Annotated in this window: 95 protein-coding genes and 2 pseudogenes (2 of these 97 only partly in view); 47 read left to right on the forward strand and 50 right to left on the reverse strand. The window is 74.0% G+C overall.

All coding sequences use genetic code 11. The features are described from left to right. The 4 genes from LRS74_RS27100 to LRS74_RS27115 all read left to right on the forward strand — a co-directional run. A protein-coding gene (locus LRS74_RS27100) for an IucA/IucC family protein (protein ID WP_277743439.1) crosses the window boundary here: on the forward strand, window positions 1-517 show its final stretch. Its footprint begins 1,223 nt before the window's first position; 517 of the gene's 1,740 nt are visible here — the last part of the coding sequence; its start codon lies beyond the left edge, outside the window; its stop codon occupies window positions 515-517. Next, window positions 514-1,701 (forward strand): type III PLP-dependent enzyme, encoded by a 1,188-nt coding sequence (locus LRS74_RS27105; RefSeq protein WP_277743440.1) that lies wholly within the window; start codon window positions 514-516, stop codon window positions 1,699-1,701. The genes LRS74_RS27100 and LRS74_RS27105 overlap by 4 nt, the downstream gene beginning before the upstream one ends. Window positions 1,702-2,033: 332 nt before the next feature. Continuing rightward, window positions 2,034-5,513, forward strand: a complete 3,480-nt coding sequence (locus LRS74_RS27110; RefSeq protein WP_277743441.1) for a BTAD domain-containing putative transcriptional regulator — start codon at window positions 2,034-2,036, stop codon at window positions 5,511-5,513. Window positions 5,514-5,622: 109 nt separating this feature from the next. Then, window positions 5,623-6,144 (forward strand): hypothetical protein, encoded by a 522-nt coding sequence (locus LRS74_RS27115; RefSeq protein WP_277743442.1) that lies wholly within the window; start codon window positions 5,623-5,625, stop codon window positions 6,142-6,144. A 127-nt stretch (window positions 6,145-6,271) separates the two neighbouring features. On the opposite strand, the gene LRS74_RS27120 is transcribed toward LRS74_RS27115, so the two are convergent. Further along, entirely contained in the window at window positions 6,272-7,201 is a 930-nt protein-coding gene (locus LRS74_RS27120) for a GNAT family N-acetyltransferase (protein WP_277743443.1), read from the reverse strand. Window positions 7,202-7,398: 197 nt separating this feature from the next. On the opposite strand from LRS74_RS27120, the gene asnB reads away from it, so the two are divergent. From asnB to ddaH, 3 genes are read left to right on the forward strand one after another with little or no spacing between them, the layout of a single operon-like run. Then, entirely contained in the window at window positions 7,399-9,249 is a 1,851-nt protein-coding gene (asnB, locus tag LRS74_RS27125) for an asparagine synthase (glutamine-hydrolyzing) (protein WP_277743444.1), read from the forward strand. A gap of 45 nt (window positions 9,250-9,294) precedes the next feature. Next, entirely contained in the window at window positions 9,295-9,672 is a 378-nt protein-coding gene (locus tag LRS74_RS27130; protein ID WP_277743446.1) for a GntR family transcriptional regulator, read from the forward strand. A gap of 39 nt (window positions 9,673-9,711) precedes the next feature. After that, the gene (gene ddaH, locus LRS74_RS27135) at window positions 9,712-10,500 is read left to right on the forward strand and encodes a dimethylargininase (protein ID WP_277744964.1); all 789 of its coding nucleotides are present in this window, start codon (window positions 9,712-9,714) and stop codon (window positions 10,498-10,500) included. 180 nt (window positions 10,501-10,680) lie between these two features. Here the strand turns inward: ddaH and LRS74_RS27140 are convergent, their stop codons facing one another. Further along, window positions 10,681-11,787: a DUF5925 domain-containing protein gene (locus LRS74_RS27140; RefSeq protein WP_277743447.1), complete on the reverse strand. Its 1,107-nt coding sequence runs from the start codon at window positions 11,785-11,787 to the stop codon at window positions 10,681-10,683. Between the two features lie 131 nt (window positions 11,788-11,918). Here LRS74_RS27140 and LRS74_RS27145 point away from each other — a divergent pair, with 131 nt between their 5' ends. Further along, a complete protein-coding gene (locus tag LRS74_RS27145; protein WP_277743448.1) occupies window positions 11,919-13,355 on the forward strand; it encodes a xylan 1,4-beta-xylosidase in 1,437 nt (478 codons plus the stop codon). Window positions 13,356-13,604: 249 nt separating this feature from the next. On the opposite strand, the gene LRS74_RS27150 is transcribed toward LRS74_RS27145, so the two are convergent. The 7 genes from LRS74_RS27150 to LRS74_RS27180 form a co-directional block, all read right to left on the reverse strand. After that, window positions 13,605-17,429 (reverse strand): polysaccharide biosynthesis C-terminal domain-containing protein, encoded by a 3,825-nt coding sequence (locus LRS74_RS27150; RefSeq protein WP_277744965.1) that lies wholly within the window; start codon window positions 17,427-17,429, stop codon window positions 13,605-13,607. A 103-nt stretch (window positions 17,430-17,532) separates the two neighbouring features. Then, window positions 17,533-18,294 (reverse strand): polysaccharide deacetylase family protein, encoded by a 762-nt coding sequence (locus tag LRS74_RS27155; RefSeq protein WP_277744966.1) that lies wholly within the window; start codon window positions 18,292-18,294, stop codon window positions 17,533-17,535. A gap of 259 nt (window positions 18,295-18,553) precedes the next feature. Then, on the reverse strand, window positions 18,554-19,627 hold the full coding sequence (locus tag LRS74_RS27160; RefSeq protein WP_277743449.1) for a glycosyltransferase family 2 protein: 1,074 nt from the start codon (window positions 19,625-19,627) through the stop codon (window positions 18,554-18,556). Further along, on the reverse strand, window positions 19,624-20,466 hold the full coding sequence (locus LRS74_RS27165) for a glycosyltransferase family 2 protein (protein ID WP_277743450.1): 843 nt from the start codon (window positions 20,464-20,466) through the stop codon (window positions 19,624-19,626). The genes LRS74_RS27160 and LRS74_RS27165 overlap by 4 nt, the downstream gene beginning before the upstream one ends. 353 nt (window positions 20,467-20,819) lie before the next feature. Then, window positions 20,820-21,887, reverse strand: coding sequence for a GNAT family N-acetyltransferase (locus LRS74_RS27170; protein WP_277744967.1), 1,068 nt, complete (start codon window positions 21,885-21,887; stop codon window positions 20,820-20,822). Window positions 21,888-21,962: 75 nt separating this feature from the next. Next, on the reverse strand, window positions 21,963-22,427 hold the full coding sequence (locus LRS74_RS27175) for a hypothetical protein (protein WP_277743451.1): 465 nt from the start codon (window positions 22,425-22,427) through the stop codon (window positions 21,963-21,965). A gap of 101 nt (window positions 22,428-22,528) precedes the next feature. Further along, complete coding sequence (locus LRS74_RS27180; RefSeq protein WP_277743452.1) at window positions 22,529-23,764, reverse strand: S8 family peptidase; 1,236 nt, start codon at window positions 23,762-23,764, stop codon at window positions 22,529-22,531. 306 nt (window positions 23,765-24,070) lie between these two features. Here LRS74_RS27180 and LRS74_RS27185 point away from each other — a divergent pair, with 306 nt between their 5' ends. Continuing rightward, window positions 24,071-24,922, forward strand: coding sequence for an SGNH/GDSL hydrolase family protein (locus LRS74_RS27185; protein ID WP_277743453.1), 852 nt, complete (start codon window positions 24,071-24,073; stop codon window positions 24,920-24,922). 69 nt (window positions 24,923-24,991) lie between these two features. Here LRS74_RS27185 and LRS74_RS27190 read toward each other — a convergent pair whose 3' ends face one another. Continuing rightward, window positions 24,992-26,659, reverse strand: a complete 1,668-nt coding sequence (locus tag LRS74_RS27190) for a serine/threonine-protein kinase (protein ID WP_277743454.1) — start codon at window positions 26,657-26,659, stop codon at window positions 24,992-24,994. 529 nt (window positions 26,660-27,188) lie between these two features. Between LRS74_RS27190 and LRS74_RS27195 the strand changes: the two genes are divergently transcribed. After that, window positions 27,189-27,452: a hypothetical protein gene (locus LRS74_RS27195; RefSeq protein WP_144385000.1), complete on the forward strand. Its 264-nt coding sequence runs from the start codon at window positions 27,189-27,191 to the stop codon at window positions 27,450-27,452. A gap of 321 nt (window positions 27,453-27,773) precedes the next feature. Here the strand turns inward: LRS74_RS27195 and LRS74_RS27200 are convergent, their stop codons facing one another. After that, window positions 27,774-28,526, reverse strand: coding sequence for a GntR family transcriptional regulator (locus tag LRS74_RS27200; RefSeq protein ID WP_277743455.1), 753 nt, complete (start codon window positions 28,524-28,526; stop codon window positions 27,774-27,776). 51 nt (window positions 28,527-28,577) lie between these two features. Beyond that, on the reverse strand, window positions 28,578-29,918 hold the full coding sequence (hmgA, locus tag LRS74_RS27205; RefSeq protein WP_277743456.1) for a homogentisate 1,2-dioxygenase: 1,341 nt from the start codon (window positions 29,916-29,918) through the stop codon (window positions 28,578-28,580). Window positions 29,919-30,031: 113 nt separating this feature from the next. On the opposite strand from hmgA, the gene LRS74_RS27210 reads away from it, so the two are divergent. From LRS74_RS27210 to LRS74_RS27240, 7 genes are all read left to right on the forward strand, one after another. Then, a complete protein-coding gene (locus LRS74_RS27210; protein ID WP_277743457.1) occupies window positions 30,032-30,673 on the forward strand; it encodes a TetR/AcrR family transcriptional regulator in 642 nt (213 codons plus the stop codon). A gap of 243 nt (window positions 30,674-30,916) precedes the next feature. Then, entirely contained in the window at window positions 30,917-32,536 is a 1,620-nt protein-coding gene (locus LRS74_RS27215) for a citrate:proton symporter (protein WP_277743458.1), read from the forward strand. Window positions 32,537-32,538: 2 nt separating this feature from the next. Continuing rightward, entirely contained in the window at window positions 32,539-33,879 is a 1,341-nt protein-coding gene (locus tag LRS74_RS27220) for an MFS transporter (protein WP_277743459.1), read from the forward strand. 117 nt (window positions 33,880-33,996) lie between these two features. Then, window positions 33,997-34,971 carry a hypothetical protein gene (locus LRS74_RS27225; protein ID WP_277743460.1) on the forward strand — a complete coding sequence of 325 codons (975 nt, stop codon included), beginning with the start codon at window positions 33,997-33,999 and terminating at the stop codon, window positions 34,969-34,971. Then, window positions 34,958-35,605, forward strand: a complete 648-nt coding sequence (locus LRS74_RS27230; protein WP_277743461.1) for a class F sortase — start codon at window positions 34,958-34,960, stop codon at window positions 35,603-35,605. Before LRS74_RS27225 ends, LRS74_RS27230 begins: the two co-directional genes overlap by 14 nt. Window positions 35,606-35,760: 155 nt before the next feature. Next, window positions 35,761-37,179, forward strand: coding sequence for an aldehyde dehydrogenase family protein (locus tag LRS74_RS27235; RefSeq protein WP_277744968.1), 1,419 nt, complete (start codon window positions 35,761-35,763; stop codon window positions 37,177-37,179). 191 nt (window positions 37,180-37,370) lie between these two features. Then, window positions 37,371-38,453: a Zn-dependent alcohol dehydrogenase gene (locus LRS74_RS27240; RefSeq protein ID WP_277743462.1), complete on the forward strand. Its 1,083-nt coding sequence runs from the start codon at window positions 37,371-37,373 to the stop codon at window positions 38,451-38,453. Window positions 38,454-38,504: 51 nt separating this feature from the next. Here LRS74_RS27240 and LRS74_RS27245 read toward each other — a convergent pair whose 3' ends face one another. Beyond that, window positions 38,505-39,182, reverse strand: a complete 678-nt coding sequence (locus tag LRS74_RS27245) for a TetR/AcrR family transcriptional regulator (protein ID WP_277743463.1) — start codon at window positions 39,180-39,182, stop codon at window positions 38,505-38,507. A gap of 98 nt (window positions 39,183-39,280) precedes the next feature. Between LRS74_RS27245 and LRS74_RS27250 the strand changes: the two genes are divergently transcribed. Beyond that, window positions 39,281-40,432: an acyl-CoA dehydrogenase family protein gene (locus LRS74_RS27250; RefSeq protein WP_277743464.1), complete on the forward strand. Its 1,152-nt coding sequence runs from the start codon at window positions 39,281-39,283 to the stop codon at window positions 40,430-40,432. 154 nt (window positions 40,433-40,586) lie between these two features. After that, window positions 40,587-41,213 (forward strand): TetR/AcrR family transcriptional regulator, encoded by a 627-nt coding sequence (locus tag LRS74_RS27255; RefSeq protein WP_277743465.1) that lies wholly within the window; start codon window positions 40,587-40,589, stop codon window positions 41,211-41,213. A 4-nt stretch (window positions 41,214-41,217) separates the two neighbouring features. Here the strand turns inward: LRS74_RS27255 and LRS74_RS27260 are convergent, their stop codons facing one another. The 4 genes from LRS74_RS27260 to LRS74_RS27275 all read right to left on the reverse strand — a co-directional run bounded on the left by LRS74_RS27260 (window position 41,218) and on the right by LRS74_RS27275 (window position 45,693). Continuing rightward, a complete protein-coding gene (locus LRS74_RS27260; protein ID WP_277743466.1) occupies window positions 41,218-41,679 on the reverse strand; it encodes a MaoC family dehydratase in 462 nt (153 codons plus the stop codon). Window positions 41,680-41,905: 226 nt separating this feature from the next. After that, entirely contained in the window at window positions 41,906-42,517 is a 612-nt protein-coding gene (locus LRS74_RS27265) for a hypothetical protein (protein WP_277743467.1), read from the reverse strand. A gap of 139 nt (window positions 42,518-42,656) precedes the next feature. Continuing rightward, window positions 42,657-44,138, reverse strand: a complete 1,482-nt coding sequence (locus LRS74_RS27270; protein ID WP_277743468.1) for a serine-threonine protein kinase — start codon at window positions 44,136-44,138, stop codon at window positions 42,657-42,659. A gap of 139 nt (window positions 44,139-44,277) precedes the next feature. Next, complete coding sequence (locus LRS74_RS27275) at window positions 44,278-45,693, reverse strand: erythromycin esterase family protein (RefSeq protein WP_277743469.1); 1,416 nt, start codon at window positions 45,691-45,693, stop codon at window positions 44,278-44,280. A gap of 166 nt (window positions 45,694-45,859) precedes the next feature. Here LRS74_RS27275 and LRS74_RS27280 point away from each other — a divergent pair, with 166 nt between their 5' ends. From LRS74_RS27280 to LRS74_RS27290, 3 genes are all read left to right on the forward strand, one after another. Next, entirely contained in the window at window positions 45,860-46,630 is a 771-nt protein-coding gene (locus LRS74_RS27280) for an SDR family oxidoreductase (RefSeq protein WP_277743470.1), read from the forward strand. A 78-nt stretch (window positions 46,631-46,708) separates the two neighbouring features. After that, entirely contained in the window at window positions 46,709-48,448 is a 1,740-nt protein-coding gene (locus LRS74_RS27285) for an AMP-binding protein (protein ID WP_277743471.1), read from the forward strand. Window positions 48,449-48,483: 35 nt separating this feature from the next. Continuing rightward, window positions 48,484-49,089 (forward strand): TetR/AcrR family transcriptional regulator, encoded by a 606-nt coding sequence (locus tag LRS74_RS27290; protein ID WP_277743472.1) that lies wholly within the window; start codon window positions 48,484-48,486, stop codon window positions 49,087-49,089. Window positions 49,090-49,189: 100 nt separating this feature from the next. On the opposite strand, the gene LRS74_RS27295 is transcribed toward LRS74_RS27290, so the two are convergent. The 3 genes from LRS74_RS27295 to LRS74_RS27305 all read right to left on the reverse strand — a co-directional run bounded on the left by LRS74_RS27295 (window position 49,190) and on the right by LRS74_RS27305 (window position 52,091). Continuing rightward, complete coding sequence (locus tag LRS74_RS27295) at window positions 49,190-50,407, reverse strand: acyl-CoA dehydrogenase family protein (RefSeq protein ID WP_277743473.1); 1,218 nt, start codon at window positions 50,405-50,407, stop codon at window positions 49,190-49,192. 4 nt (window positions 50,408-50,411) lie between these two features. Beyond that, window positions 50,412-51,458, reverse strand: a complete 1,047-nt coding sequence (locus LRS74_RS27300; RefSeq protein WP_277743474.1) for a phosphotransferase family protein — start codon at window positions 51,456-51,458, stop codon at window positions 50,412-50,414. A 180-nt stretch (window positions 51,459-51,638) separates the two neighbouring features. Then, window positions 51,639-52,091: a MarR family transcriptional regulator gene (locus LRS74_RS27305; protein WP_277743475.1), complete on the reverse strand. Its 453-nt coding sequence runs from the start codon at window positions 52,089-52,091 to the stop codon at window positions 51,639-51,641. A 144-nt stretch (window positions 52,092-52,235) separates the two neighbouring features. Here LRS74_RS27305 and LRS74_RS27310 point away from each other — a divergent pair, with 144 nt between their 5' ends. Then, entirely contained in the window at window positions 52,236-53,756 is a 1,521-nt protein-coding gene (locus LRS74_RS27310) for an MFS transporter (protein ID WP_277743476.1), read from the forward strand. 102 nt (window positions 53,757-53,858) lie between these two features. On the opposite strand, the gene LRS74_RS27315 is transcribed toward LRS74_RS27310, so the two are convergent. Beyond that, complete coding sequence (locus tag LRS74_RS27315) at window positions 53,859-55,061, reverse strand: IS110 family transposase (RefSeq protein ID WP_277743477.1); 1,203 nt, start codon at window positions 55,059-55,061, stop codon at window positions 53,859-53,861. A gap of 214 nt (window positions 55,062-55,275) precedes the next feature. On the opposite strand from LRS74_RS27315, the gene LRS74_RS27320 reads away from it, so the two are divergent. After that, window positions 55,276-56,202 carry an NADP-dependent oxidoreductase gene (locus tag LRS74_RS27320; RefSeq protein ID WP_277743478.1) on the forward strand — a complete coding sequence of 309 codons (927 nt, stop codon included), beginning with the start codon at window positions 55,276-55,278 and terminating at the stop codon, window positions 56,200-56,202. 12 nt (window positions 56,203-56,214) lie between these two features. Here the strand turns inward: LRS74_RS27320 and LRS74_RS27325 are convergent, their stop codons facing one another. Genes LRS74_RS27325 through LRS74_RS27340 form a run of 4 tightly spaced genes read right to left on the reverse strand, consistent with a single transcriptional unit; the run spans window position 56,215 to window position 58,473 of the window. Beyond that, window positions 56,215-56,541: a DUF202 domain-containing protein gene (locus LRS74_RS27325; protein WP_277743479.1), complete on the reverse strand. Its 327-nt coding sequence runs from the start codon at window positions 56,539-56,541 to the stop codon at window positions 56,215-56,217. Continuing rightward, window positions 56,541-56,972 (reverse strand): DUF202 domain-containing protein, encoded by a 432-nt coding sequence (locus LRS74_RS27330; RefSeq protein WP_277743480.1) that lies wholly within the window; start codon window positions 56,970-56,972, stop codon window positions 56,541-56,543. Before LRS74_RS27330 ends, LRS74_RS27325 begins: the two co-directional genes overlap by 1 nt. 30 nt (window positions 56,973-57,002) lie before the next feature. Continuing rightward, a complete protein-coding gene (locus LRS74_RS27335) occupies window positions 57,003-57,539 on the reverse strand; it encodes an NUDIX domain-containing protein (protein ID WP_277743481.1) in 537 nt (178 codons plus the stop codon). 37 nt (window positions 57,540-57,576) lie between these two features. Continuing rightward, window positions 57,577-58,473, reverse strand: coding sequence for a hypothetical protein (locus tag LRS74_RS27340; protein WP_277743482.1), 897 nt, complete (start codon window positions 58,471-58,473; stop codon window positions 57,577-57,579). A 296-nt stretch (window positions 58,474-58,769) separates the two neighbouring features. Here LRS74_RS27340 and LRS74_RS27345 point away from each other — a divergent pair, with 296 nt between their 5' ends. Beyond that, window positions 58,770-60,425, forward strand: a complete 1,656-nt coding sequence (locus LRS74_RS27345; protein WP_277743483.1) for an FAD-binding dehydrogenase — start codon at window positions 58,770-58,772, stop codon at window positions 60,423-60,425. A gap of 106 nt (window positions 60,426-60,531) precedes the next feature. On the opposite strand, the gene LRS74_RS27350 is transcribed toward LRS74_RS27345, so the two are convergent. Both LRS74_RS27350 and LRS74_RS27355 read right to left on the reverse strand, forming a co-directional pair. Then, the gene (locus tag LRS74_RS27350; protein ID WP_277743484.1) at window positions 60,532-60,915 is read right to left on the reverse strand and encodes a (2Fe-2S) ferredoxin domain-containing protein; all 384 of its coding nucleotides are present in this window, start codon (window positions 60,913-60,915) and stop codon (window positions 60,532-60,534) included. A gap of 180 nt (window positions 60,916-61,095) precedes the next feature. Next, window positions 61,096-61,509 (reverse strand): chaplin, encoded by a 414-nt coding sequence (locus LRS74_RS27355; protein WP_277743485.1) that lies wholly within the window; start codon window positions 61,507-61,509, stop codon window positions 61,096-61,098. A 132-nt stretch (window positions 61,510-61,641) separates the two neighbouring features. On the opposite strand from LRS74_RS27355, the gene LRS74_RS27360 reads away from it, so the two are divergent. Next, a complete protein-coding gene (locus LRS74_RS27360; RefSeq protein WP_277743486.1) occupies window positions 61,642-62,673 on the forward strand; it encodes a glycoside hydrolase family 6 protein in 1,032 nt (343 codons plus the stop codon). 41 nt (window positions 62,674-62,714) lie between these two features. Here the strand turns inward: LRS74_RS27360 and LRS74_RS27365 are convergent, their stop codons facing one another. Then, window positions 62,715-64,709, reverse strand: a complete 1,995-nt coding sequence (locus LRS74_RS27365) for a glycosyltransferase family 2 protein (RefSeq protein WP_347178202.1) — start codon at window positions 64,707-64,709, stop codon at window positions 62,715-62,717. 418 nt (window positions 64,710-65,127) lie between these two features. Between LRS74_RS27365 and LRS74_RS27370 the strand changes: the two genes are divergently transcribed. The 8 genes and pseudogenes from LRS74_RS27370 to LRS74_RS27405 form a co-directional block, all read left to right on the forward strand. Continuing rightward, window positions 65,128-66,315 carry a glycosyltransferase gene (locus LRS74_RS27370; RefSeq protein ID WP_277743488.1) on the forward strand — a complete coding sequence of 396 codons (1,188 nt, stop codon included), beginning with the start codon at window positions 65,128-65,130 and terminating at the stop codon, window positions 66,313-66,315. Further along, window positions 66,312-68,585, forward strand: a complete 2,274-nt coding sequence (locus tag LRS74_RS27375; RefSeq protein WP_277743489.1) for a sugar transferase — start codon at window positions 66,312-66,314, stop codon at window positions 68,583-68,585. The genes LRS74_RS27370 and LRS74_RS27375 overlap by 4 nt, the downstream gene beginning before the upstream one ends. A gap of 207 nt (window positions 68,586-68,792) precedes the next feature. Beyond that, window positions 68,793-70,211: an O-antigen ligase family protein gene (locus LRS74_RS27380; RefSeq protein WP_277744969.1), complete on the forward strand. Its 1,419-nt coding sequence runs from the start codon at window positions 68,793-68,795 to the stop codon at window positions 70,209-70,211. Window positions 70,212-70,540: 329 nt separating this feature from the next. Continuing rightward, on the forward strand, window positions 70,541-72,145 hold the full coding sequence (locus LRS74_RS27385) for a lipid II flippase MurJ (protein ID WP_277743490.1): 1,605 nt from the start codon (window positions 70,541-70,543) through the stop codon (window positions 72,143-72,145). Beyond that, window positions 72,135-72,836: pseudogene (locus LRS74_RS27390) on the forward strand (polysaccharide deacetylase family protein); the annotation flags it as partial. The gene LRS74_RS27385 and the pseudogene LRS74_RS27390, both read left to right, overlap by 11 nt. Before the next feature lie 1,016 nt (window positions 72,837-73,852). Then, window positions 73,853-75,049 carry a glycosyltransferase gene (locus tag LRS74_RS27395; protein ID WP_277743491.1) on the forward strand — a complete coding sequence of 399 codons (1,197 nt, stop codon included), beginning with the start codon at window positions 73,853-73,855 and terminating at the stop codon, window positions 75,047-75,049. Window positions 75,050-75,057: 8 nt separating this feature from the next. Then, window positions 75,058-76,221, forward strand: coding sequence for a hypothetical protein (locus tag LRS74_RS27400; RefSeq protein ID WP_277743492.1), 1,164 nt, complete (start codon window positions 75,058-75,060; stop codon window positions 76,219-76,221). After that, window positions 76,218-77,303, forward strand: a pseudogene (locus tag LRS74_RS27405) (GNAT family N-acetyltransferase); the annotation flags it as partial. The gene LRS74_RS27400 and the pseudogene LRS74_RS27405, both read left to right, overlap by 4 nt. Here LRS74_RS27405 and LRS74_RS27410 read toward each other — a convergent pair. Beyond that, window positions 77,188-78,672: a glycosyl hydrolase gene (locus tag LRS74_RS27410; RefSeq protein ID WP_277743493.1), complete on the reverse strand. Its 1,485-nt coding sequence runs from the start codon at window positions 78,670-78,672 to the stop codon at window positions 77,188-77,190. The pseudogene LRS74_RS27405 and the gene LRS74_RS27410 overlap by 116 nt on opposite strands. Window positions 78,673-78,859: 187 nt before the next feature. Beyond that, window positions 78,860-79,909, reverse strand: coding sequence for a multicopper oxidase domain-containing protein (locus LRS74_RS27415; RefSeq protein ID WP_277743494.1), 1,050 nt, complete (start codon window positions 79,907-79,909; stop codon window positions 78,860-78,862). A gap of 309 nt (window positions 79,910-80,218) precedes the next feature. On the opposite strand from LRS74_RS27415, the gene LRS74_RS27420 reads away from it, so the two are divergent. Continuing rightward, window positions 80,219-81,355, forward strand: coding sequence for a S1 family peptidase (locus LRS74_RS27420; protein WP_277743495.1), 1,137 nt, complete (start codon window positions 80,219-80,221; stop codon window positions 81,353-81,355). A gap of 246 nt (window positions 81,356-81,601) precedes the next feature. Then, window positions 81,602-82,702 carry a magnesium and cobalt transport protein CorA gene (locus LRS74_RS27425; RefSeq protein WP_277743496.1) on the forward strand — a complete coding sequence of 367 codons (1,101 nt, stop codon included), beginning with the start codon at window positions 81,602-81,604 and terminating at the stop codon, window positions 82,700-82,702. A 48-nt stretch (window positions 82,703-82,750) separates the two neighbouring features. On the opposite strand, the gene LRS74_RS27430 is transcribed toward LRS74_RS27425, so the two are convergent. Further along, window positions 82,751-83,170: a nuclear transport factor 2 family protein gene (locus LRS74_RS27430; protein ID WP_277743497.1), complete on the reverse strand. Its 420-nt coding sequence runs from the start codon at window positions 83,168-83,170 to the stop codon at window positions 82,751-82,753. 159 nt (window positions 83,171-83,329) lie between these two features. Here LRS74_RS27430 and LRS74_RS27435 point away from each other — a divergent pair, with 159 nt between their 5' ends. After that, entirely contained in the window at window positions 83,330-83,887 is a 558-nt protein-coding gene (locus tag LRS74_RS27435) for a TetR/AcrR family transcriptional regulator (protein ID WP_277743498.1), read from the forward strand. Window positions 83,888-83,945: 58 nt separating this feature from the next. Here LRS74_RS27435 and LRS74_RS27440 read toward each other — a convergent pair whose 3' ends face one another. Beyond that, on the reverse strand, window positions 83,946-84,824 hold the full coding sequence (locus tag LRS74_RS27440; protein ID WP_277743499.1) for a maleylpyruvate isomerase family mycothiol-dependent enzyme: 879 nt from the start codon (window positions 84,822-84,824) through the stop codon (window positions 83,946-83,948). 146 nt (window positions 84,825-84,970) lie between these two features. Here LRS74_RS27440 and LRS74_RS27445 point away from each other — a divergent pair, with 146 nt between their 5' ends. Next, window positions 84,971-86,266 carry a cation diffusion facilitator family transporter gene (locus tag LRS74_RS27445; RefSeq protein WP_277743500.1) on the forward strand — a complete coding sequence of 432 codons (1,296 nt, stop codon included), beginning with the start codon at window positions 84,971-84,973 and terminating at the stop codon, window positions 86,264-86,266. Window positions 86,267-86,268: 2 nt separating this feature from the next. On the opposite strand, the gene LRS74_RS27450 is transcribed toward LRS74_RS27445, so the two are convergent. The 4 genes from LRS74_RS27450 to LRS74_RS27465 all read right to left on the reverse strand — a co-directional run bounded on the left by LRS74_RS27450 (window position 86,269) and on the right by LRS74_RS27465 (window position 91,374). Continuing rightward, the gene (locus tag LRS74_RS27450; protein WP_277743501.1) at window positions 86,269-88,380 is read right to left on the reverse strand and encodes a transglycosylase domain-containing protein; all 2,112 of its coding nucleotides are present in this window, start codon (window positions 88,378-88,380) and stop codon (window positions 86,269-86,271) included. Between the two features lie 92 nt (window positions 88,381-88,472). After that, window positions 88,473-89,798 carry a HAMP domain-containing sensor histidine kinase gene (locus LRS74_RS27455; RefSeq protein WP_277743502.1) on the reverse strand — a complete coding sequence of 442 codons (1,326 nt, stop codon included), beginning with the start codon at window positions 89,796-89,798 and terminating at the stop codon, window positions 88,473-88,475. Window positions 89,799-89,800: 2 nt separating this feature from the next. Then, window positions 89,801-90,571, reverse strand: coding sequence for a two-component system response regulator CseB (gene cseB / locus LRS74_RS27460; protein WP_277743503.1), 771 nt, complete (start codon window positions 90,569-90,571; stop codon window positions 89,801-89,803). Next, a complete protein-coding gene (locus LRS74_RS27465) occupies window positions 90,568-91,374 on the reverse strand; it encodes a hypothetical protein (RefSeq protein ID WP_277743504.1) in 807 nt (268 codons plus the stop codon). The genes cseB and LRS74_RS27465 overlap by 4 nt, the downstream gene beginning before the upstream one ends. Before the next feature lie 69 nt (window positions 91,375-91,443). On the opposite strand from LRS74_RS27465, the gene LRS74_RS27470 reads away from it, so the two are divergent. From LRS74_RS27470 to LRS74_RS27485, 4 genes are all read left to right on the forward strand, one after another. Next, window positions 91,444-91,680 (forward strand): hypothetical protein, encoded by a 237-nt coding sequence (locus LRS74_RS27470; RefSeq protein ID WP_277743505.1) that lies wholly within the window; start codon window positions 91,444-91,446, stop codon window positions 91,678-91,680. A 217-nt stretch (window positions 91,681-91,897) separates the two neighbouring features. Beyond that, on the forward strand, window positions 91,898-92,158 hold the full coding sequence (locus LRS74_RS27475) for a hypothetical protein (RefSeq protein WP_277743506.1): 261 nt from the start codon (window positions 91,898-91,900) through the stop codon (window positions 92,156-92,158). Next, window positions 92,155-92,760 carry a sigma-70 family RNA polymerase sigma factor gene (locus tag LRS74_RS27480; RefSeq protein WP_277743507.1) on the forward strand — a complete coding sequence of 202 codons (606 nt, stop codon included), beginning with the start codon at window positions 92,155-92,157 and terminating at the stop codon, window positions 92,758-92,760. The genes LRS74_RS27475 and LRS74_RS27480 overlap by 4 nt, the downstream gene beginning before the upstream one ends. A 7-nt stretch (window positions 92,761-92,767) precedes the next feature. Further along, window positions 92,768-93,568, forward strand: a complete 801-nt coding sequence (locus LRS74_RS27485) for a hypothetical protein (RefSeq protein WP_277743508.1) — start codon at window positions 92,768-92,770, stop codon at window positions 93,566-93,568. On the opposite strand, the gene LRS74_RS27490 is transcribed toward LRS74_RS27485, so the two are convergent. Then, window positions 93,556-93,981, reverse strand: coding sequence for a VOC family protein (locus tag LRS74_RS27490; RefSeq protein ID WP_277743509.1), 426 nt, complete (start codon window positions 93,979-93,981; stop codon window positions 93,556-93,558). The two genes, LRS74_RS27485 and LRS74_RS27490, sit on opposite strands and share 13 nt — an antisense overlap. Before the next feature lie 186 nt (window positions 93,982-94,167). Between LRS74_RS27490 and LRS74_RS27495 the strand changes: the two genes are divergently transcribed. Both LRS74_RS27495 and LRS74_RS27500 read left to right on the forward strand, forming a co-directional pair. Then, entirely contained in the window at window positions 94,168-94,908 is a 741-nt protein-coding gene (locus LRS74_RS27495; RefSeq protein ID WP_277744970.1) for an SDR family oxidoreductase, read from the forward strand. Window positions 94,909-95,518: 610 nt separating this feature from the next. Continuing rightward, window positions 95,519-96,508 carry a zinc-binding alcohol dehydrogenase family protein gene (locus LRS74_RS27500; RefSeq protein WP_277744971.1) on the forward strand — a complete coding sequence of 330 codons (990 nt, stop codon included), beginning with the start codon at window positions 95,519-95,521 and terminating at the stop codon, window positions 96,506-96,508. Between the two features lie 54 nt (window positions 96,509-96,562). On the opposite strand, the gene LRS74_RS27505 is transcribed toward LRS74_RS27500, so the two are convergent. Continuing rightward, entirely contained in the window at window positions 96,563-96,829 is a 267-nt protein-coding gene (locus LRS74_RS27505; RefSeq protein WP_277743510.1) for a hypothetical protein, read from the reverse strand. After that, the gene (locus LRS74_RS27510) at window positions 96,826-97,197 is read right to left on the reverse strand and encodes a hypothetical protein (protein WP_277743511.1); all 372 of its coding nucleotides are present in this window, start codon (window positions 97,195-97,197) and stop codon (window positions 96,826-96,828) included. Before LRS74_RS27510 ends, LRS74_RS27505 begins: the two co-directional genes overlap by 4 nt. Window positions 97,198-97,670: 473 nt before the next feature. Between LRS74_RS27510 and LRS74_RS27515 the strand changes: the two genes are divergently transcribed. After that, a complete protein-coding gene (locus tag LRS74_RS27515) occupies window positions 97,671-98,543 on the forward strand; it encodes a helix-turn-helix transcriptional regulator (protein ID WP_277743512.1) in 873 nt (290 codons plus the stop codon). Next, window positions 98,540-98,779: a DUF397 domain-containing protein gene (locus tag LRS74_RS27520; RefSeq protein WP_277743513.1), complete on the forward strand. Its 240-nt coding sequence runs from the start codon at window positions 98,540-98,542 to the stop codon at window positions 98,777-98,779. Before LRS74_RS27515 ends, LRS74_RS27520 begins: the two co-directional genes overlap by 4 nt. A 70-nt stretch (window positions 98,780-98,849) precedes the next feature. Here LRS74_RS27520 and LRS74_RS27525 read toward each other — a convergent pair whose 3' ends face one another. The 5 genes from LRS74_RS27525 to LRS74_RS27545 all read right to left on the reverse strand — a co-directional run bounded on the left by LRS74_RS27525 (window position 98,850) and on the right by LRS74_RS27545 (window position 102,623). Further along, window positions 98,850-99,317 (reverse strand): S26 family signal peptidase, encoded by a 468-nt coding sequence (locus LRS74_RS27525; protein ID WP_277743514.1) that lies wholly within the window; start codon window positions 99,315-99,317, stop codon window positions 98,850-98,852. Then, window positions 99,317-101,212 (reverse strand): ABC transporter ATP-binding protein, encoded by a 1,896-nt coding sequence (locus tag LRS74_RS27530; protein ID WP_277743515.1) that lies wholly within the window; start codon window positions 101,210-101,212, stop codon window positions 99,317-99,319. Before LRS74_RS27530 ends, LRS74_RS27525 begins: the two co-directional genes overlap by 1 nt. Beyond that, on the reverse strand, window positions 101,209-101,751 hold the full coding sequence (locus LRS74_RS27535; RefSeq protein ID WP_277743516.1) for a TlpA disulfide reductase family protein: 543 nt from the start codon (window positions 101,749-101,751) through the stop codon (window positions 101,209-101,211). Before LRS74_RS27535 ends, LRS74_RS27530 begins: the two co-directional genes overlap by 4 nt. 17 nt (window positions 101,752-101,768) lie before the next feature. Then, entirely contained in the window at window positions 101,769-102,317 is a 549-nt protein-coding gene (locus tag LRS74_RS27540; protein ID WP_277743517.1) for a MauE/DoxX family redox-associated membrane protein, read from the reverse strand. A 138-nt stretch (window positions 102,318-102,455) separates the two neighbouring features. Continuing rightward, window positions 102,456-102,623, reverse strand: a complete 168-nt coding sequence (locus LRS74_RS27545; RefSeq protein WP_186319162.1) for a hypothetical protein — start codon at window positions 102,621-102,623, stop codon at window positions 102,456-102,458. A 215-nt stretch (window positions 102,624-102,838) separates the two neighbouring features. On the opposite strand from LRS74_RS27545, the gene LRS74_RS27550 reads away from it, so the two are divergent. Next, entirely contained in the window at window positions 102,839-105,091 is a 2,253-nt protein-coding gene (locus tag LRS74_RS27550) for an AfsR/SARP family transcriptional regulator (RefSeq protein WP_277743518.1), read from the forward strand. A gap of 9 nt (window positions 105,092-105,100) precedes the next feature. Here LRS74_RS27550 and LRS74_RS27555 read toward each other — a convergent pair whose 3' ends face one another. From LRS74_RS27555 to LRS74_RS27580, 6 genes are all read right to left on the reverse strand, one after another. After that, window positions 105,101-106,225 (reverse strand): XdhC/CoxI family protein, encoded by a 1,125-nt coding sequence (locus tag LRS74_RS27555; protein WP_277743519.1) that lies wholly within the window; start codon window positions 106,223-106,225, stop codon window positions 105,101-105,103. 60 nt (window positions 106,226-106,285) lie between these two features. Then, window positions 106,286-109,003, reverse strand: a complete 2,718-nt coding sequence (locus LRS74_RS27560) for a molybdopterin-dependent oxidoreductase (protein WP_277743520.1) — start codon at window positions 109,001-109,003, stop codon at window positions 106,286-106,288. Then, on the reverse strand, window positions 109,000-109,827 hold the full coding sequence (locus tag LRS74_RS27565; RefSeq protein WP_277743521.1) for an FAD binding domain-containing protein: 828 nt from the start codon (window positions 109,825-109,827) through the stop codon (window positions 109,000-109,002). Before LRS74_RS27565 ends, LRS74_RS27560 begins: the two co-directional genes overlap by 4 nt. A gap of 42 nt (window positions 109,828-109,869) precedes the next feature. Further along, window positions 109,870-110,706 (reverse strand): cation:proton antiporter, encoded by an 837-nt coding sequence (locus LRS74_RS33675; protein WP_347178163.1) that lies wholly within the window; start codon window positions 110,704-110,706, stop codon window positions 109,870-109,872. Between the two features lie 89 nt (window positions 110,707-110,795). Further along, entirely contained in the window at window positions 110,796-111,836 is a 1,041-nt protein-coding gene (locus tag LRS74_RS27575; RefSeq protein ID WP_277743522.1) for a cytochrome d ubiquinol oxidase subunit II, read from the reverse strand. Beyond that, a protein-coding gene (locus LRS74_RS27580; RefSeq protein WP_277743523.1) for a cytochrome ubiquinol oxidase subunit I crosses the window boundary here: on the reverse strand, window positions 111,833-113,134 show its 3' portion. Its footprint extends 186 nt past the window's final position; 1,302 of the gene's 1,488 nt are visible here — the last part of the coding sequence; its start codon lies beyond the right edge, outside the window — the gene reads right to left on this strand; it ends in the stop codon at window positions 111,833-111,835. The genes LRS74_RS27575 and LRS74_RS27580 overlap by 4 nt, the downstream gene beginning before the upstream one ends.

Below are 113,134 nucleotides of genomic sequence, written 5' to 3' on the forward strand. Positions count from 1 at the left end.
GAACGTGGTGGTCGGCGTCGACGGTGCCGGGCTGCCGCGCCAGGTGCTCTTCCGCGACCTGGAGGGCACCAAGCTGCTGCCCGACCGGCACGCGGACGTGCTCGCCGCGCTCCCCACCGCCGTGGCCCGCCCGCTCACCTACGACCGCGAGCGCGGCTGGGACCGGGTCGTCTACTGCCTGATCGTCAACCACCTCGCCGAGCTGCTGGCCGCGCTCGCCGACCGGCAGCCGCGGCTGGAGCCCGCGCTGTGGTCCGCGCTGCGCCGGGTGCTGGCCGCCCGCGCCGCCGCCCACGGCCGCCCACCCGCCCTGGCCGCGCTGCTGGCCGGGGCGCCGCTGCCGGCCAAGGCCAATCTCCTCACCCGCTGGGGCCGCAAGGCCGACCGCGACGCCGGATACGTCCGCATCGCCAACCCCCTGGCGGCCGACCTGCTCTCCGAAGCCGCCCGTTCCGCGGCCCCGCGGCCCGCGCCGGCGCTGCTCACCGCCCGATCCGACCCCTGGAGCGCCCAGTGATCACCGAACCGGTCGCCGCCCTCGCCGACACCCTCGCCGACGACTCCCTGCCGGCCTACGTCTACGACCTGACCCGGCTGGCCGAGCACGCCCGGGCCGTACGGGAGGCGCTGCCGCCCTCCGTCGAGCTGTACTACGCGGCCAAGGCCAACGCCGCCCCGCAGATCCTGCGCGCCCTCGCCCCGTACGTCTCCGGCTACGAGGTCTCCTCCGGCGGCGAGCTGTCCCATGTCCACGGTGCCGTGCCGGAGCTCCCGCTGGCCTTCGGCGGCCCCGGCAAGACCGAGGCCGAGCTGCGCCGGGCGCTCGACGTCGGGGTGCACCGCTTCCACGTGGAGAGCGCCTCCGAACTGCGGCTGCTGGCGGAGCTGGCGGCCGATCGCGGACGCGTCGTGGAGGTGCTGCTGCGCGTCAACCTGCCCGCGGGGGAGGGCGAGCTGGGCGGCGCCGCCCTCGCCATGGGAGGCCGGCCCAGCCCGTTCGGACTGGACCCCGACGGGATCGTCGACTGCCTGCCGCTGCTCGCCGAGGCCGCCCCGGCGCTGCGGCTGCGCGGCGTCCACGCCCATCTGGCGAGCGGACTGGACGCCGCCGCCCAACTCGCCGTGGCCGCCCGGATCACCGGCTGGGCGCGGGAGCTGTCCGAGCGGCACGGCCTGGCGCTGACGGAGGTCAACGTCGGCGGCGGCATGGCCGTCGACTACGGCCGGCCCGGGGACCGCTTCGACTGGGCGGCCTACGGCGCCGGTCTGGCCGAACTGTGTGCCGCGCACCCCGAGCTGACCCTGCGGATCGAGCCGGGCCGCGCGCTGACCGCCTACTGCGGCTGGTACGTCACCGACGTGCTGGACCTCAAGCACAGCGGCGGCGAGGCGTTCGCGGTGCTGCGCGGCGGCACCCACCACATGCGGACCCCCGCCGCCAAGCAGCACGACCACCCCTTCACCGTGCTCCCGCGGGAGGCGTGGTCCCGGCCCTGGCCGCGCCCCGAGGCGCACGACGAGCCGGTGACCCTCGCCGGCCAGCTGTGCACCCCCAAGGACGTGCTGGCCGGCCGCATCCCGCTGCCCCGGCTGCGCGCCGGCGACCGGGTGGCCTTCGCCCTGGCCGGCGCGTACGCCTGGAACATCTCGCACCACGACTTCCTGATGCACCCGGCGCCGGGCTTCTACTTCCTCGGCTAGCCCCTCGGGCGGTCCGCCGCACTCGCCCCCTCGGGCCGGTCGCCGGACCCGCCCCCTCGGGCCGGCCCTTCCCGCGTCGGTCCTCACCGCCTGGCCGCCCCGCTCCGGCGGCCGCCCCGAACCCGCCGGGGCGGCCGCCCGCGTCAGGCCGCCGACCTGCATTCCCCCGTGCCGCAGGTCGGCGGCCGCCCTCGGAGCAGACGCTCCACGACGGGCAAGAACGACTTTGCCTCATGGTCCGGGGCTAAACCTTGAAGAAACCTTGTGAGTGTGCAGGCGCGTCCTCCACAGGGTGCGAGAGGATCGCGTTGAGCGAAGCGGGAGGGCGCGCGATGGAGTTCCGGATCCTCGGCCCGGTGGAGGCGTTCGCCGACGGCGGGCAGGTCGGACTCGGCCATGCCAAACAGCGGAGCGTCCTGGCCGTGCTGCTCCTGGAGGCCAACCGCGTGGTCTCCGTCGACCAGCTCATCGACCGGGTGTGGAGCGAGGACCCGCCCGGCGCGGTGCGCAACGTGCTGTACGGCTATGTGGCCCGGCTGCGCGCGGTGTTGCGCACCGGTGGCGCGGAGCGGGCCGGGGTGCGGTTGGCCCGGCGCTCGGGCGGCTACGTCCTGGAGACCGACCCGCAGACCGTCGACGTGCACCGCTTCCGCGCCCTGGTCGCCGAGGCGAGGAGAGCCGGCGGGGACGACACCCGTGCCGCCGCGCTGCTCCGCGAGGCGCTCGGACTGTGGCGCGGAGAGGCCCTGGTGGGCCTCTCCGGCGACTGGCTGGACGCCACCCGCGAACAGCTGGGGGCCGAGCACCTCGCCGCGCTGCTGGCCCGCAACGACGTGGAGCTGCGGCTGGGACACCACGGCGAGCTCCTCGCCGAGCTGCGGGCCCTGGTCACCGCGCACCCCCTGGACGAGCGGGTGGTCCGGCAGTTGATGGTGGCGCTGTACCGCTGCGAGCGGCAGGCCGAGGCGCTGGAGGCGTACGAGCGCACCCGTGAGCGGCTCGCCGAGGGCCTCGGCGTCGACCCCGGGCCCGAGCTGCGCTCGCTGCACCAGCGGATCCTCCGCAACGACCTGGCCCCGGCCGGTGCCGCGGTCGCCCCGGCCCCGGCCGCCGTTCGGCCGCGCGAGCCCGGCGGCACCGCCCGGCTCATCCCCGCCGAACTGCCGCGCATGGTCCCCGGGTTCAGCGGCCGCGCCGCCGATCTGGCCACGCTGGACTCCCTGGCGCGGTGCTACGGGGGCGACGGCCCCGGCACGCTCGACCCGGGAGCGGTGGTGATCTCCGCCATCGCCGGCACCGCGGGCGTCGGCAAGACGGCGCTGGCCGTCCACTGGGGGCACCGGGTGCGCGACCGCTTCCCCGACGGCCAGCTCTACGTCGACCTGCGCGGCTTCGACCGCGACCGGGAGCCGCTCAGCCCCCGTGCCGCGCTGGCGCAGCTGCTCTGCGGCCTCGGGCTGACCTCGCAGGAGATCCCCGCGGACGAGGAGGAGCAGATCCGCCGCTACCGCTCGCTGCTGGTCGACCGTCAGATGCTGATCGTGCTCGACGACGCGGCCAACGCCGAGCAGGTGCGGCCGCTGCTGCCCGGCGGCCGGTCCTGCTTCGTCGTGGTGACCAGCCGCAACCGGTTGCGCGGACTGGTCGCCCGGGACGGCGCCCACCCGCTCAGGCTGGACGTCCTCGCCGTCGGCGAGGCGCACGACCTGCTGACGGCGGTGCTCGGCCGGGCCCGGGTGGCCGCCGAGCCCGACGCGGCGGCCGAGCTGGCGCGGCTGTGCGGCTACCTCCCGCTCGCCCTCCGGGTGGCCGCGGCGCAACTGGTGTGCGAGCCGGACCGGGACATCGCCGATCTGGCCGCCGAGCTCGCCGAGGGCAGCCGGCTCGCGGTGCTCGAGCTGGAGGACGACGAGCCCTCGGCGGTCCGCGCCGCCTTCGAGCTGTCCTACCGCGCGCTCAGCCCCGAGGCCCGGCTGCTGTTCCGCCGGCTCGGGCTGGTGCCCGGGCTGGAGTTCGCCGCGGGCGCCGCGGCCGCCCTGCTGGACGGCACCGAGCGCGAGGCAGCCCGGCTGCTCCGCCACCTGGCCACCGCCCATCTCATCGAGTCCCACGGCGAGGACCGCTACGGCTTCCACGACCTGCTGCGCGAATACGCCTGCGAGCTGTGCGCCGCGGTCGAGCGCGAGGAGGACCTGACCGCGGCCCGGGACCGGCTCTACGCCTGGTACCTCCTCGGCGCCGACGCCGCGGGGGACCTGCTGTACCCGCAGGTCCCCCGGCTGCCGCGACAGGTGCCGGGAGCGGCGGGCTCGGCGGCCCCGGAGGGGACGGCCTCGGCCGGCTCGGCGGCCCCGGAGAGAACGGCCCCGGGCGGTCCGGCGGGTGCGAGGGGGGCGGCCGCCGCGGGATCGCCCCCGGACGCGGCGGAGGACGCCGGCCGGTCCGGCCCGTACTTCGCCCCCGACACCCCCGTGCTCGCCATCCCCCCGGTCCGCGACCCCGTCGTCTTCGCCGACGAACGGGAGGCGATCGAATGGCTGGCGGGGGAGCGTTCCCATCTGCTCGCCGTCGCGGAACGGGCGGCCAAGGAGGGCCCGCACGCGGTCTCCTGGCACCTGGCGGACTCCCTCTTCGCCTACTTCTGGCTGAGCCTGCCCCGCGACTCCTGGCAGGCCATCTCCCAGGCCGCGATGGACGCGGCGGCGTCCGTCGGGGACCGCAGGGGGGAGGCCGCCATGTGCAGCAACGTCGGGGTCGCGCTGCGGGAGGTGGGCCAGGTCGGCGCCGCCGCCTCCTACCTGCGTCGCGCGCTGGAGCTGCACCGCGCGATCGGCTGGCCCATCGGCGAGGCGCGGGCGCTGGCCGGCCTGGGGCACGTGGCCTGGGAACAGGCCCGGCTCGACGACGCCCTGGCCCACCACTCGCAGGCCGTGGGGATGCTGCGCGAGCACGGCCAGTGGGGCGGCGAGGCGCTGGCGCTGGTCGGTGTCGGCCTGATCCACCGCGACATGGGCCGGCTCGACCTGGCCATCGAGCACCTGGAGACGGCGCTCCAGATCAGCCGGGACTGCGGGGTGCGCTACGAGACCAACCACCTGGACACCCTCGGCATCGCCTACTGGGAGGCGGGTCGGCTCCGGGAGGCGCTCAAGGTGCTGGACGAGGCGCTGGCCGTCAACGACGCGGTCGGCTACCACAACGGGCGCGCGGTGGCGCTGGTGTTCCGGGGACGGGTGCACGTCGAGCTCGGGCGGCACGACGAGGGACGGGCGCAGGGCGAGCGCGCGCTGCGGCTGGCCCTGGACACCGGGCACCGCAGGATCCAGGCCGACGCCCTCAACACCATCGGCGAGGCCCATCGCGGCCTGGGGCGCGCCGACCTCGCCGCGGCGGCCCACGCCCGTGCCCTCGCCGCCGCGCGCGCGGCGCAGAACCTGCGCGCGGTCGCGGACAGCGTGCTCGCGCTCGCCGTCACCGGACGGCTGCTGCGCCGCTACGACGAGGCCGAGACCCGGGTACGCGAAGCCCTGGCCATGGCCCGCCGCAGCGGCTTCCGGGTCGTCGAGGGCCAGGCGCTCACCGAGAGCGCCGAGCTGCACGCCGCCCTCGGTGAGCACGAACGCGCCCGCGCCGCCGCCGAGGAGGCGCTCACCGTCCACCGCGAGACCGGTCACCTCCTCGGCGAGGCCCGTACCCTGGCGGCCCTCAGCCGCGCGCTCCGCGCCCTCGGCGACTCCCCGGAGGCGGATTCCGCCTGGCGGCGGGCCCGCCGGATCGTGGCCGAGACGGGCGCCCGGCAGCTCGACGCCTGAGAGCCCCGAAGGGGGAACTTCCCGGCTCCGTCGCGCGTTGCGGCGGACGACCTGTTCGTTTGATATGTGACACGACGGTGGCGCCGTCGTCGGGAGAAGTGAGCAACCCATGGCCATGGTGGGCCTGTTCTGGATCGTCGAGGGCGACGTGTACGTGGGCGCGAAGCCGTCCGGTCTGGCTCCCGGGGTGCGCCTGACCCCCGAGGGCGTGGTGGCCCTCGGCGACGGACAGGACGGCCTCTACCTGTGGGAGGACGTGAACGCCCTGACGGTGGACGGCGTCCCCGTGAAGTCCCTGAAGCGGCAGGCCGGCGCGGTCAAGGACCTGGTCCTGGGCACGGTGATGAGCCTGACGCTGTCCGTGGACATGGGGGGCGAGGCCCCGCCGTTGATGACGGTGTCCGTGGGAACACCCGACGGCGACCACGAGTTGGCCGCCTACGTGGCCGCGGCCAACGGCTACTCCCCGACGGAGGTCGACCTGTCCCGCGCCCTCCTGGCCCGCCTCACGGAGGGCGCCGCGACGATGGCGACGACGCTGGCGGCGATGTCGGAGTGGGGCCGCGCCTGGGAGGGAGGCACGCCCCGGGCGGCGGAGCGGGAGGCGCTGTTGCGGGAGTGGGTGGGCTAGCGTCCCCGATCGCGCCCTGCTGGACCAACGGTCCTCGGACCGGGGCCCCGGGCGCGCGGGGCGGCGCACACCGCGGCCCGGGGCGGGAGACGCGGGTTCCAGGGGAGCGGGGCCGGCGGGCCCCTCGTCAGCCCGCCAGCTCCCGTACGTACCGCCACTCGGTGGCCGCGAGCTGGTAGCCGAACCACCGGTTGATGGCGAGCATGGGCGCGTTCTCACCGTCGTTGCCGGTGAAGGCGAGCGCACAGCCGGCGGCGCGGGCGCGGCGGAGGGAGTCGTGCTTGGCCAGCTTGGCGAGCCCGCGGCCCCGGAAGGCGCGCAGGGTGCCGGTCATGCCGGACCAGTAGCGGCCGTGGCCGTCGGTGTGGGCGACGCTGTAGGCGGCGACGGCGCCGTCGACCAGGGCGACGGAGGTCAGTTCGCGGTCGAGGGCGGGGTGTTCCCAGGTGTGGGCGAGCCACTGCGCGTAGGGGACCGGTCGTTCGGACACGTCGCCCGGCTCGTCGGCGGTGCAGGCGATGTCCGCCTCGTACAGCGGCCGCGGGTCGGCGGCGAAGTCGGCCGCGGTGCGCAGCTCGACGCCCGGGGCCCCGGCCGCCTCCGGAAGCGGGGGCAGCGGCGTTCGGGCCAGGTCGAGGCGTTGGACGCGGGAGGAGCGGCCGCGCGCGTAGCCGCGGCGCTCGGCGAAGGTGACCGCGTGGCGCTCGTCCAGCGTCCAGACGAAGACCTTCGCGGCGCCGAGCCCGGCCAGGTACTCCTCGGCGGCGGTCACCAGCGCCGAGCCCGCGCCGCGGCCGCGCTCCTCGGCGTGCACGGTGGTGTCGGCGTAGGCCAGCCCCGGCTCCTCGCTGTCGGAGTAGAGCCCGGTCTCGGTCGATCCGACCACGCGCCCGTCCCGCTCGACCACCAGCAGCCGGTGGTGCCGCGCCGCGGGCGCACGGGCCACCTCCCAGGCGATCGTCCGCGCGGTGGTCACCAGATAGGGGAAGGCGGAGCGTCGCGCCGCGGCGACGGACTCGGCGTCCGAGGGGCGGAATTCACGCACGTTCAGCGTCATGGAGCCGCAGGCTACGCGCAGTTCGGGGCGGCGGCGCGGGATTTTCGAGGGGCCCGGTGATGGCCGGAAGATTTCGATTGCCCCAGGCTATAGATGCTGTATGCACGTAAATGCGCGTACGGTGATCGCCGCGGCTCGTCGCCGGGCGCGACGAGCCCACGGGACCCCTGTCCACCGGAGCTGAGGAGGGCCGCGACATGTGCGGAATCACCGGATGGATCGCCTACGAACAGGACCTGAGCCGCGAACGCGGCACCCTCGACGCGATGACCGCCACCATGACCTGCCGCGGCCCGGACGCGGGCGGCGTCTGGCTGGACACCCATGCCGCCCTCGGCCACCGTCGGCTGGCGGTGATAGACATCGAGGGCGGCGCCCAGCCGATGACCGTCGCCCGCGGCGGCGAGACGGCGCTCGTCATCACCTACAGCGGCGAGGTCTACAACCACCGCGAACTGCGAGCCGAACTCGAGTCGCGCGGCCACGTCTTCCGCACCCGCAGCGACACCGAGGTGGTGCTCCACGCCTACCTGGAGTGGGGCGCGGACTTCACCAGCCGGCTCAACGGCATGTACGCCTTCGCGCTGTGGGACCCACGCGAGGAGGAACTCCTCCTGGTCCGCGACCGCATGGGCATCAAGCCGCTCTACTACCACCCGACGGCGGACGGCGTGCTCTTCGGCTCCGAGCCCAAGGCGCTCCTCGCCCACCCGGCCGTGCGCCCCGCCGTCGACACCGAGGGCCTCGCCGAGCTCCTCGCCTTCACCAAGACCCCCGGCCACGCCGTCTACAAGGGCATGTACGAGGTGCGGCCCGGGCACACCGTGCGGGTCCGCCGCCAGGGCCTGACCGTCCACCGCTACTGGGCCCTGGAGGCCGCGGACCACACCGACGACCTCGACACCACCGTGCGCCGGGTGCGCGAACTGCTCGACGACATCGTCGCCCGCCAACTGATCGCGGACGTCCCGCTGTGCACCCTGCTCTCGGGCGGCCTGGACTCCTCGGCCATCACCGCGCTCGCCGCCGGCCGGCTGGCCGCCGAGGGGCGCGGACCGGTGCGCTCCTTCTCCGTGGACTTCCTCGGCCACGCCGAGCACTTCCGCCCGGACGACCTCCGCGCCACCCCCGACGGGCCCTACGCCCACGCCCTCGCCGAGCATGTGCGCTCCGACCACCGCGACATCGTGCTGGACACCACCACCCTGCTGGACCCCGACCACCGCGCCGCCGTCCTCTCCTCCCGCGACCTCCCGGTCGGCTTCGGCGACGGCGACACCTCCCTCTACCTGCTCTTCAAGGCCATTCGCGAACAGTCGACCGTCGCCCTGTCCGGCGAGTCCGCCGACGAGGTCTTCGGCGGCTACCGCTCCTTCCACGACCCCAAGACCGTGTGGGCCGACACCTTCCCCTGGATCGCCGACGGCGTGGACGCCGCCTTCGCCGGCGGCGGCGGAACCCGACAGGCGCTCCTGGACCGCGGGCTGCTGGCCAAGCTCGACCTCACCGGCTACCGGGACGACCGCTACCGCGAGGCGCTCGCCGAGGTGCCCCACCGCGCGGGCGAGACCCGCCTGGAACGGCGCATGCGGGAGATCTGCTACCTCCACCTGACCCGCTTCGTCCAGGTGCTGCTGGACCGCAAGGACCGCGCCAGCATGGCCGTCGGGCTGGAGGTGCGGGTGCCGTTCTGCGACCACCGGCTGGTCGGTTACGTCTTCAACACGCCCTGGGCGATGAAGACCTTCGACGGCCGCGAGAAGTCGCTGCTGCGGGCCGCCACCCGCGATGTGCTGCCGGCGGCCGTCGCCGACCGGGTCAAGAGCCCCTACCCGTCCACCCAGGACCCGCGCTACGCGCTCGCCCTGCGCGACGAGCTGCGACGACTGCTCGCCGACCCGGACGCGCCGGTGCGCCCGCTGCTCGACGCCGGGGCGCTCGCCGAGGCCCAGGCGGATCCCACCGGCGGCGGCTTCCGGGCCGGCACCGAACTCGTCCTCGCCCTCGACGCCTGGCTGCGTCAGTACCGGACCGCGCTCGAGCTATAGCAGACAATGGGTGCGACAAAGTCGTCTCACCCTGGGAGTCCCACCGTGGCCCTACGGATCTCCGTCGACCCCGAGTCCGCGACCGCCCCGTTCGAGCAGCTCCGCGCGCAGATCGCCGAGCAGGCACGGGCCGGCGTCCTCCCCGTGGGCTACAAGCTCCCGACCGTACGCGGCTTCGCCGAGGAACTCGGCCTCGCCGCGAACACCGTCGCCAAGGCGTACCGCGCCCTGGAGGCGGACGGCGTCATCGAGACCCGCGGCCGCAACGGCACCTTCGTGGCGGCCGCGGGCGACGCCGCCCGGCGCGAGGCCGCCGCCGCGGCCGCCGGCTACGCCCAGCGGGCCCGGCGGCTCGGCCTGGACCGAGCCGCCGCGCAAGCCGCCGTCGAGGACGCCCTGCGAGCCGCCTACGGAGAGGAGTGAATACGCCCATCGGGCTACCATCCTGAACCCATGACTGCCATGAACCCCCTGACCAGCAGCAGGAAAGCGCTCGTACGACGGCCCAGCCCGCGGCTGGCCGAAGGGCTCGTCACCCACATCGACCGCAAGCCGGTCGACGCCGCCCTGGCGCTGCGCCAGTGGGAGGAGTACGTCGCCACCCTCGGCGCCCACGGCTGGGAGACGGTCGAGGTGCCCGCGGCCGACGACTGCCCGGACGGCGTCTTCATCGAGGACACCATGGTCGTCTACCGGAACGTGGCGCTCATCGCCCGGCCCGGCGCCGACTCCCGACGCCCGGAGACCGAGGCCGCCGAGGCGACCGTGGCCGCGCTGGGCTGCTCCCTCAACCGCGTCCGCGAGCCGGGCACCCTCGACGGCGGTGACGTCCTCAAGATCGGGGACACCCTCTACGTCGGCCGCGGCGGCCGCACCGACGGCGAGGGCGTGCGGCAGCTCCGCGCCGTCTTCGAACCGCTGGGCGCCCGCGTGGTCGCCGTCCCGGTCAGCAGGGTGCTGCATCTGAAGTCCGCGGTCACCGCGCTGCCGGACGGCACCGTCATCGGCTACCCGCCGCTGGTCGACGACCCGCGGGCCTTCCCCCGCTTCCTCTCCGTGCCCGAGGAGTCCGGCTCCCATGTGGTGCTGCTGGGCGGCGGCCGGCTGCTGATGGCCGCCAGCGCCCCGCGCAGCGCCGAGCTCTTCGCGGACCTCGGTTACACGCCGGTGCCCGTGGACATCAGCGAGTTCGAGAAGATGGAAGGCTGCGTGACCTGCCTGTCCGTGCGGCTCCGCGGCCTGTACGCCTGAGCGCTCCGCGGGAGGCGCCGCGAGGGGCCTGCGAGGGGCCGTCGTTCGCCCGCGGGCCCGTCGCGGCTGCTCGCGCGGTCCCGCACGCCCGGGGTCCAGACCCGTAGGCCGCGGCTCAGACCCGTACGCCCGCGGTCTCCAGGCTCGTACGCCCGGCGCCCACCGGCAGTCGGGCGCGCGTCACAGATACAGCCCCGCGTCCGCCCCGGGCGCGGGGCCCGGCACCGAGGCCGGCCCGGTGCCCCGGCGCAGCGCGAACAGCTCGGCCAGCGTCGCCCCGTCCCGCCCGACGCCCTCCTCGGTGCCCAGCCAGCCCACCGCCTCCGCGCGGGTCAGCCGGCCCACCTCGATTCGCGCCAGGCAGCGGCCCGGCCGCACCACCGCCGGGTGCAGCCGCTCCAGGTCCTCGTTGGTGGTCACCCCCACCAGCACCTTCCGGCCCTGCCCGAGCAGCCCGTCCGTCAGGTTCAGCAGCCGGGACAGCGCCTGGCCCGCCAGATGCCGGGCGTCGCCGCGCATCAGCTCGTCGCAGTCCTCCAGCAGCAACAGCCGCCAGCGCCCGCCGCCGCCCGGCCCGTCCTCCTCGCCGATGGCGATGTCCATCAGATAGCCCAGGTCGCTGAAGAGCCGCTCCGGGTCCAGCACGCAGTCCACCTGGCACCAGTCCTGCCAGGAGCGGGCCAGCGTGCGCAGCGCCGAGGTCTTGCCGGTCCCCGGCGGGCCGTGCAGCAGCAACAGCCGCCCGGCGATGTCGCCGGGGGACACCTTCATCACCCCGTCCAGCGCCTCCGCCACGGGCGCCGTGTAGTTGCCGCGGATCTCCTGCCAGGTGCCGGCCGAGATGCGGCGGGTGGTGCGGTGCGGCAGCCCGCGTCGCGGCGAGAAGTACCAGAAGCCCATCGTCACATCGTCCGGCTGCGGCTCCGGCTCGTCCTCCGCGCCCTCCACCGCCTCGCCCAGCACCCGCTCGGCGAGCTCCGCCGCCACCGCCGTCACCGTGACATCGGCGCCCTGGTTCCAGCGCGACACCAGCAGCGTCCAGCCCTCGCCCTCCGCCAGCGTCGCGCTGCGGTCCTCGTCGCGGACCGAGCGCAGCACGGTGGCACCCCGGGGCAGCAGCGTGGCGCCCGATCTGACCCGGTCGATGGAGCGGCTGTGGGCGTACGGCTGCTCGCCGGTGGCGAACCGCCCGAGGAACAGGGCGTCGACGACGTCCGAAGGCGAGTCGTTGTCGTCGATGTTCAGCCGGATCGGCAGGGCCTTCTCGGCCTCGGAAGGGGCGCGCATGCAGCCATGATCTGCCAACTGCCGCTCTCGCGTACATGTTTTTACGGGGGTACGTGGTGCGAAGCCCCCGGAAATACGGGCGATCACGGATACTCTTACGCGTTGTGGGACGACACGGTGGGGGACATTCGATGTTGTTCAGAGCAGGACGGTGGCGGCTCACCACACTGCTCGGCGCGGTCGTGGTCGCTCTGGCCCTGCTGCTCACCACGTGCGCGGGCTGGCCGGGCGGCGACGCCAAGGGGACCACGGCCGAAGCCCCGGCGCCCACGGGCCCGACCACGGACCCGCCGGTGCCCCCCGGGCCCTCGCCGCGATCACCCGGCGGCCCGGCCAGCCCGGAGCTGGGCTGGGGGTTCACCCACACCCAGTACAGCGCCGACCAGGGCGCGTCGGACGCCAGACGTCGGGCCGACACCCTGCTCTCCGCCCAGCCCATGCCGCAGAACCAGCACATCATGGGCTGGGGCGCCGACAACCCCGAGCCCTCCCCGGACCGTTACGACTTCCGGGAGCTGGACCGGCGCGTCGCCCTGATGCGAGCCACCGACGCCACCCCGGTGCTCACCCTGTGCTGCGCCCCCGACTGGATGAAGGGCGGGCAGGCGGGCCGCACCGACTGGTCGCAGCGGGCGCTGGAGACCGCCCCCGACCCGGAGCACTACGCCGACTTCGCGCAGCTCGCCGGCGAGATCGCCCACCGCTACCCGGACGTTCGGCACTTCATCGTGTGGAACGAGTTCAAGGGCTTCTACGACGACGAGAAGCGGCGCTGGAACTACGAGGGGTACACCGAGCTGTACAACCTCGTCTACGCGGAGCTGAAGAAGGCGAACCGGGACAACCTCGTCGGCGGCCCCTACGTGGTCGCCGACAGCGACCCACCCGACGAGGAGGGCGGCTCCGACGAGGTCCGCGGCCTGTGGGGCGCGCTCGACCAGCGCTCCGCCGACGCCATCCGCTACTGGAACGAACACAAGACGGGCGCGGACTTCGTCGTCGTCGACGGCTCCAGCTACACCCGCGAGGACGACGAGCTGATCCCCGACGAGTTCGCCGCCACCGAGAAGTTCGCCTCCGTCACCCGCTGGCTGAGCCGCACCACCGGGCTGCCGGTGTGGTGGGCCGAGTGGTACGTCGAGCCGCCCGCCGACGACGGCAGCGGACGCGTGGGCGGCCGGGACGGCTGGAGCGAGCGGCACCGCACCGCGGTACAGGCCACCGCCATGATGCGGCTGGCCGGCGGCGGCGCGGCCACCGCCTTCTACTGGAACCCGCAGGAGACCGGCTCCGACTGCCCCGGATGCCTGTGGAACAGCACCGAACTGCGCGACGGCGGCGAGCAGTTGCCGATGATGGGGCTGCTGCGGCGGTTCGCCCGCGCGTTCCCGCCCGGTACCGACTTCCGCCCCGTCACGGTCACCACCGGGGACGCCGCCCGCATCGAGGTCCTCGCCGACGACGCCGTCGTCCTGGTCGTCAACACCGAGGACCGCCGGGTCGGCGCGACGGTCGACGGGCAGGAGCTGGACCTCTCCCCGTACGAGGTGCGCTGGCTGAGCCGGTGAGGGGAGGGGAGGGCCGTGGGTGGGTGCGGGTCGGTGGGTGGGGCGGGTCCGGTCCGGGGCGCCTTCGGGGCAGCATGATTTACGGGCCTTACCCGTACCGCGAGGGGTCTCCCTCTTTGCCCACACATCACGCGTCAGCGCCCCGAAGACACCCCTCCCCGTCCCCTTCCGCCGTCAGCAGCCCGGCCCCCGCGCGGTCGACCGTCGGCAGTCGCTTACAGCGCCCGGAGGCGAACCGAGCCCTGAGACTCACGACAGCGTGATGAACCTTTGTGCCAGCGACGCCAGTAGCAGCGCCAGCAGGGGCAGCGCGAACCAGTACAGGCCCTGCAGCCAGCGGAGCTGGCGCACGCTGGGGGGGAGGGCCACGCGCAGCACCTCACGGGCCGTCAGCAGGACGCACAGGGCCAGTGCGGCGAGCGCGGCCGCCACCGACCAGGGGGTCCAGGTGATCAGCGGGCCGGCGGGACCCGGGTCGGCGCGCTCCACGGGGCCGCGGGGCGGGTTCCGCAGCTCGTACACCGCGGCGTCGTCGTTGGCCAGCACTCGGCGCAGCTCGGACCGCCCGTCCAGGGTTCGTCGCAGCCGCTCCATCCAGTCGGTGGCGTAGCCCGAGTCGAACTCCAGGTAGACCGACTGGCCGCGGTTCACCATCAGATACGACCGCGGGCCCGCCTCGCGCAGCGCCTCCACCAGCGGATCGACCCGTCCGGGGTCGCGCGGGGCGAGGGTGGGCACATAGCCGACCTTCTCCATGTCGCGCGCGCCCCAGGGCATCGCCGGGGTGACGTTGACGGCCGGGTCGTCGCTCATCCACAGCACCCGCGCGGTCGGCTCGTCGTGCGCGTAGACGTACTCCATCGCCGCGACCTCGCCGGGCCGCACCCGCTCGAAAGGCTCGTTGCCCCACCGCGCCACCAGGAAGCCGCCGAACAGCACCAGGCCCGCCAGCAGCGCGCACAGCGGGCCGGTGCCCCGGCGCGTCGCGGCCGTGCGGGGGAACAGCGCCAGGGCCCCCAGGGCGCAGGCGCCCGGGAGGGCGAACATGAAGACCCGCAGCGCCATCTCGCCGCCGTAGGACTGCATGCCGAAACCCAGGAACGGCACGAAGGTCAGCACGAGGAGCGACCGCTCCGTGAAGCCCGCGGCGCGCCGCCGCAGCAGGCCGAGGCAGGCGAAGGCGAGCACCCCGCCGGCCAGCGCGACCCGCGTGTACAGCACCAGCTTGTGGGTCTCGCTGCCACCTTCGATCCGGCCGGAGACGGAGGAGGACACATTGCCGCCGACCCCGCCGACCCCGCCGAACAGTTCGTCGAAGTGGCCCGACCAGTACGGCTCGGCGAACAGCCCCACCCAGGCCACCACCAGCACCCCGCACAGCAAGGGCAGCCCGCGCAGCGTGGAGCGGCGCAGCAGGACCAGGGCGGTCGCCACGCCCAGCATCACGAACGGGGTCAGCTGGTGCGCCGCCACCGACGCCGTGAACAGCGCCAGCAGCAGCGCCAGCAGCGCCACCCGCTGGCCGCGCGTGGACTCGCCGACCTCCGCCTCGCCAGGCCGCCGCTTGCCGGGCAGCTCCCGCGGCTCCCGGAACCAGACCAGCAGCACGGCGACGAAGACCAGGTAGAAGAGGTAGGTGAAGCCCTGCGGGGAGAAGTAGTCCTGGCCCACCCAGGCGCACAGCGCGAACAGCCACACCGCCGTCCACTTGGCCCGCCAGCTCGCCCGCACGGCTCGCATCAGCAGCATCAGCGGCGCCAGGTAGAGCAGTTGGATGAGCGTCGGCCACCAGCGCAGCACCTCGCCGACGTCCTCGATCCCGCACGCCTGGGCCACGAACTGCGCCGCCGCGAAGAATCCCGGCCAGCTCCAACGCGCGTCCAGGTCCGGCACCGCGTCGCCGGTGCGCGCGATGTAGTCCATGAAACCGACGTGTTGCCAGGCGGTCGCGAACCGCGGCTCGGCCTCCAGCACGGCGGGTACGGCGTGCAGCGAGAGGACGGTGGCCAGCAGCGTCACCGTCAGCAGGGCCGGGCGCGGCCGGTCCAGCCACAGCGCGGACACGAAGGCCAGCACCAGCAGCCCGGCCCCGAGCAGCGTCGCCGCGGGCAGGACGGAGACCAGCCCCAGTCCGCCCATGGCGTCCAGCGCGCTCTCCCGCAGCCGCAGCAGCGGCAGCCAGTACAGCGTCAGCGCCGCGACCAGCAGCAGCCAGATCCCGGTCTCGGGCCAGCGGGCGGGGCGGGCGCCGGGCGGCCGGACGTCGGGCTCGTCGGGCCGCCGCTCGGGCGCCTCCCCCTCGGCCGGCTCGGGCCGGCGCCGCCCGGCCTCGGCGGCCGTGGACGGCCCCGGCTCGCGCTCGCGGCGGTCGGCCGCGGTGCGCCGCCCCTCGGTGAGGGGCGGGCCGTCCGGGGCGCTCCGGAAGTGGCCGTTGGCCGGCGGCACGCCGTCCGTGCGGGGCAGTCCGGGCGGCACCGAGGACTCGCCGCTCGGCGCGGACCGGCCGTCGGCCGGCGCGGAGAGCTCCCGCGGGGGCCCCGTCCGCTCGATCGGCGGCGGGCCGCCGTACGGGTCGGGCCGCCGCTCGGGGTGGTCGAAGTCGGCCCGCACGCCCAGCGGCAGGGTGTCGGAGTCCAGCGCCGCGCGGAGCGCCCAGCGGGTGCCGAAGCGCTGTTCGGCGCGGCCGCGCAGCGGCGAGCGGAGCGCGGCCCCGCGGTCGCCGTACACCGCCAGGTCCGCCAGGTCCCCGTCCGGCGCGGTGGCCGCCCCCCGCACCTTCGCGGCCCGGGACGACGGGCGCGCCGAGCCCTGGGCCGCGGTACCCGAGGGCGCCCCGACCGGCGTACGGGACGGCGTGGCGGACGCGGCGCCACCGCCCTCGGCGAGCATGCGACGCAGCCGGACCGCCGCGATCGCGGCGATCACCGTCAGGCTGCTCACCTCCGCGACACCGGCGCCGGTGAGCCCCATCCGCGGCAGCAGCAGCAGCGTCAGCCCCAGCACCAGCACGCACAGCAGGCCCTGGAGATAGGCCAGCCCGGAGGTGCGGCTGTGCGCCCGGAGCACCGCGAAGTACACCTCGATGACCACCCGCAGCAGGGCGCCCACCGCCAGCCAGCGCAGCAGCCAGGTGGCCTCCTCGGCGTAGCCCGCCCCGAACACCCCCAGGATCTGCGGGGCGAAGACGAACAGGACCACGCAGGCCGGGACCATGATCCGGGCCATCCGACGGAGCGCCGCCTTACAGTTCTCCGCCAGCCGGGCCGGGTCGTGCGAACCCTCCACGGTCAGTGAGGCGCCCATGTTGATGGCGAGCAGATTGGTGGTGCCGCCGATGGTGGTGGTGATGTAGAAGTACGCGTTGTCGGTGGAGCTGACCTGCGAGGCGACGATGACCGGCACCAGGTAGACCGCGGCCAGCGAGAAGAGCGACCCCGTGTAGTCACCGGCCAGGAAGCGGCCCATCTCGCGCGCGGTGGCGGGCCTGGCCTTGCCCTCGGTCGCCGCGACGTGGCGCGGCACCAGCCGCCGGAAGACCAGCCAGCCCAGCGGCAGCACGGAGACCCCGATGGCCGCCACCCAGGAGACGAAGACCCCCACGGTCGGGATCGCCGCGGCCAGCCCGACCAGCAGCACCAGTTTCACCGCCGAGAAGACGGTGTTCCCCACCGGCACCCAGAAGGCGCTGCGCAGTCCGGTCAGCACCCCGTCCTGGAGGGTGAGCAGCGACCAGGCGACCACGGCCACGAGGAAGAACGCGCCGTGCAGCGGCCCGTGCAGAAAGCGGTAGGAGGGCCCCCACATGTCGAGGGTCAACAGGAAGACCGCCGCCGCGCAGGTGACGACCAGCGAACTGGCGGCGTAGGTGCGGAACACCAGCCGGCCCGTCGCGCGTCCGGCCACCGGGATGAAGCGGGCCAGCGCCCCGGTCAGGGTGACCGCCGTCAGCCCGGCCAGGAACTTCATCGCGGCGATGGCCGCCGAGCCCTGGCCGACCGCGGACTCCTCGTAGTACCGGGCCGCGGCCAGCCAGTAGCCCAGTCCCAGGACCGCGGAGATGCCCGTGTTGAGCATCAGCGCGTAGGCGTTGCGGAACAGGGGGTCCCGCCCGCCCCGCGCCGTGGCCGGCTTGTCGGCCGTCCGCTCCTCGGTCCGGGTGGTCGTGTCGGACACAGGCTCAGTGCACCTTCCGTAGGACTTGGCGTGATCGGCGGATCAGGGCGTAGCTCTTGGTCAGCGCCCGGTCCTTGGCGAAGGTGCGGCCGATCGCGCGGCCCTCGACGAGCCGCTCGAACTCCTCGATCCGGGTGCTGCGCCGCACGGTGACCCGGCGCAGTGCGTAGGGTCCCTGGTGCGGTGCGGCGAGCGCGTTGCCCACCGCGAGGGATATCTGGAAGCCGGCGGAGCGCACCGCCTGCCGCACCCGGCGGCTCGAGTAGCCGTAGGGATAGGCGAACGACCCCGGTGGGCCGCCGAGCTCCTTGGTGAGGATCTCCCGGCAGCGCACCAGCTCGAACCAGAGCCGCTCGGCCGGCAACTGGTCCAGTTGCGGATGGGTGTGGCTGTGCCCGCCGATCTCCACCCCGGCGCCGGCGAGCTCGCGCACCTGCTCCCAGCAGAGCATGAGGTCGAGCGCGCCCCCCGTCTCGTACGGCCCGCGCAGCCAGCCGGTGGCGATGAACAGGGTGGCCGGGAAGGAGTACCGGTCCAGGACGGGGAGGGCGTGCCGGTGCACGCCCTCGTAGCCGTCGTCGAAGGTGATCAGGACCGGGCGGGGTGGCAGCGGCGGGCCGCCGCGCCAGGCCACCCCGAGCCGCTCACAGGTGACCGGGGTGTACCCGCGCTCGTCGAGCAGGGCCATCTGCTCGGCGAACGCGCCCGGCGCGACGGACAGGCCGTGTGTGGCTCGGGCGGGGGAGTGGGCCACGGCGTGGTACATCAGTATCGGCACCGCGGCTGTGATCACGCCGCGCCTCCGTCGCCGCCGCGTCGCCACTCCGGCCGATCCGTGGGAGTCGGCCGTGGGCCCTGCCGTGGCGCCCCCTCCGGGCCGTCCGGTGGCCGCGGACGGCCGCGCGGGTGCCGGACGCGCGCCTCGGCCCCCCGCGGCCCGGCGTACCGCCGGCCACCGCTCACCAGCGTGAGCCCGGCCCGGCCCCCGCTTGGTCTGGTTTCGCTCGTGTGCGCGTGCGCAGGTCTCATGCCGCCCCCTCACGCGCCGCCGTGCCGGCCGGCGGCCCGGTCGTGATCCCGGCCGGGGCGCCGCCCGGGACGGCGGCGATGGTGAAACGGGCTCCGCCTCCCCTGCGGGCCCGTACGCTGCCGACCACATACCCGCCCGTGGCGGCCGCGATTCCTGTCACGATCGCCCCGGCGCGGCCCGCCCCGCCGGGTCGGCCCAGCAGCGCGTCGCGCAGCCCGCGCACCACCCCGGCGGGCAGCACCCGGGTGGTGTAGCGGCGTTCGCTGGCCAGCCCCTGCCGAGCTCCGACGCTGTGCGCCACCAGGGCCTTGGACAGCCCCTCGGCGTAGGAGCGGCTGCGGAGGTAGCCGAATCGCTCCCGCGCGGAGGGCACCTTGTGGTGGATGACCGCGCGGTCGTCGATCAGCAGGACGGCCTCCGGTCGGGCGCGGGAGAGTCGGATGCACAGCTCCGTCTCCTCGCAGCCCAGCGGGCGTTTGTCGCCGTCGCGTCCGATGCCGGTCGCGAAGCCGCCGGCCGCCTCGAACGCCTCGCGGCGGAACGAGGCGTTGCCGCCGAAGACGTTGCGCACCCGCACCCGGCCCGGGGGCAGCCCGCGGTAGGTGCAGCCCACCACCCAGTCGAACTCCTCGGGGAACCAGGCAGGCCGGCGGCCGGACGCCCACACCGGGAGCGTCCTGCCGCCGACCGCCATCACCCGTGGGTCGGCGTACGCCTCGGCGAAGTGTCGCAGCCAGTCCCGCTCGGCGACCGCGTCGTCGTCGAGGAACGCGATCACCTCGCCGGTGGCCGCCGCGATGCCGGTGTTCCGGCCCGCGGACAGCCCGCGCGGGCCGGCGTTCTCCAGCACCCGCACCCCGGCCGCACCGGACCCGCCCTCGGGGGCGAACCGCGTGGCGAGGCGGCGCAGCAGCGCGGGGTTGTGGTCGACGACCAGGAGCGTCTCGTGGGCGGTCAGCGACTGGTCGCCCACCGAGGCCACCGCGGCGAGGATGTCCTCCCAGCGGTCCTCGGTATAGACGCAGATCACCACGGAGATCCGCGGCGTCCGCTCGGGGACGGTGCTCAAGACACCTCCCCGCGGCGAGGCGCGAGGGCCGCGACGGGCGGCCGGCGGCGCGGCCGGCGCACCCCGCGCTCGTTCAGGATCACCTTGAGCACCCGCAGCCCGTCGCGCACCGCGCGCAGATTGCTGACGCCGTGGATGCGCTCGTACTCGTGGCTGGGGATCTCCTGCACCCGCAGACCCGCCTTGACGACCCGGATGTTCATCAGGGTCTCCACCTCGAACCCGGCGCAGTCCAGGGCGATCTCGTCCAGGCAGCGGCGCCAGAAGGCGTTGTATCCGTAGCACAGGTCGGTGTAGCGGGCGCCGAACTTGCGGTTGACGAAGGCGGTCAGCGCCCGGTTGCCGAGCTTGCGGATCGCCGTCATGTCATCGGTGCCGCCGCCGTTGGCGAAGCGCGACCCCTTGGCGAAGTCGGCGCCGGAGACCAGCGCCGAGACATAGCTGACGATCTCGCCACCGTCTGCCGAGCCGTCCGCGTCGATCATCACCACGATGTCCCCGGTGCAGGCCGCGAAGCCGGTGATGAGGGCGTCGCCCTTGCCCCTGCCGCGTTGCCGCACCACGGTGATGTCCGGCCACAGCTCCCGGGCCACCTTGACCGTGTCGTCGGTGGAATTCCCGTCCACGAGCACGACCTCGTGAATCCAGTCGGGCAGGGTCTTGAACACATACGGAAGATTCTGCGCCTCGTTCATCGCCGGAATGACGATACTGACCGGCGGCGCGATGGCGAGATGAGAGGAGACCGGGCGATAGGCGGCGCTCTGCTGATCGTTTTCCGGTGTTTTCGGCGCCGAGTGCCTATTCGACTGGCGCGGCGGATGCACGAAGGAGCTCATGAGTCTGTTTCCCTCTCGTCCGGTGGAACCGCCCGCCTAGGCGGATCCGTTGGTGTGTCCGGTTCGAAAGGGGGGTTCTCACCCGCCCATGACGACATGGCGCGCCGTCGTCCGGAGTTGGGTGAGCTGGCTGGTGTAACTGGCCTCGCGGCACGCGACCCGGCGCGCGTGAGCGACCGGGCACGGCACCCCCCTACCGCGCCCGCGGCCGGCACCATCGCGGCGCTTGAGCCCTCCCCTAGAGCCGCAATTGCTGACGGTGAACCGACGCGGGTGGTTGAATTACCGAATTGACGGTATTGATGGTGGAGACTCTACGGCAAGAACTTCAGGAATCTTCCTCCTTTTAAGTGTTATTGCTCGTCGCTGTTCGAGAATCGATGGGGGGCGATCTTGATTTGCCTGACCTTGCCCATGTGCTTGAGGAATCGATCGGCCGGGTCGAACAGCTCCGGCCGGGAGAGCACGGTGTTGCGCAGCGCCCGCACCGGGGCGCGCCGGGCGCGATGGCCGAGCGCCACCGGGTGACGCCGGGTCACCCATCCCTCCGATACGGAGAGGTCCCGGGTCTTCAGCGAGTCCTTGTACTCCTTCTCCCCCCGCCCCAGGTCCAGATAGGCCAGGCCCTCCGCGGCGGCCCCCTCCGCCATCCGCAGATGCAGCGCCAGACCGGGCGAGAACTTCGCGTACGCCGTGTCGTACGCGGGGAACCAGCAGGCCAGTACATGCTCCGAACGGAGCCCGAAGTGCGCGGCGACCGGCCGCCCGCCCGCGTACAGCACCGACAGCAGCCCCGCGAACGACGGGGTGCGGGTGTGGAAGAGCTGGTGTACCAGCCGGGCGATCCACGGGTGGGCGAAGCGGTCGCTGCGCCCGGTTCTTCGGTACTGCGCGGACTTCCAGGCCATCAGCGTGCGCAGCGCCTCCGGGTTCCGCTCGTCGTGGACGTACCGCACCTCGCCGACGTCCCGCCCGAGCTTCCGTTCCTTGGCCAGGGTGGTGCGGGCGAACTTCGGCGAGCGGGACCGGAGCTGGCCCAGGTAGGCCGCGTACCCCTGGTCCACATCGATCACCGGCGAGGGGAAGGTGCGGACCGTGCCCATCTGGAACGGCTTCTGTCCCTCCACCAGGTGGTCGAACTCCCACACCGCCAGCCGACACGCCTGGAGCAGCTCCCGCGCGTCCCACTGGAAGCCGGGCCGGTGCACCAGGCCCTGGGAGTCGGAGACGCCCAGCCCGATCGCCCGGCCCACCCCGAACCGGGTCCGCTGGAAGGGGAAGAAGGCCACCGGTTCGCCCTCCTCGCGGACCACCGCGATCCGCACCTCGCGCCGACAGCGGCCCAGGGCCAGGGTGAACTCGGGGGAGAGGAAGGGGTTCGCCAGCTCCGGCGAGCCCAGCAGATGCGCCTGCGCCTGCATGGCGGTCCAGGCCGCGCGGTCCGCGGCGGTGAGCTCACCGGGGCGGTACACGCCGATGTCGCGGTTCCTCACGGCTCACACCTGGCTCTTCCGGGCCACTCGGCGGCGCCGCGCCCGGCCCAGCAGGAAGATCAGCAGGCTCAGCACCCCGACCGCGACCACGCCCCCGCGTGCGCTCCACAGGCGCAGCGACAACATGGCCTGGGCGATCAGCACGTCGATCGCGACCGCGCCGGCCACCGCGAGCACCGCGCGGCCGAGCGGGTCGATGCCGCGGAGCGCGGCCGCAACCGCGGACGCCGGCGCCACGACCAGGAACAAGAGAGTGAAGGGCGCGCGCAGCGGCGAGTCGAGGTCGACGATCGCCAGCACCGCGCCGATTCCCCCGACGCCGCACACCACGCCCGCGAACACGGGGAAGAGCTCCCCGAGCGATGCTCGCCTGCCTCTGTTGTCGGTGAACGTCTGCATTGGCGACTTTGCCCCCCGAAGCGCCGGATGCCGGGCTTCAATGTCGCGCAGCGGGCGGATGCCCGTCAAGACGCCGAAGCTGCCGATGAATGTGCGAACGAGCCACGATGGGGCGGGAGTTGCCCATGTGCCGTGGCTCGCCGCACTGTTTCGGGTAATGCGTCGGAGCGCTACGGAACGATCTTCAGCAGCCGGTTGGGCGAACCGGAGCCGGGGTTCGTGACCTTCCCCTGGGTCGCCCCGTTGGTCAGCGCGGTGGCGACCTGACCGGGGGTGTGCGAGGGATGGCCCGCGAGGTAGACGGCGGCCGCGCCGGCCACGTGCGGAGTGGCCATGGAGGTGCCGGAGATGGTGTTGGTGGCGCTGTCCGAGGTGTTCCAGCCCGCGGTGATGCCGGAGCCGGGCGCGAACAGGTCGAGCCGGGAGCCGTGGTTGGAGAAGCTGGAGCGCGCGTCGGTGTTGGTGGTGGAGCCCACGGTGATCGCCTCGGGCACCCGGGCCGGCGAGTAGTTGTTGGCGTTCGCGTTGGAGTTGCCGGCCGCCACCGCGAAGACCACGCCGCTGGCGATGGCGTTCTTGACGGCGTTGTCCAGCGCGGTGCTGGCGCCGCCGCCCAGCGACATGTTGGCGACCGCGGGACCGCTGCGGTTCCGGGCCACCCAGTCGATGCCCGCGACCACGCCCGCCGTGGTTCCGGAGCCGCTGTTGTTGAGCACCCGGACCGCCACCACCTTGGCCTTCTTGGCGACGCCGTAGTGGGTCCCGGCGGCCGTCGAGGCCACGTGCGTGCCGTGGCCGTTGCCGTCCTGGGCCACGTTGTCGTTGTCCACCGCGTCGTAGCCGTTGACGGCCCGTCCGCCGAAGTCGCCGTGGCTCACCCGGACGCCGGTGTCGATGACGAAGACCGTCGTCCCGGCGCCCGCGCTGTCCGGGTAGGTGTACTTGCTGTCCAGCGGCAGGCCGGCCTGGTCGATCCGGTCCAGGCCCCAGGACGGGGGGTTGGTCTGGGTCGCGTCCAGCGAGACCCGGACGTCCTGGACGACCTGGTCGACGGCCGGGTCGGCGGCCAACCTGCGGGCCTGGGACTCGGTGAGCCTGACCGCGTAGCCGTTGAGGACGGTCCGGTAGGTGTGCCGCACGGTGCCGCGGTGCTCCGCTATGAGCCGCTTGCCGGCGGCGGAGCCGGCCTTCAGGCCGGAGCCCTTGGTGAACGTGACGATGTAACTGCCCTTGACGGCGTCGGGGGAGTGGGCGCCGATGACCGTTCCCTCGGCCGGTGCCGCGTCCGCGGGGAGCGCGGTGACGCAGAGCACGGTGGCGGCCGCGGTGGCGACGGCCGCCGCGGTCAGCCTCGTACGAGGGTGTCGAGTGGGCTGGTGGTTCTCGGACTTACGCATCACTGCCATCGCGAGGGGCCTCCTCGGTCGGTGGCGCGTCGTGGTGCACGCGCGAGTGGGGGGCCGCGCACGGAATCCGTGCGCGCCACCGGGGGCGTGCGCTCCGCGTTGCCGGACGCTTCGCGCGCACCGCCCGGTGTGAAAAAGATTTCGCATCATCGCGCATAGAGCAATGGGTTGAGCGGCATGACATAGACATGTCATCCATCCGCAATGATCGCGGCGGCGTGGCCGACAGCCCATGGCGGGGCGCCCCTCACCCGGGGGTGGCCTCCCAGTAGCGCATCCGGCAGAGACCCTGCCCGGGGAGGTTCGATGAGACTGTTCCGCTCCTTGACCGGCATCCGTTCCCTCGCCTTCGCCGCCGTCCTCGCCCTCGTCGGGGCGTCGGCGGCGCACGCCGCTGACGGCGCGACACCGTCCGCGCCCGGCGGCGGTGTCGCGCATACCGGCGCCGCCGGGACCGCCTACGTGGCGCTCGGCGACTCCTACTCGTCCGGCGTCGGCGCCGGCGGCTACGAGAGCTCCAGCGGCGACTGCAAGCGCAGCACCAAGGCGTATCCGCGGCTGTGGGCCAACGCCAACGCCCCCAGCAGCTTCTCCTTCACCGCCTGCTCCGGCGCCCGCACCGACGATGTGCTGGCCAAGCAGCTCGGGCCGCTCAACTCCGGCACCGGCCTGGTCAGCGTCACCATCGGCGGCAACGACGCCGGCTTCGCCGACACCATGACCACCTGCGTCCTCAACTCCGAGAGCACCTGCCTCAACCGGATCGCCGAGGCGCGCACCTATGTCACCAACACCCTGCCCGGCAAGCTGGACAAGGTGTACTCCGCCATCACGGCCAGGTCGCCGGCCGCCCGGGTCGTCGTCCTCGGCTACCCCCGCTTCTACAAGCTCAACGGGTCCTGCACCAGCGGCCTCAGCGAGCGGGTGCGGACGGCGATCAACGACGCCGCGGACCTGCTCAACTCCGTCACGGCCAAGCGCGCCGCCGACCACGGCTTCACCTTCGGCGACGTCACCCCGGCCTTCACCGGCCATGAGATCTGCTCCGGCGACTCCTGGCTGCACAGCGTGAACTGGCTCAACATCGGCGAGTCCTACCACCCCACAGCCGCCGGCCAGTCCGGCGGTTACCACTCCGTCTTCCGCTCAGCCGCCTGAGCCCTCCACCCCACACGAGGAGCCCGATCTGACGAGGCCCCGCCCGACGGCGGGGCCTCCGTGCGTCCGTCAGGGCAGGGAGCGGGCCGCGACCGCGCCGCCGGCGACCCAGCGGTGGATCCCCGCGGCCGGGGCCGGGCCGACCGCGAACCTCACCGTGACGTACGGCGCCCCCGTGGTGGCGGAGGCGGAGGCGGTGGCGGAGTAGGTGGACGGCGAGGGGGTGCGCGAAGGCGTGGCGGACGTCGACGCGGAAGGAGAGGGAGAGGAACTCCAGGAGGCCGAGGACGTCGCGGAGGACGAGGAGGTCGAGGGGGAGGGGGCGGGCGTCGCGGAGGTCGTGCTGGGAGCGGGGCTGGGAGCGGGGCTGGGAGAGGCGGTGGTCGGGGTCGGCGAGTTGGAGCCGCCGCCGGTGCCGCCGTTCTCACCGCCCGTCTCGTCGGGGCTCTGGCCGCCGCCCGGCGAGCCGTCGCTCCGGGTGGCGCCGCCTGGACCGCCCCCGGTGTCGGTGCGTCCGCCGATGTCGGAGCCCTGGCCGTCGTCCGAGGTGGCGGCCCCACCGTTCACCGCGGGGCTGGTGACCCCGGACCCTCCGCTGTTCCCGTTCCCCTCCGAGCCGCCGCCGTGCAGGGCGGCCCAGGCGAGCCCGCCCACCGCGAGCGCGGCCAGCAGCGCCCCCACCGTCAGGACGACGGCGGCCCGCCGCCTCCGCCCGGCGTCCGGATCACCCACCGTGGCGGGCCCGGGCCCGGGGTACGGCACGGGGGTCGGCGGCGGTGTCGCGTACGCGGGCCGGCCGTGCGGCCCCTCGGACGGCCGGGGTTCGGGCGGCGGGACGACGACCGTGGGGGCGGTGTGCCCGGCGGCGTCCGTCGCGGCCCCGCGCGGGGCGCCCCCGGCGGCCACCAGCCGCAGCATCCGTTCCGTCTCCGCCGCGTCCGTCCGCCGCTCCGGGTCCTTGCGCAACAGCCCGTCCAGCACCGGCCCGAGCGGCCCCGCGCGGCGCGGTGGCGGTAACTCCTCGTCGACCACGGCGCGCAGCGTGCTCAGCGGGGTGTCCTGACGGAACGGGGAGTGGCCCTCGACCGCCGCGTACAGCAGCACGCCCAGCGACCACAGGTCCGAGGCCGGGCCCGGCGGCCGGCCCAGGGCGCGCTCCGGCGCGAGGAACTCCGGGGAGCCGACCAGCTCGCCGGGGAGCGTCAGCGTCGAGGCGCCCGTGACCAGCGCGATCCCGAAGTCGGTCAGGACCACCCGACCGTCGTTGCCCACCAGGACGTTGCCGGGCTTCACATCGCGGTGCAGCACCCCCGACTCGTGCGCGGCGCGCAGCGCGGCCAGCACCTCGGCCCCGATGTGCGCGGCCCGCGCGGGCGGCAGCGGGCCCTCCGCGTCCAGCAGGTCCGCCAGCGACAGCCCGCGCACCAGTTCCATGACGATCCACGGGCACCCGGCCTCGACCACGACGTCGTACACCGTCACGACATTGCGGTGGGAGATCCGGGCCGCCGCCCGCCCCTCGCGCTCCAGCCGGGCGTAGAGCAGCCGCACCTCGGAGTCGTTGAGCCCGACCGGGGCGCGCACCTCTTTGATCGCGACCTCACGGCCGAGCGCCTCGTCGCGCGCCTGCCAGACCACTCCCATGCCGCCGTGGCCCAGTTCGCGGATGAGCCGGTAGCGGTGGGCCACCAGCCGGCCGTCGCCGGGACCGGTGTTCCTGGCGGGACCTTCACTCATGGCCGAGCCCCCTCCCGCGACGACCCGATTCGGGGTGAATGTACCTCAACCCAGCGTTCTTGCCGCCCCCTTGAACGCCAATCCACCAGCCGGTACCGGCGCCGGGGTCGCGCCGGTGACGGGGGAGGCCCGGTGTGTCGTACGGAGCGGTCGACGGCGGCGCGCGCGGTCGGTCCGCGCGCCCGGCGCGACGCTCGCGCGCGGACCGAGGGAGAGGCCGGGCCGCCCCCGGCGAAGCCGCGCGGGAGCGACCGCCGTGCTGGGGTCCCTGGACGCCCCTGGTGCCCCCTGCGAGCTGCCGCCCCGATGGTAAATACGTCCCCCTGTCGACCCTTTGCCCGAATGTCGGGGAGTCCGGCGCGGGCCGTTCGGGCCAGGTCGGTGAGCCGATCGCGCGAAGTGTTCGGTGGCGGTCTGTCAACGCCCTTGACGGATAGGTGAATCCACGGTGGGGGATGCGCGGGTGACGTTCGGGGGAGGTAGGGTTACTCTGCCCGGGGCGGGTGCCCTCGTACGGGTGGGGAGTGTCATGGAGCAGATAACGGTTCGGAGCAGGCCACGGGTGCCTGCCATCAACTGCGGGAGCAGCGCGACCAGCGCGCGGCTCGACCGCCATCTCGCGGTGCTGGGCGGCCCTGCCGTCTCCCAGCGGGACGCCGAGGGCGCGACGGTGCTCATGCGAGAGCTGACCGCTCGCGACCACGCACGCATCGGTGAGAGCCGGGGGGCCAGGGTGTCGCTGTTCGCACCGCTGCGCCGGCTGCGCCGCTCGCTGTTCGGTAATCGGGGCTGATTTCCGCCCGACGCCCGTCGCTCCGCTGATCCCGCCCTTCGCGTCGATCCGCTGAGCGTGGTGGAGCCGGTCCCGCTCCCACCGGTCATCCGCGCTCGCCGCGTATCACGTGATCATCATCACGTTTCAATCTTCGAACGCGGCCGTGGCAACGCGCGAACCGTCCGTCCGGACCGGCCACCTGATGGCCCAGCACGGAGGTCGGCCACCCGGCCGGCCCCGGGGCCGGCTTTCTTCGTATCAGCCGTCGTCGGTGGGCCACCGGGCCGGCGGCCCTCCTGCCGGCCGCCTCGGCCGGCGTCCGGCGTCCGTCGTCCGTTGTCAGTTGTGGGCGTCCACCGTCACCGTGAACGAGAACCGGTCCCCCCGGTAGCGGATCCGCGCCACGTCCACCACCCGGCCACTCTCGTCGTAGGTCACGCCGGTGTAGTGGAGGATCGGGCTGAGGAGCGGGACGTCGAGGAGGCGGGCGGTCTCGGGATCCGCGAGACGCGCCTCGACGGTGTCGGTGATGCGGCTGATCCGCACCCCGACCGCGTCGCGCAGCACCTTGGTCATGGGCCAGCGGGCCAGGTCCGCGAGGTCGATGCGCTCGGCGAGTTCCGGGCGCACCAGGTTCTCCGCCCAGTTGGTGGGCTCGCCGCCGCGCTCGTCGGAGCGCAGCCGCCGATAGGCGACGGCCTCCTCCAGGTCCGGGAAGTACTCGGCGAGCTCGCCGGGGACCGGCTCCGGGCCGTGGCCCAGGATCTCGGTGCGCTCGCCCGACTGCTGGGCCACGATCGCGTCCACCGAGCCGAGCAGCCGCACGGGCGCGCCGCGCTGGGCGCTCGGCTCGATGAACGTTCCGCGCCGTCGGTGCCGGCTGATGAGCCCCTCGGCCTCCAGCTCCTTCAACGCCTGCCGCATGGTGAGCACGCTCACGCCGTAGTGCTCGGCCAGCCGGTCCTCGGTGGGCAGTCGCAACGGCTCGTGCGGCCGGCGGCCGAGTATCGAGGCGCGCAGCGACTGCGAGACCTGGTACCACAGCGGGAGCTTGCGGTTGAGGGCGAGTGAGTCGGGGGCGAAGGTGGTCATCGAACGGCCTCCGGTCACGGACGGGTTCGGTCACGCGCGTCCGCGCGGACCTCAGGGACGGAAGTGGCGCTCCAGACCCTGCCATACGTCGTCGTAACCCGTCTGGAGGTGGGGTGCCTCCGCCGCCTGTCGGGTGAGCGTCACCGGCCAGCGGGTCTCGAACATGAACGCCAGCCCGTCGTCGATCTTCTGCGGCGCGAGCTCGGCCGCGCTCGCCTTGTCGAAGGTGTCCCGGTCCGGTCCGTGCGCCGACATCATGTTGTGCAGCGAGCCGCCGCCGGGGACGAAGCCCCCCTCGCCGGCGGTCTTCGCGTCGTAGGCGCCCTCGATCAGGCCCATGTACTCGCTCATCACGTTCCGGTGGAAGTAGGGCGGCCGGAAGGTGTCCTCGCCGACCAGCCAGCGCGGTGCGAAGACCACGAAGTCGACGCCGGCGAGGCCGGGGGTGTCGGACGGCGAGGTGAGGACCGTGAAGATCGACGGGTCCGGGTGGTCGTAGCTGATGCTGCCGATGACGTTGAAGCGGCGCAGGTCGTAGACGTACGGGAGGTAGTTGCCGTGCCAGGCGACGACGTCCAGCGGGGAGTGGTCGTAGGTCGCGGACCACAGGTTGCCGCAGAACTTGTTGACGACCTCGAACGGGCCCTCCACGTCCTCGTACGCGGCGACCGGCGCGAGGAAGTCCCGCGCGTTGGCCAGGCCGTTGGCGCCGATCGGGCCGAGGTCGGGGAGGACGAAGGGCCGGCCGTAGTTCTCGCAGACGTAGCCGCGGGCGGAGGCGTCCAGCAGCTCCACCCGGAACCGCACCCCGCGCGGAATCAGGGCGATCTGCCCCGGCTCGACGCTCAGCAGCCCGAACTCGGTGCGCAGCAGCAGCCCGCCCCGCTCGGGGACGATCAGCAGCTCGCCGTCGGCGTCGCTGAAGACCCGGTCGGTCATGGAGGCGTTGGCGGAGTAGAGGTGGATGGCCATGCCGGCGCGCTGGGTGGCGTCGCCGTTGCCGCCGAGGGTCCACAGTCCGGCCAGGAAGTCGGTGCCCGGCGCGGGGTCGGGCAGCGGGTTCCAGCGCAGCCGGTTGGGGTCGGGGGCGTGCTCGGCGAAGGGCGCGCCCCCGAGGGCGCCGTTGTCGACGCGGGTGAAGGGCGGGTGCGCGGCGGAGGGGCGGATGCGGTAGAGCCAGGAGCGGCGGTTGTGGTGGCGCGGCTCGGTGAACGCGCTGCCGCTGAGCTGCTCCGCGTAGAGCCCCAGGGGGGCCCGCTGGGGTGAGTTCCGGCCGATGGGGAGCGCGCCGGGAACGGCCTCGCTGCTGTGCTCGTTGCCGAATCCGGAAAGGTGGGTCAGCCCCTCGGCCACCTTCCGCGCCTGCTCGTTCTCCGTGCCCGTACCGCTCATCGCGTACTCCCGCCGTCGTCCAGCGTTGCCTGTCGGACCATTCCTATGTCAGACCATAGGAATCGAAACGGTGCCCGTCAACGAGTACCTCTGCGACCAGGCAGGATGGGGGGATGTCAACACCGCAGCCCCAGCCGCCCCTGCGTCACGCGCCGATACAGCGACGCAGCGCCGAACGCCTCGGTCGGATCCTCGACGCCTGCGCCGAGCTCCTGGACGAGACCGGTTACGACGACCTGAGCACCCGCGCGGTCGCCGAGCGGGCCGGCGTGCCGATCGGCTCGGTCTATCGCTTCTTCGACAACAAGCGAGCCATGGCCGAGGCGCTGGCGCACCGCAACCTGGACGAGTACGCCGCTCGCATCACCGAGCGGCTGACCCAACCCGGGGCGCCGGGGGCCGACGGCGACTGGCGTCCGATGATGGACGTGGTGGTCGACGAGTACCTGGCGATGAAGCGGTGCGCACCCGGCTTCGGCTTCGTGGAGTTCGGCAGCCCGGTGCCGGTGGGCGGCGTGCCCGAGGGGCCCAACCACCTGGTCGCCGATCGGCTGCGCACGCTGCTGGCGGAACGGCTCGATCTCGACGACAGCGGCGAGCGGGGCGAGCGGCTGCGGGTCGCCGCGCTGCTGGCGGTCGAGGCCGCGGACGCGCTGCTGCGGCTGGCGTTCCGGTCCTGCCCGGACGGGGACCCGGTGATCATCGCGGAGACCAAGGAGCTGCTGCGCGCGTACCTCGCGCGGGTGCTGGAGTAGCGCGGGCGGCGCCGCGCGCGCCCGTGGCCGGAGCCGGAGCCGCCGCGCGCGGAGGGGGTCGTTCACCGAGGCGGCGGCGCCGGCGGCCGGGGCCGCGGCGGCGCGCCGGCCCCCACCCGATGACCTGCACTTTTGCGCTTATTGCTCACGCGTCAAGACCTTGTTGGCCCCGATGCGCCGCACCTAACGTCACCTCGACCGCCAAGCCCCGGTGGAGTTCACAGGTGAACGTGAGGTAACCCCATGCTGACTACGCTCGGCTTCGTCATGATCGGCACCTTCCTGGTGCTGATCATGATGAAGAAGATGTCGCCGATGGCGGCGCTGGTGCTGATACCGGCGCTGTTCTGCGTCCTGGTGGGGAAGGGGGCGCACCTCGGCGACTACGTCATCGAGGGCATCGGCGGCCTCGCGCCCACCGCCGCGATGCTGATGTTCGCCATCATCTACTTCGGGGTGATGATCGACGTCGGCCTCTTCGATCCGATCGTCCGCGCCATCCTGCGGTTCTGCAAGGCCGACCCCATGCGGATCGTGGTGGGCACCGCGGTGCTCGCCGCCGTGGTCTCGCTGGACGGCGACGGCTCCACCACGTTCATGATCACGGTCTCCGCGATGTACCCGCTCTACCGGCGGCTGAAGATGAGCCTCGTGGTCATGACCGGCGTGGCCGCGATGGCCAACGGCGTGATGAACACCCTGCCGTGGGGCGGCCCCACCGCGCGTGCCGCCACCGCCCTCAAGCTCGACGCCAGCGACATCTTCGTCCCGATGATCCCCGCGCTCGCCGTGGGCCTGCTCTTCGTCTTCGTCCTCTCGTACGTCCTCGGCCTGCGCGAGCGCAGGCGGCTCGGCCTGCTCACCCTCGACGGCGCGCCGAAGGCCGCGGAGGTCGACGAGGTCGACGAGGCCGAGGAGGCAGCGACGGTCGGCGCCGGGAACGTCACCGCGGCGACCGGGGCGGCCGACTCCGGGAAGGTGCTGGTGCGGGCCGGATCCGGCGGCTACGGCGCCCGGGCCCGGACGACCGGGCCGACCGGCGGCGCGGGCGACGGCGTCGACGCCGCGCCGCACGAGGCGAGCGAGTGGGACGGCGAGGGCGACGGTCCGTGTGGAGCGGGCGGCGACACCTCCGACGGCGACGCCTCCGACGGCGACGCCTCCGACGGCGACGCCTCCGACGGCGACACCTCCGACGGCGACACCTCCGACGGCGACGGCTTCCAGGGCCTCGACCCCCGCCGGCCGACCCTGCGCCCCAAGCTGTACTGGTTCAACGCCGGGCTGACCGTCACGCTGCTGACCCTGATGATCATGGAGACGCTGCCGATCCCGGTGCTCTTCCTGCTCGGCGCCGCCGTCGCGCTCACCGTGAACTTCCCGCACATGCCCGATCAGAAGGCCCGCATCGCCGCCCACGCCGAGAACGTCGTCAACGTCTCCGGCATGGTCTTCGCCGCCGCTGTCTTCACCGGCGTCCTCACCGGCACCGGCATGGTCGAGCACATGGCCCGCTGGCTCGTCGACGGCATCCCCGACGGCCTCGGCCCGCACATGGGCATCGTGACCGGCGTGCTGAGCATCCCGCTCACGTACTTCATGTCCAACGACGGCTTCTACTTCGGCATCGTGCCGATCCTCGCCGAGGCCGGCGCCGCGCACGGCGTCGACTCCATGGAGATCGCCCGCGCCTCGCTGGTCGGCCAGGCGCTCCACATGTCGAGCCCGCTGGTGCCCGCCGTCTATGTGCTGGTCGGCATGGCGAAGGTGGAGTTCGGCGACCACACCCGCTTCGTGGTGAAGTGGGCCGCCCTCACCTCGCTGGTCGTGCTCGCCGCGGGGGTGCTCTTCGGCATCATCTGACCGTGCCCGTCCCCGCACCCGACGACGACCCGGCCCCCGGCCCCCGCTCCGGCGGGGGCCGGGGCTGGCTGCTGCGGCTGGTCCTCGCCTTCACCTTCGCCCAGGGCGCGGTGAGCATGGCCCGGCCCGCGGTCTCCTACCGGGCGCTCGCGTTGGGCGCCGACGCCCGCGCGGTGGGGGTGATCGCCGGGGTCTACGCGCTGCTGCCGCTCTTCGCCGCGGTGCCGCTGGGGCGGCGTACGGACCACGGCCGGTGCGCCCCGCTGCTGCCGGCCGGCGTCGCGCTGATCGCGCTCGGCTGCGCGCTCAGCGGGGCGGCCCGCTCGCTGCCCGCCATGGCCGCCTGGAGCGGGGTGATGGGGCTGGGCCACCTCGCCTTCGTGATCGGGGCGCAGTCGATCGTGGCCCGGCAGAGCGCCCCGGCCGAACGGGACCGCGACTTCGGACACTTCACCATGGGCGCCGCGCTCGGCCAGCTCATCGGCCCCGTCGCCGCCGGGCTGCTGGTCTCCGAACACGACGGCGCCCTCGCCCGCACCAGCGCGACCGCCCTGTTCGCCGCCGCCGCGGTGGCCGCCTGCTCGGTCGTCTCGCTGCACCGCGTCGAGCACCGCCCGGCCGCGCCCGGCGCCCCCGGGCGGGCGGCGGCGGAGGCTCCCGTCGAGGGCGGAGCCGCGCGCGTGCCCGTCGCGCGCATCCTGCGCACACGTGGCGTGGGCTCGGGGATTCTCATCAGCCTCGCCGTGCTGTCCGCCACCGACGTCCTCACCGCGTATCTGCCGGTCGTGGGCGAGCAGCGGGCCATCTCGCCCACGGTCATCGGCGTGTTGCTCGGCCTGCGCGCGGCGGCCACGGTCGCCTGCCGGCTGGTGCTGGCCCCCATGGTCGCGCTGCTGGGGCGCCCCGGGCTGCTGATCGGGAGCTGTCTCGGGGCGGGGCTGCTGTGCGCGAGCGTGGCGCTCCCGCTGCCCGTGTGGGCGCTCGGCGTGGTGCTGGCGGCGCTGGGCTTCTGCCTGGGGGTGGGCCAGCCGCTGTCGATGAGCACGGTGGTGCGGGCCGCGCCCGGCGGTGCCCGGAGCACCGCGCTGGCGCTGCGCCTCACCGGCAACCGGCTGGGGCAGGTCGCCGCCCCCGCCGGGGCCGGGGCGCTGGCCGGAGTGGCGGGCACGGCCGCGCCGTTCGTCCTGCTGGGCGGGGTGCTCCTGGTCTCCTCGGCGGTCGCCGCCCGGCTGCCGGGGGAGGCCCGGCGCGGACCGGGCGGGGAGGGCGCGCGGGCCGCGACCGATGAGGGGCGCCCGGCGGAAGCGTCCCCGCGGGCGCGTCGCCGTCGCACCATGGGCTGATTGAGGGATTATCAGCCTACTCATGGCGTTTGGTCGCTTTTCGACGGCCGTGCCGTGCCAGGTTGTCGGATGACTGATCCATATGACAATCCTCACGGGCTGTTAAGGAGCATGCGTGTGACTACCTCACTACCCCTGCCCACCGTCGGTGCCCGTGGCGCGGCCGTGCTGGCCGCCCTGGCCTGCGGAGGCGGCGCCGCCGTCCTCGCCGCTCCGGTCGCCGTCGCCGCGCCGGGCGACAACGGCGTCATCGCGGTGCACAGCGCCAGCACGCCCATCGCCGAGCAGCGGAACGAATCCAAGGTCTGCGGCTTCTACCTGGCCGGATACGGATTCGAGAAGGTCCCCGAGGTCACCTGGGCGATCACCCCCATCGCCCGCAGCGCCGGCGCGCGCGGACTGTCCGGGCAGATCAGCCTGGCGGGCGGCACCGGCCGCACCACCAACCTCACGCTGCCGGACGGGCAGTACCGGCTCAACTGGAACTTCGAAGGCCAGACCGCGCCGTCCAAGCGCCAGTCGTTCGCCGTCGAATGCTCCCAACAGCGCGAGCAGCAGGAGCTGCCGCAGACCGGCCAGCAGGGCGCGGGGCAGAGCGGCAGCCAGAACGCCGCGCCGGACCGTCCGCAGAACGCCCCGACCACCACCTCCGACGCCGCGACCGGCACCACCCCGCGCACCGCCCCCGGCTCCGTCGCCCAGCGGGACGCCTCCGCGGCACCGCGGGACGCCCGGCGCGACGACCCGGACGAGAGCTCCCGCGAGGAGGAGCGGGACGAGGAGCGGGACGAGGACCGCGACTACCCGCGTGACGACTTCTACGACGACACGGACGGCGGTGCGTACGACGACCGGGACACCACGGACGACGAGGGCGGCTACGACTCGCTGGAGGGCGAGTACGACGAGAGCGGCGACGCCCTCCCGCCGCACGGCCCCGTCGGCGCCGGCGGTGGCGGCGCGGCGGAGTCCGAGGGGAGCACCGCTCCCTCGGCGACCCTCGTCGGCGGGACGCTGGCGGTCGGGGCGCTGGGCACCGTCGGGCTGATCCTGGCCCGCCGCTCCCGCCGCCGCTCGCATGGCGCGGCCTGACGCCCGGCCGACGCCGCTCGGCCAGGGTCGCGTCAGCCGGGTACTGCTGACGGTCGGCGCGATCCTGGCCCTGGTGGCGGGCGGTTGGACGCTGTACCACTCGTCGGCGCCGGTGGTGGCCGTCGACGCCGCGCCGGTCAGGCCGGCGCATCCGCCCCTGCCGCGCTCGCCCGCCACCACGATCTCCATCCCCGCCATCTCCCTGGAAGCACCGGTGGTCCGGCTCGGCCTCGACCGGCAGGGCCGGCTGGCCACCCCGCCGATGAACGCCCCGCGCCAGGCGGGGTGGTACGAGCGCGGCGCGTCCCCCGGCGAGCCGGGCACCGCGCTGATGGTGGGGCACCGCGACACCCGTACCGGCCCCGCGGTCTTCCTCAACCTGGCCCAACTGCGCCCTGGCGACGAGATCGACGTCGACCGCGCGGACCGCAGGACCGCCGTGTTCACCGTCGACGCCGTGCGGACCTACCGCAAGGCGGAGTTCCCGGACGCGCAGGTCTACGGCCACACCGACCGCCCCGAACTGCGGCTCCTCACCTGCGGCGGCCGCTTCGACCCGAAGACCGGCTACGCCGCAAACATCGTCGTCTTCTCCCACCTCACGGGGGTGCGGCCCACGGCGGACCGCACCTGAGCCCCGCCCCCCTCGGGGCCGCTCCGGCCGCAACGTGACCGAGGGCACGTCACGTTGTGCCGTGGCCCGCTGGCACCCGAAAACTACCGGCGTTAGTTTGGCTGAGACAGCGGCTCGCTGACGAACCCACAGCGCCGAAGGGTGACGAGGTGACGATGAAGGCCCACGACGGGATGTACATCGACGGTCGGTGGCGGCCGTCCGCCGGCCGCGATGTGATCGAGGTGGTCAACCCGGCCGACGAGCAGATCATCGGGGTCGTGCCGGCCGGCACGGCGGAGGACGTCGACGCCGCCGTGCGGGCGGCCCGCGCCGCCCTCCCCGGCTGGGCCGCCACCCCGCCGGCCGAGCGCGCCGCCCGGCTCGCGGCCCTGCGGGACCAGCTGGCCGGCCGTGCCGACGAGATCACCGACACCATCACCGCCGAGCTCGGCGCACCGCTGGCGTTCAGCCGGCGGGTCCAGGCCGGGGTGCCGGCCGCGGTCTGCGGCTCGTACGCCGAACTGGCGGCCACCTTCTCGTTCGAGGAGAAGGTCGGCAACTCCACCGTCTACCTCGAACCGGTCGGCGTGGTGGGCGCCATCACGCCCTGGAACTACCCGCTGCACCAGGTCGTCGCCAAGGTCGCCCCGGCGCTGGCGGCGGGCTGCACCGTGGTGCTGAAGCCCGCCGAGGACACCCCGCTGGTGGCCCAGCTGTTCGCCGAGTGCGTGGCGGCGGCCGAGCTGCCCGCCGGGGTGTTCAACCTCGTCACCGGCCTCGGCCCGGTGGCGGGCCGGGCGCTGGCCGAGCACGAGGGCGTCGACTTCGTCTCCTTCACCGGCTCCACCGCGGTCGGCCGGCAGGTCGGCGCCATCGCCGGCGGCGGCGTCAAGCGGGTGGCGCTGGAACTGGGCGGCAAGTCCGCCTGCGTGGTACTGCCCGGCGGCGACCTGCGCAAGGCGGTCGAGCGCGTCCTCGCCGACGTCTGCCGCAACTCCGGTCAGTCCTGCGACGCGCTGACCCGGTTGCTCGTCCACGCCGACCACTATGACGAGGCCGTCGCCCTGGCCGCCGAGGCCGTGGCGGGGTTCGTCGTCGGCGACCCCCGCGAGGAGTCCAGCCGGCTCGGCCCGGTCGTCAACGCCGCCCAGCGCGAGCGCGTCCGGGGCTTCATCCGCACCGGTGTCGAGGAGGGCGCGCGCCTGGTCGCCGGCGGCCCGGAGGCGCCCGAGGGCCTCGACCGGGGCTTCTACGTCCGGCCCACCGTCTTCGCCGAGGTGACGCCCGAGATGACGATCGCCCGCGAGGAGATCTTCGGCCCGGTGGTCTCGATCCTGCGGTACGCGGACGAGGACGAGGCGGCGCGCATCGCCAACGACACCGACTACGGCCTGTCGGGCGCCGTATGGGCCGCCGACGAGGCCACGGCCGCCGCCTTCGCCCGCCGGCTGGACACCGGCCGGGTCGACATCAACGGCGGGCGCTTCAACATCCTCGCGCCCTTCGGCGGATACAAGCAGTCGGGCGTGGGGCGGGAGCTGGGGGTGCACGGGCTCATGGAGTACCTGCACACCAAGTCGTTGCAGTTCTGAGCCGGCCGCGGCGCCCACCCGACCGGAGCCGGGCTCCCCGCCCCCGCCCGACCGGGGCCGGGCTCCCCGCCCCACCTGACCGGAGCCGGGCTCCCCGCCCCACCCGACCGGAGCCGGGCCGCCGCGCCCGGGCCCGTACGAGGCGGGCCCGGGGCGGGGCCGTCCACCGTCCAGGCAACCGAGGAGAGACCGTGGTCCGCGCCGCCGTCCTGCCCGCAGTCAACGCCCCGCTGGAGATCACCGAGATCGAGCTGCCGGACCCGGCTCCGGGCCAGGTCCGGGTCCGGCTGGCCGCCGCCGGGGTGTGCCACTCGGACCTGTCGCTGTCCAACGGCACCCTGCGCCAGCCGGTGCCCGCCGTCCTCGGCCACGAGGGCGCGGGCACCGTCAGCGCGGTCGGCGCGGGCGTCACCGACTGGGCGCCGGGCGACCGGGTGGTGCTCAACTGGGCGCCCGCCTGCGGCGGCTGCCACTTCTGCGGGCTCGGCGAACCCTGGCTGTGCGCCGCCGCCGGCGCCGCAGCCACCGCTCCGTACGCCACCCGCGCCGCGGACGGCGGCGAGCTCTATCCGGGCCTGGGCACCGCGGTCTTCGCCGAGGAGACGCTGGTGCCGCGAAACGCGCTGCTGCCGCTGCCCGACGGGGTGCCGCTCACCGACGCGGCCCTGCTCGGCTGCGCCGTGCTCACCGGCTACGGCGCGATACACCACGCGGCGCGGGTGCGCCCCGGTGAGTCGGTCGCGGTCTTCGGCGTCGGCGGGGTGGGGCTCGCGGTGCTCCAGTCGGCGCGCCTGGCGGGCGCCGGGCCGATCGTGGCCGTCGACGTCTCCCCGGCCAAGGAGGAGCTGGCGCGGGCCGCCGGGGCCACCGCGTTCGTGCCGGCCGGGGACGAGACCGCGAAGCGGATCCGCGCGCTGACCGGAGGCCACGGGGCGGACGTCGCCGTCGAGTGCGTCGGGCGCGCCGAGACCATCCGTACCGCCTGGTCCGCCACCCGGCGCGGCGGCCGCACCACCGTGGTCGGCATCGGCGGCAAGGACCAGCAGGTGTCGTTCTCGGCGCTGGAGCTCTTCTACTTCGGCCGCACCCTGAGCGGCTGCGTGTACGGCAACTGCGACCCGGCCCGGGACCTGCCGGTGATCGCCGAACATGTGCGGGCGGGACGGCTCGACCTGGGTTCCATGGTCACCGAGCGGATCGGCCTGGACGGCATCCCGGCGGCCTTCGAGGCGATGCTCGCCGGGCGCGGCGGCCGCGCGCTGGTGGTCTTCTAGGGCGGGTCGGGCGACCGCGGTCCTCCGAAGCGGCTGGGCGCCGCCGGCCCGCTAGGACCGGTCGGCCGCCCGCCGGTCGTCCTCGGACAGCGCCCGGAAGCGCAGTTCGAGCCCGTCCAACAGCGCCTCCAGACCCAGCTCGAAGGCGCCCTCGTCCACCTGCCGCTGATGGCCCGGCAGCAGGTGGGCGCGGCCCAGGTGGGGGTAGTCGGCGGGGTCGTAGGCGCCGGCGTCGTCCACGAAGCCGCGGGCGAAGGAGCCCAGCGCGGACCCGGCGACGAAGTAGCGGAGCAGCGCGCCGACGTGGGTGGCCTGCGCGGGCGGCCAGCCCGCCGCGACCAGGGTGCCGAAGACGGCGTCCGCCATCCGCAGCCCGGCCGGGCGGCGGCCGGGCCCCTGGGCGAGGAAGGGCACGATGTGCGGATGGTCGCTGAGCGCCGCCCGGTAGGAGCGCGCCCACGCGAGCAGCGCCCCGCGCCAGTCGCCGCCGTCGGTGTCGGTGTCGTCCGCGAACATCGACAGGTCGACCTGGGCCACCACGGTGTCCGCGACGGCGTCCAGGATCTCGTCCTTGGTCGTGAAGTGGTTGTACAGCGAGGGCCCGCTGACGCCGAGTTCGGCCGCCAGCCGGCGCGTCGACACCGCCTGCAGCCCCTCGGCGTCCACGAGCGCGAGGGCGGTCGCCACGATGCGCTCGCGGCTGAGGAGGGGCTTGCGGGGGCGTGCCATGGCGCACATAGTAGAGGCCGCCCGCACTAAACTAGCGCCGCTAATTTACGCCGTTTCGGGCCCCGCCGGACGGGGCTTCGGGGAAGGGGCCGGTCGCCATGGATCTCGCGCTGAGCGCGGAGCAGACCGCGGTCCGCTCGCTCGCCAGGGACTTCGTCGACCGCGAGGTCGCCCCGCACGCCGCCGCCTGGGACCGCGCGGAGGCCGTGGACCGCGCCATCGTGGGCAGGCTCGGCGCACTGGGCTTCCTGGGGCTCACCGTCCCCGAGGAGTACGGCGGTTCCGGCGGCGACCACCTGTCCTACGTCCTGGTCACCGAGGAGCTCGGACGGGGCGACTCCGCCGTGCGCGGCATCCTGTCGGTCTCCCTCGGCCTGGTCGCCAAGTCCCTCGTCGCCTGGGGGAGCGAGGAGCAGAAGCGGGAGTGGCTGCCCCGGCTGTGCGCGGGCGAGGCGGTGGGCTGCTTCGGGCTCACCGAGCCCGGCACCGGCTCCGACGCCGCGCACCTCACCACCCGCGCCGAGCGTGCCGGCTCGGACTACCTGATCACCGGTGCCAAGACCTTCATCACCAACGGCACCTGGGCGGACGTCGTCCTGCTCTTCGCGCGCACCGGACCCGAGCCCGGCCACCGCGGCATCAGCGCCTTCCTGGTGCCCGCCGACGCGCCCGGCCTGACCCGCCGGGAGATCCACGGCAAGCTCGGGCTGCGCGGCCAGGCCACCGCGGAGCTGGTCCTGGACACGGTCCGGGTCCCCGGCGGCGCCCTGGTCGGCCCCGCGGGCAAGGGATTCGCGGTCGCCATGTCCGCCCTGGCCAAGGGCCGGATGTCGGTGGCGGCCGGCTGCGTCGGCATCGCGCAGGCGTGCCTGGACGCGGCGGTGGCGTACGCGGGCGAGCGCGAGCAGTTCGGCCGGACCATCGCCCACCACCAGCTGGTCCAGGAGCTGATATCCGACATCGCGGTCGACGTCGACGCGGCGCGGCTGCTGACCTGGCGGGTGGCCGATCTCATCGAGCGCGGCCGGCCCTTCGCCACCGAGTCCTCCGTCGCCAAGCTCTACGCCAGCGAGGCGGCGGTGCGCAGCGCCAACAACGCCCTCCAGGTCTACGGCGGCTACGGCTACATCGACGAGTACCCGGTGGGCAAGCTGCTGCGGGACGCCCGGGTGATGACGCTGTACGAGGGCACCAGCCAGATCCACAAGCTGCTGATCGGCCGGGCGCTCACCGGGGTCTCGGCGTTCTGAACGAGGGCCGCGGGCCGGCCGTGCGGTGACCGTGGGGCGGCCGAACGGGGGAGCGCGGGCCGGCCGTGCGGAGATCACGGGCCGGCCGAACGGTGACCGCGGACCGACCGGTTGGGATCTAAGCGCTTGCTCACCCTCCGTGTAGGGTGTCGCCATGGACACGGAGGCGCAGCAGAGCGAGCAGTGGGCCGACGTCACGCCCGACGCGGCCCGGCGGCTGGTGATCGCGGCCGTCGACGCCTTCGCCGAGCGCGGCTACCACGCCACCACCACCCGCGACATCGCCGGTCGTGCGGGGATGAGCCCGGCCGCCCTCTACATCCACTACAAGACCAAGGAAGAGCTGCTCTACCGGATCAGCGGCGTCGGCCACCGGCTCGCCCTGGACATCGTGCGCCGGGCCGCGAGCACCGGTGCCACCCCGGCCGAGCGGCTCGCCTCGGCCGTGCGCTCCTTCGTGCGCTGGCACGCGGAGCACCACACCACCGCCCGCGTGGTCCAGTACGAGCTGGGCGCGCTCAGTGCGGAGCACTACGCCGAGATCGCCGCCCGGCGGCGGGAGATCGACGGCACGGTGCGTTCGATCATCGAGGACGGGGTGCGGGCGGGCGACTTCGCCGTGCCGGACGTCCCCGGCACCACGCTCGCCGTGCTGTCGCTCTGCATCGACGTGGCGCGCTGGTTCAACGCCGAGGGGCGCCGCACCCCCGAGGAGATCGGCGCACTCTACGCCGACCTGGTGCTGCGGATGGTCGGGGCGCCCGGGCCGGCCGCGGCCTGAGCCCTCACAGCGCGAACCGGGTGACGGACTCCGCCACGCACACCGGCTTCTCGCCGCCGTCGCGCTCCACGGTGACCCGCGTCGTCAGCTGGACGCCGTCCGTGACATCGGTGACCTCCGCGATCCGCGCGGTCGCGCGCAGCCGGGAGCCGACCGGGACCGGGGCGGGGAAGCGGACCTTGTTCACGCCGTAGTTGATGCCCATCCGCACCCCGTCGACCCGCAGCAGCCGCGGCATGAACCAGGGCAGCAGGGAGAGCGTCAGATAGCCGTGGGCGATCGTGGAGCCGAAGGGGCCGGCGGCGGCCCGCTCCGGGTCCACATGGATCCACTGGTGGTCGTCGGTGGCCTCCGCGAACCGGTCGATCCGCCGCTGGTCGATCTCCAGCCACTCGGTGGGGCCGAACTCGGTCCCGACCGCGGAGCGCAGCTCCTCGACCGAGGTGAAGATCCTGGGCTCTGACATCCGGGTGCCTTCCATGCGGTCGTCCACGGGGCTCGCGCGGCGCGGTCGGGCAGCCGGCGTGCGCCGGCGCCTGCTAAGCGCTTGCTCAGGATGCTGTTCGCGGCCCCCGGCTGTCAACGCGCCCCGGCGACACGGGGCGTCGCGGGTGTGAACGCCGCCGGCCCCGCCCCGCGCCCGGTGGTGCGGCGCGCCGCGGGGCCGGCCCCCCGAGGCCGTGGACGGACGGTCACACGCCGGCGTACCGCCGCTCGAACCGGTGGCGCCGGGCGGACGCCAGCGCCTCCAGGGTCAGCACCGGCGCCGGCACCACGATGCCGCAGCCCGTGCAGACCGGGCCGGCCGGCGGATAGCGGTCCAGCCCCTCACGCCAGACGATCCGCTCCTCCGCGCAGATCGGACAGGTGTCGCCGGGCGTGGACTCCATCGCTTCGATCATGCGGCGCAGCACGGCGGCCAGCCGGCCGTGCGGATGCGCCGTGGGACTCTCGCACGGGACGATGTCACACCCGCCCCAGGTGCGCAGATGCCAGTCGTCGACAGCGCTCGGCTGCCGTATCCCCAGGTGTTTCTCCTGCCTGCGTCGCTCGGCGAACTCGGCCTCGTAGCCGAGCCACACCGCGCGGGCCTCCTCCAACTCCTCCAGCGCCCGTATCAGGCGTGCGGGCTCCGGAGACCGGTCATCCGGGGCGAACCCGGCCCGGAGGCACAGGTGGTGCCAGGTCGCCCGGTGCCCGTAGGGCGCGAACCGCTCCAGGCACTTACGCAGAGCGGTGCGCCGCTGTGCGATGTGTCTGTGAGGGTCGCGGACCTCTCGTGCGAGTGCTCTGAAACCGGCCACTCCATCTCACCTCCGCAAGTGCGGACCCGACTCGTCGTCGAATGGGACGTGGCGCGCCGCGATCCGGATCCATCGAAAACGATTGCGAATGCGGAGGCGGGAACCGCGGAGCGCCCCGTGCCGGGTGGTCACGCGGGGCTCAACGGTGCCCGATCCGGCCGGCGGCGCAGACGATCCGCGCCAACTCCTCATGGCAGATGTCGTTGTGCGCGCCGACCACCGGATCGTCGTCGTCGACCACCGAACCCGCGTCGACGCTGACGCAGCCGTCCGCCGGGAACGGCCCGCGCAGCGCCTCGGCCAGCGTCAGCCGACGACAGTCGTCCACCGCCTGGATGCCGTCGAAACCGATGGCCCCCCAGCGCGGGTCGCGCGACAGGAGCGCGGTGGCTGAGTCCTCGGCGTCCCGGGCGGATGCGGCGTTCCGGGCGGACTCGGTGTTCCGGTCGGATGCGGCGTTCCGGTCGGACTCGGTCTGTCGGGAGGAGGAGTCGCGGGCCACCCGGGAGGCCAGGGGATACAGCACGCCGAGCGCGCTGTCGTGAGCGGAGAAGCAGGAGACCAGCGGCCCGTCCACCCGGCGCTGCGCGCCGTGCAGCGCCCCGCCGCGGTCGGACGCGTGCGGCAGCCGCCCGGCGAAGGCGTAGTGCGAGAAGGCGCCCTGAAGCAGCGTCACCGACTTCACGTTCCGGGCGTCGCGCGGCAGCCCGCGCAGCGCGTACGCCACCAGTCGGGCGCCGAAGCTGTGCCCGACCAGATGCACCCGGGTGTCGGGGCGGGCGTCGCCCAGCGCGCCCAGCAGCGGGCCGAGGCCCCGCTCGCCGACCGTCCCGGCCCGCCGCTTCATCGTGTAGTAGCTGGCCTGGCGGAGCAGTTCGTGCGCGCCGTGCCACAGCCGCTTCAGTCCGCGCCCGAGGAACGCCGCGCGCTCCGCCTCGGGCCCGACGGTCGTGGTGTCGGGTCCGGCGGCCAGGGTGGGGGGCGCGGGGCTCACGGTGGTGCCGGGCAGCTCGGCCAGGGCCGCGGTGAACGTCCGGCACACCGTGAGCGCGTCCTCGCTGAGCATCGCCGGCGGGCCATCCTCCTCGGCCTCCCCGTCCGTGCGGAAGCCGGCCCGCGCGGTGACCGACCCCGCGGGCGGCTCGACCAGCTCCCGTACCAGCCCGGCGAACTCCTCGAACGCGGCCGACTCCTCCGGCCGCTCCGCCAACAGGTCCGCGATCCGGTCCAACGTCTGCTCGCGGTCGGGGAAGACGTCGGCGAGCGCGCGCCGCGTCGCCGGGTCGAGGCGGCCGTCGGGCGGGGTCGCGGGGGCGGCCGTCGACCGGGGGAGGTCGGGGATGGGCTCGTCGGTGAACCGCATCGACGGCCAGATCACGCCCACGTACCCCAGCCGGACGGCGGGGGCGCGGCCGAGGATCCCGGCGAAGGGCGTGAAGAACCCGTCGTAGAGCCGCACCGCGGTCGACCGGTCGTTGTTCCAGCCGTGCGAGAACACCACCAGATCGGTGATCTTCTCGCGCTCGATCCCCCGCACCAGCCGCTCCCGCTGTGCGGCGTCGACGTCGCCGTCGGCGTCGAAGGTGAGCTCCCAGTGCGGCTCGACAGTCATGCCCGCCATGGCCGTCCCCCTCAGGTGGTCCGATGTGCGCGCATCGTCCCAACCTGTCGGGGTGACGGCCATACGCCACGCAGGCGTTTCCCGCCGGTAACCGGGAGATTCACCCCGCGGCGGCCCCGGACCGCGCCGAGGAGGGGTGTCACTCCGGGAGCAGCTCCGCCGCGCGGATCTCCCGCAGATGGATCAGGACGTCATGGGAGGGGGTCAGCGCGAGGGAACGGTCCGGCTCCGGGTAGGACGTGCCGATGGCGCGCGTCGGTCGCGGCGTCGCCAGCCAGGCGCGCGCCGCGGGCGGCGCGGAGCGCAGGTCCACGACGTAGTCGCGGTGGCGCACCCGGTCCAGGGTGTGCTCGTTGCTCCCCGGAGCGGCGGGGCCGACCGTGTGCGTGGAGATCGCCTTCCCCTCGGGGTCGGTGGCCTTGAACGAGCCCCGGTCGAAGGTGAACCCCACACTCACATAGTCGCTCCCGAGCCGGTCCCGCAGGAAGGCGCCCTGCATCCGCGGGTAGCTCGCCGCGTCATAGCTCTCGTAGGAGACATGCGCGTTGTGCGCGGAGAGCAGCACCCTGTCCCCGGTCTGCCGCTGCCACCAGGCCGTGTTGTCGGCCATGGCCCGGTCGCGGAAGAGCATGGCGTCCCGCACGCCGGTGGGGTCGGCGAAGTCGAACGCGTACTGCTGGGCGGTCTGGTCGAGGGCGGTCGCATGGCGCACCGCCCAGGCGAACCGCGCCCGCTCCGCCGGTCCGGCCCCCGGCCGCCGCGCGCTCAGCAGATCGAGCGCGCGCCGCGTCCGCGCGGCCATCTCCCGCCGTTCGCCCAGCGGCTTCGCCATATACGCGGTCATGTACGCGCGCACGTCCGTGGTGGGGCGCAGGCCGCGGTAGAGCTCGGTGAACTCGGGCAGGAGCGCCGGGTGGGCCTCCCGCACGTAGTCGGTCACCCGGTCGTACAGCTCCGGGCCCGCGTAGCCGAAGTCGTCGCCCATGAACTGGACCGGGTCCTTCGGATGCGCCGCGTTGTAGGCACGCATCCAGCGGAGCAGCGACAGATACTCGTCGTTGTTCCAGAAGCGGTAGGCGTCCTGGAACTCCTCGCGCATGATCCGCCGGGGGTCGCCTTCGCCGCGCAGCACATACGCGTTGAGCCGCAGCCCGGTGCTCCAGGGGGCCTCCAGCGCGAAGGTGCGGAACCCCCGGTGCTCCACCAGGTAGCGGAAGACCCGGTGCTTCATGGCGAAGAACTCGTGCGAGCCGTGGGTGGCCTCGCCCAGCCCCACCACCTTCGCGTCCCCCACCACGCGCCCCAACGGCCGCAGGTCGCTCGACGGGCCGGAGGGCTCGGTGGAGCGCAGCGGGTGCGCGGCGCGCTCCAGGGCGGCGACCGGGTCGGTGTGCGGGCTCGGGGTCGAGATGGCGGAGCCGTGGGCGGCCGGGGCGGCCCGCGGCGCCTGAGAGGTGTGCGGAGCCTCGGCGAAGGCGGGGGCCGCACCGGCGGAGCCGAGCGCCCCCAGACAGAGGAGGGTGGCGGTCAGGACGGTGGCTCGATGTCGTCGCATGGATCAAGGGTCCCGGCGGGGGGAGGGCCCGAACCATCCGGCCAGTGCCCCGATTCCGGGTGGGGCCAGCCCTACCTCCGCCCTCGCCCCGCCCCCTTCCGCCGCGCATACCGACTGGTTAGTCTGCCGGCACGCATCGAGGGACCGAGCCGAGGGAGCGTCAGACGTGGAGACCGTGCGTGGAGCCGGAGTGGTCGTCACCGGAGCGGGCGGCGGCATCGGGGCCGCCCTCGCCCGCAGGTTCGCCGCCGAGGGCGCCCGGGTGGTGGTCAACGACATCGACGCGGCCAAGGCCGAGGCCGTGGCCGCCGAGATCGGCGGCCACGCCGTCCCCGGTGACGCCTCCGGCATCGTCCCCGCGGCCCGCGCCGCGCTCGGCGGGACCGTCGACGTCTACTGCGCCAACGCGGGCGTGGCCCCGACCGGCGGCCCGGAGGCCGCGGAGGAGATCTGGGCCGCGGCCTGGGACGTCAATGTGATGGCGCATGTCCGCGCGGCCCGCGAACTGCTCCCCGACTGGCTGGACCGGGGCAGCGGCCGCTTCATCGCCACCGTCTCCGCCGCCGGGCTGCTCACCATGGTCGGCTCCGCGCCCTACAGCGTCTCCAAGCACGCCGCCCTCGCCTTCGCCGAATGGCTCTCCGCGACCTACCGGCACCGGGGTGTGCGGGTGCACGCGGTCTGCCCGCAGGGAGTGCGGACGGATATGCTGCGCGGCACCGGCAGCGCCGGTGACCTGGTGCTGGCCCCGACCGCGATCGAGCCCGAGCAGGTCGCCGACGCGGTGTTCGACGGCATGGCGAAGGGGCGGTTCCTGATCCTTCCCCACCCCGAGGTGGGCGACTTCTACACGGCGCGCGCCGGCGACACCGACCGCTGGCTCGACCGCATGAACCGCATCCAGCAGAAGCTCGAACGCGCCGAGGCCGCCGGCTGACCCGCCCGTACCCCGGCCCGTCCCGCCTCACCCCGTCCGTCCACCCGCCCGCACCCTCGGCAGACAGGGGCCGCACCCATGACCACGTACCAGGACCAGCCCTGGCTGGCGCAGCTCAACGACGCCCAGCGCTCCCGGGTGCGGCCGCGCCCGAGCGTGCTGCACGCCTTCCGGGACGCGGTGGCCGCGACCCCCGAGCGCACCGCGGTCGCCTACTTCGACGGGCGGCTGAGCTACCGGGAGGCCGACGAGCTCTCCGACGCGATCGCCGGCCATCTGGCCGGGCACGGCTTCCGGCGTGGCGACCGCATCGCCGTCATGCTGCAGAACACCCCGCACTTCGTGCTCGCGCTGCTCGGCGCGTGGAAGGCGGGCGGCGTGGCGATCCCGGTCAACCCGATGTACAAGGCCGGGGAGCTGGCGCACGTCCTGGCCGACTCCGGGGCGGTCGCCCTGGTCTGCTCCGACCACGCCTGGGGGGAGTACGTACGGGAGGCGGCCGCGGACTCGGCGGTGCGGCTGGCCTACACCGCGCGCGACCGCGACTTCCAGACCCGCGACGACCCGCGGGTGCTGCGCGCCCCGGTCTCCGCCCCGGCCCCGGCGCCCGGCGCGGTTCCGGCGCCCGCCCCGGTCCCGGTGGGCGAGCGGGTGCGGGCGGCCATGGCGGAACCGCCCACCGCGGTGGACCTCTTCGCCGTGGCCTCCGCCGGCGCCCGGCCGCCCGCGGCCACGGCCGCGGGCCCCGAACCCGACGACATCGCGCTGATCAGCTACACCTCCGGGACCAGCGGCGCCCCCAAGGGCGCCACCAACACCCACGGCAACCTCGTCTTCAACGCCGAGCGGCAGCGGGTCAACCACGCCCTGCCCGTGGGATCGACCTACTTCGCCCTGGCCCCGCTGTTCCACATCACCGGCATGGTCTGCGAGCTGTCCGCCTGCTTCGCGGCGGGCGGGACCCTGGCGCTCGCCCACCGCTTCGAGGCGAGCGTGGTGCTGGACGCCTTCGCCGAGCACCGCCCCGCCTACACCGTCGGCCCGGCCACCGCCTTCATGGCGCTGATGGCCCACCCGCGGGTCGGCCGTGGCCACTTCGCCTCCTTCCGCGTGATCTCCTCCGGCGGGGCGCCGCTGCCGCCCGCCCTGGTCGAGCGGTTCCGGACCGAGTTCGGCCGCTACATCCACAACGGCTACGGGCTGACCGAGTGCTCCGCCCCCTGTGCCAGCGTTCCGCCCGGCACCGAGGCGCCCGTCGACGCGGCCTCCGGCACCCTCGCGGTCGGCGTGCCCGCGCCGGAGACGCTCATACGGATCGTCGACGACGGCGGCGCGGAGGTGCCGTTGGGCGAGCGGGGCGAGATCGTCGTCCGCGGCCCCATGGTGGTCCCCGGCTACTGGCGGCGCCCGGAGGCGACCGCGGCGGCCTTCCCCGAGGGGGAGCTGCGTACCGGCGACATCGGCTTCATGGACCGGGGCGGCTGGCTCTACGTCGTCGACCGCAAGAAGGACATGATCAACGCGTCCGGCTTCAAGGTCTGGCCGCGCGAGGTCGAGGACGTGCTCTACACCCATCCGGCGGTGCGCGAGGCGGCCGTGGTCGGGGTGCCCGACGCCTACCGCGGCGAGACGGTCAAGGCGTATGTGAGCCTGCGCCCGGGGGCGAGCGCCGAGCCCGGCGAGCTGACCGCCTACTGTCGGGAGCGGCTGGCCGCGTACAAGTACCCGCGCGCGGTGGACATCCTTCCGGAGCTGCCGAAGACGACCAGTGGGAAGATCCTCCGGCGGGAGCTGCGCTCCCGCGCGGAACCGGCCTAGCGGCCCGGGCAAGCAGAGAGAGGCAGGTGGCGACCATGGCCAGAACGACGGAGAACGATGCGAAACCGGCGAACCAGCCGGTGCCGCAGCGGCTGCTGGCCGCGGCCACCCGCCTCTTCGCCGAGCGCGGCTACGACCGCACGTCGGTCCAGGAGATCGTGGAGGCGGCGGGCGTCACCAAGGGCGCGCTGTACCACTACTTCGGCTCCAAGGACGATCTGCTGCACGAGGTGTACGGACGGGTGCTGCGGCTCCAGCAGGAGCGCCTGGACTCCTTCGCGGACGCGGACGCGCCGGTGGCGGAGCGGCTGCGGGCGGCGGCCGCCGACGTCGTGGTCACCACCATCGAGAACCTCGACGACGCCACGATCTTCTTCCGTTCGATGCACCATCTGAGCCCCGAGAAGCACCGGCAGGTGCGGGCCGAGCGGCGCCGCTACCACGAGCGGTTCCGCCAGCTCGTCGAGGAGGGCCAGCGCAGCGGCGTGTTCAGCGACGCCACCCCGGCCGACCTGGTGGTGGACTACCACTTCGGGTCCGTCCACCACCTGGGCACCTGGTACCGCCCGGACGGGCCGCTGACGCCGCAGCAGGTCGCCGACCACCTGGCGGACCTGCTGATGCGCGCGCTGCGGCCCTGAGAGGCCGGGGCGGAGCCCGCCGGCCGCGCGACGCGGCCGGTCTCGGGCGGGCCGGGAGCGACCGCGGCTTCGCCGCCGCGGCCCCCGGCCCCACCGGCCGCTACGGCAGGTACTTCTTCAGCTCGCGCCGGGCCAGCGACCGCTGGTGCACCTCGTCCGGCCCGTCCGCGAGCCGCAGGGTGCGCGCCGCGGCCCACAGTTCGGCCAGCGGGGTGTCCTGGCTGACGCCGGCCGCGCCGTGCAGCTGGACCGCGCGGTCGAGGATGTCGACGACCGTGCGCGGGGTCGCGATCTTGATGGCCTGGATCTCGGTGTGCGCCGCGCGGTTGCCGACGGTGTCCATCAGCCACGCCGTCTTGAGCACCAGCAGCCGCAGCTGCTCCACCGCGACCCGGGAGTCGGCGATCCACTCCTGGACCTGGCCCTGCCGCGCCAACGGGACGCCGAAGGCGGTGCGGGACACCGCGCGGCGGCACATCAGCTCGATCGCCCGCTCGGCCATGCCGATCAGCCGCATGCAGTGGTGGATCCGGCCGGGGCCGAGGCGGGCCTGGGCGATGGCGAAGCCGCCGCCCTCCTCGCCGACCAGGTTGCCCACCGGCACCCGGGCGCCGTGGAAGACGACCTCGGCGTGACCGCCGTGGTAGTGGTCCTCGTAGCCGTAGACCCGCATCGCCCGGCGCACCTCGACGCCCTCGGTGTCGCGCGGCACCAGCACCATCGACTGCTGGCGGCGCACGTCCGCGCCGGCCGGGTCGGTCTTGCCCATGACGATGAAGATCCGACAGTCCGGGTGCATGGCGCCGGAGATGTACCACTTGCGACCGGTGATGACATAGGCGTCGCCGTCCCGCTCGACGCGGGTGTCGATGTTGGTGGCGTCGGAGGAGGCCACCTCGGGCTCGGTCATCGCGAAGGCCGACCGGATCTCACCCGCCAGCAGCGGCTCCAGCCAGCGCTCCCGCTGCTCCCGCGAGCCGAACTGCGCCAGCAGCTCCATGTTGCCGGTGTCCGGGGCGGCGCAGTTGAGCGCGACGGGGGCCAGCTGCGGGCTGCGGCCGGTGATCTCGGCCAGCGGCGCGTACTGGAGGTTGGTCAGTCCGGCGCCCAGCTCCGGGTCGGGCAGGAAGAGGTTCCACAGGCCGCGGCGGCGGGCCTCCGCCTTCAGTTCCTCCACCACGGGCGGCGTCCGCCAGGGCGAGTCCAGCCGCGCCCGCTGCTCCTCCGCCACCGCCTCGGCGGGGTGGACGTGCTCCTCCATGAACGCCAGCAGCCGGCCGCGGAGCTCCTCGGTACGGGCGTCGAATGCGAAGTCCACGGTCTCAGCGCTCCTGGTCCTGGTGGGGGCCCCGGTCGGCGAGCGTGGCGAGGCCGCGCTCGATGAACACCGGCACGAGCTCGCCGATGCGGTCGAACCCGGCCCCGACGGTCTGGCCGAGCGTGTAGCGGTAGTGGATTCCCTCCAGGATCACCGCGAGCTTGAAGTAGGCGAAGGCGGTGTACCAGGAGACGCCGGAGACGTCCCGGCCCGAGCGCTCGGCGTAGCGGCGCACCAGTTCGGCCGGGGCGGGGTGGCCGGGGGCGCCGTGGGTGGTGGCGATCGGCGAGCCGGGCAGGTCCGGGTACTCGCTGTACATCACCAGCAGCCCGAGGTCGGTCAGCGGATCGCCGAGCGTGGACATCTCCCAGTCCAGGATCGCCCGGATCCGGTCGTCGGCGCCGACGAGGACGTTGTCGAGGCGGTAGTCGCCGTGGACGACGGTGGCCGCGGGGGAGTCGGGCAGCGCGTCGGTCAGGGCGTCGTGCAGCCGGTCGATCCCGGGCAGCTCCCGGTTGCGGGACGCGGCGAGCTGCTTGCCCCAGCGGCGCGACTGCCGCTCCAGGAAGCCCTCCGGGCGCCCGAAGTCGGCCAGTCCCACCCCGGCCGGGTCCACCGCGTGCAGCTCGACCAGCGCGTCCACCAGGCCGAGGACCACGCCGCGGGTGCGCTCGGGGCCGAGCGCGCTGAGCTGCTCGGCGTCGCGGTAGGGCGTCCCCTCCACGAACTCCATGACGTAGAAGGGCGATCCGAGCACGGACTCGTCCGCGCACAGCAGCAGCGGCTCCGGGACCGGCACCGCCGTCGGGTGCAGCGCGCTGATCACCCGGTGCTCGCGCGCCATGTCGTGCGCGGTGGCGAGCACATGGCCGAGCGGCGGCCGACGCACCACCCAGCGGTCGGTGCCGTCGTCGACCGCGTAGGTGAGGTTGGAGCGGCCGCCCTCGATCAGCTCGGCGTTCAGCGCTCCGCGCACCATCCCGGGGCGCTCCCGGTCCAGATGCGCGCGCAGACGCCCGAGGTCCAACCCCGGCGGGGTGCCTTGGTTCATCGAGTTCTTCCTCCGTGCGGAGTGAGGCGAATGAACGCACCGGCGTACGGACGCCGGTGAAGGATCACCTCATGATGCCGACCGGTCGGTATGGCGTCTAGGGCCTACGGCGGTCGGCGCCGGCGCGCGCCGCGACGCGGGCGTCCGGCGCTCGGGTTCCGGGAGGGGAGGGGCCAGGGGTCAGGCGGTGCGCTCCATGGACGGGCGCAGCCGGTTGAGCAGGGCGAACAGGGTCTCGGTCTCCGCCGGGTCGAGGGTGTCCAGCGCGCTGTGCGTGGCCTGCATCTCGGTGCGGACCCGCAGCAGCGTCTCGCGCCCCTTGTCGGTGGCGACGACGTTCTTGACCCGCCGGTCGGTGGGGGACGGCTCGCGGCGGACCAGGCCCTGGTCCTCCAGTCGGTCCACGATGCCGGTGATGTTGGAGGCGTCGCACACCAGTCGCTCGGCGAGGGCGCGCATCGGCAGTGGGCCGCGACCCAGCTGGGAGAGCACCTTGGCCTGGGTCCCGGTGAGCCCGTGGTGCACGGCGGCGGCGGAGAAGTCGCGCCATTGGGCCATGCCGAGCGCGGCGAGCAGTTCCAGGAGCTCGATCTTGGTCGGCGTCTGCGCGGGGGGAGGGGTGCTGGCGCTCATGGTTCGACTGTACTCAAGGTAATTAAAGCCTTCAACCATTAGCTTGACTAGGTCAACCATTGAGGTCTACCGTCGGTCGAGTTGCTTGATGACTTCAAGCATCCATGTCATGAAGTAACTGCGAAGCACGTGAAGGACCTCCCCATGAGTCACCCAGCCGCCGCCGCGCCGGTCGACGGCCGCCGCGAGACGGTGATCATCGCCGCGCTGAGCCTCGCGGCCATGGTCGTGTCGATGATGCAGACCCTGGTCGTGCCGATCCTCGGACTGATCCAGAACGACCTGGAGACCAGCTCCGCCAGCGTCAGCTGGGTCACCACCGCCACCCTGCTCTCGGCCGCCGTCTTCACCCCGCTGCTCGGCCGCTTCGGCGACCAGCACGGAAAGAAGCGCACGCTGGTCGCGGTGCTGGTGGTCATGGTCGCCGGCTCCGTGCTCGCCGCCGTCACCCACTCCCTGGCCTGGCTGATCGTCGGTCGGGTGCTCCAGGGCGCCGCCACCGCGATCTTCCCGCTCGCGCTCTCCGTGCTCCGCGAGGAGATCCGCCCCGCCCGGCTCCCCGGCGCCATGGCCATGGTCAGCGGCACCCTCGCCTTCGGCAGCGGCCTCGCGCTGGTCGCCACCGGCCTGCTCACCTCCGGTGACGACCCCGACTACCGCAGCGCCTTCTGGCTGGCCACCGGGCTCGCCCTGCTCGCGCTGCTGGCCGTCGTCCTCCTCGTCCCCGCGACCACCCAGACCACCGGCGGCCGCACCGACGTCCTCGGCGCGCTCTCCCTCGCCGCCACCCTCGTCCTGCTGCTGCTCCCCGTCTCCCAGGGCCACGAGTGGGGCTGGACCGACGCCCGTACCCTCGGCTCCTTCGCCGGCGCCGTGGTCATGGCGGTCGTCTGGGTGCTCGTCGAGCGCAGGGTGAGCGAGCCGCTGGTGGACATGCGGATGTTCGCCCACCGCCCGGTCCTCTTCGTCAACCTCGCCGGTCTGCTCGTGGGCTTCGGCATGTTCGCCCTCTTCATCGGCGTCTCCTACCTCGTCCAGATGCCCTCCGCGCTGGTCGGCTACGGCTTCGACGCCTCCGTGCTGCGCGCCTCGGTGGAGTTCCTGCTGCCGAGCACCGTCGTCTCGCTGCTGTCCGCCCCCTTCGGCGGCCAGCTGGTGCGCCGCCACGGCCCCCGCCTGGTGCTGGTGCTCGCCTCGCTGATCGGCACCGTCGGCTTCGCCTGGGTCGCCCTCGACCACGACCGCACCGCCTCCGTCATCGGCGCCGGCATGTTCGTCGGCGCGGGCATCAGCCTCGCCTACGCGGCCATGCCCGCCGTGATCGTCGGCAGCGTGCCGCCCCAGCAGACCGGCATCGCCAACGGCATCAACTCGATCGCCCGCTCCACCGGCAGCGCGATCGGCAGTGCCATGATCACGACGGTGCTCGCCTCCAAGAGCGTCGAACACCTCCCGCCGGGCGCCCCGGCGCTGCCCGCCGAGTCGCAGTTCACGCTGAGCTTCGTCCTCGCGGGCGCGGCGTTCGTCCTGGTCGCGCTCGTCGCCGCGGTCGGCCTGCGGAGGATCCACCCGCTGTCCACGGCCGAGCCGACGGCGGACACGACGGCCGACACGACGGCCGTGGCCGCCGAGCCCGCCGCGCGACCGGTCTCCGCCGACGCCTGACCCGACCGGTTCCCGCCGGCACCCGAGCCGCCGGCCGGCCCCTACCCCCGGGGGCCGGTCGGCCCCTTCTCCCCCCACCCCCAAGGAGTCTCAATGACGAAGTCAAGCCGCCTGCGTGACCGGCGGGGCGGAGGTGAAGATCCGTCCGTCACGCAGCAGTGCCCAGAGCACACTCGCTCGTCGGCGGGCCAGCGCGATGACGGCCTGGACGTGCTTGCAGCCCTCGCCACGCTTCTTGAGGTAGAAGTCGCGGTTCGGGCCCTCGCGGATGATGCTGGTCTGCGCGGACATGTAGAAGACCCTGCGCAGGCGGCGGCTGTAGCGCTTAGGCCGGTGGAGGTTGCCGGTGCGGCGTCCGGAGTCGCGAGGGACGGGCACGAGCCCGGCAGCCGAGGCGAGGTGTCCGGCGTCGGCGTAGGCCGACAGGTCGCCGGCCGCGACGACGAACTCGGCGCCGAGTATCGGGCCCATACCGGGCAAGGACTCGATGATCTCTGCCTGCGGGTGGCTGCGGAAGGTCTCGCGGATCTGCTTGTCGATCCGCTTCAGCCGGTTGTCCAGGGCCAGGATCTGCGCGGCCAGGTCCGCGACGATCTGCGCGGCGATGTCCTCGCCGGGCAGTGCGGTCTGCTGGGCCTGGGCTGCTTCCAATGCGGTCACGGCGACCGCGTCGGCGCCGCGCACGCTGCGGTTGGCGAGCCAGGCCGTCAGCCTCGCCCGGCCGCGGCGGCGGATCGCCGCGGGGGCCTGGTAGCCGGTCAGCAGCACCAGCGCGCCCCTGTGCGCCGAGTAGTCGAAAGCCCGCTCCAGCGCGGGGAAGACACCGGTGAGCACGTCGCGCAGGCGGTTGATCATCCGCACACGGTCGGCAACCAGGTCCGATCGGTGGGCGGTCAGCAGCGCCAGGTCGGCGGCCAACTGCGCGGGCACGTCGATCGCGGCGAAGTCGTTGCGGTGCCGTGCGGTCTCGGCGATGACATAGGCGTCACGGGCATCGGTCTTCGCCTCGCCCCGGTAGGCGCCCGACATGCGGTTGACCGTGCGGCCGGGCACGTAGACGGCCCGCTCGCCGTGCGCCGCGAGAAGGGCCAGCAGCAGCGCGGAGGACGTGCCGGAGATGTCCACCGCCCAGTGGACCCGGTCCGCCAGGGCGAGGATCTCACCGAACGCGGTCAGGATCGCCGACTCGTCGTTCTCGACCTTCTTCGACCACAGCGTCGCGCCAGTCTCGTCGACCACCGCCGCCCAGTGGTGGCCCTTGCCGGCATCGACACCGGCCCATACCTGGGCCTTCCGCTCGCTCACTCGCCCCTCCTCGCACCGTTCGGCATGCCATCGGCCCGAGGAACACCCCGCTGTCATCTCCGTAACCAGCGACCGCACACAGCGCGCACATCTCAATCAGCAGCCAGGGCGCCCCGGAGAGCCGGACGGCCACTCCTTGGGAGCCACTGAAGGCAAGACCCCATAAGCCACATCCGGCCCTCCCGGGCCGCCCAATAACTTACGGAGCACCCCCATGAAGGCCATAAGCTACCGCGGCTACGGCGGCCCGGAGGTCCTCGAGTACGGCGAGGTCCCCGACCCCAAGCTCGGCCCCGACAGCGTCCTGATCAAGGTCAGGGCCGCCGCGGTCAACCCCGTCGACTGGAAGGCCCAGGCCGGCTACCTCGACGGCGTCCTGGACGCCGTGTTCCCCGTCATCCCCGGCTGGGACGTCTCCGGCGTCGTGGTCCAGCCCGGAGTGGGCGTCACCGAGTTCGCACCCGGCGACGAGGTCATCGGATACGTACGGGAGGACTTCCTCTCCCGCGGCACCTTCGCCGAGTACGTCGCCGCCCCGGTGCGCACCCTGGCCCGCAAGCCCCGCAACCTCTCCTTCGAGCAGGCCGCCGGGCTGCCCCTGGCCGGGCTGACCGCCTATCAGTCGCTGGTCAGGGCGCTGGAGGTGGGCGCGGGTGACACCCTCCTGATCCACGCGGCGGCCGGCGGCGTCGGCTCCCTCGCCGTGCAGATCGCCCGCCACCTCGGCGCCCGTGTCATCGGCACCGCCAGCGAGCGCAACCACGACTACCTGCGCGGCCTCGGCGCCGAGCCGGTCTCCTACGGCGACGGACTCGCCGACCGGGTGCGCGCGCTGGCGCCCGACGGCGTGCACGCCGCGCTCGACCTGGTGGGTGGCGACGCGCTGACCGTCAGCCCCGGCCTGCTCACCCCGGGCGGCCGGCTCGCCTCGATCGCCGACCCGGCCGTGCTCGGACTCGGCGGCCGGTACGTCTTCGTGCGCCCCGACCCCGCCGACCTCGCCACCCTCACGGACCTCGCCGAACGCGGGGTGCTGAGCGTCGAGGTGGCCGCGGTCTTCCCGCTGGAGCGCGCGGCGGAGGCGCAGCGGCTCAACGCCGAGGGCCACACCCGAGGCAAGATCGCCGTCACCGTCGACTGAGTCGCGCCGGGCTCAGCACAGGAGCATCACACCCAAGGTCGCGATCGCGAGCGTGCATCCGGACGCGGCCACGGCCGCCCGCGGGGACAGTGCGGGCGGCCGCGGCGCGTCCAGGGCCTGGATGCGCAGGTGCGCCACGGCCAGGAAGAGCAACCAGACGAGCGCGATCAGCGCCACGGCCAACAGCCGGGGCGCGTCCGGCGGCCCTCCCCTGACAGCTTGCCGCTCGGCGAGCACACACACCACAGCGCAGGCGAGGGTGGTACGCCGCCAGGCGAGCCGGGTCCGCTCCGGTTGGAGCCCCGGGTCCCGCTCGACACGGGGGCGCCCGGACGGCATCAGCGGGTCCAGCCCAGCGCCACGAAGACCACGATGGCCAGCGCGACCAGCGCGACGGACGTCGCCAGCGCGGCCGGGAAACGGGAGAGCGGCAGATCCTCGCCCTTGCGCATCGCGCGCTCGCAGCGCACCCAGTGGTTGACCGCCCGTATGGCGCAGACCGCGCCCACCGCCAGCAGCGTCACGGCGAGCGCCAGCCGCAGTGGGCGCGCGGTGTGCGGGAGGAACTGGTCGGCCGCGAAGCCGGCGCCGACCAGGGCCAGACCCGTGCGCAGCCAGGCCAGGAAGGTCCGCTCGTTGGCGAGCGAGAAGCGGTAGTCGGGGGTCTCGCCCTCCGCGCGGACCCGCTCGGGCGCGAACCAGAGCCGGACCGCCCCGGTGACGGCCGCGAGCCTGCCCCGGATGCCGGCGGTCCGTACGGAGGGGTCCATACGGGTGAGCCTAACCGGCGGTCCGGATCATCATGCGGCCCCCGCGCGCCACGCCAGCAGCCGGCGATACGCCTCCAGACCGTCCGGCACCCACTCCCAGGTGTCGAGTCGCTCCGCGACCTCGTCCTCCGTCAGGAAGGCGTGCCAGGCCACCTCCTCGGCCTGCGGGTCGACCGGCAGCGCGCAGCTCACCTCGTAGACGGCGCTCCACCAGGTGTGCTCCGGGGTGTCGTAGAGGAACCGGAACAGCGGCCGGGGCGCGGGCAGCCCGGAGACGCCCAGCTCCTCCTCGGCCTCGCGCAGGGCCGCCTCGTCATACGACTCGCCCGCGCCGACCACCCCGCCCACGAAGACGTCGTGCCGGGAGGGGAAGACCAGCTTCTCCGCGGTGCGGCGGTGCACGAAGACGCGCCCGTCGGAGTCCCTGACCAGGATGAAGACACAGCGGTGACGCAGCCGGCGGGCCAGGGCGTCGGCGCGCCGGGCCTGGCCCACCACGCGGTCCCGCTCGTCCACGATGTCCAGAACCTCGTCGGCTGAGCGCTGCTGGTGACCGTTGTCGGGCATGCCGCCATACAAGCAGACCGGGGTGCGCGCGGCACGGTCAGCCCCAGCCGCCCGGCCCATGGTGGCGATGGCGGCCCCGGACCCGGTCGTCGTGCCAGCTCGACCGCCCGTCGCGCCACCGCCAACGCCGGCCGTGCTCGCGGCGCGTGCCGGGCTCGTGTCGGGAGCCGTGGGCCCGGCGAGCCCGGCGGTGGTCGGCCTCGACCGCCGCGTTCCACGGGGAGACGACGGCCACGGACAGGGGAGGTGGGGCGGGCGCGGACGGGGGCACCGGTCCGGGCGGCAGCGGCAGCGGCAGCGGTGGCAGCGGCGGCGGAGGCGGTGGCAGCGGCCGGGCCGCGGCGCGGTCCGCCGGTCCGCCGCCGGGGGGCCCGCTGGCCGAGGCCGCGGGCGCGGGTCCGTCCTCCGGCGTGGGGGCGTCGGAGGGCCGACCGCCCGACTCCGCGCGGGCGGTCCCGGTCGGCGCGGCGCCCCCCACCGCGGCCGAGCCCCGCGCGGGGCCCTCGCCGGGCGGAGCGGTACGAGCGGTCGGAGCGGGGCCCGGTGGTGTGTTCGGTGCCGGTGCGGGGGTGGGGGCCGGGCCCGGACCCGGACGCGGGGTCGCCGTCGGTGCCGGGTCGGCGGAGACCGCCGCGCGGGTGGGCGCCGCGGAGAGCCCGCGCGGCTCGCCCCGCTCCGGCGGCAGCAGGAACAACGCCAGCGCGGTGCTCAGCGTGGACAACAGGATCGCCGCGGCCACCCGCCTGCGGACCCCGGAGTCGTGGAACGGACGGCGACCCCGCAGCACCGTGCCCGCGATGACCTGACGGGGCGCCTCGGGAGGCTCGGGTCGGACGGGGCGCGGGGCAGGGGTCACCCGCGTGGGGTGCACCACGCGCTCACCGGCCGGGGGAGGGCCGCCCCGCCGCGGTGACCCGTGGGGTCGGTCAGCCATGGCGCGGCATCCTTCCCGGCCCGCCGAGGGCTGTCCAGTCCGGTGAAACGATTGACTGACCCGTTCCGCACCGGGTCGGGCGGTCCCGACGGGACGCTCGCGCTGGCCACGGCGGTGCCCCGCACGGCAGCCGGTCCCCGCCCGCCCCGTCGGCCGGTCACTCCGAGGACGGACGGCCGGGGCCGGAGGTTGACGACCTACCAGTCGGTATGCAGGATCGCATCCAACGTGGCGGCCGCGCACCCGTCGCGCTCCCGAGCAGTCCGTCGGGCCCGGCGAGTCCAGAAGGTGACGGCATGGCGTACGACGCGGACGTGATCGTGATCGGAGCGGGGCTGGCGGGGCTCGCCGCCACGGCCGAACTCGCCGAGGCCGGCCGCTCGGTGATCCTGCTCGACCAGGAGCCCGAGCAGTCCCTGGGCGGTCAGGCGCACTGGTCCTTCGGCGGGCTCTTCCTCGTCGACTCGCCCGAGCAGCGCCGGCTGCGCATCCGCGACAGCCGCGAACTGGCCTGGCAGGACTGGCTGGGCACCGCCGGTTTCGACCGCGAGGAGGACCACTGGCCGCGCCGCTGGGCCGAGGCGTACGTCGACTTCGCCGCCGGCGAGAAGCGGTCCTGGCTGCGCGCGCAGGGACTGCGGCTGTTCCCCGTCGTCGGCTGGGCGGAGCGGGGCGGCTACGACGCGCGGGGCCACGGCAACTCGGTGCCCCGCTTCCACATCACCTGGGGCACCGGCCCCGGCGTCGTGGCGCCCTTCGAGCGTCGGGTGCGGGCCGGGGTCGCGCGCGGCCGGGTCGGGCTGCTCTTCCGACACCGGGTCACCGGGCTGTCCCGTACCGCCGGCGCCGTGGACACCGTCAGCGGCGAGATCCTGGAGCCCAGCGACGCGGAACGCGGCACCCCCAGCAGCCGCGAGGTCGCCGGGGCCTTCGAACTGCGCGCCCAGGCGGTGATCGTCACCTCCGGCGGCATCGGCGGCAACCACGAGCTGGTGCGCGCCAACTGGCCGGCACGGCTGGGCACTCCGCCGGAGACCATGCTCTCCGGGGTGCCCGCGCACGTCGACGGGGCGATGCTCGGCATCGCCGAGGCCGCCGGCGGACGGCTCATCAACCGCGACCGGATGTGGCACTACACCGAGGGCATCCAGAACTGGAACCCGATCTGGCCGCGGCACGGCATCCGCATCCTCTCCGGCCCGTCGCCGCTGTGGTTCGACGCCCGGGGCAGGCGGCTGCCGGTGCCGTTGTTCCCCGGCTTCGACACCCTGGGCACGCTGGAACACGTCATGCACACCGGCCACGACCACACCTGGTTCGTCCTCACCCGGAGGATCGTCGAGAGGGAGTTCACCCTCTCCGGCTCCGAGCAGAACCCGGACCTCACCGGCAAGCGTGTGCGCGAGGTCCTCGGCCGGGCCGGGGGCGGGGCGCCGGGCCCGGTCCAGGCGTTCCTGGACCAAGGGGCCGACTTCGTGGTCGAGCGGTCGCTGAGCGGGCTGGTGCGCCGCATGAACGAGCTCACCGAGGAGCCGCTGATCGACGAGGCCGAGCTGTACCGGGAGATCACCGCCCGGGACCGCGAGGTCGCCAACGCCTACACCAAGGACCTCCAGATGACCGCCGTGCGCGGGGCGCGCCGATACCTCGGCGACCGGCTCATCCGCACCGCCGCCCCGCACAGGCTCCTCGATCCGAAGGCCGGCCCGCTGATCGCGGTGCGGCTGCGCATCCTCACCCGCAAGACGCTCGGCGGGCTGGAGACGGACCTGTCCTCGCGCGTGCTGACCGCCGGCGGCGATCCGCTGCCCGGCGTCTACGCGGCGGGCGAGGCGGCCGGGTTCGGGGGCGGGGGCGTGCACGGCTACCGCTCCCTGGAGGGCACCTTCCTCGGCGGCTGCCTCTTCTCCGGCCGCGCGGCGGGCCGCGCGGCGGCCAATGCGGTGGGCTAGCCGGCGGCCGGGGTCGGACCGGCTCCGCTCCGCCCGTGCCGGCCGGGGGAGGAGCGGTGCGGGGCGGGCGTGTGGTGCGCGGGGCGGCTCCGCGTGACGGAACGGTTCAGTCGTCGAGCGCCGCGCGCACCCGGCGGGAGACGGTGAAGGCGTAGAGGTCCAGCACGCCGGGCGGTTCGGCCAGGCCCGGCCCGCCGGCGCGGATCCAGGCGGCGATGTCGTCGAGCGCGTCGTCGTCGTTGACCAACCCCAGCCACACCGGCCGCCCGCCCGCCGCGCGTCCCGCGGCCGAGGGCTGCACGACCACCACGTTGGCCTGGTCGCAGACGTCCAGACAGTCGGAGGCGCGGACCCGCGCGCTGTCGCCGAGCGCCGCGCGCAACCGCGGGATCTGGCCGGTGTGGTCGACGCCGGGGATCTTCCGCGGGTCGCCGCAGCAGCAGCCGCGGCACACCGTCACCCGGCACGGCGTGGAGGAGTTCCTGGTCACCGCGCCGATCTTACGGGGACGGTTCGCGCACCCGTACGAGCGGTTCGAGCCGCATTCGCGAGGGCGTGCCGTGGCGCGGGGGCCACAGCGCGTCGGGGCCGCCGGAGGGTTGCTCCGGCGGCCCCGCAGAGGGTCCGCGTCAGCTCCCACGCGCGGTGGCGTGGTGCGCCGGGCGCCTTCTCAGGCGTTGATGCACGTGTTACCGAAGGCCGGGTTCAGCAGGCCGGTGAGGTTGACCGAGTTGCCGCAGATGTTGATCGGGATGTTCACCGGCACCTGGATGTTGTTGCCGCTCACGACGCCCGGCGAGCCGATGGCGCCACCGTTGGCGTGGGCGCCGTGTTCGTCGTTGTACTCGTAGTCGCCGTTGTCGTGGTGGCCGCCGCCGTAACCGCCATAACCGCCATGGCCGCCGTTGTGACCGTTGTGACCGTTGTGGCCACCATTGTTGTGACCGCCGTTGTGGCCACCGTTGTGGCCGTTGCCGCGACCGTTGTCGTTGTCGTGGTCGTGCGCGGCGACGGCGCCGGCGCCGCCGACGATGAGGGCGCAGCTGGCCGCGGCGAGCCCGGCGACCTGGACGATTCGCTTCATCGTCCTATTCCTTTCGTGTTGCGAATGGGGCAACTTTTTCAACGATCCGAATCGTCTGAGGGTACGCGTGATCACCCGATGGCATCATTCGAGGAGCCGTCAGTTCCGCACCCGCGAAGAGGAGGGCGCCTCATGGTCGAGAAAGGCACGCGTCATTATGTCGCGCGGAGCCGGATCGCCGCGACCGCGGCCCTGGTGCTGAGCCTGTCGCTGAGCGGTTGTTCCGACTCGGGAGAGAAATCGGATGGGCTGCCTTCGGAATTGTGGGTTAATCCCGACAGTCAGCCCGCGCGCACGGCGCGCCAGTACGTGACACAGGGGCGGCACGAGGACGCGGCGCTGATGCGGAAGATCGCGGACCAGCCGGCGGCGGAGTGGGTCGGTGAGCTGCCCCGGGCCCGGGCGCGGGCCGTCACCACCGCGGCGGCGCGCACCGGCCGCACCCCGGTCCTGGTCGCCTATCACATTCCCTACCGGGACTGCGGCCGACACTCGGCCGGAGGCGCGGAGGGCGCACCCGACTACGGCGGCTGGGTCCGGGAGCTGGCCGCCGGCATCGGCGACCGCAGCGCCGTGGTCATCCTGGAGCCCGACGCGGTGGCCCAGGTGGTCGACGGCTGTGTCCCCGGAGAACTGCGCGAGGAACGGCTCGCCATGCTGCGGAACGCCGTGGAGACGCTCAAGGCGCTGCCCAGGACCTGGGTCTACATCGACGCCGGAAACGCGGGCTGGGTCCGTGACCCCTATGCGTTGGTGGAGCCGCTCAAACAGAGCGGTATCGACAAGGCCGACGGCTTTTCGCTGAACGTCTCGAATTTCCAGCCGACGGGGGCGACCATCCGCTACGGACACCATCTGTCCGGCTCGCTGGGTGGCGCCCACTTCGTCATCGACACCAGTCGCAATGGCAATGGCGCGACGAATGCGGCGGGCAGCCGGTCGGAGGCGTACGCCTACCCCGGGCACCACGAGGACCGCTGGTGCAATCCGCCCGGCCGGGCGCTGGGCGAGCGGCCCGGCACCCGGACCGGCGATCCGAAGGTGGACGCCTTCCTGTGGGTCAAGCGGCCGGGTGAGTCCGACGGCACCTGCAACGGGGGTCCCGCGGCGGGGTCGTGGTGGCCCCGGTACGCGCTGGACCTCGCGCGCAACACGCGGGGCTGACCACCGCTCGACGCCCGGTCAGCCCCTCCGGGCGCCCTCGGTCAGATCGCGCACAGCGGGTCCTGCTCGGCGGAGGGCGTCGGGCCGGTGTCCTCGGACGCGGAGTCCGCGGCCGCGGCGGGGGCGGGCGGCGCGGTGGCCGCGACGGGCTTGGTCGCCGCGGGCGTCGGCTCCGCCCGGTCGGCCTCCTCGCTGCGCGCGGTCGGGACGGTCGCGGGCGCCGGGCGGGCGCGCCGGGCCCGCGCCGCCTCCACGGAGCGACAGGCCAGCGGGAGGAGGCACAGCACCACCGCGAAGAGCGCCCACAGCCGCATCGCGAGATGGCTGTGGTGCAGGAACAGCGAGGCGACGAACGATCCGCCGAAGACCACGCACCACAGCAGGTGGATGCGGAAGGTGGCGAGCCGGTCCGGGCTGGCGGAGTCGCCCTTGGGCGTGACCACGAACCGGCTTCTGCGGCGGAGCGCCGCGTCCAGCAGCGAGCGCGCGTAGATCGGCGCGGACAGCGCCGACAGCGCCATTCCGGCGACGCCCGAGGAGCCGTACGGCTCGTGCGGGCTGACGTTGTGCCGCCGGTTCCAGACGTAGAGCCCGATCTGGAGGGCGACGGTGTCCCCGTACAGCATCAGCCAGATCTCGGGGGAGATGTGCACCCCGGCCGCGCCGGCGGCGAGGAAGAGCACGCAGGACAGCGCCGACAGCAGCCAGTTCAGGGCGGTCATCGGGTAGTACGCCATCATCAGCGTGTAGTTGAGCAGCTTGCCGGGGGACAGCGTGGGCACCCCCCGCCACCACTGCTTGAGCACCGTCTCGTAGGTGCCGCGCGACCAGCGCAGCTGCTGGGTGAAGAAGTCGGTCCAGGTGCTGGGGCCCTCGCCGACGGCGAGCACGTCCGGGGTGTAGACCGAGCGCCACTTCCGGCCGGTCTCGGGGTTGCGGCGCCGGTGCAGCTCGAATCCGGTGGCCATGTCCTCGGTGATCGAGTCGTACAGCCCGCCGACGCTGCGCAACGCGCTGATCCGGACCGCGTTGTTGGTGCCGACGAACATCGCGCCGCCGTACGCGTTCCCCGCCCGCTGGATGAGGGCGTGGAAGAGGAACTGCTGACTCTCCGCCGCCTTGGTGACGAGCGTGTCGTAATTCCCGTAGACCTGCGGCCCGACGACGAATGCCACATCGGGATCGCGAAAGTAACCGAGCATGCGCTCCAGGAAGTTGGGCAGCGGCACATGGTCGGTGTCCACGCAGGCCATGATGTCGTATCCGTCACCGTGCTCGTCCAGCCAGGCGTTGTAATTGCCGTGCTTGGTCTTCGCCCGGAAACGGCCCTTGGGCTGGTTCCACTTCTCAACGTCCTTGCGGGAGAAGTGTCGTACGCCGAGCCGGGCGCACAACTCCTTGGCGGCCGGGTCGTCGCCCTCGTCGAGCAGCCACACATGCAGCTTCCCGCGGTGTCGCAGCCGGGTGGCGCCCTCCAGCGTGGCCCGGACCATGTCCAGCGGCTCCTTGCCCGGCACATAACTGGTCAGGAAGGCGACCTTGGTCCCCGGGTGGGGGGTCACCGGGACCGGGTCGCGGGCCATCAGCGTCGCGTGCGCGTTGGAGACCACGGTGAACAGCCGGAACGCCTCGATCAGGCCGACCGAGAGCAGCATCGCCACGTCCGAGGCGGTCTCCCAGCCCGTGACGTCCGCGCGGTATGTCCAGTGGGACGGCTGGAGCAGCCAGACGAGCAGCACGGCGGAGCACAGCGGCGCCGCGCAGAGCAGCAGCGCGGTGCGGATCCTGCGCGGCTGGCGGGCCAGCAGGCTGCGGTAGCGCACCCGGTACACGCAGTGCCGCGGCGGGTCGGTCAGCGGGCCCGCCAACTGGCTGAAGCCCTCGTAGTCGTACGTCGGGCCGCTCTGCCGCGCCGGCTCGGAGGCCGTGTCGCCCGGCCGCCTCGACCCGAACGCCGCGTCGCTCGGCCTTTTCGTCGCGAACGCCGTCTCGACCGGCCGCTTCGGTTCCGCGGCCGGGGCCGGCACCGCCTCCACCGCCGCCCCGGGGGGCTCCGCCTCTTCGGGGTCGGCCCAGGAGGGGGCGGGGCGGGCCGGCGCCACGGCGGCCGTCGAGGATTTCTCAGCCGGCCGCGGAACGGGATTCGTCGAAGTCATGAGGGCAACTCCCGCGAGGCTGTCTCGGATGGAATCTCACGCAGCGGGCGCCAGCCGGACGACATGCGTCATGTCATCGCCCGATAAGCGAAGATAACCATCACATAGGCGGTTGCTCTGTAAATCAGACTTTCGGCGCGCCCCGTCATTGCGTCGAATGGGGGATGGTCCGGCGGTCACTCGGATGGCCAGTTCGTCAGCAACACTGACGGCTCATCAGCGCGCGTCTCGCGTGATTTTCATTCCGCTATCTGTCATGGTCTGGGGCGGTTTCAGCGGGCGAATACGGAGGCGAGACATGCGGATTCCCCTCCGGCGCACGCCGACCGTGCTGCACATCAGCCAGCCCGTCGAGGGCGGTGTCGCCCGGGTGGTCGCCGACCTCGTCAGCGCCCAGGCGACGGCCGGGCTGCGCCCCGTGGTGGCCTGCCCGCCCGGCGGCCCGCTCGCCGCACAGGTGACGGCGGCCGGGGTGACGACGGTCCCCTGGGCGGCCCGGCGGGAACCCGGCGCGCGACTGCCGCGGGAGGCCGCCCAGATCGCCCGCATCGTCCGCCGGACCGGCCCCGACCTGGTGCACGCGCACAGCGCCAAGGCCGGCCTCGCCGCCCGGCTCGCCGTCCGCGGCCGGGTCCCGACGCTCTACCAGCCGCACGCCTGGTCCTTCGAGGCCGCCGACGGGGCCACCGCCGCCCTGGCGGTGCGCTGGGAGCGGTTCGCCGCGCGCTGGGCGCAGCGGATCGTCTGCGTCAGCGAGGACGAGCGGCGGCGCGGCGAGGGAGCCGGGGTGCCCGGCCGCTGGACGGTGATCCGCAACGGCGTCGACACCGGACGCTTCCGCCCAGCCGACGAGGACGCACGACGGCGCGCCCGCGCCGCCCTGCCCGCCCTCCGCGACCTGCCCGCCGACGCCCCCCTGGCCGTCTGCGTCGGCCGGCTCTGCCGGCAGAAGGGCCAGGACCTCCTGCTGCGCGCCTGGCCGCGGACCGCCGCAGAGGTGCCGGGCGCCCGGCTCGCGCTCGTCGGCGACGGCCCCGAACTCGCCGCGCTGCGCCGCGCCGCCCCCGCCGATGTGCTGCTCCCGGGCCCGGTCGCGGACACCGCGCCGTGGTACGCCGCCGCCGACCTGGTGGTGCTGCCGTCCCGCTGGGAGGGCATGGCGCTGGCCCCCCTGGAGGCCATGGCCAGCGGTCGGCCCGTGCTGCTCACCGAGGTGACCGGCGCCCGCGAGTCGCTGCCCGTCGGGCACGCCTCGTCCTGCCTGGTACCGCCCGACGACCCGCCCGCGCTGGCCCGCGCGCTCACCGTGCTGCTCCGCCGCCCCGCGCTCCGCGCCCGGCTGGGGCACGAGGCCCAGCGCCACGTCCACGCGGCCCACGACGTACGGAACACGGCGGCGGCGGTCACCCGCCTCTACCGCGAACTGCTCGAACCGGCCCACTCCTGGAACCGGTTCACCGACCGCGGGGAGCTGTGCAGGGGATGAACACCGACAACGCAGGCGTGCCCACCCCCGGCCGGTTGCTGGCGCCCCGCCCGGCCCCGGCCCGCCCGGCCGCCTCCCTCTTCGGGCCGCGCCGCCCCCAGCCCCGGCCCGCCGCCCCGCCCCGCCCGACGCCCACCCGCCCCTCGCGGGGGACCGCGCTGCTCGTGGCCGTGGACTGCGTGGCCGCCGCCGTCGCGGCGATCCCGCTGCTCGCGGCGCACCCCTCGCCGGGCGACACCGACCGGGCCACGACCGTGCTCACCCCGCCCGTGCTCGCCCCGGCCATCCCGCTGGGCTCGCCGGCAGCGGCCGATCCGGCGGGCGGGTTCGCCCCGGCGGGCGGGCTCGCTCCGACCGTCGTGTTCGCGGTGGCCGCGCTGGTCGCCGCGGCCGTCGTCGCGCTCGGCGCGCGCGGCGGGCTCTACCGGCCGGGCCCCTGGACCGTCGCCCTGGACGAGGCTCCCAGGTTGCTGCGGTACTGCCTGCTCGCCTGGCTGCTGGCGGCCGCGGTGATCTCCGGCACCGACCCGCCGCGCTCGCTCGGCTGGCAGGTGCTGCTCACCGCCCTGGCCGTGCACGCCCTCCTGGCCTACGCCGGCCGCGCGGCCGTCCACCGGCTCCGCCGTCGCGCCCGGCGCCGGCATCCGTGCTCCACGCTCGTCGTCGGCGCGGGCCCCGCCGGCCGCCGGCTGGCCACCGTGCTGGGCGAGCACCCCGAGTACGGGATGCGGCCGGTCGGACTGGTCGAGCCGATGGCGCCGGCCGACGGTATCGGCGGTGGCGGTGGGGTGGAGGCCATGGGCGGGGTCGTCGGGCAGGCGGCTCCGGCGGCGGGCGTCGGGGGCGGTGGTCTGGCGGTGGGAGCCGTGCCCCTCGGGGCCGTGGCCGTGGGGAGTGAGGCGCCCCCGACGCCCGCGACGCCTCCGAGGCCCGCGACGGTACCGGCGGCCTCGGCGTCTCCGGTGCCACCGGCCGGCGTCGGCGGTCTGGCCGTGGGGTCGGTCCCGCTGAACGCGGTGGTCGTGGGTGGTGTGGACGCCACGGTCGTCGGCGGCGTGCCCGGAGGGCAGGCTTCCGTCCCGGTCCCGGTCCCGGCCCCGGCCTCGGTCCCGCTCCCGGGGGTGGGACCCGGGCCGAGCTCCGGGCCGGGTGGGGGCGACGGAACGGCGGGCGACCGGGCGAGCGGGGCGGCGGGCGCCGCGGCCCCCGCACTTCCGACGCCGTCCCCGCCCCCGGGCACGCCGTCCCCGCTCGGCCCGCCCCTCAGGCGCGCCCCGTCGCCGGCGCCCGCGGCCCAGACGCCCGCGACACCGGTGCTCTCGGCCCAGATGTCCTCGGCCCAGACGCCCGTGACTCCGGTGCCCTCGGTGCAGACGCCCGCGGTGTCGATGCCTGCCCCCGCCCCGGTCGCGCCGCCGCTGCCACTGCTGCACTCCTACGAGGACGTCATCCGGGCCGTCATCCAGAACGCCGTCCGGGACGCGGTGTTCACCCGCGACCCCGCCGAGACCCCGCAACTCGCCACGCTCGCCCGGCTGCTGATGGCGCAGGGCTGCGCCGTGTGGCTGCCCGGCGGCGCCCCCGGTCAGGTCGTCGAGCGGCTTGGATCCGGTGGCCGGGCCCCGGGCCACCTCTCGGGGCACTTGTGGGGATTCGCCTGCCGTCGCCTCGACCCGCCGCCCCCGGGCCGCCTCGGCGCCGCGGGCAAGCGCGCGCTGGACGTCGCCGTCGCCGGCTGCGCCCTGCTGGTCACCGGGCCGCTGCTGCTGGCGTGCGCGCTCGCCGTGCGCCTCGCCGACGGCCCCGGTGTGCTCTTCCGTCAGGAGCGGGTCGGCCACGGCGGCCGACCGTTCGTGATGCTGAAGTTCCGCACCCTGCGGCCCGCCGACGACCACGAGTCGGCCACCCTGTGGAGCGTCGCCCGCGACCGGCGGGTGAGCCTCGTGGGGCGGCTGTTGCGACGCTCCTCCCTCGATGAACTGCCCCAGCTGTGGAACGTGCTGCGCGGCGACATGAGCCTGGTCGGGCCGCGGCCGGAACGCCCGTACTTCGTGCGGAAGTTCAGCCAGGACCACCCCGGCTACGCGGCCCGGCACCGGATGCCCGTCGGGGTCACCGGGCTGGCCCAGGTGCACGGGCTGCGCGGCGACACCTCCATCGAGGACCGGGCGCGGTTCGACAACCTCTACATCGAGACCTGGACGCTGTGGCAGGACGTCCGCATTCTGCTGCGTACCGCCGGCTCGCTGTTCCGGTTCGGCGGGAGCTGATCCGTGCCTCGAGCTGCCGGCGTGTCCGCGGCCGGGTCGCCGACCCCGGTGGCCGCGCCGGGGCGCGCGGCTACGGGCGTGGACACGGACACGGACACGGGCGTGGGACGCGGAGCCGTACGGGAGCCGACCGTGCCGGGGCGGACGCGCTCGGGTCCGGCCGACGAGGAGCCCGGCGCCCCGCCACGGACCACGGCGTGGCGAGCCATGAGCCGGCGCGCCGTGCCCTGGCGGGTGGTGCCCGCCGTGGCGACCGTACTGCTGTTGTGCGTACCGGCCGGCCGGGAGGACGCGAGCGGGGCCGGGGCCATCCATGTCACCCCCGCCGACCTGGCCAGCGCGGCGCTCGTCGGCTGCTGCGCGGTCAGCGCGCTGCGCCGCCGGGACCGGCCGCTGACCCGGCGCGCGGCGCTGGTGCTGGCGGCGCCCGTCGTCGCCTTCGCCGTGGCGACCGTCACCGGCTACGACCCGGCGGCCGCGCTGACCGGCTTCGTGCGCTACCTCCAGGTCTTCGTCCTCGTCCCCGCCGCGCTGCTGCTCCTGCTGCGTTCACGCCGCGACTTCTGGCTGGTGGCGGGGGCGCTCGTGCTGGCCGCCGGAGTGCAGGGCGTGATCGGGCTGCGTCAGTACCTCACCGGCACCGGGGCCTCGTACGCCGGAGTCGACATCCGCGCCGTGGGCACCTTCGGCCCGCTGGACGTGATGGGCATGGCCGCCCTGGTCGCCCATGGCCTGCTCGTCCTGCTCGCCGTGGCGCTGGCGCCGCCGCCCGGCGCGGCCCGCTGGCTGCGCCCCGCCGCCCTGGTCGGGGCCGGCTTTCTGGTGGTGCCGCTGGTGATGTCGTTCAGCCGGGGCGCCTGGATCGCCACCGCCGTCGCCGGGGTCGCCATGCTGCTGCTCGCGGACGGCCGTCGCGGGCTGCGCGCCCTCGGGGTGCTGGCCGCGCTCGCGGCGCCGGCCGTCGTGGCCGTGGTGCTGGTGGTCGGGGCCGGCGGTCCCGGCCAGGCCGGCGTCGGCGTCGGCGGCGGTGTCGGCTCGGGAGCCGGATCCGGTCTGGTCGGCGAGCGGCTGACGAGCATCACGCAGGTCACCGACTCCCCGGACAAGTCCGTCTCCGACCGCTACACCATGTGGGCGGCGGCCACCGGCATCTGGCGCGACGCCCCCGCCACCGGGGTGGGGCTCAAGGGCTTCGCGGCCCACCGCGACGGACACGCCTCCATCGCCCTGTCCGCGGGCAGCGACACCGCCGGCGCGGGCCTGGACTTCCAGCGCCAACCGCTGCTGTCCCCACACAACATGTACCTCCTGGTGCTCAGCGAGCAGGGCCTGGTGGGCGCCACCGCCGTCATCGGCAGCTGGGCGGCCCTCCTGCTTCTCGGTCTCCGCCGGCTGCGTCCCGCCGGCCGCCGGCCCGCCGGGGAAGGCGTGACCGGTGGCGCCGCGGGCCGGCGCCCGGACGCCTGCGGACTGGTCGCCGTCGGCCTGCTGCTGTGGCAGTTGATGGACTTCGCCTACGCCGACATCGGTGGCCCCTCCACCACGCTCACCGCCGTGCTCCTGGGCCTCGCCACCTGGTGGGCGCTGAGCCCACGACTCGACGACCCCGCGGCGGCCGCGCGATGAGCGACACGGCGGCCTCCCGCCGGGCGGCGACGACGGGAACGGCTGCGGGGGCGGCCCCGGGAGCCCAGAGCCCGGGAGCCGCGCGTTCGGGTGTGGGACCCGCCCTGGCGGCGAGGCCGCCCGCCGGCTCGACCGGGCCGGCCGGCCTGACGGGGCCCGCCGGCTTGGCCGGGCCCGCCGGGGCGGCCGTCGTCGTCCCGCCCACCAGAGAGGCCCCGCTCGCCCCGCCGGCCGTCCGCGCCGAGCGGTTCGGCCGATTCAAGCGATTCGAGCGATTCGGGCGGGCCGGGCGGGCCCAGCGGACCGAGGGCCCCACGGGGGAGAGGTTCGTGGCGCGGGCCGCCGTGGTGACCGCCGGACTGACCGCGGCGGGGGCGCTGTTCGGCCTCGTACGGGACCAGTTGATCGCGCACCTCTTCGGCGCGGGGGGAGCGACGGACGCCTTTCTCGTCGCGTGGACCGTCCCCGAGCTCGCTGCGACCCTCCTCATCGAGGACGCCATGGCCCTGGCCCTGATCCCCGCCTTCAGCCTGGCCCTCTCGCTGCGCGCGGCCGGCGGCACCGGGCGCGCCGACCGCGCGGACCCGGTGCGCCGGCTGCTGGCGGTGACCGCGCCCCGGCTGTTCCTCGCGCTGTCCTGCGGCGCGGTGCTGGTCGGACTCGCCGCGCCGTCGCTGGTGGACCTGCTGGCGCCCGGCCTCGCCGATCCCGGGCCGGCGGTCGTCTGCACCCGGCTCACGGCCATGACCGTGCTGACCTTCGGGGTGGCCGGCTACCTCAGCGCCGCGCTGCGCGCGCACCACAGCTACCCGGCGCCCGCCGCCATCTACGTCGCGTACAACGTCGGCATCGTGGCCACCGTCCTCACGCTGCACGCCACGCACGGGGTGGCCGCCGCGGCGGCCGGGGTGGCCGTGGGCAGCTGCCTCATGGTCCTCGTGCAACTCCCGGCCGGCCACCGCCTGCTGCCGCTCCGCCTCCCCGCCGCCTCCCCGCCGCTCCCGGCACCTTCGGGCCCGGGCGACCAGGGGCCGCTCCCCGCGGCGTCGCTGCGGGCCCGGGCCGTACTGGCACCCGTCGTGCCCATCGCGCTGTTCGCGTTGGCGCGGCAGTCGCAGGTGCTCATCGAGCGCCACCTCGCCTCGGGGCTGCCGGCCGGTGCGATCTCCCACCTCAACTACGCCCAGAAGGTGGCCCAGCTGCCGATGGTCCTCTCGCTGATGGTCTGCACGGTGACCTTCCCGCTGGTGGCGCGCGCGATGGCGGACGGCGAGGCGGAGCGGGCGCGGCGGCGGGTGGAGCGGGACCTGACGCTCGCCGGGGTGGTGGTGCTGGCCGGAACCGCGTACGTGATCGCCTATGCGCCGCAGATCGTGGAAGTGCTCTTCCAGCGCGGCGCCTTCGAGGCCCGCGACACCGCGGCGACGGCCGCGGTGATGCGGGTGTACGCGCTCGGCCTGCTCGGCCACAGCCTGGTCGGCGCGCTGATCCGGCCGTTCTGCTCCGCCGGCCGCCCCACCTGGTACCCCCTCGCCTCGATGACGGTCGGACTGCTCGCCACCGTCGCCGCGGGGGCCGCCACCGCCCCGCACTGGGGCGTGCTCGGCATCGCCGCCGCCAACGCCTGCGGCATCAGCGTCACCGCCCTGCTGTTGCTGCGCGGGCTCGGTGCCCGGCTGATCGCCCTCCGGGTGGGCCGGGTGGCGGCCGGGCTCGGCCGGCTGGCGTTGGCGGCCGCCGTGGCGGCGGCGGTCGGCTGGGCCGCCGCGGCCGATGCCACCGGCGCGCCGCTCGCCCCCTCCGCCCCGGTCGCCGTCGCGGCCGGATGCCTCCTCGTACCCGTCGTCTTCGCCGTCACGGCCCTGGCCGTACGCGCGCCGGAAGTCCCGGAACTGCTCGCCTCCGCCCAACGAAAGCTGCGCCATGTCCGATGAACCCTGGCTGCTGATGTACCACTCCGTGAGCGCGTACACGCGTGATCCCTACCGCGTCACCGTCACACCCGACCGGCTGCGCCGCCAGCTGCGCTGGTTGCGCCGGCGCGGGCTGCGCGGGGTCGCCGTGGGCGAGCTGCTCCGCGAACGCGCCGCCGGCCGCGGCGCCGGCCTGGTCGGGCTCACCTTCGACGACGGTTACGCCGACTTCGTCGAGCAGGCCGTGCCGCTGCTGCGCGGATACGGCTGCACCGCCACGGTGTTCGTGCTGCCGGGGTTGCTCGGCGGTGACAACTCCTGGGACCGGCACGGCCCGCGCAAGCCGCTGCTCGCCGAGGACGGCATCCGCGCGGCCCTCGCCGCGGGCATGGAGATCGGCTCCCACGGCTGGCGTCACACCTCGCTCCCGACCGCCGACGACGCCACCCTGTGGGGGGAGACGGCCGGCAGCCGGGAGGAACTGGAGCGCATCACCGGCGTGCCGGTGGAGGGCTTCTGCTACCCGTACGGCCACCTGGACCGCCGCTGCGTCGCGGCGGTGCGGGCCGCCGGCTACGGCTATGCCTGTGCCATCGACCCCGGCCGGCTCACCGGTCGCCACGCGCTGCCCCGCGTCCACGTGGACGACCGCGACGCCGGGCTCCGCCTACGGCTGAAGCAACTGGTGCACCCCCTACGCCGCCGCCCTCTGCCGGCGGACACCGCGGCGGGCGCCGTCCCGGCCTCGGCGTGCCACACGACGGCCGCGACGCGGGCTGCCACGACGGCCGGCACGCCCGGGGCCGCGGCGGGGGTGGCTCCCACGGTGGCCGTGCCGGCGGCGGGGGTCGCTCCCGTGGTGGGGGTCGGTTCCGCTCGGGTCGGGGTCGCCTCCGCGGGGGCCGTTCCCGTGGTCGCCGTTCCGGGGGCGGGGGTGGCTCCCGTGGTGGGTGGTGCTCGCGCGGGCGTCGCTTCGACGGTCGGGGTCGCTCTCGGGGCGCGCCGCGCGCCCGGCGCTGCCGGGGTCGCTTCCCCGGGGGGTGCTCCCGTAGGCGTGGCCCGTCCTGCCGGGGTCGCTCCCGTGGTCGGGGTTGGTTCCGCTCGGGTCGGGGTCGCCTCCGCGGGGGCCGTTCCCGGGGTCGCCGTTCGCGGGGCGGGCGCCGTTCCCGCGGCGGGGGCCGCCCCTGTGACCGCCGTTTCTGCGACCGCCGTTCCCGCCGTCGCCATTCCCACGGGCGCCCTCCCCGCAGCGGGGATCGCTCCCGCGGCCGGGGTCGCTTCCGCCCCGCTCGGGGTCGTCCCCGCGAGCATCGTTTCGACGGTCGGGGTCGCTCTCGGGTCGGAGGGCGCGCCCGGCGCTGCCGGGATCGCTCCCGCTGCTGGGATCGCTCCCGCCCCGGCCCTAGGCGGACCCGCCACGGTCGGGGTCGCTTCCGCCCCAGCCCTAGGCGGACCCGCCACGGTCGGGGTCGCTTCCGCCCCGGCCCTAGGCGGACCCGCCACGGTCGGGGTCGCTTCCGCCCCGGCCCTAGGCGGACCCGCCACGGTCGGGGCCGCCCCCATGGTCGGGGCCGCTCCCCCCGGCGGGGTGGCTCCGCCCGCCCCGCAGGTTCGCGCGGAGGTGACGGGCACGGCGCGGCTTTCGTCCGCCGCGGCGCGCCGGCAGCGGGCGGGCCAGGGTCGGGCCGGAGCCGGCGCCGGCGCAGGCGCCGGGGTGGGAGCGGAACGATGAGAGTGCTGCACATCATCACCGGCCTCGGCGCCGGGGGCGCCGAGCAGCAGTTGCGGCTGCTGCTGCGTCACCTCCCGGTCCGCTGCGACGTCGTCACCCTCACCAACCCCGGTGCCGTGGCCCACGGCATCCGCTCCGACGGCACCCCCGTCACCCACCTGGGCATGGGCGGCAACCGCGACCTGAGCGCGCTGCCCCGCCTGGTCCACCTCATCAAGGCCGGCGGCTACGACCTCATCCACACCCACCTCTACCGGGCCTGCGTGTTCGGCCGGGTCGCCGCCCGACTGGCGGGCGTACGGGCCGTCATCGCCACCGAACACTCCCTCGGCGGCAACCGCATCGAGGGCCGCCCGCTCACCTCCGGGACGCGCGCGCTCTACCTGGCCACCGAGCGGCTCGGCTCCGCGACCGTGGCCGTCTCGGCGACCGTCGCCGACCGGCTGCGCGACTGGGGCGTGCCCAGTGGCCGGGTGCACCTGATCCCGAACGGCATCGACGCCCGCCACTTCCGCTTCGAGCCCGGCGCGCGCGCCGCCGCCCGCAACCGGCTGGACCTCGGGGAACACGACTTCGTGGTGGGCGGGGTGGGCCGGTTGGTGCCGGACAAGCGGTTCGACCTGCTGGTGCGGGCGGTGGCCGCGGTGCCCCAGGCGCGGCTGCTGCTGATCGGCGACGGGCCGGAGCGCGCCACGCTGTGCGCGCTGGCCGACCGGCTCGGGGCGCGCCGCCGGATCCGACTGCTGGGGGAGCGCGACGGCGCGGTCGGGACCACCGGGGACCGGGCCGCCGACATCCCCGGGCTGCTCGCCGCGATGGACGTCTTCGTCTCGCCGTCCTCGCAGGAGTCCTTCGGGCTCGCGGTGGTGGAGGCGCTCGCGGCCGGGCTGCCCGTGCTGCACATCGCCTGCCCGGCCATCGACGAACTCCCGCGCGACGCCGCGCCCGGGGCCCGGCGCGTCCCCCCGGACGCCACCGCCCTGGCCGAGGCGCTGTGCGAGCTCGCCGCCGCCGGGCCGGTGCGGCACCCGGTCCCGCCGGCGGTCGAGCGCTACTCCATCGCCCGCACCGCCGACCGCCTACGGGCGCTGTACGAACGCACCTCCGCCCACTGGCCGGACCGCTGTGGCCATGGACCGGTGCCCACCGCGCCCCGCCGCCCCTTCCCCGCCCTCTCCGACCCCAGGAAGTGAGCGCCCACGTGAACGACATGACCGACACCAACCCCGCCGACGCCCTCGCCGACGCTCCCGCCGACGCCACCGGCGAGCCCCGTACCGCCCCCGTCGCCCCGCCCGACGGCGCCACGGACGTCTCGCGGAGCCTCAGCCCGCCCCCCTTCGTCGCCTCGCCGTCCGTCGCCGCGGACGGCTCGGGAAGTCCCCACCTCGCCGCGACCGCCCCCGTCGCAACCGCCCCCTTCCCGGGGGCCACCGCGGCCGCCCCCGCTCAAGCCTCCGGCTCCTTCGGCCTCTCCGGGCCGCAAGCACACCCCGGCCTCTCCGGGCCGCACGGACACCCCGGCCCCTCCGGACCCGCCGGGGCCCCGTCCGCCGTGCCGCTCCGCGGCGGCCTTCCGCCACGTGACCTCGGTCTGCCGGGCGACGAGCCGGACCCGGGCACGCCCGCCGCGGAGCCGCCCGGTGGGCAGCGGCGACGGGACCGGGCGCCGGAGCCGCGCCGGCGCCGGATGCCGGGGTGGTTGATCCTGTTGCTGTGCACGGCGCTCGGCGGGGCCGGGGGAGCGGCGTACGGATGGTTGACGCCGGCTCAGTACTCCGCCACCGGCTATGTCGTCGTGGTGCCGGGCATGGACTCCGAGCCCGCGACCGCGCTCGGCTTCGCGCAGGCGTACGGGCGGATCGGCACCGGCGGCGCCGTGCTCCTCCAGGCGCAGCGCCTCACCGGACGGCCGGCGGCGGAGCTGCGCGACAAGGTGCGCACGTCGACCTCCCCGGACTCGCCGCTGATCGAGATCACCGGCACGGACTCCCGGCCCGCCCGCGCGGCCGCCGTCGCCAACGCCGTGGCCCGCGCGCTGACCCGGAAGGCCAACGCCGCCTCGGCGAGCACCGGTGTCAGCGTCACCGGGTTCGCCGCCGCCCTCGAGCCCGACGCGCCCAGCACCCCGGCGCCCCGCGTCACCACGGCGGTGGGTGGCTGCGCGGGTGCCGTCCTCGGCTGTCTCGCGCTGCTGGTCCGCCCGTCCCGGTCCGGCCGTCGCGGTGAGCGCCCCACCGCGGGCCCGGCCGCGCCCGCCGGGCCCGAGCCCTCCGCCGGCCCCGAGTCCTCGGCCGGCCCCGAGCCCCTCGCCGCGCTCGGCGTGCCCGCCCCCGCCGGCGAGCCGGCGGGAGGCGCCCGGTGACGACCTGGACCGTGGCCGAGTGCCGGGACACGGCGCGGTTCGGCGCGCTGGCGGCGGAGTGGGACGCGCTCTACCGCCACTGCCGTACCGCCACCCCCTTCCAGACCCACGCCTGGCTCCACTCCTGGTGGCTGTCGTACGGCCGGCGGGGGCGGCTGCGGCTGGTACTGGCTCGGCGGGACGGGCGGCTGGTGGGCGTCGCCCCGCTGATGCTGGCCTGGCGGCCGCTCCCGGTGCTGGTGCCGCTCGGCGGGGCCGTCTCCGACTTCTGCGACGTCCTGCTGCACGACGACTGCGTGGACGCCGCCGCGGCCGCGCTCGCCCGGGGGCTGCGCCGCGCGGCCGCCGGCCCGGCCCTGATCGACCTGCGGGAGGTGCGCCCCAGCGGGGCCGCCGAGCGGCTCTACGCGCACTGGGACGGTCCGCGGCGGCGCCTCGCCGACTCGGTGTGCCTGGAACTCCCCGGCCGGCCGCTGACCGAGCTGCTCCAGCGGTTGCCCGGGCCCAGCGCCCGCCGCACCCGGCGCCAGCTGCGCCGGCTGGACGCGCTCGGCATCGAGCACCGCAGCGTGCCCGCCGAGGAGATCCCGGAGTCCGTCGCCACCCTGCTGGAGCTGCACGGCCGGCAGTGGGAGGGCCGGGGGGTCACCCCCGAGCACCTCTCGTCGCGCTTCGCCGAGCACCTCACCCGCGCCACCCGCCGACTGGTCGCCTCCGGGGGCGCCCAGCTCACCGAGTACCGGATCGACAGGCGGGTGCTCGCCGCCGACGTCACCCTCATGTCTCCGCGGATGTCGGGCGGTTACCTGTACGGCGCCCATCCCGACCTGCGCGCGATGAAGGCGGACATCACCGCCATGCTGCTGCGCCACGACACCGAGCACGCCGTCGCCGCCGGCCGGCCCGTGCTCAGCATGCTGCGCGGCACCGAGCCGTACAAGCGGCACTGGCGGCCGGACACCGTCGTCAATCAGCGGCTGCTGCTGGCCCGCCGCGGCCGGGGCTGGGAGCTGCGCCGTTACGCGGCCCAGTCGGCGCTCCGGTCCCGCGCGGCGGGCGTGCTCCGCGACCGGCTGCCGGCGGTGGGGAAGCGTCTTCGGGGGCTGCGGCAGTGGACCCCGTTCGGGGCGGGCCGGCGCCGGGCCGCGCCGGCCCGGCGGCTCCCCCCTCCCGCGCGTGCCCCGCGCCCGGCGGCTCCGCGCCCGTCGTCCGGTCCCGGAAGACCCGCGCCGCCTCGGGGTTCCGCCGGCAGCGCCACACCCCGTGCGGGCAGTAGTCCGTGATGCTCTGGTAGAGCGGCGGGTGTCGGGCGAACCAGTCGAGCATGCCGCGCATGTACTCCGGGTTGTCGCCGTGGCGGAACAGGCCCCACTCCGGATACGAGTGGGGCTTGCCGTGCCGCGCGGCGAACTCCACCTGGTCGCGCAGCCCGTACGGCTGCTCCACCTGTTCGGCGAAGGTGTCCCCCGGCGGCTGGTCGTAGGAGTCCATGCCGACGATGTCGACGACGTCGTCGCCGGGGTAGCAGTCCGGCCAGGGGATCGCGTCCCGGCCCCGGCTGGGCGCGAAGTCGAACCGGAAGCGCTGCCCCGGAACGGCGCGCATCCGTGTGACGATCCGTCGCCAGTACGCCTTCCACGCCTCCGGGTCGGGGGCGCAGCGGCCGGTGTAGGTGGTGCCGTTCATCTCCCAGCCCAACACCAGGACCGTGTCGGGGACGCCGAGCGCGACCAGGCGCTCGGCCAGCGCCCGGAAGTGCGCGTCGTAGGCCCCGTCGGCGCCGGCCGTCAGCAGGGTGCGCACCGTGTCGTCCGGCACGCGCGCCTCGTTGCGCGGCAGCATGGGCACGTTGAGCACGAAGAGGCGGTCGGCGGCGGCCCGGCGCCAGCGGGCCCAGGCGGGCAGCAGCGTCACCTCGCCGCGGATGTCCGACCAGTTGCCGCCCGGCAGATAGCTGCGGCCCACCCGCAGCGCCGCGTCGTGGCCGCTCCAGTCGCGCAGCGCCGACAGCCGCGCCACGCCCTCCGGGCCCGAGCCCAGGAAGGCGCCCCAGGCCGGCCCACCCCGGGCGGCCCGCGGTGGCGCGGCGGGCCGGTCGGGGCGGGCGGCGGGGGCGATGGCCGCCGCCGTCCATACCAGCAGGGCGGCGACCGCGATGGAGGCGGCGGAGGCGAGCCTGCTGCCCGGGCCGCGGTGCCGCCCGGGCCGGTGCGCCCGCCCGGAGCCTCGCCGAAGGGCCGTCGCGTCGAAGCGCCGTCGAACGGTCGCCGGGTCGAAGCGTCGTCGGAGGGTCGCCGGGTCGAAGCGCCGTCGGAGGGCCGTCGGGTCGAAGCGTCGTCGAAGGGGCGCCGGGCCGGTGCGCCGATACCGGGCCGGGGCCCGGTGTCGGGCCGCCCGCGCCCGGGGGCGACGCGGGTCCCCGGCGGAGCCGGCAGTTTCCTGAAAGGCCATTGCGGGTCCTCGGTGGGCGCGGCTAGACATGATCACGGACGCCGTCGCCCGCGACCACTCCGGACGGCGGTGACCTCGGGCGTCCCCCGTCCCCGGCGGAGGTCCCCGGCGGCGGAGGTCCGGTGTATCACCCCAGCCACGCCGGCCCTCCGCCGCAAACGCCCGCTCATCTCCCCACGCCTTCGGGTCAGCGGAGGTGCTCGCGGGTGGGGACGACGCCCTCCTGGTCGGAGACCAGGAACAGCCCGGCCATGCCGTGGTCGGAGTGGGGTTGCACATGGCAGTGGTACATCCAGGCGCCGGGGCCGACGTCCTCGCCCGCGATCACCTGGAAGCCGAAGGAGTCGGCGGGCCCGGTCACCTTGTTGTCGATGATCCGGCTGGGGTCGCCCAGGCCGGCCAGCATGCCCGTGCGGTTGTCCGCCCAACGGTGGCCGTGCAGATGGAAGGTGTGGAAGAGCTTGCCGTGCGTGATCATGATGATCTCGACCCGGTCGCCCATGGTGGCCCGGAGGTTGGGCCCCTCCCGCAGGTTGTTGATCTTGGTGTCGTTGAAGACGATCGTGAACTGCCGGTCCGGCAGGATGTCGCCCTTGCGGCGGACGACCACCGGGCCGTACAGGCCCCGGCGGAGGCCCCCGGTGCCGTGCGGGGTGCCCACCATGTGGTCGTGGTAGTGCCAGTAGCCGGCGCTGCCGCCGCGCCAGGTGCCGTCCGGGCGCTGGGTGGGGGCGTGGCTGCGCCAGGTGTAGACGCGGCGCTCACCCGGCCGCACCGCGCCGCCCTGGTGGAAGGTGCCGTCGCTGTCGATGTCGTAGTCGAGGCCGTGCGGGTGCAGGCTGCATGTGGTGTCCATGGTGTTCTCGAACTCGATGTGCAGGGTGTCGCCCTCCACCATCTCGATCACCGGGCCGGGGATCGTCGCCTTGCCCCGCTCCCGCCCGTACCCCATCTGCCCGTTGGGCAGCCGCTCCGCGTAGAGCCGCATCCGGTGCACCTCGCCGCCGGCCCGGGTGACCCGGCGCAGCCGGCGGGCGGCCGGACTGTCCGGCGACTGGGGCGCTTCCGGCTCGAGGGGGGCGCCGCCCGGCCCGGGGGCCTCCGGCTCCCGGGGGTTGCTCCGCGCCGACGCGGGGGCGAGGCCGAAGGGGGATACCGCGGCGGCGGCCGCGCCGCCCGTGAACAGCCGTCTGCTGAAGGTGCGTCGGGGCGCGCCGCCGACTTCTGCCTCACTCATCGCTCTCCCGGCTCGCGGGTTCCCCGGGGCGCCTGAGCGCGGGGGAACCGCGTAGATCGGTTGGTTCGGTTGGATCAATGCGGACATAACATATCAAAAATATGCGTAAAGCCATGGACTCACCACGGCGGCGACCCCGGCCGGCCCGAGCTGACTCGCAGTCAAACCGCGGGAGCCTACCCACCGCCGCGCCCCCGCGGACGGAATTCATCACACCTTGAGCGGCCCTGAGACCGGGGCGAGCGCGTCCGCGTACGACTGGATGGCCAGGTATCCCCGACTGGAGGTCGAGAGTTGAGCCACCGACGTGTGAACAAGAGGACAGGTGTCATAGTCGGCGCCGGCATCGCCGCGCTCGTGACGGGGGCGATCCTGCTCCCCCAGGCCAACGCCAGCCCGGACGCCCCCGACACCCCCTCCGGACCGCGCACGCTCAGCGGCCCCTCCGCCGCGCGGCTCGCCTCCACGCTCACCGGCGACCTCGGCGAGAACGCGGCCGGCTGGTACTACGACGCCGACGCCCGGCGGCTGGTGGTGAACGTGCTGGACGCCGACTCCGCAGGACGGGTGCGCGACCAGGGCGCGGTGGCCCGGACCGTGCGGAACAGTACCGCCGAACTGCGCGCCGCCACCCGCGTCCTCGGCGACAAGGCGGCCGTGCCCGGCACCGCCTGGTCCATCGACCCGCGCAGCAACCGCGTCGTGGTCCTCGCCGACCGCACGGTGACCGGAGCCGAACTGACCACGGTCACCTCGGCCGCGGAACGGATGGACGGCCTGGTGACCGTGAAGCGGTCCGCTGGGGAGTTCCGCACCTTCGCGGGCAACGAGGCGCTGGACGGCGGGGACGCCATCTTCGGCGGCGGCTCCCGCTGCTCGCTCGGCTTCAACGTCGTCGTCGACGGGGCGCCCGGTTTCCTCACCGCCGGCCACTGCGGCAACGCCTCCCGGTCCTGGAGCGTGGACCAGGGGGGCCAGCCGGTGGGCACCGTGCGCAGCTCCGAGTTCCCCGGCAGCGACTTCGCCCTGGTGACCTACGACGACCAGGCCGTCCCGGCCACCAGCAGCGTCGACCTCCAGGACGGCTCCACCCAGCCCATCACCCGCGTCGCCGAGGCCAGCGTGGGCATGCCGGTGCAACGCTCCGGCTCCACCACCGGGCTGAGCGAGGGGACCGTCACCGGTCTGGACGCCACGGTCAACTACGGCGACGGCCAGATCGTCACCGGCCTCATCCAGACCGACGTCTGCGCCGAGCCCGGGGACAGCGGCGGCGCGATGTTCTCCGGCGACGCCGCGGTGGGGCTGACCTCCGGCGGCAGCGGCGACTGCACGCAGGGCGGCGAGACCTTCTTCCAGCCGGTGTCCGCGGCGCTGGCCGCCACGGGCGCCGAACTCCCGGTCGGGGGCGGTGAGGCGCCCGGCGACGGCGGACCGGTGAACTGACCGGAACCGTCGGGTCGGCCCCCGCGCGCCCTCCCTCCGCCGGGGCCCCGGGCATCCCTCCCTGCCCCGTGCCCGGGGCCCCGGCCTCCCCTCGTGACACAGTGCCCCCGGCCGCCGACGGCCGGGGGCACTGCCGGCTCCGGACCCGGCAGGGCCGAAGCGGCGGTGGACCCACCGGTGCGGCCGGCTCCCCGTGTCGCGCCCGCTCCTGCGAGACTGGCCCGGTCCCATCCGAAGGAGCACCACATGTCCATGGCACGTCACCTCCGCAAGGCGGTGCGGCTTCCGCTACGGCGCCGCCGCGTCGACCTCAGCCACCCCGCCCGCTCACCCCTGGGCACCTCGGTGGTGAACTGCGTGGCCTACCTCGACGGGGCCCGGCAGTCGGGGGCCTGCCCCGCGGGCGAGGCGATCGAGCGGGTGCGCAGGGCCGCCGGAGGCTTCGTGTGGATCGGGCTGCACGAGCCCACCGAGGTGGAGTTCGCGGACATCGCCAAGCTGTTCGGGCTGCATCCGCTGGCGGTGGAGGACGCCGTCCACGCGCATCAGCGGCCCAAGCTGGAGCGGTACGACGACACCCTGTTCGCCGTCTTCAAGACCGTGCGCTACGTCGAGCACGACCAGCTCACCGCGACCAGCGAGGTGGTGGACACCGGCGAGATCATGGTGTTCACCGGCCCGGACTTCGTGATCACCGTACGGCACGGGCGACACGGCTCGCTCGGGCCGCTGCGCGAGGAGCTGGAGGCCGACCCCGGCCAGCTGGCCAAGGGGCCCTCGGCCGTGCTGCACGCCATCGCCGACCATGTCGTCGACGACTACCTCGCGGTCGCCGAGGCGGTCCAGGACGACATCGACCAGGTGGAGACCGAGGTCTTCGCCCCCCGCGTCGGTGAGCGCGGCACCGGCGACCCGGGGCGGATCTACCAGCTCAAGCGCGAACTGCTGGAGCTGAAGCGAGCGGTGGCACCGCTCGACCGCCCACTGCAGCAGCTGGCCACCCAGCCCATGCGGCTGGTCGACCCGGACATACAGAAGTACTTCCGCGACGTCGCCGACCACCTGGCCCGGGTCACCGAGCAGGTCGCCTCCTTCGACGAGCTGCTGAACTCCATCCTCCAGGCCCATCTGGCGCAGGTGACCGTCGCCCAGAACGAGGACATGCGCAAGATCACGGCCTGGGCGGCCATCATCGCCGTGCCCACCATGGTCTGCGGTGTCTACGGCATGAACTTCGACCACATGCCGGAGCTCCGGTGGCGGTTCGGCTATCCGCTCGCGCTGTCGGTGATCGCGGTCGCGTGCTTCGCCATCCACCGGGGCTTCCGGCGCAACGGCTGGCTGTGAACCGTGGCCTCGGCCCTGCCCCTGGGCTGTGGCCCGCGGCCGTGACCCTCAGAGGGCGATGCGGCGCTCCTCCGCGGTGATCGCGAGGTCGTTGATGGAGGCGTAACGCCGCCGCATCAGCCCGTGCTCGTCGAACTCCCAGTTCTCGTTGCCGTACGAGCGGTACCACTGGCCGTCGTGGTCGTGCCACTCGTACTCGAAGCGCACCGCGATGCGGTGGTCGGAGTACGCCCACAGCTCCTTGCGCAGCCGGTAGTCCAGCTCGCGCTCCCACTTCGCGGTCAGGAACTCCACGATCTCGGCGCGCCCGTTGAGGAAGACGTCGCGGTTGCGCCATTCGGAGTCCGGGGTGTAGCCGAGCGCGACCCGCTCGGGGTCCCTGCTGTTCCAGGCGTCCTCGGCCGCGCGGACCTTCTGCTGGGCGGTCTCGGCGGTGAACGGCGGCAGTGGCGGACGGGTGACGGTCATCGGTGCTCCCTTGTGCGATCGGGGGTGTGGAGGGGTGTGCCAGCTGGAGAACGATCGTTCTCCCCGCTGCGCGGTAGCCTAGGAGAACGATGATTCTCATGCAAGGGGAGTCCACGGCCGGCCCGCGCCGGTACGGACTCACGCAGGGCGAGGGGTGACATGGAAACCGCGACGCTGGAGACGAAGGTCCTCGACGCAGCCGAGGCGCTCTTCTACGGCCGGGGCCTTCAGACGGTGGGCATGGACCAGATCCGGTCCGCCTCCGGGGTCTCGCTCAAGCGCCTGTACCAGCTGTTCCCCTCCAAGGACACCCTGGTGCTGGCGTATCTGCACCGGCGCGACGAACGCTGGCGCGCGGAGCTGACACGGCAGGTCGCGGCGGTCACGGAGGCCCCGCGCGAGCGGATCCTGGCGGTCTACGACTGGCTCGACCGCTGGTTCCGGGAGCCGGACTTCCGCGGCTGCGCCTTCGTCAACTCCTTCGGGGAGCTGGGCGCCGCCTCGGAGCCGGTGGCCGAAGCCGCCCGCGCCCACAAGGCCGCCTTCCGGGACTATCTGTCGGGCCTGGTGGCCGCCGCCGGACTGCCCGAGCACCTCACCGACCAGCTCTTCCTGCTGGCCGAGGGCGCCATCACCACGGCCGCCGTCTCCGGCGGCCCCGAGCCCGCGCGTCAGGCGCGCGAGGCAGCGCGGGCGCTGATGGACGCGGCGGGCTGAGCGCGCCCGGGCGCCGCGGCCGGGGCCGGACGTGGTGGCGCGGCGGCCGCGCCCCGTCTCACCTGGGTGGGACGAGCGTGAAGTAGCGGTCCACCATCGCTCGGTCGCCGGCCACGGCGTCGAGCCGCTCGGCGGGCACCCGCTGCCACAGGAAGAGCATCAGATCGGAGGCCGTCCCGGTGAGCTCGACGTCGCAGGCGTCGCAGGCGTCGCAGGCGTCGGTGGCGTCGGTGGCGTCGGTGGCGTCGGGGGCTTGGGACGTGCCGCCGAGGCAGTGTGGCCCACCGGCGAGCCGGATCTCGTCCCCCTCGAAGCACACCGTCCACCGCCCGGGGCCGTCGCTCTGCCGGAAGCCGAACCGTTCGCCCGCGCCGGGCGGGGCCCCCAGCCACTGGCGCCGGGCCGGCGCCATCACCTCGAAGGTGTGCCCGACGGCGGCCGTCGCCAGCCCGGTCGGCATCGGCCGGGGCGTCCCGATCGCACCCTCCGCGTCCCAGCGGTGCACGGCCGTCTCGATGGTCTGCGTCAGCAGCCAGAAGCCGATGCTCCGGTCCCGGCCGAAGGTCCACACCTCCTCGCTCAGGTCCCGCGTGGTGAAGAGCGACTCCAACACGGCCGCCCCGCCCCCGAACCAGTCGATCAGGCTCACCGGCACCGGACCGAAGTGGGGCGCGTCCTCCAGCGACGCCGGCCACTCCGTGCGCTCCGGCGGCAGGTCGGCCAGGAACTCCGGGGCCGCGACGTCCGGGGGCTGCGACAGACGTTCCCTGACGATGTGGATGACGGTGCGATGCACTCCGGAGAGGTGCGCGATCAGATCGGTCACCGTCCAGTCGGGGCAGGACGGGACGAGTGGCGCCCCGTCCTCCTCGGCCGCCCGGCGGACCGCCACCTCGAACGCCCGCGCCTCGCTGCGGAAATAAGGGACGTAGTCCATGGCCTTGGCGCTACCCAGGTTTCCCCGGCCCTACGCGGGGCGCCGCGCACGCTGCCGACACCCGGTAGTTGCATGTCCATCGCACCTGGTCAGCGGGCGTATGACGGCAGTAGCCGCAAGGGGCTCGGTGTGCCAACGTACGAGACATGGAGGGCAGCGGGCACGCTCACGAGGACATACCGGGCCGGATGATCGGCCACGGCGACGACCACCCCGACCACCCCGACCACCCCGATCACCCCGATCACCCCGATCACCCCGACCACCCGCGTCACGGCGGTGGCCACGACCCCGGTAGTGGCGGTCATCGCCACGACCACGGCCACGACCGCCATCACACTCACCACCCCGACCCCGACCCCGACCCCGACCCCGACCGAGACCACGGGCAGGACCACGACCACGGGCACGATCACGGGCACGACCACGACCACGGCGCGGCGTCCGGCCGGTGGCACCGGCTCCGGCACCTGGCGCGGCCGCACTCCCACGAGGCCGCCGACAAGGTCGACGCCGCGTTGGAGTCCTCGGCCGAGGGCATGCGCACGCTCTGGATCTCGTTGGCGGTGCTGGGCGCCACCACCGTCGTCCAGGCGCTGATCGTGGCGGTGTCCGGCTCGGTGGCGCTGCTCGGCGACACCGTGCACAACGCCGCCGACGCGCTCACCGCCGTACCGCTCGGCATCGCCTTCGTCCTCGGCCGCCGCGCCGCCAACCGCCGCTACACCTACGGCTACGGGCGTGCGGAGGACCTGGCCGGGGTCGTCATCCTGCTGACCATCGCGGCCTCGGCCGCCTTCGCCGGCTGGACGGCCGTCCAGCGGCTGCTGGATCCGCGCGAGGTCAGCCATGTGGGGGCGGTGGCCGGGGCGGCGCTGGTCGGCTTCGCGGGCAACGAGTGGGTGGCCCGCTATCGCATCCGCACCGGCCGCCGCATCGGCTCCGCCGCGCTCGTCGCCGACGGGCTGCACGCCCGCACCGACGGCTTCACCTCCCTCGCCGTGCTGCTCGGCGCCGCCGGCTCGGCGTTCGGCTGGCCGGCGGCCGACCCGATCGTCGGACTGCTGATCTGCGCAGCCATCCTCGCGGTGCTGCGCGACGCAGCCCGTGAGGTCTTCCACCGGCTGATGGACGCCGTCGACCCGGGCCTGGTCGACGCCGCCGAGCGGGCGCTGCGCTCGGTGACCGGGGTGCGGGACGTGGGGCAGGTCCGGATGCGCTGGATCGGCCACGCACTGCGGGCCGAGGCGGACATCGTCGTCGGTCCCGAGCTGACCGTGGTGGCCGCGCACCGCCTGGCCGTCCAGGCGGAACACGCCGTCATCCACGCGGTGCCGCGACTCCGCGCCGCGACCGTCCACATCGACCACGCGGCCTCGCCCGCCACGGATCCCGACCCGCACGCCCTGCTCGCCCACCATCGGACGAGCCCCGCGGGCTAGCGTCAGCCCGTCGAGCTGGGGACCGCCCACTCGACGGGCACCCCGTCCTCGAGGTCGAAGCGCACCGGTCGCGAACCGCGCAGCGCCTCCTGGGTGTAGGCGCTCCAGATCTGGGCGTGGCTGCTGTCGCCGGGCCCGCCGGCGCCCCTGAGGCGGATCTGCTTCTGGGTCTTCGGGTCCTCGCCGAACAGCCCGACCGCGGTGACCAGTTCCGGCGTGTAGCCGATGAACCATGCCGCCTTGCGGTCGTCGGACCGGCCCGCCGCGCCCGCCACGGCCTGCGGCACGTTCCGCACGGAGGCGGGGACGCCGTTGCCCTTGACCGCGTCGGCCTCGAGCGCGAAGGTCACCGCGTCGGCCGTGCCGCGTGAGATGACGTGGTCGCCGACCGGGTCCGGCAGCTCGGCCCGCTCGTGCCCGCGCTGGGCCGACGCCACCACCGAGGGTGTGACCTTCCGGCCGTGGTTGTCGAGGGTGGCGTACACCCCGGCCAGCTCCAGCGGGCTGCTGCCCATCAGACCGAGCTCGGTGGAGCGCTCGGCGTCGAAGCCGGGCGCCTTGGAATCCATGCCCAGGTCCGCCGCGGTCTGCTTGATCCTCCCCGGGGTCACGTCCTCCGTGCCGTCGCCGTGCTCCAGCGAGGCGGCCAGCACCAGGGGTTCGAAGGCGGATCCCACCTGGTAGTCGGTGCGGGTGGCGTTGTTGATGTAGTGCCTGGTGTAGTCGCGGCCGCCGTAGAACGCCACCACCTTGCCGGTGCGCGGGTCCACCGAGACCGCCCCCGCCTGCGTGGCGGAGCTCTTCGCCCGGTCGGTGATCGCCTTCTCCAGGGCCCGCTGCTTCACCGGGTCGACGCTGAGGGTGATGGTCCAGCCGCCCGCCGCCAGGTCCTGCTCGCTGACGCCGGAGGCGATCAGCTCGCGGCGTGCCGCGTCGACCAGATAGCCGGCCTGGCCGTCGAGGCCGGGGGTGGGCTCGGGGGCGCGCGGCACGGCGAAGCGCTGCCGCCGCCGCTCGCCCGGGTCCAGCCAGCCCACCTCGACCATGTTGTTCAGGACGTAGTTCCAGCGCTGCTTCACCAGCTTGCGGGAGACCGGGCCGGCGATGGCCCAGTCGTACTGGCTGGGGGCCTGCACCAGCGCCGCGAGGTAGGCGCCCTCCGACACGGTGAGCTTCTCCACGTCCTTGCCGTAGTAGGCGCGGGCCGCGGCCTGGATGCCGTACGCGTTGCGGCCGAAGTAACTGGTGTTCAGATAGCCGGCGAGGATGTCGTCCTTGGAGTTGCGCTGATCCACCTTGAGCGCGATGACCAGCTCCTTCACCTTGCGGGTGACCGTCTGGTCCTGACTCAGGTAGTAGTTCTTCACATACTGCTGGGTGATGGTCGAGCCGCCCTGGGTGCCCTTGCCGGTCACGGTGTTGAGCAGGCCGCGCGCCACGCCCACCGGGTCGACGCCCCGGTCCTGGTAGAAGGACTTGTTCTCGGCGGCGACGAAGGCGCGCTGCACCACCTTGGGCACCCTGCTGAGGTCGACGCTCTCCCGGTTGATCTCGCCGGTGCGGGCTGCCACGGTGCCGTCGCTGTAGAGGTAGACGTTGCTCTGCGCCTTGGCCAGGGCGTTGGCCTTGGGGATGTCGATGGAGAAGTACAGCACCGCGAAGCCCGCGAGCAGCAGCGCCCAGAAGCCGAAGAAGTAGGCGAGCAGCTTCCGCCAGGTGAAGAAGCGGCGGAAGCCGGTCTTCTTCGGCCGCTTCGACCTCTGCCGCCGCGACATGGGCCGTCTCGACGCGGCCCTCCGGCGCCGTGACGGCCGCTGTCCGTCCGGCCCTCCGGCCGCCGCCGGCTTCCCGACCCGCGGGAGCACCGCGGTGCTCGCGGAGCTCTCGGCCGTCTCCGGCGGTCCGGACGTCGTGGACGCGCCCGTCGTCGCCGGCTCCCCGGCCGCCGTGGCCGACGGGGCGGTGGCCGACTCGGTGGCCGTGGCCGGCTTCTCGGCAGCCGTGGACCTCCCGGCCGCGACCGCCTTCTTGGCCCTCGCCAGGGCCCTGCCCGCCGCCGCGGCACCGTCCCACCGCCGCACCACCGCGGTCACCCGCATCCGCCTCATCCGCATGCGGGCCATGCTGCGCGGGGAAGATCTTCAGAACCGCACCGCTCGGCGTCGGCCGGGCCTCGGTGACGACTCGACTTCCCCTCGGGGATGTATCAGCCGTGTATCGACGCCCGCTTCGGGCCCGGCCCCGATCCGGGCTCCGGCGCGTCCTCCGGCCGCCCGTCGGCGTCCTCCTCGACGGTCGGTCCCGGGCAGTCGGGCAGTCGGACGGTGGCGACCGCGCCGCCGTCCGGGGCGTTGCCGAAGGCCAGCGCCGCACCGATCACCTCGGCCTGACCGAGGGCGATGGTCAGCCCCAGCCCATGGCCCTTGCCGCGCTCGCGGGCGCCGGTGCGGAACCGCTGCGGGCCGTCCCTGAGCAGGTCCTCCGGATAGCCGGGGCCGTGGTCGCGCACGGTCACGGTGCGGCCGTCCGGCTCCACCGTCACCTCGACCGGGCCCCGGCCGTGCCGATGCGCGTTGACGACCAGGTTGGCGACGATGCGCTCCAGCCGGCGCGGGTCGGTCCACACCGTCGCGTCCGTCTCCGCCCCGCCGTCCAGCCGCACCGGCAGCGCCGTACGGGACACCGCCTCCTCCACCAGCGGCCCGATCGCGCACCGGGACAGGTCGGCGTGCTCGGCCCCGGCGTCCAACCGGGAGATCTCCAACAGGTCCTCGACCAGGGAGCGCAGCACCCGGACCCGGTCCCGTACGTATCCGGCGGCCTCGTCGTCCGGCGGCAGCAGCTCCGCGGCGGTGACCAGGCCCATCAGCGGCGTCCGCAGCTCATGGGCCACATCGGCGGTGAAGCGCTGCTCGCTGCGCAGCCGCTCCTGGAGCGCGGCCGCCATCGAGTCCACCGCGCGGGAGATCTCCGCGATCTCGTCCTGCGGGCGGTCGGCGGCGGAGATCCGGGCGTCCAGGTCGCCGGCGGCGATCCGGCGCGCGGTGCCGGCGGCGGTCCTCAGCCGGCGGCTCATCCGCCCCGCGGTGAGCATGCCCAGCGGCAGCACCACCGCGGTGGTGAACAGCCCGGCCAGCAGGATGTTGGTGTCCAGCGCGCCGAGGTCGCGGATGGTCGTGTTCATATCGACCCGCACCGACAGCACCTGACGCCCGGCGGGCCGCGCGGCCCACATCGCCGGCCCGTCCGGGCCGGTGGTGAACGCGGTGCCCTGGTGCCCCCGGCGGGTCAGCCGCTGCAACTCGGCGGGCAGGTCCGGGGCGTCGAGGGCGGCGCCGGAGCCGCGTACCTCGCCGGTGTGGGCGTAGATGACGGCGGCCCGGTCGAGCGTGGTGCGGGCGGCGTCCCGCGCCTGCGACAGCTCGCGGTCGCGCGAGGCGTAGTGCACCAGCACTCCGACGGCGGCCGCGACGGCGCAGGTCGCGGCGGCCACCAGGGCGGTGATGCGCCACTTCAGGGAGCGCAGTGCCATGGTCAGCGCCGCAGCTTGTAGCCGAAGCCGCGGACCGTCTCGATCCGTTCGGCGCCTATCTTGGCCCGCAGCCGCTGCACATGGAGGTCGACCACCCGGGTGTCGCCCTGCCAGGCGTGGTCCCACACCCGGCTGAGCAGGGTGCGGCGCTCCAGCACCACGCCGGGCGAGGCGGCGAACTCGAGCAGCATGCGCAGCTCGGTCGGGGTGAGCGCGAGCGGCTCCCCGGCCCGCCGCACCTCCATGCCGCGCGGGTCGATGGTCAGATCGCCGAAACACAGCAGCTCCGGCTCGATGTCCTGGGCCGCCTCGGCGCCCGGTGCCGTGGCCGGCCCGCCGCCCGTGTCGGGCCCGACGGGGGCGAAGGAGGCGCGGCGCAGCAGGGAGCGGATCCGGGCCACGATCACCGCGCTCTCACACGGCTTGACCACGTAGTCGTCCGCGCCGGCCTCCAGGCCGGCGATGACGTCGAGCGAGTCGCCGCGCGCCGACAGCATTAGGATCGGGGCGAGACTCAGCTCGCGCACCCGGCGGCACAGCCCGATGCCGTCCAGTTCGGGGAGCATCACGTCGAGCAGCAGCAGATCGGGCCGCTGCTCGCGGAAGACCTCCAGTCCGGTGAGGCCGTCGGCCGCGGTGTAGACGGTGAAGCCGTACCGCTCCAGCGCCATGCGGACCGTGTTGCGGATCACCTCGTCGTCCTCGACGAGGAGCAGCCGCGCCTCGGTCGCGGAGCCGGTCGTGGTGCCCGGCGGGGTGTGCGCGGTGGTCATGGAGTGGTCCTCGTATCCGTCCTCGTGTCCGTCCCCGGGACCGGGCTCGTGCCGGGGCCCGACCCCTCGCCCGACCCCCGGTCCGCCGTGGGGTTCGTGTCCGTCGGCGGCGCTCCGCTCAAGGACGCGGCCGGCGTCCGGCCCGGCTCCCAGGTCGCGTCCTGCGGCGTCACGGGGGCCATGACCTCTCCGTTCCACCGGTAGCGGGTGGTGACCATGCCCTCCGCGCCGGTCGCCCGGATGACCAGGTCCCGGCCGTACGTCTCGCCGTTGAGCCCCTCCCGGCCGAAGCTGAAGTAGATCAGCACCGGCCGGATCGTCCGGCCCGAGGCCCGGTAGACCACCAGCAGGTCCAGCTGGACGGTGGGGCCGTCGGCCGCGACCACCAGCTCCTCCCTGCCGTCGCCGGTCAGGTCGCGGTAGACGGGCTTCCGCAGCGGGCACAGCTTCCCGGGGCAGGGCTTGATCGCCTGATGCACCAGCTCCGGCATGTTGGGGTCGTGGAGCAGCAGCTCCGTCGCGGACATCTTCCGCAGCCCGCCCGCGGGCACGGAGACGCCCTTGACCGGCATGTTGGGCCGGAGCGGCGGCGCGGTCGGGGCCGCGGGCGGGGTGTACTCCGGCCACAGCGGAGAGGCGCTGGTCGGCGGCGTGAGGCGGGGGGCCCGCCCCTCGTCCCGGGTTTCGGTCTGCGCGACGCAGCCCGCCAGCCCGACGGCCGCGGCCACGGCGGCACCGCAGGCGGCGAGCGCGGGGCGGGCGATCCGGTGCCGGCGGTGCCGGATGGGACGGAGGAGGCGCATAGGGCCACCAGCGTACTGGTGTGCCATCAGCGGCTCGCGGGCGCTTCCGGCCCGTCCCATACTGGAGCCATGACCACGCAGCAACAGTCGCCGTACCTGGTGGAGGTTGCCGAGCTCAGCGCCGACTCCCGCTACCGGGTCGTGCACTTCCTGGGGAGGGCGGAGCACACCGAGCCGCTGGGTCCGGAGGAGTTCGAGCCCCGGCTCAGGCAGCAGTTCCCCGGGTTGGATCCGCACGATGACCGGAAGGTGCACTGGGCCGACCATCCGTGGGAGTGGCCACGCTGGCACCCCGGTGAGGCGTAGTTCCTCGCGGCGCCGGCTCCCGCTCGCCGGGTCGCGCGGCGTCGTTCATCGTACGTATGAGTAACCTAATGGTTGCTTTGCGTAAAGATTTTACGGATGAGGCTTGCACGTTTGCCCACCCCGGACCGGTTTGCTGGTCCTGAGAGCGAGGACGCTCTCCGGCACGCGTGAATTGGCAACACGCGCGCCGTCCCGCGGATGCGAAGGACCATCCACCGTGATTGATGTCGCCACCAGCGCGTTGGCCGTGTCGCTGATCACCGCGTCGCGCGTGTTCGCCGCGGACGCCCGGATACTGCTGGGCCGCGTGCTCGGCGCGGGCGTGCGGATCGGAGCCGCGTCCCTGGTCGAGCGCCACCAGGAGCCGGCCCGTCGACAGCCGGCCGGCCAACGGTCGGTCGACCGGCCGCCGGGCGCGCAGGCGGTCGCCACCGGCCCGTCGACGCTGTGTGCGCCGGAGAACGAGGGGGCCCGATGAGCGTGGACCGAACCCCGCAGGACCCGCCGACGCGAACGGTGCGCGAACTGCCCGTGACCCTGCCCGCGGCCTTCTGGGCCTTCCACCAGCTGTACCACCGCCCGTACCTGGAGTACGCCCACCTCCAGCTCGGCGACCGCCGGATGGCGGGCGAGCTGGTCCACGCCACCTTCATGCAGCTCGCCGTCATCTGGCCGCAGATGATGGCGGACGCCAACCACGAGGCGTACGCCTGGGCCCTGCTGAAGGAGCGCGTGGCCAAGGAACTGCTGCGCCAGGGGCGCGACGTGGCGATAGTGGAGAGCGCCGCGTTCTCCCGCGCGACGCGTGCCGCCCTGGAGTCCGTGCGCGACCAGTTCGCCGAGCTGGAGAGCGCACTGGGGCTCTACGCGGCCATCAGCAGACTGCCGGAGCGCCAGTTCGACGCCATGGTGCTGCGGTTCGTCCTCGACTATCCGACGGACCGCGCGGCGCACATCATGGGCGTCACCCCGGCCACCGTCCGCTCGCAGCTGCGCTTCGCCAAGCGCAAGTTGGCCGGCGAGCTGGGCCTGACCGCGGAACTGGCCGCCGACCTCGGCGCCGACGACGATGAGGAGTGAGGGCCCGATGCCTTCCAGCAGAAGCCTCGCGGAAGCCCTGGCGTCGGCCCGGGCCCTCGAGGACGAGTACGACGACTTCGACGTCGAGGGCGCCCGCCGCCGCATCGAGCACGACCTGGGCCGCACCGCGTGGCGGGACACCGGCGGCATGGGCGACCCGCCCCCGGCGGCGACCGCCTGCGCCGGCACCGTCCCGGACTGCCCGGCGGCCGGCCCGGTACAGCCGGCGTCGGTGTGGCCGCCGTCGCTGCACGACCAGGCCGCCCGCGATCTGCGGGTGCTGTCCACCCTCGTCATCCGGGACGCGGACGCCTCCCGACACATGGCCCGACTGGACAACTCCCGGCGGATCGACCCGGAGGGCGCGCTCGTCTTCGCCTGCGTGCTCTACCTGGCCGACTACGAGGACGCGGCCCAGTTCTGGTGGCAGTTCGCCGCCGGCGCGGGCTCCTCGACCTCCGCGTACTGCCTGTACCTGCTGCACATGCGGCGCGGCGAACTGCGCGACGCCGAGCACTGGGCCTGCCAGGTCGCCGAGCTGGACGCGGAGCCCCGGCCGGTGCGGTCGCCGGAGCCGGGGCCGGAACGACACCCCGGCCCGGGCCCGGCCCCGGACTCCGACCGGGCCGCGGGCATCGGCATCCGCTACGACATCTCGGGGCCACCGCCGGGCGGTCCCAGCGAGGCGTCGCTGAGAGAGGCGGTGGAGCGGCTGGACATCGACACCGACGCGGACTACGGGGCCATCCCGCAGCCCGACCCCCGGCTGGCGCACCGGCTGGAGGAGCTCGCCGATCAGTCGTCCTGAGCGTCCCCGGCGGCGCCGGCCGCCGCGGCGTCCTCCGGGTACCAGCGCAGCTCGACGGTGTTCCCGTCCGGGTCGGTGACGTACAGGGACTCGGCGGTGCCGCGCGCGCCGAAGCGCTTGCCGGGGCCGTCCACGACGGTGAACACCCCGGAGGCGACGACCTCCTGCCAGTCCAGGGGCTCCACGGCGAGACAGATGTGATCGACGTTGGAGCCCCGCGGGGCGTCCGTCCCCGGGGTGATCAGGTCGATGATCGTCGACGGGCTCACCCGCACCGACGGGAAGGGGACCTCGCCCGCCCGCCACTCCTCCACCCGTACCGGCTCCAGGCCGAGCGGTCCGGTGTAGAAGGCGAGCGAGCGCTCGATGTCGGCGACATTGAGCACGAGGTGGTCAAAGGCTATGACGCGCATGGTGACTTCTCTCCTGACGTGCGGAAACGAGGACGAATCCCGATCCCGACCATGATCGAACACAAGGACCGATTCCCGCCAGACTCCTCGTCCGCGTCGGGACAGGCTGGTCCCATGAACGAGATCGCACACACCCCTGACACCACCACGCCGAGCACCTTCGAGGGCGGCGCCCAGACGGGCGGAGTGCCCGCCCTGCACGGCAAGGTCGCCCTGGTCACCGGCGGCAGCCGGGGCATCGGCGCGGCCGTGGCGCGCCGGCTGGCCGCCGCGGGCGCCGATGTGGCGCTGACGTACCAGCGGGGCGCCGACTCCGCCGCCGACGTGGTCGACGCGGTCAAGGCCGTCGGCCGTCGGGGCCTGGCGATCCAGGCCGACAGTGGCGATGTCGCGGCGGTCACCGCCGCGGTGGACGAGACCGTCGCCACCCTCGGCCGGATCGACATCCTGGTCAACAACGCCGGTGTCTTCCCCGTCGGGCCGGTGGAGGAGCTCGGCGCGGAGGAGTTCGACCGCGCGGTCGCGGTGAACGTCCGCGCGCCGTACCTGGCCTCCCGCGCGGCCGCGCGCCACATGACCGACGGAGGACGGATCATCAGCATCGGCAGCAACGTCGCCGAGAGGACGGTGTTCCCCGGCCTCACGCTGTACGCGCTCACCAAGACCGCCCTCATCGGCATGACCAAGGGCCTCGCCCGCGAACTGGGCCCGCGCGGGATCAACGCCAACGTGGTCCACCCGGGCGCGACCGACACCGACGCCAACCCGGCACACGGCCCGAACGCCGCCACCATCAGCGGCTTCACCGCCCTCGGCCGCTACGCCGCACCGGACGAGATCGCCGCGACCGTCGTCCACCTGGCGGGCGACGGCGGGGCGTACATCACCGGCGCGGCGATCGCCGTCGACGGCGGCTTCACCGTCTGACGACCCGTCCCGCGCGCTGGTGCGTCGCGCCTCGGTGTCACGGCCCGCGTCAACGGGCCGTGACACCACCGTGCGCGGAGGTCGTCCGGCCGTCGAACGGGCCGTGACACCGCCCCGCGCGGAGGTCGTCCGGCCGTCGATCCGACACGGGCCCCGCCGCCGGGCGGGCCCGCCCCTCCATCGTGCGACGCGTGCGACGCGCCCGCACGCGGAGCCCGCGTGAGCCGCGTGCCGCTCGTGGAGCCCGCGCGCTTGGTGAGCCCGTGCCGCAGGCGGTGCCCGCCTGAGCCCGTGCTGCTCGTGGTGCCCGCCTGAGCCTGTGCCGTTCGTAGAGCCCGCGTGAGCCGAGGTGCTCGCGGACTTCGCTTGAGCCCGTGCCGTTCGCGGAGCCCGCCTGAGCCCCTGCCGCTCGCAGAGCCCGCCTGAGCCCGTGCCTCTCGCGGAGCCCATGCCGCTCGCCCGGTCCGCGCCCGGCCCGCCGCCGTCCGCCGCCGCGCCGCCGACGACACGGGATGCCCGCTCCCGACGCGGGACCCGCCACGCGGTTACGTTGGCCACGTCGACCCACACACCCCGCCGAGGGAAGGGGCGCGCGTTGATCCCCACGACGATGAGGGCCTGGCAGGTGCGGGCCCCCGGCCGGCTGGACCCCGTGGAACTACCCGTTCCGGAGCCCGCCACGGACGAGCTGCTGGTACGGGTCCGCGCCTGCGGCGTCTGCCGCACCGACCTGCACGTCCGTGACGGCGATCTGCCCCCGCACCGCAGCCCGGTCGTCCCCGGCCACGAGGCCGTGGGCGAGGTGGTCGCGACGGGCGAGGCCGCCGCCGGCCCACCACTCGGCAGCCGGGTGGGCATCCCCTGGCTGCGCCGGACCTGCGGCACCTGCCGCTCCTGCGCCCGCGGCCAGGAGAACCTCTGCCCGTCCTCGACGTACACCGGCTGGGACGCGGACGGCGGCTACGCCGAGTACGTCACCGTGCCCGCCGACTACGCCTACCCGCTGCCCGCGGCGTCCCCCGACGCGGAGCTCGCCCCGCTGCTGTGCGCCGGCATCATCGGCTACCGCGCGCTGCGCCGCGCCGAGCTGCCGCCCGGCGGCCGCCTCGGCATCTACGGCTTCGGCGCCTCCGCCCACCTCACCGCGCAACTGGCCATCGCCCAGGGCGCGACCGTCCACGTCCTGACCCGCTCGGCGGCCGCCCGTACCCTCGCCCTGGAGTTGGGCGCGGCCTCCGTCGGCGGCGCGGCCGACCCGCCTCCGGAGCCCCTCGACGCCGCGATCCTGTTCGCCCCCGCCGGCGAACTCGTCCCCCCGGCCCTGGCGGCCCTCGACGCCGGCGGCACCCTGAGCGTCGCCGGCATCCACCTCTCCGACATCCCGCCGCTCCACTACGACCGGCACCTGTTCCGGGAACGCACCCTGCGCAGCGTCACCGCCAACACGCGCGTCGACGGACGGGACTTCCTCGCCGCCGTCGCGGCGCATCCGCTGCGGGTCTCGGTCGTCCCGTACCCCTTCGACCGTGCCGACGCGGCCCTCGCCGATCTCGCGGCCGACCACGTCCAGGGCGTCGCCGTCCTGGAGCTGACGGGATGAGCCGCGCCGCCCGCTTCTCAGAGGAGCGAGAGGCGGGCGGCTGTCTATCAGGGCTTACGGCCAGCGGACCACCGGTCCTTGGCTCGGTTGACGGCAGTCGGGCGCGTCCCACGGCGGTCGCTGCCCGGCCAGAGCGTGACACAGGCCGGCGTGCAGGTGCTCGGCTTCCGTGACGGTCAACCGCAGCGAGGCAACGGCGATGGGCTCGCCGCTCTTGCTGATCTGAAGCGAGAGCGCGAGTTCCCCATCGTCCGTCCAGCTGAAGCGCCGTTCGGGTACGGGGCTGATCAGCCACGGTGTGATGGCGCGCGAGGGAGTCATTGCCACGCCCCCGGCTCGAACCGGTAGGGGCGGGTGATGATCTCCCGGTAGGCGAGGTGGCTCGTGTTGGACTTCAGATGCGTCACCGCCCACGCCGTACCGTCCGCACCGCCGGAGAACGGTTCGCTGAACTCTCCGCACTCCGCGCACTGCATCGTGAACGAGTACGCCTCCGCCTCCGGCCGCCGGTCCGGCTGGATGGTGTAGTCCCGGAACCGGTAGACAGAGCGCCGCACCGGCCCCCGCGCTCCCAGATGCGCACGGATCTGCGCGGCCAGGTCATCACCGCGCCGCCCCAACTCCGCCAGGCTCGGCTCATCCTTGACGTTGTTCCCCGGACCCGACGCCGGGGGTGTCTGCTCACTCACCGGGCCACCTCCATCCCATGGATCAGACGCGGACCGACGTCGATCCGACCGCCTCCGGGCAGCAGTAACCGCAGCAGCGGTTCGAAGATCGTTCGGATAGGGTCGTGCATGTCGTCAGCCTCCACGTGGTTGATGGCCACGCCCCCGGACCAGCCGCACGCTCGGTCGCGGGGGTCTCTACGTGGCCGGTGATCTGTGTGGTCAGAGCACGACGAGCTGTCCATTTGATCCGTGCAAGGTTGAACGGCACGGCCTGATCAAGCTCCATCGACCGTCTGCTGACCGGGTTTCCGAGCTCAATCACTGTGCCGCGCCACCCATCGCGCGAACAATAGAGTCTGCAATGAATCACCCACTGCACGGAAAATGGCACATGCCAGTACCGGCGCATCGACTGGTGCGGCGAACGGTTGGCGTGTCATGCTGCGCATCTCGCTGTGAATAAAGGGCAGTTGGGCCGGGAAGGCAGACAGATGGCGGCACCGCACAGGCCAACAGCACGACGTATCGCACTCGGCCATGATCTGCGCGAGCTGCGAAAGCGGGCGGGGCTCAGCCTCGCGGAGGCCGTGCAAGGACTCTCGTTCAGTGACACGAAGCTCCAGCGGGTCGAGACCGGACTTCAGGATCTTCGTAGCGCGGGTGACTTGCGCAGGCTTCTGGCCCGATACGGCGTCACCGATGACGAGGAAGTCGAAAGGCTGGTGGAGACCCAGAGGGAAGCGTCCAGCCGAGAGTGGTGGACGCCTGCCGCCACAGGGCTGACGCCAGGAATGCCACGGTTCGTCGGGATCGAGGCGGCGGCTCAGGAGATCCGGGCCTACCACCCGACCCTCATCCTGGGGCTGTTGCAGACCGAGGCGTACGCCCGCACGAGGCACGAGAGCGCAAAGCCCATCGACGAGACGACGAGTGAATTCGTTGATCAGAGCGTGCGGGTGAGGATGAAGCGAAAGGAGGTCCTGTCCCGAGACGAGGACCCGCTAAGGCTGTGGGCCGTCCTCTACGAATCAGCCCTGCGGCACATCGTCGGCGATGCCGACCTGATGTGTGAGCAGTACGACGAGATCGCCGAGCTGGCGTCGCTCGACAACGTAACCGTGCAGGTGCTCCCCCAGACGATGCGCGGGTACCTGTTCGAACACAACTTCAACATCATGATCCTCGGGGACACCATGCCGACGACAGTCCAAGTGGACACCGCGTTCGGTGCGACGTCCATCTCTGACAAGCGTCGAGAGGTCGGACGGTTCTCACGTCACTTCGAGGCGCTGTCGAGGTCGGCGCTGCCTCCCGAGGACACCCCTAAGTTCCTGCACCAACTATCCCGAGAGATCACAGCATGACCACCAAGGCTCACACTCCGGCGGCCCAAGACCTCACCGATGCCGACTGGTTCAAGTCCTCCTACAGCAGCAACGGACAGAACTGCGTGGAAGTCGCCACCCCGTCGATGTCTGCCGATGGCGGGATGGCCGTCCGTGACAGCAAGGACCCCAGCGGTCCGGCGCTGGTCTTCTCGGCGCGCGGCTGGTCGTCGTTCGTGGCCGCCATCAAGCGCGGTGAGTTCCCCGCCGTCTGACCGACCCGGCACCCGGCCACCAATGCGAGCGGCCCCCGTGACCGGGGGCCGTCGCGAGTGGGGGTCCGGTTCAGCCCGGCAGGCGCCGCACCACCGACCCCAGGAGGCGCTCCACCGGGAAGTACCCCAGCCGGCGGGAGTCCTGGCTGCGCTCGGGGTTGTCGCCGAGGAGGACCAGCCGGCCCGCGGGAACCCGGTCCTCCGGCACGTCGGCCAGGGCGGGGAAGCGGTCGCGGGGGACCGGGTCGCCCGGTACGGCCGCGACCCGCTTGATGATCCAGTTCCGCGCGGTCATCGCGCCGGCCCCCGCACCGGGCGCCAGCGGGGTCTCGGAGGCCGCCGTCTCGACCACGACGACGTCCCCCACCGCCGGGGTGCGGCCGCGCCGCGCCAGCACCCTCTCGCCGCTGCGGTACGTCGGCTCCATGCTCGCCCCGCACACGGTGACCACGACCAGACGGCGGCCCAGTGCCGCGGCGGTCGCGAGGCCGACGGCGGGTACCAGCGCGGCGGCCCACCAGCCGATCCGGGTGGTCATCAGCTTCCTCCTGTGAAGATCGGCTCGTCCCGTTCCGCCGACGGCGTCTGGTAGCCGGACGCCTGCAGCCGGAACAGCCGGGCGTAGCCCTCGTCCGCGGCCATCAGCGCGGCGTGGGTTCCCCGCTCCGCCACGCGGCCCTCGCCGAGCACCACGATGAGGTCGGCGTCCCGCACGGCCCCCAGCCGGTGCGAGATGAGCAGACTGGTCCGGCCCTCCCGATGGCGCCGCAGCGAGGTGTGGATCTCGTGCTCGGCCTCGGCGTCCAGCCCGGCGGCCGGCTCGTCGAGGATCATCAGGTCGCGCCGGTCGCGGAGGAAGGCGCGGGCCAGGGCGAGGCGTTGCAACTGTCCGCCGGAGAGCACCACCCCCGTGTCCGGATCGTCCTTCTCGGACTCCATGAAGAACACGCGGGACAGCATGGTGTCGTAGCCGCGCGGCAGGTCGGACAGCTTCCGGTGGATGCCGGCCTTCCGCGCCGCGGCCTCGATGCGGGGCCGGTCGTCCATGGTCTCCAGGTCGCCGAGGCCGACGCACTCCGCGGCCGTCATGTCGTAGTGCATGTAGTCCTGGAACACGGCGCCGATCCGCCGCCGCAGATCCACCGGGTCGACCTCGCGGATGTCCACGCCGTCCCAGAGGATCTGGCCCTCGGTGGGGTCGTAGAACCGACAGACCAGTTTCACCAGCGTGGACTTCCCGGCGCCGTTCAGGCCGACCAGGGCGACCGACGACCCGTGCGGGATACGCAGGTCGACCCCGCGCAGCACCCACGGGTGGTCCTCGGAGTACCGGAACCAGACGTTTCGCAGTTCGATCCCGCGGCGCAGCGGAGGGAGCGGGCGCGGCGCGGACGGAGTCGGCAGGTCCGGTCCCGCCGTGGTGACGGCCGCGAAGTGGCCGAACATCTCCAGCGCCTGGTGGGCGCCGGCGACGTCCTCGGCCAGCATGGCGAGCGCGGCCTGCACCCCCACCGCGGCGGCGACGAACACGGTGACGTCGCCGACGGAGAGCGTGCCCGCGCGGGCCGCCGAGACCGCCCACAGCAGCCCGCCGCCGGAGACGGCCGCCGCCAGCGCGCCGAGGGCCAGGTGGGCGCAGAGCTCCCGGCGGTCGATGGCCCGCTTCACGGCGTTGGTCCTGCGCCGCTCGGTCAGCATCCTGCCGCGGAGGAACGCCCCGATGCCGAACAGCCGGACCTCCTTGGCCGCGCGCACATCGGCCAGCAGGTCGCTGTAGAAGAACTCCCGCCGCTCGGCGCCCTGGACCTGCCACAGCAGCCGGGCCTTCCGCCGCGACAGCGCGACCTCCACGAGCACCGCCAGCACGCCCGAGAGCAGGACGACGGCCGTCATCACCGGGCTGAGCAGGTACAGGGACCCGACGAAGCCGATGATGGTGATCGAGGAGCCGACGACGCCGAGCGCGCCGTCGACGGCCTGGGGGATGGCGCTCCGGCCGGCTTCCTGCGCGAAGCGGAGCCGGTCGAGGAAGCTGGGGTTCTCGAACCGGCGCAGTCCCGCGAAGGTCTCCACCACCGCGAACAGCCGGTCCTGGGCCCGCAGGGCGACCGCGCGCTCCAACTGGGCCCGTAGGTACTGGGCGAGCTGGGGCGCCACCCTGCTGACGGTGCCGGCGGCGGCCAGGCCGAGGGCGAGCCACATCAGTTCCCCGGCCGAGGCGTGGCCCACCAGCCCGTCCAGCACCAGCTTGGTGAGCCAGGCCGTCGCCACCGGCAGGGCACCGGTGGCGAGGGTGAGCGTGCCGTACAGCGCGAGAGTGCCGGGGGCGGCCCGCGCGGCGAGCGCCCAGACGACGCCCAGCCGTCGGGCCATGCCCGGCCCCGCGGGCTCCCGGCCCTCCACGGCGTCCGGCCGGTCGTCCCCCGTCCTCATGCCACGAGCGCGGGCCGGTCCAGCCTCACATCGGTCGCCTTGACCACGAGCCGGCCGGCCTCGTCCGGGGACACCCGCAGCAGCGTCGGGAACGCCGAGGTGCGGAACGCCTCCACCAGGCCGCTGTCGTCGCCCTCCACGACCACGCGCGCCACCGGGCCCAACTGGGCGGCGAACTCCGCGGCCTCGTCGGGGTCACCGATCACGGCGGCCAGCACCCGGTCACGCCCGCCGGGCATCGCCTTGGCGAACTCCACGAACTTGGGCATCTTCCGCCGGCACGGCTGGCAGGTCGGGGAGAAGAAGGCCACCACGGTCTCGCCGTCCAGGTCGGCACGGCGCAGCGTCTCGCCGTCCACGGTGGCGGCGGTGAAGTCGCCGATCTCCTCACCCACCGCGATGCCCGCCGGGAGGCCGCTGTTGGCGTTGGCCAGCAGTTCGGTGTGCTCCCGCAGCCGCCGGACCACGCCGAGCGTCAGGATGAGGTCCAGCACGCAGAGCACGCCCACGAGGATGACGGCCGCGATCAGAAATGGCATGACAACTCCTTCAGTACTCAACGGAGTCCGCGAGCAGCCGCCGGGGCTGTACGAACCGGTTGGAACAAGACGAACAGGTCGTCCAGCGCGACGGTCAGACCGCCGAGCAGGAGACCGCACGGCACCGCGACCGCCACTCCGGCCACCTGGAGCGCGCCGGTGGAGAACACCGCCACGGCGCCGAGCGCCGAGGCCACCGCGAGGAGGATGTTCCGTACGACGTGCCGGGGACCCAGGGGAGTCGCGGACACGCCGAAGCACCGGCAGGGCGCGCGGACCCCGCGCCGCACCACCGCCGTGATGCCGATCGCGAAGGCCACCAGCAGGCCCAGGGCGATCACGAAACCGACGGCGGCGGGGACCGGCGCCGGCACCGCCAGCAGCGCCCACACGGCGAACTCGGCGATCACCACCGCCCAGGCCGCGGGTCGCACCAGCGCGCGCGGCAACAGGCCCATGTCGCGTATCGACGTCGTGAAGGCGGCGAACGCGCCGCGCCCGGCGACCTTGCTGAACGAGGAGACCAGGAAGACCGTCCCGATCAGGCACCGGATACCGATTCCCATGTAACTCACCAGACACCTCCCGGGTGGTGATCGCCGCGGCGGTGCCGGGATCGGCGGAGAGGAGGGCGCCGGCGGCCCCCCTCCCCGCCGTCAACGGACCGTCAACAGGCCGTCAGCTGACGCCGCGATCGACGGTGCTCAGTAACAGCGGACCCCGCAGTCCGAGTAGATGGTGCAGCCGTTCTTGCACCGGGAGACCGGGCAGTGGCCCGCGACGTAGCACCCGGGCGAGCACGCCGCGGCGTCGACCTTGGGCACGAGCGAGCTGATCATGCGGTCGGCGACCGCCTGGAGCTTCTTGTACATGCTCTGACTCCTCACTGATCGAATGGTGGGTCGGCCCCGCGGAAGTGCTTGCCGCGGAGTCGAGTTCAGCTTGCGACGTCTCCCGCCCAGAAGCCGCCCAGGGCCGCCCAGAAGCCGCCCACAATGATCACGGCGAGATTTCGGCTGTATTATTTCGCGAAAAACAGCCGGGTTGCTTTTGCTGCCGGCAGGCCGGGGGGAGGCCGAGGGATCGCATGGAGTTCCACGTTCTGGGACCGCTACGCGTCAGTGGGGGCGGCGGCACGCTCGCCCTGGGCGGGCCGCGGCAGCGCGCTGTACTGGCCGCTTTGATCCTGCGCGCGAATGAGACAGTGACACCGCACTATTTGGCCAAGGCGGTATGGGACACGGAACCCGCGAGCCCCAGAACCAATCTTCGTACTTATGTATCGGGTTTGCGAAAGAGCTTCGGAGAGGCCGAGGCGGGCCGCCTCGTCACCCGGGCCGACGGCTATCTGTTGCGCACGGACCAAGCGGAACTCGACTTTCAACAATTCAACCGTTTAGCGGCCGACGGGGAAGAGGCCCTGCGCCAGGGTGAGCCGGAGCGCGCGGCGGAGCTGCTCCGGCGAGCGCTCGACCTCTGGCGCGGCGAACCGCTGGAGGGGCTGGCGACCGGACCGCTGCTGCGCGCCGAGTCCGAACGGCTCGCGGAGCGCCACCTGGTCGCCGTCGCACAGCACGCCCGGGCCCTCATCCGACTCCAGCGCCACACCGCGGTGATCTCCGACCTGACGGCCCTGGTGCGGCAGCACCCGCTGCGGGAGGAGCTGCTCGGCCTGCTCATGCTCGCGCTCTACCGCGGCGGCCGGATCCCCGAAGCCCTCCAGGCGTTCCAGGACGGCCGCCGGGAGCTGATCGACCGGCTCGGCACCGAGCCCGGGGCCGAACTCCAACAGCTCCATCAGCGCCTGCTCACCGCCACCACCGCGAGCGGCGTCCCGGAGCCGGGGATCGGCTCCCCGGCCGAGCACCGCCCGGCGCCGCGCCGCGCCCACCCCGCCGTGCCCCGCCAACTGCCCCTGACGCCACGGCTGTTCACCGGTCGGTGCGGGGAGTCGGCCGTGCTGACCCAGGGCCTGGCCGCACTCGGCGACGCCGTGGTGATCTCGGTGATCGCCGGATCCGGCGGCATCGGCAAGACCTGGCTGGCGCTGCACTGGGCGCACCGGCACACGGACCGGTTCCCGGACGGCCAGCTCTACGTCGACCTCCGGGGCTTCGACAGCGACGCCGAACCGACCTCGCCGGAGAGCGCCCTGCGCGGCTTCCTCGACGCGCTGGGCGTCGAGCCGGACGCGGTCCCCGCCGGCCTGGAGGCCCAGGCGGCGCTGTACCGCAGCCTCACCGCCGGCAAACGGATGCTCGTGCTGCTCGACAGCGCCCGCGACACGGAGCAGGTCCTGCCGCTGCTGCCGGGCGGATCCAGCTGCATGGTGCTGATCACCAGCCGCCACCAGCTGGGCGGTCTGGTCACCACGCACGGCGCGCTCCCCCTGGTCCTCGACCCCCTCGGAGAGGCGGAGGCCCACGCCCTGCTCGCCCGGCACCTCGGACAGGAGCGCCTGTACGCCGAGCCCGGAACGGCCGGCGAACTCCTCAGCCACTGCGGGGGCTCACCCCTCGCCCTGGGCATCGTCGCGGCCCGCGCCGCGGCCCATCCCGCCCGGCCCCTGACCGGACTGGCCCGGGAACTGCGCAACCACGCGACCCGGCTCGACGCCCTGGACGCGGGGGAGGCACGCGCGAGCATCAGGACCGTGCTGGCCGGCTCGTTGCGCTCGCTCAAACCCGAGACGGCCTGGCTGTTCACCCTGCTGGGGCTGGTGCCCGGCCCGGACATCAGCCTGTCCGCGGCGGCCGGGCTCTTCGGGCTGCCCACCACGCGGGCCCGGCTGTTCCTGCGCGAGCTGGAGGACGTGCATCTGATCCGGCAGTACCACCCCGGCCGCTACACCCTGCACAATCTCGTCCGCCTCTACGCCGCCGAGCGCGCCGACGACCAGCCGGCGTGGGAGTGCGCGGCCGCCCTGCGTCGCCTGCTGGACTTCTACGCGCAGACCGCGTCCACCGGCGCCCGGCTGCTGGATCCGCGGCACTCCCGTGCCACCGTGCCCCGGCCGGCCGCCGGCGGTGAACCGACCGCGCCGGACAGCGCGTCCGAGGCGCTGGCCTGGTTCCACACCGAACGCCGCTGCCTGCTCGCGGCCCAGCACACGGCCGTGGAACGGGGCTGGGACATCGTGGCCCGGCAGCTGGCCTGGGCGATGGACGTGCTCCGCTCCCGCGGCCAGACGTGGGACACCCGCCACACCGTGACGGCGATCTCCTCCCCGGCCGCAGCCTCGCTCAGCCTCTGCCCCCCGGCGCCGGCCAGGGCGGCCACGCCCCGCACGCCGGCACACAGCCCGCCTCCGTGGCCCGGAACCGGTCGGAGCCCCTGGTGAACGCCGTCCTCACACCAACGGTGCGTCGTGGTGGATCGGGGTGCGCGCGCCGGTCAGCGAGCCACCGCTGCCGCCGTGCCGGTGGGCGACGATCTCCGCCGCGATCGACAGGGCGGTCTCCTCGGGGGTACGGGCGCCGAGGTCGAGGCCGATCGGCGAGTGCAGCCGGGCGAGTTCCCGCTCGGTGACGCCGACCTCGCGCAGCCGCCGGTCGCGGTCCTCGTGGGTGCGCCGGGAGCCCATCGCGCCCACGTACGCGACGGGAAGCCTCAGCGCCAGCTCCAGCAGGGGCACGTCGAACTTGGCGTCATGGGTGAGGACACACAGCACGGTGCGGCCGTCGACATCGGTCGACGCGAGGTAGGTGTGCGGCCACTGGACGACGATCTCGTCCGCCGCCGGGAAGCGGAGCCGTGTCGCGAAGACCGGACGGGCGTCGCACACGGTCACGTGGTAGCCGAGGAACTTGCCCACCCGCGCCAGCGCGGAGGCGAAGTCGACGGCACCGAAGACGATCATCCGGGGGGCGGGCAGGCTCGACTCGACGAACACCGTCAGCGGCCGCCCGCGGCGGAACCCGTCCGCGCCGATCTCGACGGTGCCGGTGCGGCCGGCGTCCAACAGGTCGCGGGCCGCGCCCGCCACGACGCGATCCCACTCCGCGGGGCCGCCCAGGCCGCCTTGGTACGCGCCGTCCCGGCGGACGACCAGCGCGCGGCCCATCGACTCGGCCGGCCCCTCGGCGATCCGCGCGACCGCCACCGCGTCCCCGCGCACGACGGCGGCGACAGCGGCCGCGAGAACCTCCCTGACGGGAGAGCCCGCGCTGACCGGGGTGAGCAGGATGTCCACGACCCCGCCGCAGGTCAGTCCGGGGGCGAAGGCGTCCTCGTCGCCGCACCCGAAGCGCTCGACGCACCCTGCGCCGTCCCTGAGCGTCTGCCGGCACAGCTCGTACACGGCGCCCTCCACGCATCCCCCGGAGACCGACCCGACAGCCGAGCCCTCGCCGTCGACGGCGAGCGCCGCGCCCGGCTGGCGGGGCGCGCTGCCACCGACCGCCACCACGGTGGCGACGGCGAAGTCCCGCCCCTGCCCGAGCCACCGGTGCAACTCGCCGGCGATCTCCAGCATCTCGGCCTCCTCACGGGTCTGCCACGGGCCGGCGCCACACGCGGTGGCCGGGGAGGGCGCTCAGGGCCGCGACGCCGACTGGCGCTCGGTGAGCCGGCGGTAGATCCGTTCCGGGGTCAGGGGCAGCGCGCGGTAGCGGACCCCCGTGGCGTCGTGGAGCGCGTTCGCCAACGCGGGGGCCACCGGGTTGATACAGCACTCCGCCATCCCCTTCGACCGCAGCGGCCCGTAGGAGTCCGCCGAGTCCACCGCGAGCACATCGGTGCGGGGGACATCGGCATAGGTGGGGATGCGGTAGTTGCGGAGGTTCGGGTTGACCATGACACCGTCCGCGTCGACCTGGTAGTTCTCGGTCAGCGCGAAGCCGAGACCCTGGGCCACACCGCCCTCCACCTGTCCCCGCACCTGCGCGGGGTTGACGATGACACCGGCGTCGGTCGCGTGGACGCTGTACAGGACGCGGATCTCACCCGTCACCGGATGGACGGCGACGCGGAACCCGTGCGTGTTGAAGGTGACGCTTCGCGGCGAGCCGTAGGCCTTGCGGGCGGCGGTGAACCGTATGCCGCGCGCTCGGGCCAGCGCGACGACCTCCGCCAACGACACGCGCTGGTCGCCGCAGACGACGCCCTCGTCGTCCAGGGAGCACATCACGAGATGGACACCCGTGTGCGCGGCGGCGAACTCCAGGATGCGGTCGCGCACGGCGTTGGCCGCCCGAAGCACCGCGTTGCCCGCCACGAAGAGCCCCGCGCTCGCGAAGGCGCCGGTGTCGAATCCCGTGCGGTCGGTGTCGGACTGCACCAGGCGGATCCGCGAGGGAGTCGTGCCCAGCTGGGTCGCCGCGATCTGGACATGAGCGGTCGACGTCCCCTCGCCGAACTCGGCCGTTCCGACGGCCACCTCGTAGACGAGGTCGTCGCCCAGGGTCACCCATGCCTCGGAGAGGTGTTCCGTCGGGGGCGCGGTCTCGTGCAGGGAACTCGCGAAGCCGGTCCCGACGAGCCACCCGGGGCCGGGGGACGGCTCACCGGCCGTACCGGCCATGGCCCCCTCCACGAGATCGATGCACCGCGCCAGCCCGTGCTCGGTGAACATCACGTCGTCGGGCCCGTCGCCCATGGCGACCAGCGGATCGCCCGGCCGCACGATGTTGCGTCGTCGCAGGTCGAGCGGATCGATGTGCGCGGCGCGCGCCAGCTCGTCCATCGCCGATTCCACGGCGAACGCCGGCTGCGTCATCCCGTAACCGCGCAGCGCCCCGCTCGGAACGGTGTTGGTGTAGACGGAGTACGCGTCGTACCTCTTGTTGGGGCAGCGGTAGATCATGACGGCGGCGCCGCCCGCGTACAGCGTTTCGCCGCCGTGGTTGCCGTAGGCGCCCGTGTTCGACACATTGCGAACCTGGAGCGCCGTGAGCGTCCCGTCCGCCTTCGCGCCGAGCTTGACCGTCAACGCCATCGGATGCCGTGGCGAAGCCGTCGTGAACTCCTCCTCGCGGGTGTACTCGAAGCAGACGGGGCGCCCGGTGTCCAGGGTGGCGAGCGCGACCAGATCCTCCGAGATCACCTCCTGTTTGCCGCCGAAGCCGCCGCCGACGCGTGCGCAGAACACGCGCAGCTGGTCCGGGCGCAGCGCGAACAGATAGGAGAGTTTGACCTTCGCGATCGACGGCGACTGCGAACTGGTGCGGACGTTCAGGCGACCGTCCTCCATCCAGGCGATCGAGCCATGGGTCTCCAGATGCGCGTGTTGCACGCGCGGCGAGAAGTATGTGCCTTCGTGGACCACGTCGGCTTCGGCGAACCCCGCGTCGACGTCGCCGACGCGCGCATGGATCTCGAACAGGATGTTGCGGACGGGGTCGCGTACGAAGGGGTCGTGCGAGCCGTGGATCTGTGGCGCCCCCTCGGTCATCGCCTCTTCGGGGTCGAACACGGCCGGCATGACCTCGTATTCGACGACGAGCCTTCGACAGCCCTCCTCCGCCGCCCCCACCGTGTCGGCCAGCACCGCCGCGACGCGTTGGCCGACGAAGCGGACCGTGTCGTCGAGGATGAAGGTGTCGTCCGGATCGACGAGGTGATCGGTGTGGATCGCCGTGGTGAAACGCTTGCGGGGCACGTCTTCCCAGGTGTAGACGCGACGCACGCCGGGGACCGCGAGCGCGGCGGTCTTGTCGATCGAGACGATCCGGGCGTGCGCGTGGGGTGAGTGCACCACCTTGAGGTGCAGCATCCCTTCGACAGGGGTGTCCATCGTGAACTCGGCGCGGCCGGTGACCACGTCGTTGGCCGCCGGAGCGCCGACGCTCGTCCCGACGGCCTTTCCCGGCGCGGCCGGCTCCACCCCGGCGACGCCCTTCACGGCGTCCTCGATCCCCCGATAGCCGGTGCAGCGGCAGAGGTTGCCCTTCAAGGCCCGCGGCAGGTCCTTCTTCTGCGCCGCGGTGAACGTCGCCGACGTCATGATCATTCCAGCGGTGCAGAAACCGCACTGGAACCCCGGGGCGTCACGGAACTGTCGCTGCATCGGATGCAGGTTGCCGGGCGATCCGAGCCCCTCGATCGTCGTCACCTCGCGACCGTCCGCACGGAACGCGGGGGTGATGCAGCTGTGTATCGGACTGCCGTCCAACCACACGGTGCAGGCGCCGCAATCGCCCGCGTCGCACCCCTTCTTGACGCCGTAGTGGCCGAGGGAGCGAAGGAAGGTGCGCAGACACTGTCCGGGGTCCGGTTCCTCGTCGAAGCTCCTGCCGTTCACGCGGTACGTCATGCCGGACTCCCGGCCATGAGTTCGCGACGGATCTCCTCGGCGAAGTGCTTCGTCAGGTGGCGACGGTGGTCGGGGGTCCCGTTGGGATCGGCGAACCAGGTGTCGGCCGGAATGACGTCGATGCTCTGCTGCAGGGTCCGGGCGTCGGGCATGGTGTCGAAGGCCATCCGTACGGGGCGCGTGGTGCCGGCTGTGACGGTGAGCAGCAGGTCGCTCGTTCCCGGCGTCTGGGTCCCGATGAGGAAAACCGTCGAACGACCGAGTCGGGTCAGCGAGAAACGACGGTGCGCGGTGCGTTTCCGCAGGGCGTGCGCCGGAATGTCGACGCGTCGCAGGATCTCCCCGGGCGAGAGGACGTTCTGACGGTCGCCGGTCACGAAGTCGAGGGCGTCGACGGTGCGCGCGGACCCGTCGGGAGCCATCAACCCGTACCGTGCCTCCAGCGCGACCGTCAGCGTGATCATGGGACCGGCGGGCAGGGACATACAGATGTTTCCGCCGACGGTCGCCGAGTTCCAGACCTTGAACGAGGACAGGAACGCCTCGCAACTCGTCGCGAAAAGGGTGCCCGCGATCCAGTCGTCGCGCGGAGCGAAGGCGTACAGATCGCGGATGGTGCACGTCGCGGCGATCTCGAGGCCCGTGTCGCTCGGGACGAGGGGATCCCAACGCAGCGCTGTCAGGTCGATCAGACGGCGCAGATCGGGCTGCTCCACGGAGAACAGCCACGTCCCGCCCGCGAGCCAGGCGTCGCCCTCGCGCCAGTCCGCGCCCGGCTGAGCGGACGGCCGCCGGACGACTTCGGTGATGGTGTTGAGGTCCATGGGAAACGATCTCCCTCGCGACGATCATCGTGCGACGACCGCCTACCGAACTCGATCGACCAGCACGTGCCGCCGCTCGCGTTCAGAGTCCGCTCCTGGACATTCAGCTCGACGTACTCGTCGAATGTCGACGGGGCACGAGGAGCGGAGGCGCGATGCGCGCTGGGAGCGGCAGAACCTCGAGCGACGGAATCGAATGTATGGCCCCTGCGGTCGAGACTTCCTGAGAAAGACCGGCGGGCGCGGAGATGTGTTTTCAGGATATAGCAGGACAGGCCGGCCCTGCCACGTCGGGGATTCGCCCGGTGGCCACCGGGATATGGCGGCGAGTCGGGCGTCGGGGGCGCCCGTCGGGCCGCTGAGGGGACCGGTGCCCGTCGGTCGCGGCCGATCGAATGAACGGCGCCGCGGCTGACACACCGTTCGCCCGGCGTGCGCCGGGCGGTTGCCTAGCATGACGGGCGCCGGGGTGACCCGCACCCGCTCGGTCGGCGGGACGTGGTCGAGCAGCGGACCGACCACGGTCGGCCCGGAGACGACGAGGATCACGCCGATCATGACCGCCACCGTGAACGGGACGTCGAACAGCGCGGCGACCAGCCCCAGGCCGGCTCCCCAGGTGATGAGGACCCCCGGCATGATCAGCCGCGCCACCACGCGCCGGACCTCACCCTTCAGCGCCCGCAGCTCCAGGCCGAGTCCGGCGTCGTAGAGGATGACGGCCACCGCGAGCGACACCAGCTGCGTGAAGTCGGGTACCAGCCGGTCGGGGTGGATGACCTCGGTGAGCGCCCCGGCGGTGAAACCGACGGGCAGCAGCACGATCAGCGAAGGGACCCGCAGCCGGCTCGCCAGGATCTGGGAGTCCACGGCGAGCACGACGGTCAGGCCGATGCCCGGCAGGATCCCGTCCCCGGTCACCGCGGCCTCACCCCCCGAGGGCCCCGCGCGGCACGGGGTCCCCGAGCTCAGCCCTCGTCCCGCGCACCACGTCGCCGCAGGTCGTCGTCGGTGAGGGCTTCCAACTCGCCGTGCGTGTCGAGCCAGTACAGGAGGGCGACCGCCGGGAAGACCAGCACCACCGCGACGAGGGTGACGAACACCAGCCAGCGCAGGGTGGTGGGCGCGCCCGCGCCCTCCGCGACGGTCAGCGAGGGCGGGATGAGATACGGGCGTTGGGCCATGCCCCACGCGAGGATGGCCGAGGCGACCACGCCGACCGCGGTGACCCGGGACCAGGCCGCGGAGGGGCGGAGCAGCAGCCAGGCGGAGGCGACGGTGGCGAGTGCCGCCGCGATGACGAAGAGGAGTCCCACGCCGCGGGTGAGGCCGTGCCATACGTGGGGCGCGTCATCGTGGGTGACGCCCAGGGTGATGACGGCCAGTACGGCGACGGCGGCGAGAGCCGCCAGAGCTCGCCGCCGGAAGTAGCCGTCGAGGTCGGGGGCGTCGAAGCGCCGGGCGTCGGCGGCCAGGAACACGGCTCCGAGGAAGGCCGTGGTGGCGACGGCGAGGAGGCCGAAGAGGATCGAGGTGGGGTTGGACCAGGCGTGCGCCGACGGCTCGGTGCCGGGGGCCGCCCGGCCGGAGGCGATCCCTCCGGCCGCGGCTCCGAGGAAGAACGGAGTGAGGAGGGAGGCGATGGCGAACACCGCCCCGTAGAGGCGCCGTCCGGCGAGCCGCCGGGCGGGCTTGCGCAGGGCGAAGCCGGCGCCGCGCAGCACGGTGCCCACGGCGGCCAGCGCCAGGGGCAGCCACATCGCGGTGAAGACGGCCTGGAAGAAGTCCGGGAACCCGGTCCACATGATGACCAGAACGAAGATCAGCCAGACGTTGTTGACCTCCCAGACGGGGGCCATGGCGTGGTCGATCAGCCACCGGGGGCGCCTGCCGCGCTCCGTCCCGCCGGCGGTCAGGTCCCAGAACCCGGCCCCGTAGTCGGTGCCACCGGCGCAGGCGTAGGCGACGACCGCGAGGAGCAGGACGACGGCGACGAGATCGGCGGTCATGGCCGGCCTCCCGCGGTCGGTGCCGGGCCGTCGTCGCCACGGGGCGCCGGGGCGTCGCCGGCGGGAACCGGCGGGCGGGGGCCGTAGGGTGTGTCCGTCTCCGGCGGCGCGACCGGTCCCGGCTCCGTCCGCTGTTCGTCGGCGAGCCGCCAGCGGGTGCGCATCTTCAGCAGCACGGCGAGGAACGAGCCGAAGACGAACACGTACACCACGACGACGAGACCGAACATGATCCACAGAGTCGTGGAACGGGTGGCGGTCACCGCTTCGGCGACCCGCATGTTCTGGTAGACGATCCACGGCTGGCGGCCCACCTCGGTGGTGATCCAGCCGCATTCCACGGCGACGACGGAGGCGACGCCCGCGCAGGCGGCGCTCCGGAAGAACCACTTCGACTCCGGCAGGCGGCGGCGCCGCAGCCAGACGAGGCCGTACCACAGGGCGAGCAGCACCAGCACCGAGCCGATCCCGACCATGATGTCGAAGGCCCAGTGGGTGATGGTGGCCTGGGTGGCGTTCGGCCGGTCGGCCGCCGGGACGGAGGTCAGCCCGGTGACCCTGGTGTCGGGGCGGAACCCCGCGAGGATGGAGTCGAGCTGCGGGATCCTGATGCCGCCGGAGATCGTGCCGTCCGGATGGAGGCGACCGAACAGGTACTCCGGGACATGGGTGTCGGTCTTCCAGACGATCTCCATCGCGGCGAACTTCACCGGCTGCTTGTGGAACACCTGTCGGGCGATGGAGTCGCCCAGCACGAACTGCACGGGAGTCGCCAGCGCGGCGACGGTGAACGGGACGGTGAAGCCGAGCCGGTGGTAGCGGTCGCGGCGGCCGCGCAGCCATCCGACGGCGTACACCCCCGCCACGACGTAACCCGCGGTCACCAGCATCGCCACCACGAAGTGCCAGTACTGCGGCCCGAACATCGGGGTGAAGATCGCCTTCCAGATGTTCACGTCGGTGGGGTCGCCCGCGGAGTCGAGAGTGAAACCCCGCGGCGTGTTCATCCAGGAGTTCGCGGCCAGGATGCCGAAGGCCCCGAGCAGAGCGGCTGCCGGCAGGGGCAGCCCGAGCAGGAAGTGCACACGGGAAGGCAGCCGGCGCCAGCCGTAGAGGTAGACCGCGATGAGGACCGCCTCGAAGAAGAAGGCCCATGCCTCGACGCCGAATCCGATGCCGAAGACATCGCCCCAACGTCCCATCAGGCCCGGCCAGAGCAGGCCGAACTCGAAGGACAGCACGGTCCCGGTGACCACTCCGATCGCGAACTGCACCGCCATGACCGCCGACCAGCGCCG

Origin of the sequence: Streptomyces sp. LX-29 (assembly GCF_029541745.1) — a bacterium.
Classification (GTDB): domain Bacteria; phylum Actinomycetota; class Actinomycetes; order Streptomycetales; family Streptomycetaceae; genus Streptomyces.

What these genes read in the sequence shown, in the direction of transcription:
- LRS74_RS27110 (WP_277743441.1), top strand. Translation starts at nt 2,034, where the DNA reads ATGGAGTTCCGGATCCTCGGCCCGGTGGAGGCGTTCGCCGACGGCGGG.
- LRS74_RS27115 (WP_277743442.1), top strand. Translation starts at nt 5,623, where the DNA reads ATGGCCATGGTGGGCCTGTTCTGGATCGTCGAGGGCGACGTGTACGTG.
- LRS74_RS27120 (WP_277743443.1), bottom strand. Translation starts at nt 7,201, where the DNA reads ATGACGCTGAACGTGCGTGAATTCCGCCCCTCGGACGCCGAGTCCGTC.
- asnB (WP_277743444.1), top strand. Translation starts at nt 7,399, where the DNA reads ATGTGCGGAATCACCGGATGGATCGCCTACGAACAGGACCTGAGCCGC.
- ddaH (WP_277744964.1), top strand. Translation starts at nt 9,712, where the DNA reads ATGAACCCCCTGACCAGCAGCAGGAAAGCGCTCGTACGACGGCCCAGC.
- LRS74_RS27140 (WP_277743447.1), bottom strand. Translation starts at nt 11,787, where the DNA reads ATGCGCGCCCCTTCCGAGGCCGAGAAGGCCCTGCCGATCCGGCTGAAC.
- LRS74_RS27145 (WP_277743448.1), top strand. Translation starts at nt 11,919, where the DNA reads ATGTTGTTCAGAGCAGGACGGTGGCGGCTCACCACACTGCTCGGCGCG.
- LRS74_RS27150 (WP_277744965.1), bottom strand. Translation starts at nt 17,429, where the DNA reads ATGCTCAACACGGGCATCTCCGCGGTCCTGGGACTGGGCTACTGGCTG.
- LRS74_RS27155 (WP_277744966.1), bottom strand. Translation starts at nt 18,294, where the DNA reads ATGTACCACGCCGTGGCCCACTCCCCCGCCCGAGCCACACACGGCCTG.
- LRS74_RS27165 (WP_277743450.1), bottom strand. Translation starts at nt 20,466, where the DNA reads ATGAGCTCCTTCGTGCATCCGCCGCGCCAGTCGAATAGGCACTCGGCG.
- LRS74_RS27170 (WP_277744967.1), bottom strand. Translation starts at nt 21,887, where the DNA reads ATGCAGGCGCAGGCGCATCTGCTGGGCTCGCCGGAGCTGGCGAACCCC.
- LRS74_RS27180 (WP_277743452.1), bottom strand. Translation starts at nt 23,764, where the DNA reads ATGGCAGTGATGCGTAAGTCCGAGAACCACCAGCCCACTCGACACCCT.
- LRS74_RS27185 (WP_277743453.1), top strand. Translation starts at nt 24,071, where the DNA reads ATGAGACTGTTCCGCTCCTTGACCGGCATCCGTTCCCTCGCCTTCGCC.
- LRS74_RS27190 (WP_277743454.1), bottom strand. Translation starts at nt 26,659, where the DNA reads ATGAGTGAAGGTCCCGCCAGGAACACCGGTCCCGGCGACGGCCGGCTG.
- LRS74_RS27195 (WP_144385000.1), top strand. Translation starts at nt 27,189, where the DNA reads ATGGAGCAGATAACGGTTCGGAGCAGGCCACGGGTGCCTGCCATCAAC.
- LRS74_RS27200 (WP_277743455.1), bottom strand. Translation starts at nt 28,526, where the DNA reads ATGACCACCTTCGCCCCCGACTCACTCGCCCTCAACCGCAAGCTCCCG.
- hmgA (WP_277743456.1), bottom strand. Translation starts at nt 29,918, where the DNA reads ATGAGCGGTACGGGCACGGAGAACGAGCAGGCGCGGAAGGTGGCCGAG.
- LRS74_RS27210 (WP_277743457.1), top strand. Translation starts at nt 30,032, where the DNA reads ATGTCAACACCGCAGCCCCAGCCGCCCCTGCGTCACGCGCCGATACAG.
- LRS74_RS27215 (WP_277743458.1), top strand. Translation starts at nt 30,917, where the DNA reads ATGCTGACTACGCTCGGCTTCGTCATGATCGGCACCTTCCTGGTGCTG.
- LRS74_RS27230 (WP_277743461.1), top strand. Translation starts at nt 34,958, where the DNA reads ATGGCGCGGCCTGACGCCCGGCCGACGCCGCTCGGCCAGGGTCGCGTC.
- LRS74_RS27235 (WP_277744968.1), top strand. Translation starts at nt 35,761, where the DNA reads ATGAAGGCCCACGACGGGATGTACATCGACGGTCGGTGGCGGCCGTCC.
- LRS74_RS27245 (WP_277743463.1), bottom strand. Translation starts at nt 39,182, where the DNA reads ATGGCACGCCCCCGCAAGCCCCTCCTCAGCCGCGAGCGCATCGTGGCG.
- LRS74_RS27250 (WP_277743464.1), top strand. Translation starts at nt 39,281, where the DNA reads ATGGATCTCGCGCTGAGCGCGGAGCAGACCGCGGTCCGCTCGCTCGCC.
- LRS74_RS27255 (WP_277743465.1), top strand. Translation starts at nt 40,587, where the DNA reads ATGGACACGGAGGCGCAGCAGAGCGAGCAGTGGGCCGACGTCACGCCC.
- LRS74_RS27260 (WP_277743466.1), bottom strand. Translation starts at nt 41,679, where the DNA reads ATGTCAGAGCCCAGGATCTTCACCTCGGTCGAGGAGCTGCGCTCCGCG.
- LRS74_RS27270 (WP_277743468.1), bottom strand. Translation starts at nt 44,138, where the DNA reads ATGGCGGGCATGACTGTCGAGCCGCACTGGGAGCTCACCTTCGACGCC.
- LRS74_RS27275 (WP_277743469.1), bottom strand. Translation starts at nt 45,693, where the DNA reads ATGCGACGACATCGAGCCACCGTCCTGACCGCCACCCTCCTCTGTCTG.
- LRS74_RS27285 (WP_277743471.1), top strand. Translation starts at nt 46,709, where the DNA reads ATGACCACGTACCAGGACCAGCCCTGGCTGGCGCAGCTCAACGACGCC.
- LRS74_RS27290 (WP_277743472.1), top strand. Translation starts at nt 48,484, where the DNA reads ATGGCCAGAACGACGGAGAACGATGCGAAACCGGCGAACCAGCCGGTG.
- LRS74_RS27300 (WP_277743474.1), bottom strand. Translation starts at nt 51,458, where the DNA reads ATGAACCAAGGCACCCCGCCGGGGTTGGACCTCGGGCGTCTGCGCGCG.
- LRS74_RS27305 (WP_277743475.1), bottom strand. Translation starts at nt 52,091, where the DNA reads ATGAGCGCCAGCACCCCTCCCCCCGCGCAGACGCCGACCAAGATCGAG.
- LRS74_RS27310 (WP_277743476.1), top strand. Translation starts at nt 52,236, where the DNA reads ATGAGTCACCCAGCCGCCGCCGCGCCGGTCGACGGCCGCCGCGAGACG.
- LRS74_RS27320 (WP_277743478.1), top strand. Translation starts at nt 55,276, where the DNA reads ATGAAGGCCATAAGCTACCGCGGCTACGGCGGCCCGGAGGTCCTCGAG.
- LRS74_RS27325 (WP_277743479.1), bottom strand. Translation starts at nt 56,541, where the DNA reads ATGCCGTCCGGGCGCCCCCGTGTCGAGCGGGACCCGGGGCTCCAACCG.
- LRS74_RS27330 (WP_277743480.1), bottom strand. Translation starts at nt 56,972, where the DNA reads ATGGACCCCTCCGTACGGACCGCCGGCATCCGGGGCAGGCTCGCGGCC.
- LRS74_RS27335 (WP_277743481.1), bottom strand. Translation starts at nt 57,539, where the DNA reads ATGCCCGACAACGGTCACCAGCAGCGCTCAGCCGACGAGGTTCTGGAC.
- LRS74_RS27340 (WP_277743482.1), bottom strand. Translation starts at nt 58,473, where the DNA reads ATGGCTGACCGACCCCACGGGTCACCGCGGCGGGGCGGCCCTCCCCCG.
- LRS74_RS27345 (WP_277743483.1), top strand. Translation starts at nt 58,770, where the DNA reads ATGGCGTACGACGCGGACGTGATCGTGATCGGAGCGGGGCTGGCGGGG.
- LRS74_RS27355 (WP_277743485.1), bottom strand. Translation starts at nt 61,509, where the DNA reads ATGAAGCGAATCGTCCAGGTCGCCGGGCTCGCCGCGGCCAGCTGCGCC.
- LRS74_RS27360 (WP_277743486.1), top strand. Translation starts at nt 61,642, where the DNA reads ATGGTCGAGAAAGGCACGCGTCATTATGTCGCGCGGAGCCGGATCGCC.
- LRS74_RS27370 (WP_277743488.1), top strand. Translation starts at nt 65,128, where the DNA reads ATGCGGATTCCCCTCCGGCGCACGCCGACCGTGCTGCACATCAGCCAG.
- LRS74_RS27375 (WP_277743489.1), top strand. Translation starts at nt 66,312, where the DNA reads ATGAACACCGACAACGCAGGCGTGCCCACCCCCGGCCGGTTGCTGGCG.
- LRS74_RS27380 (WP_277744969.1), top strand. Translation starts at nt 68,793, where the DNA reads ATGAGCCGGCGCGCCGTGCCCTGGCGGGTGGTGCCCGCCGTGGCGACC.
- LRS74_RS27395 (WP_277743491.1), top strand. Translation starts at nt 73,853, where the DNA reads ATGAGAGTGCTGCACATCATCACCGGCCTCGGCGCCGGGGGCGCCGAG.
- LRS74_RS27410 (WP_277743493.1), bottom strand. Translation starts at nt 78,672, where the DNA reads ATGGCCTTTCAGGAAACTGCCGGCTCCGCCGGGGACCCGCGTCGCCCC.
- LRS74_RS27415 (WP_277743494.1), bottom strand. Translation starts at nt 79,909, where the DNA reads ATGAGTGAGGCAGAAGTCGGCGGCGCGCCCCGACGCACCTTCAGCAGA.
- LRS74_RS27425 (WP_277743496.1), top strand. Translation starts at nt 81,602, where the DNA reads ATGTCCATGGCACGTCACCTCCGCAAGGCGGTGCGGCTTCCGCTACGG.
- LRS74_RS27430 (WP_277743497.1), bottom strand. Translation starts at nt 83,170, where the DNA reads ATGACCGTCACCCGTCCGCCACTGCCGCCGTTCACCGCCGAGACCGCC.
- LRS74_RS27435 (WP_277743498.1), top strand. Translation starts at nt 83,330, where the DNA reads ATGGAAACCGCGACGCTGGAGACGAAGGTCCTCGACGCAGCCGAGGCG.
- LRS74_RS27440 (WP_277743499.1), bottom strand. Translation starts at nt 84,824, where the DNA reads ATGGACTACGTCCCTTATTTCCGCAGCGAGGCGCGGGCGTTCGAGGTG.
- LRS74_RS27445 (WP_277743500.1), top strand. Translation starts at nt 84,971, where the DNA reads ATGGAGGGCAGCGGGCACGCTCACGAGGACATACCGGGCCGGATGATC.
- LRS74_RS27450 (WP_277743501.1), bottom strand. Translation starts at nt 88,380, where the DNA reads ATGCGGATGAGGCGGATGCGGGTGACCGCGGTGGTGCGGCGGTGGGAC.
- LRS74_RS27455 (WP_277743502.1), bottom strand. Translation starts at nt 89,798, where the DNA reads ATGGCACTGCGCTCCCTGAAGTGGCGCATCACCGCCCTGGTGGCCGCC.
- cseB (WP_277743503.1), bottom strand. Translation starts at nt 90,571, where the DNA reads ATGACCACCGCGCACACCCCGCCGGGCACCACGACCGGCTCCGCGACC.
- LRS74_RS27465 (WP_277743504.1), bottom strand. Translation starts at nt 91,374, where the DNA reads ATGCGCCTCCTCCGTCCCATCCGGCACCGCCGGCACCGGATCGCCCGC.
- LRS74_RS27470 (WP_277743505.1), top strand. Translation starts at nt 91,444, where the DNA reads ATGACCACGCAGCAACAGTCGCCGTACCTGGTGGAGGTTGCCGAGCTC.
- LRS74_RS27480 (WP_277743507.1), top strand. Translation starts at nt 92,155, where the DNA reads ATGAGCGTGGACCGAACCCCGCAGGACCCGCCGACGCGAACGGTGCGC.
- LRS74_RS27485 (WP_277743508.1), top strand. Translation starts at nt 92,768, where the DNA reads ATGCCTTCCAGCAGAAGCCTCGCGGAAGCCCTGGCGTCGGCCCGGGCC.
- LRS74_RS27490 (WP_277743509.1), bottom strand. Translation starts at nt 93,981, where the DNA reads ATGCGCGTCATAGCCTTTGACCACCTCGTGCTCAATGTCGCCGACATC.
- LRS74_RS27500 (WP_277744971.1), top strand. Translation starts at nt 95,519, where the DNA reads ATGAGGGCCTGGCAGGTGCGGGCCCCCGGCCGGCTGGACCCCGTGGAA.
- LRS74_RS27505 (WP_277743510.1), bottom strand. Translation starts at nt 96,829, where the DNA reads ATGACTCCCTCGCGCGCCATCACACCGTGGCTGATCAGCCCCGTACCC.
- LRS74_RS27515 (WP_277743512.1), top strand. Translation starts at nt 97,671, where the DNA reads ATGGCGGCACCGCACAGGCCAACAGCACGACGTATCGCACTCGGCCAT.
- LRS74_RS27520 (WP_277743513.1), top strand. Translation starts at nt 98,540, where the DNA reads ATGACCACCAAGGCTCACACTCCGGCGGCCCAAGACCTCACCGATGCC.
- LRS74_RS27525 (WP_277743514.1), bottom strand. Translation starts at nt 99,317, where the DNA reads ATGACCACCCGGATCGGCTGGTGGGCCGCCGCGCTGGTACCCGCCGTC.
- LRS74_RS27530 (WP_277743515.1), bottom strand. Translation starts at nt 101,212, where the DNA reads ATGAGGACGGGGGACGACCGGCCGGACGCCGTGGAGGGCCGGGAGCCC.
- LRS74_RS27535 (WP_277743516.1), bottom strand. Translation starts at nt 101,751, where the DNA reads ATGCCATTTCTGATCGCGGCCGTCATCCTCGTGGGCGTGCTCTGCGTG.
- LRS74_RS27540 (WP_277743517.1), bottom strand. Translation starts at nt 102,317, where the DNA reads ATGGGAATCGGTATCCGGTGCCTGATCGGGACGGTCTTCCTGGTCTCC.
- LRS74_RS27545 (WP_186319162.1), bottom strand. Translation starts at nt 102,623, where the DNA reads ATGTACAAGAAGCTCCAGGCGGTCGCCGACCGCATGATCAGCTCGCTC.
- LRS74_RS27550 (WP_277743518.1), top strand. Translation starts at nt 102,839, where the DNA reads ATGGAGTTCCACGTTCTGGGACCGCTACGCGTCAGTGGGGGCGGCGGC.
- LRS74_RS27555 (WP_277743519.1), bottom strand. Translation starts at nt 106,225, where the DNA reads ATGCTGGAGATCGCCGGCGAGTTGCACCGGTGGCTCGGGCAGGGGCGG.
- LRS74_RS27560 (WP_277743520.1), bottom strand. Translation starts at nt 109,003, where the DNA reads ATGACGTACCGCGTGAACGGCAGGAGCTTCGACGAGGAACCGGACCCC.
- LRS74_RS27565 (WP_277743521.1), bottom strand. Translation starts at nt 109,827, where the DNA reads ATGGACCTCAACACCATCACCGAAGTCGTCCGGCGGCCGTCCGCTCAG.
- LRS74_RS27575 (WP_277743522.1), bottom strand. Translation starts at nt 111,836, where the DNA reads ATGACCGCCGATCTCGTCGCCGTCGTCCTGCTCCTCGCGGTCGTCGCC.